Origin of the sequence: Arcicella rosea (assembly GCF_040543805.1) — a bacterium.
Classification (GTDB): domain Bacteria; phylum Bacteroidota; class Bacteroidia; order Cytophagales; family Spirosomataceae; genus Arcicella; species Arcicella rosea.
Genome location: NZ_JBEUMS010000002.1, coordinates 1 through 115,343 on the forward strand (window position 1 = coordinate 1; position 115,343 = coordinate 115,343).

A 115,343-nucleotide genomic window follows, 5' to 3' on the forward strand; every position below is an offset into this window, starting at 1 on the left:
TTATTCAAAAAATATCAACCCAAATCAAACTATATTACAATTTTAAGTACTTTAACTTTCACAAAACTCAGGGCAACCTATTTTAGGCAATGACATGAGTACGAATACCTAATAATCTTTGGGCTTCAATTTTTATATGGTTATTCTTTTGTAAATTCCCTAAAGAGTGATTCGAAGAACAGCCAAATTTTATACCTATAAATTGAATTCTACCCAATGTTCAATTCTTCGTACAGTTGTAATTATGAATTTTTTTGAAAGATTTGTAAACGAATGAAGCATTCGTTTTAGCTACTTTTCTTTCTTTTTCTTCATGGTAATGACAATACTTTTCAAGATTTTTAAGATTTCTAAAGCTTCTGAATAAATTGATTGAAAAGCACTTTCGCTCAAGTATTCACTTTCCTTCAGTAATTCCAACCAGTAAAGCGTTTCGTCACATTCTTTTTGTGCAATACTTAATTTATGAATAAAGTCTGCTTCTGATTCAGCATTATGAGCTTCTCTCACATTTGCTCCTATCGAAGTACTTGCTTTTAGGAACTGCTTTGAAATGACAAATTCCTTATGATTATCTGTTAAATATTTATAAACTTTGACAGATCTTACAGCAAACTGAAAAGACTTTATTTTGATTACACTTTCTTTCTTTAGTTCCATGATATTCAAATTGATAGATTATGAGCCATTTATATTAAAGATAAAATCTTATTAAATTTGAGCAAAACAAGACTCTATTTTAAAATTCATAACTCATAATTCATATCTACCTAAATATCCACCGGTTTATCCAATCCTCCTACTTTACCTTTTGCCATTTCAGCGAATGGGTTAGTTAAGCCCCAAGCGTCGTTTGGATTGTCTTTTAAGTAATGTACATCTGGCCCGTGGTCTGGTGCGAAAACTAATCTTGCACAAGCATAAATTTCTAATAACACGCCCGTGTGTGGCTCCATGATATAGAAGAAAAATCCTTCATCGGCTTTGTGACGAGTAGGCGCTCCCCAAACACTTTTATACCCTTTTTCCGTGAACCAATCTAAAGCCAATAATACTTCTTCACGACTGTCAAGATTATAACAAAGATGGTTTACAACACCTTGACCAGGTTCTAAATTCGGGTCGGAGAAAATCGCAATATCATGCGAAAGATTCCCCAAAGTCCACAAGCCACCGATTGGAGGAATATTATCTTCTAAACGAATTTCGTCAGGATTTTTAAAGCCCATTGCTTGCCAGAAAGCTTTCTCTTTGGCATATTGGAATTTAGCAACCAAGTAAGTAAAGTGGTCAATTCTACGTGGATTCGCCCCTTTTCTACGATTACTTGCATATCTATCAGCGTAAATACTACCTTTTTCGCCCGTTTCTCTCAACCATGTTACATCCCAAAAAACCTCGTGTTTATGTCCGTCTGGCGACTGAAATTTAAAAGCTTTTCCTCTTCCTAAATCAGCTTCCAACCAACCTCGCCCTGCACCGATACTTTCTAAGTAAGCAACACAATCGTCAAATGCTTCTGCACTGTCAGCTCTCCAACCGATACCACCCAAGCCTTTTACATCCGAACGAGTAATTTTAAGCGTATGAAAAAAATAATCACCCCAAGCTCTTAAATAAACAGAGTTTTCATCTTCGCCAGTTTTGTCCATCCCGACAATATCTGTGTAGAATCGAACAGTTTCTTCCAAGTTTGTACTGAGCAATTCAACATAAGCCAATTGCGATAAATAATGCGGATTCTTTGCCATTCTAATATTTGTATTATTTTAATATTTTTTGTTAAAATTACTTAATGATAGCTTACATTTATGAATCAAAAACAGGCTAATCGCATTCAAAATCAATCATTTTATGCAAAAGCACCGCCATCAACAGGCAAAGCATGACCCGTCATAAAACTGGCTTCGTCTGAACACAACCACATTGCCACATCTGCTACTTCCGAAGGCTGTCCCATGCGTTTCATTGCTTGGTAATTTTTAGCTGCTTCCAAGGCTTCGGGGTTATAAGCCAACTTCCTTCTACCTTCCATAATCATCGGCGTTTCGATGGCAGTTGGACAAATAGCGTTGATTCTGATGTTTTTTGTAGCATATTCGATAGCTGCTGTTTTTACTAAGCCCACTACTCCGTGCTTAGAAGTAGCATAAGGAGAATTGTTCGGCTGACCACGTAAACCTGCTGCCGAGGCAATCGAAACGATGTTTCCACCTCCTTGTTTTAGCATTTCTTCTAATAAAAATTTGATACAATACCACGTACCAATGAGGTTTACATGGATTTGATTCAACCATTCATCTTCGGGATATTCGTGCGTTGGCAAGGAAAGTCGTCCAGCAATCCCTGCTGAAAGTACAGCACAATCAATTCGACCAAACTTTTCAATTGACTGATTGATAAGGCTTTGTGCTTCTGCTCTTTCCGCAATATTACATTTTACAAAAATGGCTTCCGCTCCCTGTGCTACAAGTTCAGAAACAGTAGCCATCCCTGCCGTTTCGTTGACATCCGATACAATCACTTTTGCCCCTGATTCAGCAAAAGCCACAGCCGTTGCTTTACCAATACCCGAAGAAGCCCCAGTGACCAAGCATACTTTATTTTGAAATTTTTTCATCTTAATTTCCATCGCTAATCGTTGTTCCTCCATCCACAATAATATTTTGCCCCGTCATAAATCCACCTGCTTTTGAAGCCAGAAGAAGAGCAACGCCTGCTACTTCTTCCACTTTCCCAATCCTTCTCAAAGGAGTAAGCAAAGTTCTTTTTTCAATCACTTCATTATTGGAAGTAAGCGGTTTGGCAAAAGTAGTATCAATTACTCCTGGCGAAATGGCATTTACTCTGATATTATCAGGACCAAATTCTACGGCAAGATTACGAGCCAATTGAGCTAATCCGGCTTTTGAAATGCCATACATTCCCAAAGATTTATTACCCCGAACACCCGCAATACTTGCCAGAAAAATGATTGAACCCTCTTTGCGTTGTTGCATCTGAGGAATCACCAACTTACTTAGATAAATGGTACTTTGTAAGTTGATTTGCATGGTTTTTTCAAAAATGTCTGCACTCATTTCTAAAAAAGATCCAGCAAATGCAACACCTACGCAACTCACCAAAATATCTATTTTGCTAAACTTTATTATCGTTTGTTCAAAAAGAAAATCTATTTCTGCTTTCACTGCAACATCGCATGGAATAGCGATTGCTCTAATATTTCTTTGTAAAAAATCCTCACAAGTATCTTCGCAAGCCTTTTTGTCGTTGCTCGAAATGATAACAGTAGCCCCATGTAAACCCAAGAGTTCGGCAATGGCTCTGCCCATTCCACTGCTCGAACCTGTGACAAGGGCTACTTTTCCTTTTAAATCAAATAAATCTTTCATCGCCAGTGAATCATTTTTTGTCCAGCTACTGGACTTTGGAAATAAGGTACTCTTGTTCCACGCAAACTTCCTAAATACACCGTTTTCATATCTTTTCCTCCGAAACTCAAACTCGCCATCCACGGACAGAGTGTCCCTTGTACCGAAGCCAATATTTCACCCGTCAAAGTTCTGTTTTCGTAATGTTCAAAAAGTACTTTTTTTGTTTCAGGATTACTGTCGTCCAGCAAAATCAATTCTTCACCTTCTGGCGTAATCGCCGCTAATTGGTCTGTAAAAATCAAGGTTGTCCAAAGATTTCCATAAGTATCAAAAGCAAAACCATCTGGGAAGCCGCTCAACCGGGCATATACTTCTCTTCCGTACAAATCCCCATTTTCTTTCACTCTTAATCTTGAAATTTGGTGAGCCGTACTTTCTACCACATACAACCATTCTTCGGCATCATCAAAACGGATTTCGTTTGTTCCACAAAAACCTTCGGCAACAATTCTTACGCCTTTTTCATCTATTAAAGCTATGTAACCATCTGTCACTCTGCTATTTAATTGTTCAGTCCACGGATTTGTACGGGTGGTTACTGTAAACCAAATTCTTCCTTTTGAATCTCTGAGTGGGAAATTGGCTTTTCCCAAAGGTTTTCCATCAATCTCTGTTATCAGCGTCGTGAGCTTTCCTTCGGCTGTCATCATTTCAATATGGTCTGTCCCCCAATTGGCAATGATAAAATTACCTTTAACATCAAAACACAAACCGTTTGGTAATGAACCTTGAGCCTGAACGTAACGACTGTTGTAGGATTGTAGATTTTGGATTTCCGATTTTGGATTTGTTAGATTTGACAACTTTTTAAAAGTTGTCAAATCATCCGATTCTTTAAATGGCGTAATTAATGCTTGGCTTCCGTCAGGATTTATTTTCATTACTCCGCCTCGGGCATCAGCCGTCCAAACTGTACCGTTTGGCTCGGTCAGGATACATTCTGGACGTTGAAGTTCATGTCCAAGAAATTGAATCTCTTCACGGTTAACCTTCCAGTTTTTAATCGGATTTATATTTCTATGTTGAATATACATTAATAAATATTCTAATAATTTATACAACAAAACTACGTTAGGATAATAATTTTTGTTAATCAAAATAAAGCCAATAGTATTCAATAACAATACATTTTAACTAATTTAAGATTTTTTAGTACATTTCTATATTCAACTTGTTTCGAATTTACCTAGATTAAGGATTTCAGAAAAATTGACTTGAAAAAATTGAAGACACAAAAAAATGCTGTCAGAATTATCTCCAACAGCATTTCACACTATTAACCTACTATTATCCTATATTTTTGATTGAAAAATGCTGTACAAAAGGCGGGTTTTCAAAGAATGGACCAATCAAAGCACGCCATTCCGTGAATAATTCCGAAGTTCTAAAACCAACGGTATGGTCTTCAAGCGTTTGCCAATAAATCATTAACGCATAACGATTGTGCTGTTCGATACAATGTTGAACATCAATCTTTTGAAAACCTCTCGACTGACTAATTACTTGTATTGCTCTGGCTAAATTTGCTTCAAATTCAGCATTGTTATCAGCCTTAATATCAATTGTTGCGAGTTCTAAAATCATATTCTAAATAAGAGTGATTGGTAAAAAGTGATTGGTGATTATGATTTTAACTGTCTAATTATCAAATACTTACCAAAAAACATCGATTGAATTGTATTCGTTGTTTAACTAAAATTCATATTTCATAACTCATAATTACAAAAGCCTTCCTCCATCCACAGGAATAATACTTCCCGTAGTAAAAGTAAGATGAGTCGTTAAAACAAAAACCGTATTGGCCACATCTTCGGCAATCGCCAAACGCCCCAAAGGCGTTTTGTCGATTTGCATTTTCAAATATTGTGGGTCAATATTTTTAGTATATTCACCCAAAACCCAACCCGGAGAAACCGAAACAACCCGTATGTTAGGTGCTAAAGCACGAGCTAATGAACGAGTAATGCTATCAATTGCCGCTTTGGAGGCACAATAAGCAACATTACTTCCAACGCCTGAAATCGCAGCTACCGAAGAAATATTCACTACCAAAGCATCTTTACTTTTCAATAACAAAGCTTTGCAAGCTCGAATCATAGCAAAAGTACCACGAACATTGATTTCAAAAATTCGGTCAATCCATTCATCACTAAGTCCATCTAAATCGTCATGAGCTACGGGAGTTGTAATGCCTGCATTGTTTACCAAAACATCTAATTTCCCATACTCACTTTCAATGAAAGAAGACAATTCCGACAAACGTTTGGCATCATTCACAGGAGCATGAAAAACTGAATGCCCCTCTCCTACCAGCGAATTACAAAGCTTTTCAGCCTTTTCAAGATTTCCGTTATAAGTAATAATAACAGCATAACCAGCCTCAGCAAATTTTCTACAAATTGCCGAACCAATACCTCCTGCTCCACCTGTTACTAAAACTGTTTTATTATTTGTCATTGAAATATGTAATGATTGTTAATCTTGTTAATGCACTATCATCTGATTGCTGGACGTTTTTTTTCACAGAGCTTTTATTGAGTTTCACAGAGTATCTTTTCAATATTTCTCTGTGAAGCTCTTTGTATTCTCTGTGTTCCTCTGTGTCATTTATAAGATTGCCAACAGACAAAATTTCAACATCCGAAATCCGATTTCCAAAATCATTTCCCGTATCTTCTTACTCTTAAATCGGCTTGCTCTTGGTGTCCTGCAAAGTTTTCAATGGCACATAATCTTGAGCAATATTCGCCAATTAAAGCACTGGCTTCATCTGTCTTGATTTCTTGATAAGTACAAGTTTTCAAGAATTTTCCAACCCACAAACCGCCTGTATAACGAGCTGCTTCTTTGGTTGGTAAAGTATGGTTTGTACCGATTACTTTATCACCAAAAGCTACGTTGGTTCTTGCTCCTAAAAACAAACCGCCGTAATTGGTCATTTTTTCCAAAAACTCACGAGGATTTTCCGTCATTACTTGTACGTGTTCGCTGGCAATGCGGTCTGCTTCTGCAATTAATTCTTCTACGGTATCTACCAAAATTACTTGTCCGTAATCTCTCCAAGAAACACTCGCAATATCAGCCGTTGACAATACTTTTAATTGCTTTTGTATTTCTTCTTCGATTCCTAAAGCGATTGATTTACTACTTGTTAAAAGTACCGCTGGAGAAGTTGGTCCATGTTCTGCTTGTCCTAAAAGGTCTGTGGCACACATTTCTACGTCACAAGTATCGTCGGCAATTACTAAAGTTTCTGTCGGCCCAGCGAATAAATCAATCCCTACTTTTCCAAATAATTGTCGCTTCGCTTCGGCAACATAAGCATTTCCCGGACCAACCAACATATCTACTGAAGCTACGGTTTCAGTTCCCAAAGCCATCATCGCAATGGCTTGAACACCGCCCAATAAATACATTTCATCAGCACCAGCCAAGTACATTGCGGCAATGGTTGCTTTCGGAATTTCGCCGTTGATGGGTGGTGTACAAGCAATTACTCTTTTTACGCCTGCGACTTTTGCCGTCAGGACGCTCATGTGTGCCGACGCAACCATTGGGTAACGACCACCCGGCACATAACAACCTACTGAATTTACAGGAATATTTTTGTGTCCCAAGAAAACCCCTGGCAAGGTTTCTACTTCAACATCCTTGATGGCTTCACGTTGAATTTGGGCAAAATTTCTGATTTGCGTTTGAGCAAATTTGATGTCATTAATTACTTGTTCGGGCAAACTCGCCACAATTGCTTCTGCTTCTTCAGCACTTACTCTAAACTTTTCAGGCGACCATTTATCCAATTTTTCTGAATATTCTCTCACGGCTTTATCACCATTCTGAGCCACATTTTCCAACATGGATTCTACCAAAGCACGTACTTTTAAGTCGGCTTCTTTGCTTTCGGCATAAGTAATGCCTTTCTTAATTTGCTGTATCATTCTATTATTTCTTTCAAATTGATTGAAAGTAGATTGTTTAGGGATAATTCTTCAATAAAAACCTTTTCTTTCTCCTGTTTTTAATACAACAAATTTATGGTTAAATTATATTTTAGTGTTATTCAAAAAGAAGCCAATATTGTTCAAAATCAATACAATTCTGTATGAATCTAAAATAATTATACAGAATTGTATTCATTAGGTTTTTTATCTTGCACAAAACGATTATTTGTTCGTTTGAGCGTCCACTACCGAAATCGCAATCATATTCACGATTTCACGAGTTGTACTTCCCAGTTGAAGCACATGAACTGGCTTTTTGAGTCCGAGTAAAACGGGGCCAATTTTCTCAATATCAGCCACTTCTTTTACTAAATTATAGGCAATGTTAGAAGCAGAAAGATTAGGGAAAAGTAAAATATTTGCTCCGCCATTGACCAAATCACAGAAAGGATGATTTTCTTTCAACAATTCTGTATCAAAAGGTAAATGTGCCTGCATTTCGCCATCAACAATCATTTCTGGATGTTTCGCTTTCAACATGGCCACCGCTTTTCGCATTTTAATGGCATCTTCGCCATCAGCACTACCAAAATTTGAATAAGTTAGTAAAGCGATTCTCGGTTTGATATTGAATTTCTCTACTTCTTTCGCCGTCAATTCCGCAATTTCTACAATTTCTTCTGCTGTCGGATTAAAATTCACAGTGGTATCCGCCAAGAATAATGGACCAAAACGACTCATTAAAATATACATTCCTGATACTTTTTTTACGCCAGCTTGTTTGCCAATCACTTGCAAAGCTGGTCGAACAGTATCAGGATAATTACGAGTAGTTCCGCCAATCATGGCTTCGGCTTCGCCAGCTTCTACCATCATCGAACCGAAGTAATTTCTTCTACGAATCGCATCAAAAGCCTCGGCTTTGTTGAAGCCTTTTCGCTGACGTTTGGCAAAAAGTAATTCTCCGTAATTTTCAAGTCTTGCTTTTTCGGCTTCTTCTTGCGGTAACATCGGGTCAATTATGGCTACATCGCTTAAATTCAGTAAATTATCTTGAATCAATTGTTTGATTTTCGATACATTTCCCAGCAAAATTGGCGTAGCAATTCCGTCCTCTTTTACTTGTTGAGCCGCTTTTAAAACTGCCAAATTCTCTGCATCAGCCAATACCACTCGCTTAGGATTTTGCTTGGCTTTATTGATAATTACTTTGGTTAAAGTATTATCCAAGCCCAAACGTTTTGATAATTGTGTTTCATAAGCGTCCCAGTCAGTAATTGGGAATTTTGCCACACCCGAATCCATCGCTGCTTTTGCCACGGCTGGGGCAACCGTTGTTAATAAACGTGGGTCAACAGGCTTAGGAATGATGTACTCTTTGCCAAAAACCAAATTGTCTTTGCCATAAGCCATATTCACCATGTCGGGAACAGGTTTTTTCGCCAAAGCCGCCAAAGCCTTCACGGCTGCCAATTTCATTTCTTCGTTGATTACTTTTGAACGAACGTCTAAAGCACCTCTGAAAATATAAGGAAAACCCAATACGTTATTTACTTGATTGGGATAATCACTTCTACCTGTTGCAAAAATAATATCTTCACGAGCAGCTATTGCCTCATGATATGGAATTTCTGGCGTTGGGTTTGCCATTGCAAAGACAATACAGTCTTTTTCCATCGGTTTTATCATTTCTTGTGTCAAAACATTGCCTTTCGACAAGCCTACAAAAACGTCTGCTCCAACCAAAGCTTCTGTTAGAGTAATTTCAGCAGGAAAGTTTCCGTTAGCAAACTCCTTTTTCTTTCCGTCTAAATTGGTTCTACTCGGATGAATCAATCCTTTTGAATCGAACATCAAAATATTTTCTTTGCTCGCTCCCAAACTGACGTACAATCTTGTACAAGAACTTGCCGATGCACCCGCTCCGTTGACGATAATTTTTACTTTGGCAATATCTTTTCCAACCAATTCCAAAGCATTCAACAAAGCGGCGGCTGAGATAATTGCCGTACCGTGTTGGTCGTCGTGCATGACTGGAATGTCCATTTCCGCTTTCAGACGTTCTTCAATTTCAAAACATTCTGGTGCTGAAATGTCTTCTAAATTTACGCCTCCGAAAGTTGGTTCTAATAATTTAACGGTTCTGACAAACTCATCTACGTTTTTGGTATTGATTTCTAAATCAAAGACGTCAATATCAGCATAAATTTTAAAGAGTAAGCCTTTGCCTTCCATCACGGGTTTACTTGCTCCTGCTCCGATGTCGCCTAAACCTAAAACTGCCGTTCCGTTTGAAATTACGGCAACCAAGTTTCCTTTGGCGGTGTACTTGTAAATATCTTCTGGGTTTTCAGCAATCGCCAAACAAGGCTCGGCTACGCCCGGAGAATAAGCTAAGGTTAAATCTCTTTGTGTGGCTGTTTCTTTAGAAGGAATTACTTCAATTTTGCCAGGGCGACCTTTGGCATGATAATGAAGTGCTTCTTCTTTTAAGGTTTTGTTGGTGGTCATTGTAGTTTAATTTATAAGCAGTGAGCTTTGAGCTATGTGTCTTGAGTTTAATAATCATGGTAGAAAAAAGCTCAAAGCTCATCGCTCACAGCTAAAAGCTCCTATTTTCTTTAATTATTTTTTGATACTCGTAAAAACTTTGTTTTGGCGTGCGTTCTTGCGTGGCGAAATCTACGTAAATCAAGCCCAGTCGTTTGGTGTAACCTGAAACCCATTCAAAATTGTCCCAGCCGCTCCAAACGGTGTAGCCAAAGAGATTTACGCCTTCTTTTTTAGCTTTCAAAGCCCATTCTACATGGCGTTTGATATAATCAGTTCTCAATGGGTCATTGATTTTTCCGTTTACTTTTACGTCTTCCGATACAAAACCAGTCCCGTTTTCTGTAATAATCACTTGTGGATTGCCATAATCATTTTTTAAACGCATTAACATTTTGTATAAATACTCTGGTCTGACAGGCCCAACATTTGATTTTACTTCATCAGGATTATTGTCTAACCATTTCAAAGACATGGCAGAATCTTCGCCTTTTACAATGGCAGGAGCGTAAAAATTAATGCCTAAAAAATCTGGTTTATTTGCTCCAATAAATGCCATTTCTTCGGTACTTGGCTTAAAGCTTGGATTATATTTCGCCAAAGAATCTAATGCTACTTTTGGATATTTACCTTTGTAAAGTGGATCTAAAAACAATCCATTTATCAAAACATCCTGAAAATCAGCCGCTTTTTGGTCTGCTACTTTTTTCTCGTCCCACGGAGCAGCAGGATTTACATTCAATACAATCCCAATTTGTCCTTTCAGTTTTAAATCATGGTAAAGTTTTATCACTCTGGCATTGGCAATCAACTGGCGATGAGCTTTTTGCATTTGGCTCATATAATATTCTTTTTCTGGCAATTTATTATTTTGAGCATTCAGCATATTTTCTACCAGAAAAAACTCAATATAAGGTTCGTTGAAAGTAATGAAATTTTTAATTTTCTTTCCAAAACGGTTAATCACCACAGAAGCATAATTATAATACCAATTTTCCATCTCAGGATTTCCCCAACCGCCTTTTTGTAATAAAACCGCAGGATAGTCGAAGTGATAAATCGTTACCAAAGGCTCAATACCAGCAGCGAGTAAATCATCAAAAAGTTGGTCGTAATGAGCCAAAGCCTTTTCATTTACCGCTCCTACTCCATCTGGAATAATCCGTGACCAATCCAAAGACATCCGATAAGCATTTACGCCCAACTCTTTCATCAATTGAATATCTTTCAGATACTGCGTGCGGTCGTACATATTAATTGCCACATTTCCCGTTTGTTTTTCGCCAATCGTAAATTGTGTAATACCTACTTTGTTGGTTAGAAAATCCCATTTAGATTCTCCTTTTCCGTCCACTTGATAATTGCCATCTACTTGATAAGCGGCAGTAGCTACTCCCCATAAAAAGGGTTGTTTCTTTTGTGCATTCACAAAATGTACTGCCAAACAGAGCAATAAAATAAGTTTTTTGTTCATCATGATTGATAATTTTTAATTGAAAATTGATTGTGATTGATTAAGTAAGGACAAGGCAAAGCCAAGGTGACATCCGTTGAAAGACTCACAATTGACTTCGTTTTTACGATAAAATTTTAAATACTTGTAATAAAGATTTGTATATTTTGGGACTCAAAACGGGTTTGTTTTGAGTCCTTTTTTATTTCAATTAATAACTAATTCCTTCGCCAAACTTAAATAAAGCATAGCCTTTGGGTTTCAAATAACCCGGTACATCCGATTGATTTTCAGCAACTACTTTTTCAGAAACAGGCGTTGTAAAAGGCATTTTACCTGTTGGGTTGAAAGCCCCAGTCACAACGTCAATTAAAGCTTCGCTTGTTGTGCCAAAAGTCGCTAAAACTGATTTTAGATTACCCCCTCCTATTTCGTCAATCACCCAAGGATTTGTAAAATTGATGGCTACAATCGTTGGTTTTGCTTGAATAATTTCGTTGACATGAGCAACATCAATTTTATTTTTCGATAAACTCAATTCAATAGGCTTGCCTTGTGAACTAAACAAACTTCCACCATTCGGAATCAACCAAAGTAACACCACATCCGCTTCTTCTTTACTTCCTACAAACTCAATATTGGCATGCTGAATATTGGGTTTATTGACAGTAATAGGATTTTTGGTTCTTCCATTATCGTAATAAGTTTCAAAATATACTTTCGTTGGATTCGCCGATTTTTTAGCAATTGGCAAAAGTTTGTCCTCATTACGCAACAATACAATTGATTTTCTTAATGCTAAATCGCCTTTTTTCTGAAAATCAGAATTGCCAACCGTCTTTACTGCTGCCTCTACGTCCACATAAGGGTTTTCAAATAAACCCAATTGAAATTTTTCACGAAGTAAACGAGTAATTGATTCATTGATTCTTTCTTCCGAAACCAAGCCTTTTTTCACTGTCTCCAACAACAACGAAGGGTCGGCACTTCCTGAAAAAATATCTACTCCTGCATTAATTGCTTTTTGGTAACGTTCCAAAATTGTCAGATTTTCAACGCCCCAAGGCATCATGTCAATCGGCCCAGTATCTGAATTGATAATTCCTTTAAAGCCCAATTGCTTTCTTAGTAAATCTTGAATAATAGCTTTGTTATAAGAAAAACCTACTTCTTCAAATTCTTTGCCTTTTGGAGCAGAGTAATAAGGCATAATAGAAGAAGTACCTGCCGCAATTGCCGCTTTGAAAGGTTTTAAATGATATTCAAACATTCCACCCGGATAATGTGCATTTTTTCCCCAATCGAAGTGCGAATCTTGCCCTCCTACTTGTGGCCCGCCACCCGGAAAGTGCTTGGTTGTCATTGCTACCGAGTTTTTACCCAATTTTGTACCTTGGAAACCCAATACAATTTCACGAATCATGTCGGAAGTTAAATCTGCATTTTCGCCAAAAGTACCTTCAATTCTTTGCCAACGTGGTTCAGTCGATAAATCTGCCATGTACATATAGCCTTTGCGTAAACCAACTGCCGACCATTCTTTTCCAGCAATTTCTGCAAATTCACGAGTAAGTTTTAAATCACGCATGGCGGCTAAACCTAATTCTCCGGGCCATTTCGAGAAAACCGTTGTACCAACACTCAAACCAATGGAAGCATCAACAGTAACATGGTTTCTTGGATTGGAAGCGATAACCGCTGGAATGCCCAAACGTGAACTTTCGCATAAAGCTTGCAAATTATTCGACCACTCAGCCATGATTTTTGCACTGGTATTGGCTCTTAAAATAAAGTGACGCAACTGGAAATTCATGATTCCTTTGGTCGTTCCAGCTGCCGACATCGTTGGCACGGGTAGAGGTTTACGAGTAAACATATTGATGGGTTGCATCAAATCTTCCTCGTTGAATCCACTTGAGATTTCAGCTTTTGGAGCATTCGGTTGGAAAGAATAATCTCCCGCCAAACGAGTAGTACTGATAATCATAAACCCGATTTTCTCTTCTAAAGTCATTTGGTTCACCAAATCCTTTACTCTTACGTCAATTGGTAAACGCCAATCTTCGTACTGGTCTAATTTACCGTTTTTGTTTAAATCTTTAAATTCAAAATTCTTGACTTTCAGCGTAGCAATACTTCGCTTTCCGAGTGTAGGTTGAACTAATTTTTGAGCATTTAAACTTAATGTTAGTAATACTTGGAGTAATAAAATAGCGCCGAATCTTAAACAAGTTCTCATATTTTACATTGGTTTTTTAAAAACAATCAATTTTTTGGAAATACCTTTCTAATTATCTATAACCTTGAAAATAAGTTTAATTAGTAAAAAGGATTATTTCACAAAGCCATACAGAATAAGATTATACTTATTTTTTCTCGAAAAAATCATATTAAATACTTTCATAGATTTATCATTATCTAAAAGTTATTAATCGTTTGTCTTTCAATAAATTGACAAAAATAGAAGACCTAAAAATAGTTGAGAAATACTTAACAAAACCTCGTACCCCCAACCCCTTCTCCTGTAGAGAAGGGGAGCCGTTGGAGAGAAATTATTATTGATTATCAAATACTTATAACCTGTGTATAAACAGTAACTCCTGCTGAGAAGGAGTTTTTTAGCTCCGAAAACTCCCCTCTCAGCAGGAGAGGGGTTGGGGTGAGGCGACCGACGCTCGGTTAATAACCTAATGTTTATTTACTTAAATCTAGTCGTTCTAGCGTCTTTGATGACACCTTTCCAGTTCAAGCCAAAACCAAAATCATACAAGTTTCCTGCTGAATCTTTGTGTGGTTTCATATCGTAAGGTACGTCTTCTGCTTGTTTCTCAACCGTTGCCATATCAGCAGGCATTTGCATAGGTAAAAGCGCCGAAGGCTCTGATTTTCCTGAAATAATATCCAAAAGTGCTTGGTCTTGTACGCCAAAGTTCACCAAAATAGCCGAAGCGGATTGTTCAATTTCAGAGAAAACCATTGGATTTGAAGTATTTACCGATACAATCACAGGCTTATTTTTCATTTTACTTTTGGTATCTACTACCAATTGAGCATCCGTAATATTGGCTGTTTTAGCTGTTTTATTTTTGTAGCCACGGTTAGTAAAGTTTTCCATTGGATCACCACCAGCAATACTTTTTTCACGTGCTTCCGTAGCTGTATAATCGTTATACTGCAAGCTGATTGGAATATATCCATTTCCTCCGTTTTTCAAATCATCTTTATCGTAGCCCATCGTTGCTGTTGGATTTTGAATAAATACTACAGCAAAATCAGCTTCATCAGCATTATCCGTTACGTTGAAATACTTTTTCACCAAGTCTAAACTTACAGGATAATCCGTCGAAGCGGGACTTTCCATGCCTAAGAAATTACGGCTTGCTGGCGTATAACGCTTAGGTATATACACCGTTTTTTTCGTTGTAATTGGTAAAGTTTGACTTTGGTTTTTCAAGAGTACCACAGATTTCAATTGAGTTTCATAACCGGCTTTCATAAATTCAGGTTTTCCAACAATCGCTTTTGTTTCTTCTGGAATCAAATATGGATTTTCAAAAACACCTACTCTAAAAATATTACGCAACAAACGAACGGCTGATTGTTCCATTCTTGCTCTCATTTTTGCCTCTCCATGTTCTTTTACGCCCATTTGATAAGCGTCAATCACAGGTTTAGCATCGTTGTTTCCACCAAATTGGTCAACACCAGCCATTAATATTTTGTAGTGACGCTCTGCAAGCGAAAGGTTTTCAACTCCCCAAGATTTTCCATCAATAAAAACATCCATCGCTTTGTGGTCGCCAGTAACTAACCAGTCCGTACAAACTACACCATCGTATTTATATTTTGTCCTTAATAAATCGCTGATGATATACTTGTTGTAATTATTCGCAACGTTTTCACCATTCTTTTTATCTTGATTCCAAGAAATCGTATAATAAGGCATCACAGCCGAAGCCATCAATGTTTTACCTTTTAATTTGAAAGCCCCATTGATAAAAGGAATCATGTGAGCATCAAAATTATTGCCCGGATAAACGGCATACTTACCATTTGCATAGTGAGCATCACGTCCTGCTTCGCCAGAACCACCGCCCGGCCAGTGTTTCACCATCGCATTTACACTACCAAAACCCCAACCACTGTTGCTTGAATTTTTACCTAAAGAAGTTTGGAAACCATCACAATAAGCTTGTGCCATCGCTGCTGATAACAAAGGGCTTTCGCCAAAAGTACCGTTGAATCTTGCCCAACGTGGTTCAGTCGCAATATCTACTTGTGGCGAAAGTGCCGTAGTGATACCCAAAGCACGATACTCTGCGGCTGCTACTTCACCAAATTTTTGCACGACCGAAGCATCAAAAGTAGCGGCTAAACCTAATGAACTTGGCCACATCGAAATTTCTCCACCTGAAGCCGCATCATATTCAGCTCTTGCCTTTGTACCATGACGTGGATCGGTACTGTTATTGGCAGGAATTCCAGCTCCTACACTTTCGCAATATGCTTGTAATTTATTATTCCATTCTGCTGCAATTTCTGGACTTTGCACCGTTGTAATCAACACGTGACGAAGATTATCATCTTTCAAAAACTTCTTTTGCTGGTCTGTTAAATCACTTGGATCAACTTCACCAGCTTTAAAAGGCTTACCATTATAAGTACCCGCAAAATAGCCACCCGCACGTGCAGGAATAGATTGATGAGCCGAATACAACATCAAACCAGCAATTTCTTCTATGCTGAGTTTAGTGGCTAAATCTTTTGCTCGTACTTCATAAGGCAAACGCCAATCTTCAAACTTATCAAGCTTTCCGTTTTTGTTTAAATCCTTAAAAGCCAAACCATTGACTGTTAATATTTTAACACCAGAAGTAGGCGAATAGCCCAATGTTTGTCCTCCTTGATTTTGAATAAGGCTAAATGTGCCTTTCGAGGTTTCGCTCCATTTTTTTTGAGCAACAACCGACATCGAAGCACAAAGCAATACAGCTGAAGTAAAAAAAGATATTTTCATTGTAAGTAATTAGGATAATGTTAAGTATTAAAATAAGAACCCGAATGTAATTCTAAAATATTTTTTCGAATTCGCTATTCTTCATTTAAGCCGAAATACTCGACAAATGGGCAAATAGCACCAATAAGTTCCTTTTTTTCTTCGGTAAATACAATTATTTAGATAAAAATTAAAATCGTTAATCTCATCGCTGATAGCTCAAGACTCATGTCTAAAACTTTTTCTTCGTTTCCGTAAAACTGAAAGAAGCCAAAAAAGCAATCAAAGCGGCAACCGCAGCAACATAAAATGGCATAGTCATTCCATACTTATCTGCCAAAATTCCTGCAATCACTGGAGCTAAAACACCACCTACAAATTCGCCTGCACCAGCGATAAAACCAATACCTTTTCCTGTTGAATTAATCGGTAGCGTTTCTGAAGGTATTGCCGAAAACACCACTGGAACAGCCCCAAACATAGAATAAGTAAAAAACATAGCAGGAAGTTGAACAGATGAATTTTGTAAAAGAATAATAGATAATGGATAAAAAATGCCTATCAAACAGAAAATTATGACCAATGGCTTTCTTCCGAATTTATCTGATAAAGTAGGCACAATAATCCCTGAAAAAAGGGAAGAAAGCCCCATTAAACCTAAGATTTCCCCAACTTCGCCTTCTGGTAAACCTTGTACTTCTACGATAAATTTTGGCAAAAATGCTATGCAACAATTCATCCAAACCATTAAACAGCAACTCAATAAAACGGCTACTTTGATATTTCTGAATTGCATGATTTCTCCGAAAGACAAACCTTGGTCTTCTTGCGTATGTGTACTTTCTGTTGTACTATTTTTTACAAAATTCCAATTGATAAAAGCTAAAATCAAACCCGGAATACCCACAATAAAGAAAGTAGAACGCCAACCTAGCTTTTCTGCCAAAGCCACCAAAAGTATTGGGGCAATCAGAAATCCAAAGAGTGTTGAACCAAAACTTTGAAGAAAACCCATGTTGAAACCCAAACGGCCTTTTGAAGATTCTTTAGCGATAAACGACTGGATTAAAGGCAAAGTTGGTCCTTCCGAAAGTCCCATCAGCAAGCGAGTAAGTAATAAAATACCAAAAGAAGCCGCCAAACCAGAACTGATAGAGCACAATGAAAACACCACGACAGACAATACGAAAACTATTTTTTTCTTATTATTCGCTTCTGACCAAGCCGTTAAGAAATAACCAGAAAAAGCCCAAGTAAAGGACAATCCAGAAACTAGCAAACCAATTTGCGTATTGTTCAAAGAAAGGTCTTTGATGATAAAAGGCGAAAGATACGCAACTGCCATTCTATCCATAAAAACCAATCCGAAAGTAACGCTCATCAGCGCCAGTAATTTGTTTTCGTATGTTAGTAGTTTGTTCATTGTCAATACTTGTTAATTAGCGAATGAAAATACTTTCAGCGTTTAGTTGTCTAAATGCTGAAAGTATTTTCTATGATTTAAAACTTGTAACTCAACGTTAAGAAATACGAGCGTGGCATACTTCCTTGCGTTGCATAAGTAGCTGTAGGATTAGCCGCAATAAAATCTTTAGTAAAACCCTGACGATTCAATGCTGCGGGGAAACCACCCGGACCAGACCATCCCATTACGCCATAAGTATTTAAAATATTATTTACGTTTGCCTGTAAACGGACATTGTTCGATACTGCATATCCCAAACTTAAATCTGCTTGCCCGAAAGCTGGAAGTTTAAACGCATTTGGAACATTCGCTTGGCGAGAACCCAAATAAGTATAATTCAACATGGCATTGAATTTTCCCAAAGTATAAGTTGGAGCTATACCAAACATTAATTTGGCATTATTGTCCGTCTCGTTTCCAGAAAAATCTTGGATGACATCATATTCTCGTCCTTTTCCACTAGCAATCCATGTTTTGAAACTTACTGCTGTTGAATTTTGTACCGTAGCATGAGCTCTTAGGCTAAAATTGGCAGAAAAGACATAATTTCCTTCAAATTCAACTCCATAAGTTCTGTACTTTGCATAAAGTGTCGTTGGGTTATAATTGTTTCCCGTAGCATCTTGAAACGCAAATTGTAAGTTGGGAACATTACTTAATGTACTGAAAAATGGCGTTACATTCAGCGTTAAATCATTTTTCTTTACTTTCAAAGCCGCTTCTAATTGTTCAATATTTTGTGCATCGGTATTTAATGAAGCAATCAAATTAGCATCAGTTGCCGAGAAAAAATTACCAATATCAGGCGTTTTATTTCCGTTAGAATAACGAACATAAACCGCCATTTCCTCACTCATGCGGTAATTCAACCCAGCAGAAAATGATAAAGTTTTCATCGTTTTATCAAAAGCCAAAGGCGTTCCTGCAATTCCACCACCATTATCATAGACCGTTAAAGGGTTTCCATCAGTTCCTCCATAAGTTGGGTCATAAGCTCTTGGATTTCTGGTTGCTGGTGTATTTGTTCCTGCAATATTAGTTCTTTCATAACGTAAACCCCAATCAAGGTTTAAGGCTGGAGTAATCGACCAGTTATGTCCTAAAAATAAGGCTAACTGATTTTTGGTAGCTTTTGAAGTAGAGATACCACCTCTTCCCAAATCCATAAAACCATTTGGGTCGGTAATTTGGTACTTCTGTCCATCCAAGCCTACTAAAGAAATATCCACTAAATGTGGTTGGTCTTGTAAAGTACCCACACCAACGCCCGAATCATCCTGTCCACCTACTCTACTTACATCTGAGTTGGCATAAAATCCGCCGAAATTAAAGCTCATTTTTTCTAACTTTTTAGAGAAAGAAAATTGATCCATAAATTCATTGATGCTAATGTCTTGGTAGAATAATGGTAAAAAGAACAATGAGTTTTTCTGAATATTACTTCCGGGAAAATTGTTATTTGCTCCTGGCACGAAATTAAATCCTGCGAAATGTCCATCAACAATGTTTGGAAACACACCAACCGTTCCTAACGTTTGTCCTGTTACTTTGTCTGTAAAAGTGTAAGTTCCTAAATGTCCTGTTTGAATTAAATTAGGTAAACCATAAAATACGATGCCATCTGTAGCAAAAGGCGTTACAACTGCTGGCGCATTTCCGGTTACTTTTTTAGCAGAATATTTTCCATCATTTTTAAAAGTCCAACCCGAACCTAAATCTTGTGTCCAATTCAAACCAATCGTTTTATCACGGTTATAATATTTATCTTTTGAATTAAAAATAGCTGTTCCTGTATTGTTAATAGGAATTTGCATCGAAAAGGCTGGCAAATTATATGAATCCGTCGTAGAAAGTCCTGATACAATTTTAGGGTCTGCCCAGCCTTGCGTTGGAATAAATTCTGCTTGTGCATTACGGTCGTCTAATAATTTAGCATAGATTTTCAATGAACCAGAACTATAATTTTTAACAATATTCGCTTTTACTTGTCCACCATTGTTACTAGCATAACCGGGGTATCTCGCTCCGTCCGACTGGCGATAAAAACCTCCAATATTATACGTTAATGAACCATCTTTGTTTAAAGGACCACCAAAATTTACATCTGTTCTATAAAAAGGGTTTTTGCCATTTCCTTCCAAACCCACTTTCGCTCTGATTTCTCCTTGAAAAGTTCTTCCTCCCGTTTTAGATACATAATTAAAAATACCGCCCGGTGCATTCGCTCCCAGAATTGATGCCGTTCCACCTCTTACTGCTTCTAAACGTTCAGTAGTAATGTCGGCTCTTAAATAATTGTCAGTTCCATAGTTTACATTCATTAAAGGTAAACCGTCTTCTTGCATCGAAACATAATAATAACCCGATGCATTATCAATAGAACCCGCCGAAATACCTCTTGAATATACTGAATTAGCAATTTCTCCACGAGCATTGTTGACATACACTCCCGGAACATTTCTTAATAAATCTGCCGCACTAGTTGGAGCAAGTAAAGACATTTGCTTGGCATTCAAAGTAGAAATCGCCACTGATGATTCCATTTTAGTTCGCTTGTCGAACACACCAGTTACCACTACTTCTTCTAAATCTTCTGTATCTTCTTCAAGCGAAACAACAAGATTTGTCGTTTGTGGAACTGTAATCGTGATGTCTTGATTTTTATATCCGATAAATGATACGACTAAATTATACTTGCCGTTCGCAAGGTTTGCAATTGAGAAAGCTCCGCTTTTATCTGTTGAAGCTCCTTTGTTTTGTCCTTTTACTAAAACTGAAGCACCAGCCAAGGGATTTCCTTTGATGTCTTTTACTTCGCCACTTACTTTGTTGTTCTGTGCTATCACAGACAAACTAATAAATATCATTACGCTGAATGACATTATTTTTTTTATTAGGATATGTATTCTCATAACTTTGTATATTGTTTTGTGATATTTCAATAAAAAACATTACAAAATTCATAATATAACAATCATTATGTGATTCAAAAACAACCTAATATCATTCAAAATCAATACATTTCTAAATATTGCTTAGGAGTGATGCCTGTTTGACTTTTGAAGAATCTAGAAAAATTACTGGGAGTTTGGTCAAAAAGCTTCACAGCGATTTCTGAAATTTGTAGATTAGAGAACTTCAGGAGTGTTTTTGCCTCTAAAGTGAGCATTTCATTCAATAAATCTTGCGCTGTGCGATTTGTACTATTTTTCACACACTTATTTAGGTAGTTTGGACTTATATTCAAAATTTGGGCATAATCAGTCACGTTCTGTTTTTGATAAATGTGTTGTGACAAGGCGTTTTTGAATTGCTCCGTTATCTGAAAATAGGCATTTTTGGTTTTTTTCTTCTCTGCTGGCAGTTCTTTTTTGATTTCTTCAAAAAGCACAAAAAGATAAGTAGCCACCAAATTCAAATTAATTTCTTCTTCATCTTCATACAAATTAAGTAAGCGTTCTAAAATTTGCTCAATATAAATCCTCCCTTTTTCGCTGATAGAAATAACTGGGCTAGACTGAAGTTGAAAAAAATGAAAAGTATCGTTGAGGTAATTTTTAGGTAAAAAAGGGAATAGCTTTTCATCAAAATGTAGGAAAAAACCTTCTACATCTTCCGACATCGCCTCGTGTTCTGTAATTTGAAAAGCGGGCAAGAAAAACAATTGAGATTCATGAAAATCGTATTTATTCAAACCTTTACTTCTTCTGGAAGTGCCTTTTTTTAAATAAATAATATCGTGCACCGTTTTGCGGTGCGGTGGCAATGGAAATGAAAATTTATGAATAAAATCTTCAATACGATTTACATGATAATGCTTATGCTTAGTTTGCGAAATGGTGGGTTGCCATTTAATGGTCTTGTAATGAAAATCATTTAAATCTTCAGGGCGAAGAACAGGTATTTTTTCTTGTCTATCCATTGAATGTTCCAACTGTTTACGATTGTATTTCCTACAAACGGGTATCAATGATATAAAATTATCTATAATTTTTGAGATTATTTATATAGTCAAGAATGAGTTGTGAATGATGTTGATGCCTCAGCCAAGAAATCAATTATCGATTCAACAACCTAAATTGCTCTGGTGTTTGGTGAACATCTTTTTTGAAAACCCTGATAAAATAAGAACAGTCTTCATAACCAAGATGATAGGCAATTTCACAAATCGACATACTTGAATGTAACAAAAGCCTTTTTGCTTCCAGCACGATACGGTCACGAATCAGTTCTCCAGCCGTTCTTCCAACAATTTTATTACAAATGGCATTCAAATAATTAGCTGTAATATTTAATTGGTCGGCATAATCTTTCACAGATTTATAATTTCTGTGCTGCTCTTCAATCAAATTTTCAAAGTTTTTGATTTTAGAAATACTTGCCGTTGCAGTTTCGTCTTTATAATTTGGCTGATAAACCCGCACTGCCTGAATCAGAATTTGCTTTAAAATGGTTTTGATATAAGCTTCATAATTTGATTGTTTTGCAGAATACTCCTGAATAATTTCCTCAAAAAGATTTACGATTACTTTGCCCTGAGCTTCATCAAAAATGACCATTGGCTCATCATTCGGACTGTTATTAAAAAAAGGTAGCGCATTCAAAGCAAGACTTTTTTCATCTGTTTCATAAAATTCTTTTCTAAAGAAAAAAGAGTATCCTTCAATATCATCACTCAATTCCCATTCGTGTACTTGTCCTTCGTTCATCATAAAAAGCTGGTTCGGCACTACTTCGTAATGTCTAAAATCAATGTCATGTGTGCCTGACCCACTTTTTATATAAATCAAATTGTAGAAATCATGACGATGCGGAAAATCAGCAGGCGTTAAAGTCTTCGCATGAATTTCCAAACGCCTGATGTCCATAGTCATCAGAATATGTTTATCGCAACAATTCAGTTGCTCGATGGTGATGATGGGAATTGGTTTTTTCATGTTAGACAAGAGAGAAAAGATGAAAGAAGCAAGAGAAAAGACATAGGAACAACACAATTTGTATCTTGAATCTTAAGTCTTCCTTCTTGTCTCTTGCTTCTTTAATCTCAAAAAAATCTTAACTCGGTAATTTATCTTTAAAATATCCGTATGTCCAAGTACCAGCGATGGCACTTGCTAAAGTAATGGTTACAACGATAAAGCCATTTCCGATTTGAGCAAACAATGGTCCAGGACAAGCGCCCGTCATTGCCCAACCCAAGCCAAAGATTAAACCACCATAGATTTGTCCTTTGTTGAATACTTTATCGTGAAATACAATTTTTTCACCTGAAATGGTTTTGATATTGAATTTCTTGATTAAGAAAACTGAAGTCATCCCCACTACAACTGCCGTACCAATTACTCCGTACATAAAAAATGATTGGAGGCGAAACATTTCTTGAATTCTAAACCATGAAATAATTTCAGCTTTTGTAAAGACGATTCCGAAAATTATCCCAATCAACATATATTTAAAATTCCCCGCTATAGGTTCTTTCTTTTTTTGGTCGTTTGGTGCATCACACACAAACTCTTCATTAATCAAAGCTTCTGATTTTTGCATTTTCTTAGAACAGTTTAAAGATTAAAGGTAAAAGTAATTGGGTCATCAAAAAGCCCCCAACCATGAAGGAAATCGTAGCGATTAACGATGGTAATTGTAAAGTTGACAAGCCCATAATGGCATGTCCTGAAGTACAACCACCTGCATAACGAGTACCAAAACCTACCATAAAACCTCCAATTACAAAAAAGAACAAGCCTTTTAGCGTGAAAATATTTTCGACACTGAATAAATCAGCAGGCATTAAATTTGTAAAATCAGTAATGCCTAAAGCTTTCAAATCAGTAATTGTACTTTCGCTGATGACGATTGTATTTGGGTTTGATAAAAACTGATTGGCGATAAATCCACCTATCAATACACCCGCAACAAAGAAAAGATTCCAGATTTCCTTTTTCCAATTATATTTAAAAAATGGAATATCGGCAGGAAAACAAGCCGCACAAATATGACGAAGGGACGAAGAAATCCCGAATGATTTATTTCCAATAATCAGTAAAGTTGGAACCGTCAGTCCAATCAATACTCCTGCCACTGCCCAGTGCCAAGGTTGACGAATTAATTCTAACATTATATCTTTGTTTTAAGATTATTTTAATTTAGAAGGACAAACAAAATCTGTTTTTGGTACGGAGGTTTTAGCAATTTCAGCGAAGCCACCAGCAACATCAACAACATTATCAAAACCACGAGCTTTCAAAATTGAACTTGCCATCATCGAACGATAGCCGCCCGCACAGTGAATATAATTAGTTTCTGTTTTAGAAAATTCCGCCATGTTATCACTCAAAACTGCCAAAGGAATATTCATAGCTTCATCAACGTGCTCGGCTGTATATTCTGTTTGCTTACGAACGTCTTTTACAACAAGTTTACCTTCTGCTTCTTCAAATCTTTTAGCAAATTCTGTCGCTGAAATTGATTCAATGCTATCGGTTTCTTTTCCTGCTGCCACCCAAGCGTTTATTCCTCCTGCTAAATAGCCAATCACATTATCGTAACCTACACGTGATAAACGAGTAATTACTTCATCAATGTTTTCTTCCTCAGCCACGAAAAGAATTTCTTGTTCAATGTCTGTAATCAACGTTCCAATCCAAGGTGCGAAATCGCCTTTAATACCAATATTAATTGAATTCGGAATGAAAGCATCTTTAAATACTTGTGCTGTGCGAGTGTCAATTACAATTGCTCCCGTTTCATTCGCTGCCACTTCAAAAGCCTCTGGCGATAAAGCTTGAACACTTTTTACAATCTCGTCCATCGTTTTAATACCCGTTTTGTTCATCATCACATTTTTCGGGAAATAATAAGGCGGTGGTAAAAGTCCATCAGTTACGGCTGCAATAAAATCTTCTTTGGTTTGTTCTTTCAAAGCATAATTTGTTGCTTTCTGATTTCCCAAAGTATCAAAAGTTTCTTTACTCATGTTTTTTCCACAAGCCGAACCAGCTCCATGCGCAGGATAAATAATTAAATCATCCGACAAAGTCATGATTTTGTTTCTGAGTGAATCGTACAAAAAACCCGCTAAATCCTTCGTGGTAATACTTCCTAATTTTTGGGCTAAATCTGGACGACCAACATCTCCAATAAAAAGTGTATCACCTGAAAATAAACAATGTTCATGACCATTTTCATCGATTAATAAGTAACAAGAAGATTCCATCGTATGACCAGGTGTGTGAAGTACTTTAATACTTATTTTACCAACTTGGAATACTTGGTTGTCTTCAGCAACAATACAATCAAAACTTGGATTAGCATTTGGACCATAAACAATTTGCGCACCTGTTTGACGAGATAAGTCTAAATGTCCCGACACAAAATCTGCATGAAAATGGGTTTCAAAAATATATTTAATTTTCGCTCCATTTCTAGCAGCCTTAGCGATGTAAGGTTGTACTTCACGAAGTGGATCAATAATGGCTACTTCTCCTTCTGATTGGATATAATAAGCACCTTGTGCTAAACACCCTGTATAAATTTGTTCTACAATCATTTTAAGATAAAAGTTAATGAAATGTTTTAATGATTTAGTCTATTGATTTTAAATAAATACTTACAATTTTTTCTTCAAAATAAGGATTGAAACGATGCTATAAAATACGATTGGCAACCATAAAATATTGATTGAACTATAGAAAAAGGCTGCAATTCCCCCAATAATAAATCCTGTGATATTCAACATTTTAACAGCAAATGCTTTTAAAAAATCCTTTTTACAAGTACTTGAAAAATCTCCAAAAAAATACTTGGCAATGTCTAATCCAGAAGCCATAACTACGCCTGTAATTTGTGAAGCTCTTATTTGATTTTCACTATGATTTGCCCCAAAAGCATTTTGCGTACTCGACACTAAAAAGAGTAACCAAACAATCAAATGTTGCGACCAAACAGCGTAAAGTAGAATAGCAAGATTCAATAAAATTGGTAGGACTTTTACATAAGCTTTATCGGTGCTTTTACCATAATAAAAGCAAGAAGAAGCCCAAAACGAACCAAACCAATACATGAAAATATAAGAACAAGTAAGAAGTATATCCTTCAACGTTACAGTTCCACTTGATATAATACTTGAACTATAATGCCCCGTTACATTTGTGACAACCAATCCTAAAAGGGTGATTCCTAAAATATTGATGACTCCCGAAACAAAGGAAAAAGAAAAAGAAGAAAGATATGTTTTTCGAGTAATCATCTAATTAAAAATTAATATATGTTGTTTTTATCATGTAATTAGGCAAAAAAAGCTACATGTTGCAATCGCAGTTTTCTATGCAGGCTAAAAGCTTGATAATTTCCTTCTCTTTTAATTCGTAATACACATTCAAACCATCTTTCTGAGATTTCAAAATCCCTCTTAATTTCATGTTGATTAAATGATGCGAAACCAAGGATTGCTCGCAATCAAGTACTTTGCAAATATCATTTACGCCCATTTGTCCTTCTTGACTCAACAAATCAATAATCGCCAAACGAACAGGATGCGCTACCGTTTTCAGGATGTAAGCAGCTTTTTCCATTTTCTGTTTGCTTACCTGAAATCTCTCTTTGGGGCTATTTTCTAATACTTCCATTTTCTTGTGATTAATTACAATACAAATATATGATAATATTATCATATATCGCTAATGTAAAATTCTAGCAAGCTTAAAAATTGGTAATAATCAGTAAAAAGTACTGTACATAAACTAATTAGTTCGACAAAAAACGAGTAAAATGAAGTGGGCTTACTCTAGTTCTACACAGAGTAAGCCCATTTTTGGTAATTCAGAAGTTATTAATTCCGAAATATTAGATTTACTTTCAATCCTTAATATTTTATCTCGGTCTTCTAAATCAAACGTCAGTTTTGCATGAGGTAATAAAGTTGATAAATGCTTGATAATTTGCTTCGCAACTGACTTGCTGTTGATGGATGTTTTAAAAACAAAAATCATAGTTATGCTTCTTTACTTTTCTGTATTTCCTTCAAAATCGTGTGGTCAATATAAAAAGTTCCAAATGGTAAAATACTGGATATCAATACTTTCCAAGTTGTACTTGTAAATTTCCAGTTTTCTTCAACACTCACACTCAAAGCATTCAGAATAAAAATGATAAATAATGCACCGTGAATTGGTCCTAATATTTTTGTTCCTGCCGGACTATCCATGTAATATTTCATCGGTGTGGCGATAAAAAGTAACAGGATAAATGATACTCCTTCTAAAAAAGCAATGATGCGTAAACGCCCAATATTGGTTGAAAATAATGTTTTCATCTTAAAAATGTCTAAAAAATACTCTGTGTGCGAAAGGAGAAAATGGCCAAGGAATAGCAATAAAAATGATAAATAAAGCTAAAGAAAACCAAACTAAAATTGTTTTGAATTTTTCTTCATCGGTTTTTCTTCTTTTTGCTAAAGCTGAGCCAATTGTTAAAACAATAATGGCAATCGACATCAAAAAAATGTGTATCAAACCGAAAAAAGTAAATTCTAAGTTTTTACTAGCCTCTTTAAAATTACTCAAAAAATATTGAACCGTCGGACTTTTGAAGTAAAGATTAATACCAACTGCCAATTGAATATGCGCAATCGTTGCCGTCCAATGCCGTACTGCATTATCTGTTTTACTAAACAAAGCTTGATTTTTTAAGCCACGATAAGCCCTAAAAAGCGAATAAATAATGCTGATTAAGACAAACCATCTTATCAGCGAATGTATAAATAAAAGTATCTGCATCTATGTTTGAATGTTAATGATGCAAAGATATTTCAAAACATACTAAATAGTATGTTTTTGAAGAAAAAATTATTGCAAACTATCAAGATATGACTTTAAAGCCTTTAAATAAGCTTGATAATAATTACTTGTTCCATATAATTTCCCAAGATTTCTGATTCCTCCATAACCAGAAGCTATAAAGATTGATACCTCTTTACTATTAACTTCTGCTTTTACTAAATCTAAATCTTTTGCTTTTTCTATCGCATTTTCCATTGCCAAAAGCATTTGATTCATGATTTTGGCAAGTGCTTCATTAAATTTTTCATTCAATGGAGCCATTTCTTGAATCAAATTATTGGTTGGGCAGCCGTATTTTATCTGTAAATATGGGTCTTGAATCAATAAATATTCCATCATTTCATAAATGGCATTGAGCGGATTTTCTGAAGATAAAAGCGGTTCTAGCAACATTTTGCCCATTGTTTGCTCCATCATTTCGTTAATTACAGCCAAACCCATTTCTTCTTTATTCTTGAAATGATAGAAAAAAGCACCTTTTGTTACTTGTGTAGTAGCAATAATATCATCAATACTGGTCGATTGATAACCATTAATATAAATCAATTCAAACGCTTTTTGAAGTATTGTCAATCGAGTTGCAGCGGCTTTGCCCATGAAATTTAAGATTATTGAATGCTTTTAATTACACAAAGATGCGTGATTTCTTTAAAATTTACTTGCCACAAAAATTTGCCTTTGAAAATTATCCATGGAATTTTCAAAGGCAAATCTATCGGTAACCAAAATATTATATTTTTACTTTCTTCCTTTTAACTAAATCAAACTTATCTCCTTTTTTCAAAAAGTAAAGTTTCATAGCTTCTTTGCTTTGTTGTGCATCAAAAATCAAGACTTGACTTTCACCCAAAACCTCGGCTGATTTATTATTTTGCACATAAACGGCAGTGTTTTCATCAATACCAATGCCTAATAAAGTTGGATATTGGAGAATTAAACCCATCAAACGGTTTTCTCTTTGACGTTTAATAAAGTGTTGATCTACAATCACATTAGTCAGTAAACCCAAACCTTTTTTGGTTTCTACTTGTGTGCCATCAATAACGTCTAGCTTTCCATTACCAGTAATCATTTTTTCAGACATAATCGCTGTTCCAGCACTTGTTCCCGAAAAAACAACATTGTTGTGATACCTTTCGTGCATAGCTTTAAAAAGCGTTTCATCTTCCAACACTTTCATGATTCTAACTTGGTCACCGCCCGTAAAGAAAATGCCTTTGGCTGATTTCAATTGATTCAAGAGTACTGTTTTGGATTCGGCAGTCAATGGAGAAAAGGGTGCTGAAACAACTTTAATCGGTGACAACGCAACAATATCTTTTTTAATAGATTCAAAACTAGCGTCTTGCTCGCCACTTGCCCAAGTAATAATTAAGATTTCGCCTTGTTCTTTACCACTTAATTCAATCAGTTTATTGAGTGCATCCGCTGGACGTTTGCCACCTCCAATAACGATTAAATGTTCTTGAGCATAAGTAAAACTAGTACAAAATAAAATGATGGATAAGATTTTCTGGAGCATAAATTGTAAGGATTATTTGTTGAAGAATTTTCTTACAATATCGTAAATCTAAACCGGAAAAAATAGTGCTAACTGCTAACACATTCTGTTTTGTTTTCTTGGCTTTATTAAGGTTTGTTCTGCAAGGTGTAGGAAGGAATTATCACTCGAAGTTTTACTCCTCCAAGTTGGAGCAAGAAAATACTGTATAATAAATACTTAGCAGAAAGCTGTTTTTGAGTTTTATTTTAAATTTAATCGCATATTAATAAGCCAGATGCTACTTTACCAAAGTAGCCCTGCATAGACAAAACTACTTGACTTTGACAACGACTTTTCCTCTTGAACGACCAGTTTCAACGTAAGACAAAGCTTCATTCGTTTGCACAAACGGAAATACTTTATCAATCACAGGTTTAATTATATCTGCTTCAATCAGTTTTGTGATTTCACCTAATTGTTTGCCTTCTGCTCTCATAAACAAGAATACAAAATTTGTATTAAGTTTCTGTGCTTTTTTCTTAGCACTTAAACTAATCAATTTTGTAACTAATTTTAAATACCAAGGTAAACCAATCTGGTTTGCAAATTCAGGAGTTGGTGGTCCGACTAACGAAATAAGTTGCCCATCAGGCTTTAAAATACGTAATGATTTTTCTAGAATTTTTGTATCTCTATTACTGTGTAACACCAAATCATACTCTTTTAATTTGGTTTCAAAATCTTCAGTTTTGTAATCGATAATAAGGTCAGCACCAAGGCTTTTTACCAAGTCAATATTTTTTGCACTTGTAGTTGTAGCAACAAAAGCACCTAAATGTTTTGCTAACTGAATGGCAAATGTACCGACACCACCCGAACCAGCTTGAATGAAAACTTTTTGCCCTTTTTTAATTTTCCCTATTTCAACAAGAGCTTGCCAAGCAGTTAAACCAACCAACGGAATTGAGCTTGCTTCTTCCATTGAAAGATTTTTTGGTTTTAAAGCCACGTCATTTTCATCAATAGAAATATATTCAGCAAATGTACCAATACGATAATCTGATACACGGGAATATATTTCATCGCCTACTTTGAACTTACTAACTTTTGAACCTACTTTGGTAACAACACCAGCCACATCGTGACCATTTACAAATGGTGGTTTGTATGGTAAAAACAATTTGAATTCGCCATTTCTAATAAGTGAATCCAACAAATTAACACCTGCTGAATGGACTTGCACTAAAACATCATTTTCTTTTACAATTGGTTCTGTCCAATCAGTTAAATGCAACTTTTCATTTTTGCCGTAGCGTTTTACTATGAATGCTTTCATTGTTTTTTATTTTATTTAGTTAAAAATGGTAATGCTTTTTTAAGAAATTCTTCGTGATACTGGAATATACCGCCATGCCCTGAATTCGGATAAATTACAATTTCAGAATTAGTAAAACGATTTGCCAAATCATACGAATTTGGTGTAGGCACCATTCTATCATTATCACCATTGACTACTAACACAGGATGCTTAAAAACACTCAAATCGGCAGGCTTATCATTTCCCCAATTTTTAATGGCTTTAAGCTGTTTTTTCAACACACTTAGTTTTACTTTCTTATCTCGGTTTTCGGTTCTTTCTTTCAATCTTTTCAGAAAATCACGAGCAGCAGCCTTACCTACTTTATTTTGTGTAAAGAACAAATAAAATTTAGGGTCTCTGAAAGTGAAGAGTCCTTTAAAAATATCCTTGTAAGTTAAGCCGACCACATCGCTAACACCTTTACCACCACGAGGACCAGTGCCCGCAAGTACAATTTTTCGAGCCAAAGTAGGTTCTATTAAAAGTAATTCCTGAGTAATAAAACCACCCATAGAAAATGCTACAATATCCACTTGTTTATATCCCAAGGCATGAATAAAGGCAATAGCATCTTTTGCCATATCAGGAATACTTGTTCCCTGATCACCTGTAGTTGCACCTACGCCCCGGTAATCAAAAGAAATAATTTGACGGTTGGCCGCAATGGCATCCATTATTCTTGGGTCGCAATTATCAAGATTAGCGGTTAGGTGATTAAAATAAATAACAGGAATATCACCTTCTTTACCATAAGAACGGTATGCAAATTTTATACCGTTAGCTTCTACAAATTTGGTGGGAACTGTTACGTAAGAGTAGTTTCCACTTTGTGCATTTGTTGCTGTCATTTTTAGAATTATTAAAATTACTAGAAAAAATGTACTTTTCATTTTAAGCATTGTTTAATTGTTTGAGAACATTTTTTTCTAAAATTCCATAAGCAAAATGCTGCAAATTAATCAAGATAGAAGTGCCTTTACCTACAATATTCCTAAATTTTGGCTTATCTGTTTGAACTACTTTAAGCACTTTTTCTGCAACCATTTCAGGGTCTTCAGCTTGTTCTACTAAGTCCTTAGTGAATTTTTCAATCTTGCCTCTTAAAGAATTATAATCTTCAATTTTATTTAAGGTCGTTGATGAATTATCTAAAATATTGGTTTTGAAAGCAGCAGGCTCAATCATAGAAACACTGATATTAAACTCGTTCAGTTCATAACGTAATGATTTAAAATAACCCTCTAATGCGTGTTTTGAAGCGGCATAATAAGCGGCATTGGGAAATGACACAAGTCCAATTATTGAGCCCACAGTTATTATTTGACCGAATTTTTGTTTTCTAAAGTAAGGTAATACCGCATTTGTTACTTTGATAGTTCCCCAAAAGTTAGTTTCCAATTGTTGCCTACCTAACTCAATTGGCGTTTCTTCTGCAATACCTGACACTAAAAAACCAGCATTATTGATAAGAATATCCAACTGACCTATTTCCTTGAAAATTCTTTCTGGAAAAGTGTTTATTGATTGCTCTGAATCAAGGTCTAAAGCTATCATTTTGAAAGGCAACTTTGAAGCATACTTTTCAGGGTTGCGACTTGTGCCGATTACATTATATCCACTTTTATGAAGCTTATTTGCGATTAGAAGCCCAAACCCTGATGACGCCCCTGTTACTAAAATTGTTTTACTCATGATTACTTGATTTAAAATTTTACTTGTAAATTTACTTTCAAATTGCAAGTACAAAGATACAAACAACTTTCAAAATGCAAGTTATTTTTAAAAATATTTTATGAACACAAATAAAAAAAGATCTGACTGCCCATTGAGTTGTTCGCTTGACGTATTCGGCGACAAGTGGTCATTACTCATCATCCGAGACTTGATGTTCGGAAATAAATGTACCTATAATGACTTTTTAAAATCGGAAGAAGGTATTGCTACTAATATTTTAGCCTCAAGATTGAAAGGACTTGAAGAAAATGGTGTAATTGAAAAATCAGCACACCCCGACAGTAAGGCAAAAATTTTGTACAGACTTACACAAAAAGGAATTGAGTTATTGCCAATTTTAATGGAAGTTTACATTTGGTCGGAAAAGTATTATGAAATACCAACCGACATAAAAGCTACAATCAAAGAAGCCAAAAAAGATAAAGACAAATTTGTAAAACAGGTTACAGAAACATTAAAAAACAAAATAACCGAGCATAAAAGCAGCAGCTAATAAGGGGTTTGAAGCGAATGGCTTAACGCCCTCTCGTTATTCAAAGTCTTCTTTCTACTTTGAACGATAAATAAAATGCAGTGGGCTAATACTCAAATCAAATTTTCGATAGAAATCACAAATCCATTTCCCAAGCATAGTTCCATAGGAACGGTATATTTCGTTCCTATGGAACTATCAGTATCTTTACTAAAAACATTTCTACCGATATTGTACTCCTATGGAGTATTTTCTTTACTATTTCAAGTTGTAATTGATTTCGTAAAATGTCGAATAGTTTAGAAAAATCAAGTAAACTACTCTCTCTTAAGATGAATAATAAAGCCATTCATAACCTTTTGACCTATTGCGTAGCTGCTATTTGGCTGATTAATGGACTGTTTTGCAAGGTATTAAACCTTGTGCCACGACACCAACAAATTGTTGCAAGAATTGTAAGCATTGAATATGCACGATTCTTGACACTTGCAATTGGTATTGCCGAAATGGTGATGGCGATTTGGTTTTTAAGTAAAATAAGTTCAAAGTTGAATGCTTGGGTTCAAATCATCATCGTAGCAATTATGAACATACTTGAGTTTTTCTTTGTGCCTGATTTATTACTTTGGGGCAAATTCAATGCACTTTTTGCTTTAGTTTTCATCGCTGTCGTTTATATAAATGAGTTTCGATTTAATAAGAACTAAAACCATTTTTTAGAATGTTCTCTTGCCTGAAAAATCAGCTTTTTGCCGTTGAGGCTTACTTCAAAAGCTCAACCGTTTTGACATTTGCTGTACCCAAAGAACAGTTGGAAAATCTTCTTCCTCCCTGTTTAGCTTTAGACGTTTTTGATAACAAATGGGCTTTTGTTGCCGTTGCAATGGTACAAACCACAGAACTTAGACCGAAAGGATTCCCTAAATTTTTGGGAAACGATTTCTTTTTAATCGGCTATCGCATATTTGTTCGCTACACGAATACTAATGGGAAGAGATTAAGAGGCTTATACATTCTAAAGTCGGAAACAGACAAGAAGAAAATGGAATACTTGGGCAACATCTTTACGCATTATAATTACTCAACTACGGATATTTCGCAGATCCAAGATGATACTTGTACAAGAATAACATCGAAAAAATCAGCATTTGAGATTATCGTTGAAAACACCAAACAAGAAGTTTTATTACCTCAAAACTCGCCATTCAAAGATTGGAAAGAAGCCAGAAGATACGCCGGTCCTTTGCCTTTTACTTTTCATTATGATGCAAAAAATAAAAAAGTATTAATCATTGAAGGAATGAGAGAAAATTGGATACCAAAGCCTGTGCAAATAAAAGCGTATAAAATTCCCTTTTTAGATGCTTTAGATTTACAAAACATTGTACTTGCGAATGCTTTTGTTATCAAAAATATCCCTTATTTTTGGAAAAAAGGTAAAATTGAAAGTTGGGAAAAATGAGAAAGCCTTTTCAAGGAGTTTGGAATATTATTCGTTTTAATTGGCATTTTTATATAGGGTCAATCGCTTTGCTATGTTGCCTTTTGTTACCAGAAAACTATCTACCATACTTGCGGACTATCGAATTATTGGTACTTGTTCCTACCCTTGTTTCACTTTGTGTTTCATTGTATGTGTATGATTTATCGGGTCTTTATATGTTAAATTGGATAGATAATAGCTCCGTAAAGTGTTCCGCCACCATTGTTAATATTCATGCTGGTTTTGACGAAACAAGTATTTTACTTGAGTCCAAGTTTAATGAAGCTGAACTTTTGGTATTTGACTTTTACGAACCAACGAAGCATACAGAAATTTCAATCAAAAGAGCAAGAAAAGCTTATCCAAGTTTTCCAAGTACAAAGTCTGTAAGTACAAATCATTTGCCAATTGCCGATAACGCTGCCGATATGGTTTTTGTGATTTTTGCCTCACATGAAATCAGAGATGAACAAGAACGTATTACATTTTTTAAAGAATTGAAACGCATCATTAAACCAACAGGTACAATAGTCATAACTGAACATCTAAGAGATTTTCCAAATTTTTTAGCTTATAATATTGGCTTTTTACACTTTTATTCAAGAAATTCTTGGTTAGGACTTTTTCAAAAAGCATCCCTTAGCGTTAAAAAAGAGCAGAAAATCACTACATTTATTTCAACTTTTACCCTCACAAAGAATGGAATTGCATCTTAAAGCAATAGGAATCCTTTTGGTTATTTTGGCAGTTGTTCATGGTGTTTTTCCAAAATACTTCAATTGGCAACAAGAATTAAATAAGCTGAGTTTGATTAACAAACAAATGATGTACGTTCATACTTTGTTTATAGCTCTTACGGTTTTACTGATGGGACTTTTATGTGTGTGTTCTTCCAATGAATTAGCAAATAGTCATTTAGGAAAGCATATTTGTTTGGGTTTTGGCATATTTTGGGCTGTTCGACTCTTCATCCAGTTTTTTGGCTACTCGTCAATTCTTTGGAAAGGCAAAACTTTTGAAACCTTTGTTCACATTATTTTTGTCTGTTTGTGGGCTTATTTGAGTTTTATATTTTTAAGTATTGCCTTTTCATAATCAAATGGTAGTCGTTACTTAAAAACTTTAAATTATTTTAACATTTTAAAGCTAATACAAGACTGAGATGATATTTTACTTCATGCTAACACTGCCTTCCTATGGAGCCAACATTCAGACAAAAGAAACGGTAGCAGTAACCAGAAAGTTTACCACTACCGTTTCTAAAAAATTTGTTTTTACTTCATCAATCTAATACTATAAATTGCGCCAGTACTTTGCTTATTTTTTGCGACAAATTTGATATTGATAAGCTTTTTATTCCATTCGGCAGGCAATTCATAATCTACTTCAAATGGCTTTCTTGATTTTACAGCCTCGAATTGAACGGATTTAAATAACTGATTATCAATTAAAATATCAAAATCTCTTACTCGGTTTTCATTGCCAAAAGTAATTCTGATTTTCTGAGCATTTTGCTCGTTATTTCTTAAATCATAACTTATCCAATCAGTCGTACTTCTCCAGAACGCTCCAAGCTCTCCACCAACATTCGATTGATTTCCTTGAAAATGATGGTCGGCTTCGGGTTGTTGTTCACCCAAAGTAATTTGGTCAATGGTTTGTTGTTCTAAAGCTAATTTTACTTGTTCCTTTTCTTTCATTTCCTGAATTTTACCCGCCAATTTCTCTTGATTCATCACAGGAAAATACATCATATAACGGGCATCGTGCAATTGGTAAAAAGGAATCAAAGTAAGCGTTTGGTACTTGGCTGGATAAAGCGCATCACCCATTGAAAAGGCTAATTTCTGGTTTTTAATTGGCTGAATTTTTGATAAATATTCATTAGAATTACTCACCAAAATTGGTGCTTCGTCTAAAGGATATAATTTTCCAGAAGCTTCATGTCCCATTCTACTATCGTCGGCAAAAAGTCCTTTTAAGTCTGTTGTATCCGTTTTGGCAGCCAATACAATTGGTCCATGCACAAACGAAACCCAAGGCGAACCATCTGGAAGTGTTTCGGCAGTAGTTTCCATTGGGAAAGTAAGCGATACTTTATCCCCCGATTTCCAAGTTCTGTTAATCGCAATAAATGATGATGGTTTTTCATTCACCGTAAAAGTTTTACCATTTACTTTTATTTGAAAAGCCTTTTCTTTTACCCATTTCGGATAGCGAACATAGAGCGTAAAAGTTTGCGGTTTATTCAGTTTTAAAGTGATTTCTGAATTTTGATTATTAGGAAACTGTGTATTTTGCGTCAGCATCAAGCCTTTTTCTTTCCAATTCAAAGTAGAAGCCATAAAAAGATTTACATACAAATCTTTGTCAGTATGTGCATAAATCATTTCGCCGTACTTTCCATGATTTTCTATTCCAGAACCCACACAACACCAAAAACCTTCTTGTGGCTGAGAATAGACCCGATAATGACGTGGACGAATGGGCGTAAAATAGACAAATCCACCTTTTGTCGGATGTTGTGACGATAAAATATGGTTGAAAAGCGTACGTTCAAAAAAGTCGATATAATTAGCTTTGGGTTCTGACAAAAACAAAGATTTCGTCAGTTTCAGCATATTGTATGAATTACAAGTTTCTGGTCCTTGATTGGATTCCAACATAGGCGTAAAATCATTGACAGGATTAAAATGTTCTCTGAAACTATTTCCCCCAAACGAAACGCTACGTTTGGCACTCACATTTTCCCAGAAAAAATTCGCCGCATTTGCCCAATCTTGGTTATGCGTTAAGTCAGCAATTTTTTGAAAGCCAATTACTTTTGGAATTTGCGTATTGGCGTGCAAACCCGTCAAAGCATCTTTTTGAGCCAACAGTGGGTCAAGTATCGCACGATGTGATATTTTTTGAGCAATTGCTAAATACTTTTTCTCATTCGTGATTTCATAAAGATTAGCAAACACTTCGTTCATGCCACCGTGTTCTGTTTTCAGCATTTTTTGAATTTGTTCATCATTCAAATTCTGAATTGTTTGGGCAAACCAATCCGCTAATTTTACCAAAACGTTCAGCGCTTGTTTATTTCCTGCAACGGTATAAGCATCTTGCAAACCCGCAAATAATTTATGAATGTTGTACAAAGGCACCCAAGTATTATTCAAACCGAAGCCACTTCCATCCAAGTCTCCTTTGGCAATTCTACTCCAAAATACTTTCCCTTGCGGAATGCCACCTACATAACCATCACCATTTTTTTCCTGACATTTTGCCAATTCCGACACCATGTAATCCAGCCTTTTTTTTATTTCAAGGTTATCAGTGGAAGCATACATCAATGCCAAAGCAGATAAATAATGTCCGCCGATATGTCCGTCTAAACCAGAATTTTCCCAGTTTCCGTAGCGTTCAGCTTTCAATGGCAAACCTGCATCAATCAAGTATGGCGCCAATAATCTATCAGGATTCATAGCCAAAATGTACTTTAAATCAACCTGTTGGGCATTTAAAAATAGACCCGCCTTTAAACGAACAGATTGAAGTGGAAAGCTTTGAAGTTTAGTATTTACTTCTTGAGCAAAGTCTTTTGGACAAGAGACAAAAAGCAATAAAAATGAAAGTGTTGTTCTTAAAAACATAAAATTTTGTTCTTGGATAACGTTTTTGATAAAAGCTAAATAGGTAATTTTAAAATGTGTTAATTTGACACAAATATAAGCATTTATCAGAATAAGTCAACAATTATATATCATTATTCTATTTTTAATTATTACAAATAATATAAAAAATCTGTTTGGAAAGTAAAGCGTTATGACTTTCCAAACAGATAAGTAATAAAATATTAATTTTTCCCTAACCAAACAGCCATCGGTTTAATATCTCTGTGTCCCCAAACAACATAAGGAACCATTTGAATCGGTACTGCTTGTTTGCCTTCGCTGGTATTTATCCAGCCTTTTCCTTTTAAAACGGTTACTCCGTTCAATAAGTCTTTTTGATATTCTGCCGTCAAAGGTGCTTGTTCGTTCAAGGAAATGTCTAAAGCGTGATTGTCATTGTCTTGTGCTTCTACGCAAAATAACATTGGACCTCTTTGAACAGCTACTTTATTCGCATTTGCCTTGATATTGACATTACTTGTCAAAGTTTTGTTTTCCATTGGGAAACTGATACTTACTTTATCGCCACTTTTCCAAGCATTATTAATTAAAGCATAGCCATTTTCGATTTTATAAGTAACCGCTTTACCATTTAATTTAATGATAGTTTTGGCGGACGAAGTAGCGTTGAAATAATATAAATCACTTGGTACGGCTTCGTTTTGCGACCAACCTGGAATACGAATACGCAAAGTAGCAGGCGTTAATTTTGAAGTTTTGACTGATAAATTTACTTCGCCACTCCAAGGATAATTCGTTGTTTGAGCCAATTGAATTGTTTGATTATTTACCGCTAAAGTCGCTTCTGAATTCATAAATAAGTTTACAAAAATGCTGTTGTCTTTTACGGCATACACATAACCCGAAACCGAAGGCACAAATCTTGAAAGATTTGAAGGACAGCATGAACAATCAAACCACGGACTGCGGCAAGTAGCTCCTTGATTGAACTTTTCTTTTCCATCAAATACAAGTGGATTTGGATAAAAGAATTTGTCCCCTTCTAAAGACAATCCCGACATCAAACCATTGTACAAAGTTCTTTCTAAAACGTCCATGTATTTAGATTCGCCATGCAATAAAAACATACGGTGATTCCAATAAACATTGGCAATAGCCGCACAGGTTTCTGCATAAGCGTCGTTTGGTAAAGCATAAGCTACATCAAAACCTTCGATGCCATGTGCCGCTCCCAAACCACCAGTTACATACATTTTTTTACTGACAATATCTTCCCAAAGTTTGTCAATCGCTTTGAGATACGCTTTGTCGCCCGTAATGGCGGCAATATCTGCCATTGCCGCATACATATAAACTGCACGCACCGAGTGCCCTACGGCTTCATCTTGCTGAGTTACAGGCAAATGGTCTTGCGAATAAGCAGGACTATCAAAGTCGGTCTTTTTACCAGTAAGTGGCTGATGGCCACGTCTTTCAAGCAATAATTTTGCTAAGTCAAGGTACTTTTTATTATTGGTTACTCTGAATAATTTAATCAAACCCAACTCTATTTCTTGATGTCCCGAATAGCTTTGTAAACCTTTATTTACACACAAATCATAAATCAAATCTGCATTTTTAGTAGCAATATTCAAGAATGACTTTTTACCAGTAGCGACGTAATGAGCAACCGCCGCTTCGTACATGTGACCAGCGTCATAAAACTCATGGCTCATTTTTTCACCCAAAAATCTACCTTTAGGGTCATAAGAACAACATTGGAATTTATTGTAATCATTCGCTTTCAAAGTCCAAGCCGTATATAAATAGCCATCATCTTCTTGAGCAGCGTCGATGTACGAAATTACTTTGTCCAAATAAGCGTCCAATTTAGGATTGCGTTCGTTCATCAAAGAGTAAGAAGCTCCTTCGATGATTTTATAAACGTCCGAATCATCAAAACCAAAACTTCCTTTAAACTTTCCTTCTTTTAGTCCGCCAGCAAAAATAAAATTATTAATTCTGCCCGTTTCCTCGCATTTCTGAAAAGCATAAGGAATCGTTTTGTTTTCAACTGTATCCAAACGACTTTTCCAGAAACCGCCTGTTACTTTTACTTTTGTAAAATCAATCGGTTTGATAGGATAGTCATAAGAAAGCTTTTGGGCATTGGCATGAAAAGCCAAAAGCCAACACGCCATAATGAGTACTTTTTTCATAGTATTTATTGTTGATTTTTTAAAAATTGAAATAATTGGATATGTTCGTTATTGTTGGCTATCAAAAGACAATCATTATTTCCGAGCCGAATTGATTGAATATCACGTACTTCTTTTGAAATATTTAAGCCACTTTTATAAGCTTGAATATGATTAAAATTACCTTTTGAATTGCCTTCTGAATAAGTACCAACACTTGCTTTCATCATGCCCAAATTGGGTTTGAATCCTGAGAAATTACCACCAGAAACTAAATCAATTTTTCCATCTTGATTAAAATCTTTGGCACAAAAAGCATAAATCGGTGCAAACTGAAAATGTTTAGGAAGTACTTTTATTTGAAAATTACTTTGTCCGTCATTGATTAATTGGAGCGATTCAAAAGTTTCTACTTTTTTAATCACAGCATTTTTTTTGAGTGCTTCCGGAAAAATATCTTTTAATTGACTCACCGCAAAAAACTTATACTCATGGAAACGATTTTGAATCATAGGCATTTGCTTTTTGATTTCATCCAAGCCTTCATAAAGCCTTTCATTTCCATTTCTGAAATGACAAATAATGGGGTCGGTAGAAAAACTATTGTCGAAATCTTTCACCATCAATGTCACAGGGTTTTCTGTGCTTGCCCTTAAGTCTGAATTAATGCCTCTGTTTCCAGCCAAAATATCCATGTCTCCATCATTGTCTAAATCACAGGCTTTCAAACAATTCCACCAACCTGCCGTATGTTCAATAATCCTTTTAGAGAAAACACCGTTTGCTTCTCTTTTCAAAATAGTAATTGGCATCCAATCTCCAGCCACGACCAACTCTTTACTCTTGGGCATCCAAATGGCTGAAGTAACCATACCCAAATTTTTGAAAATGGCAGTTTTTGCACTCATATCTAAAGCAAATTCTCCATTTCCTCGATTTATCAGCACATAACTATCTACTGAAATACCATATTGTTTTACAATAGAACGCACTCCTACAAAAATATCCATTCGCTTATCCTCATTGAAATCTGCCGTCACCACACAAGATTTATTACTCCAAAGTAAAGGCATTTCTTTTGGCGAACGACTAAAGTTTGCTTTGCCATCATTCAAGTACAATCTTAATGGCGTAAGACTCGCCTCATTCGTTTGTCCTCCTGCACTGAGTATCAACAAGTCTAAATCGTTATCATTATCAGCATCAAAAAATTGAATATCAGCATCTTCATATTGTTTATCCGCCATAAATGCCTGCTGATTTCCAAGTACAAATTTTTCGTTTTTCTGTAGATACAAAACACCTGCTTGGTTCATGGCTCCGCCTACAAAAAAGTCTTCTAAACCGTCGCCATTTACATCTGCCACTGCTATTTTTGGCCCTTGTGTGGATAGCATTTGTGGCATTAAACGTTCATTAGCAAAATCTAAATAAGGGTTTTCTTGATGAGCAAATTTGAGATTACTTTGCTCAGTAATATCTTGCCAAGGTGTTTGTTGGGGATTTTCGGGTAAAGATTTTTTACGAAAAGCATTCTTTTCAGAAAGGATAAGTAATTGATTAACAGGTACATTTTTCAATACTTGTACTTTACCATTTGCCCAAGTTACTTTTATTTCTTGAATCGTTTTAATTGCTCCTAAACCAAAATTCAAGACATAATCTACCGAAGAAAGCCATCCACGAGTAGGCTGTAATTCCTGAACAATTTTACCTTTTTGGGTGATTATTTCTACTTTTACTCCAACACCAAAGGGGTTTTTCCCTTCGCCTTTTAGTTGAATTTTTAAGTAATGATTTTCTTCCTCATTCGATTTGTTTTCATAGATGGAAGCCAAAGCATTGAGGTTATTAATGACTAAATCTAAATCGCCATCATTGTCTAAATCAGCATAGGCCGTTCCCATCGAATAGCCCACCGTTGAAAATCCCCAAGCTTGCGAAACGTCCTCAAATTGTAAGTTACCCTGATTCCTATACGCAAAGTTGTGTTCTGCTCCACTTGGCATCATTTGCGAAAGTTTCAAAGAAGAACTTTTCTTGACATTTTTCTGATAAGTATAATTGATGTAATCTAAATCATTCGGGCGACGATAAATGCCATTTGAAACAAAAATATCCTTCAATCCATCATTATCTAAATCCGCCAAAAGTGTTGACCAACTCCAATCGGTAGCATCCACGCCTGCCAACTGACCAATTTCAGAAAATCGACAACCAACTTTTCCGTCCAAATTTCCTTGATTCAATTGTAGCATATTCCTTGGAAATTGTGCTTGATAACCAAAACTAAGTTTGAACTGAAAAATATCAAAAGGATCTGCACCTGCCGATTGCTTCCTGACAATATCGTCGTCAGGCTTCATGTCTAAAGTCATAATATCCAGCAAGCCATCATTATTAATATCGGCAATGTCGCTACCCATCGAAAAATTACTGGTGTAAGTGGTCGCTTCTTTGCTTTTTTCCAGAAAAGTGCCGTCGCCTTGATTGAAATAGACATAATCATTTTCATGGAAATCATTGGAAACATAAATGTCAGCAAAGCCATTATTATCTAAATCAGCGACACCAACTGCCAAACCATAAGCAGCAGCCCAACCCCAAATTCCAGCTTTTTCGCTGACATCAACAAATTTTCCATTATCATTTCTTAATAATTTATCGCCTGCCAATGAATCTCTTTTATTGCGAAGATTCGTGTTAAGATATACTTCTGGACTATGAACTGAATGATTCAATTGATATAAATCTAAATCGCCATCGTTATCATAATCAAAAAAAGCCGCTTGCTGACAGTAACCGACTAAATCAAGTTGATACTCTTTTGCTTTCTCGGAAAAAGTAAGATTATGATTATTGACAAACAATAGGTTTCTACCAGTAAATCCTTTATAACCAGACATTTGACTGACATAAATATCTAACCAACCGTCATGATTAATGTCCACCATTACTACACCAGTAGTCCAATAATTTTTACCTGAAAAACCTTTTACGCCTGCTTTTTGAGTAATGTCTTCAAAGCTAATCTGTTCATTTTCTTTACTTTTATTCAGATACAAAGTATTGCCAGATTGATTAGCTGTAAAATACATATCAGGAAAACCGTCATTATTGATGTCGCCAACTGCCACGCCACCGCCATTATAAGCATATAAATATTCGTTCAGGTTTACTTCTTCCGTTTCTAAAAAGCGATTTACGAAGTCAACTTTCGTATTTTTATTCTCTAATAATTGAAACAAAGGCTTTTTTTCAGAAGAACAAGCAGCAAACAAAAGCAGACTCAAAAAAGCCCAAACAACTCTTTTTAAGTATAAATCATTACAAATTCTATTTGCTTTTTGGGGAATCATTCGATTTGAAAATATATTAATAACTTGTTCTTGTTTTCTAAAATTAAACTATTGCATTTTATAATAATCAGGCGTAAGCATTTTCCGAAATTCCACTGTTTGAGCGAAGCGAGTTTGGAATTTCTTGATTTTCTTTTGTTACTTTTCTTTCCTTGATGAAAGAAAAGTAAGGTCTGCCCAAAGGAAGGAAGTACTGCTTGGAAAGGTTTAAATCAAGCTAAACTTTTAAAGAGACTCAAAATCTTACTACAATAAACGCTATCCATTTTTCCTTACAATTCCTTCTTATTTCTCAAGAGAAGTAAGAAAACTAAATTACTTTTCCTTACTAAAAACCTGAAACTTAGCCCCATTTTTAGCGACCATTAATACTTCTTTTTTACCCACTTTCAAGGTTTTGAAATCTCTGATTTGTCCTTCTACATAAATACCAGCCGATTTATTCGGCATGACCGAAAAAGTACCGTCGCCTTTTCCTAATAAGCAAAGTCCACGACCAGCATCGTATCTGCCTACTTCTGGCTTCGCTTCGTAGAGATTTCCACCCACAATCAAATCTGGAAATTTATCGTGGTTTATGTCTGTTACATGAACAGCATAAATCGGAAAAAGCTGTGCTTGATAAGGCAATTTTTGTACCCTAAATCTATCTTTTTGTTGATTGATTAGTACCACACTTTCTAAAGTATTTACTTCCAGTTTTGTCGCTTTTGATAATTGCTCATTGGTAAACAAATCATTGATTTTCTGGCTTTTATAGCTTTCATTTTTCAAGTACTTCGTCTTCAAATAAGGTAGCTGAGCCGTGATATTTTGGTGCAAAACCAAAGGGTAAGATTCTTCGCCATTGTAAGTACACAGAATTTGCTCAAAGAAACCATTGTTATCAAAATCACTGGCAAAAAGTTGAATCGGTTTACTTTCAGATGCTCTAAATCTGGAATTTAATCCATGATTTCCGAGTATCAAATCTTCATCGCCATCATTATCCAAATCAGCCGATTGAATCGTATTCCACCAACCTTTTAAATTTGACAAACCTAATTTTTCAGAAATATCTTCAAATTTCCCCTGCGAATTTTTGAAAACATGAACGCCCATCCATTCGCCAATAATTACCAAATCAAGCTGTTTATCTTTATCAACATCAATCCATTTTGCATCACGAATCAAACCGATTTGATTTAAAGCTGGAGCAATTTTTGGTGTAATATTGCTAAAAAGCCCTTTGCCATTATTTTGTAAAAAATAGCCATTTTGTGGCAAACCATAATGCCGATTAGCAGCACGAATGCCCACAAACAAATCAATATCACCATCTTGGTCGAAATCAGCAGGTTTTACACAAGCTGTATTTTCAAATTTAATCGTTGGTAAAAATTGGAATGATTTTGTAAAATTCCCTTTGCCATCATTAAAATACAATCGGTCGCTTAGCTCATTACTTTGCTCTTCTACCTCACTCCCACCGCTTGCCACGTACAAATCCAAATCATGGTCTTGGTCAGCATCGAAGAAAATGGCATCAACATCTTCTGCATTTTTGTCCATTTCCAAAAGCTTTTGATTGGTCTGTACAAAACTGCCATCCGCTTTTTGTTGCAATAATTTAGCAGGAAATCCTTTGCCAGTACCGATAAAAACATCTTCCAAACCATCGCCATTTACATCAGCTACTGCCAAATGTGGTCCTTCGGTCGATAGCATTTGAAACAGTAAAGGCACATCGTCAAAATCGCTATAAGTATTTTCTTGATGCGAAAAATCTGCTGAAAAATCCTTCGAAATATCTTTCCAGAAAGTAATATTTTGCTTGCTTGATTTAGGATTTAGAGTAAAAGTTGAAGCTGTTTTTTCATCAAAAACTAAAGTTTGATTTACTTTCACTTGATACATTTTAGTAAACAAACCTCTTGGCCAACGAATGTACAAGGAGTCAATTTTAGTATTTTTCCCTAAACCAATTTGTAAGACATTACTTACTGAAGATTGAAAACCACGAGACGGAATTTGCTCTACCATGTACTGTTTTCCTGCTGAAAAGGCTATTACTTTTGCTCCAATCGCTGCGGTATTCTTATCTTTTCCTTTGAGTTGTATTTTCAGAAAATTGCCTTTTTCAGCAACTTTATTACTTTCATTTCTATACACAAAAGCAGGCATATTGACATTGTTCACAACCAAATCTAAATCGCCATCATTGTCTAAGTCTCCATAAGCTGAACCATTAGAAAAACTGGGTGTATTAAGCCCCCAAGCGTTGGTTTTGTCTTCAAAAGCTAAATCAGGTTTGCCTGCAAAAACGTAGTTTTCAATCGGTTTGGATGGAATAATGTCGATTAATTTCTTGTAATCTACACCATCTTTAGAGATAACCGTTTTGGCAAAAGCATCGCTTGAAATAAATTTCAAATAATCTTGATTCAAAATATCTTTATAAATGCCATTACTCACATAAATATCTCGCCAACCATCATTATCAAAATCTACCATCAAAGCACCCCAACTCCAGTCGGTCGCTTCTATGCCAGCAAACCTTCCAATTTCACTAAAAGAACCTTTTGAAAGCTCGTTTGCTCCATTGTTGAGTTGCAACATATTGCGTGTAAACTGCTGATGATAACCATACTTTTGGTTGTATTGATACTTATTCCAATTCTCGAAAGTCATAGAAGTTTTCAGTCTTTCTTCGTCTTTCGGTAACATTTCTGTTACAAACAATTCTGGTAAACCATCATGGTTTAAATCAGCGGCATCGGCTCCCATACTTGCCTGAGAAATGGAAGGCATTTGCTGAGTAAGTTCTTCGGAAAAAGTGCCATTATGTTGATTAATATACAGATAGTCTCGTTCAAAAAAATCATTACAGACATACATATCCAACCAACCATCATCATTAAAATCCAAAACAACCAAACCCAAACCAAAGCCAATCGCACTGCCATAAATGTGTGCTTCCTGACTAACGTCTTTAAATTTTCCGCCATCATTTCTGTACAATTTATCGCCTCCTAATTCATCTCTAGTATCTCTATCAATCGTCGCCAAATTAAATGAGCCAATCGGGCGATAAGAATTATTCAGAATATAAACATCCAAATCTCCATCTTGATCATAGTCAAAAAACGAGGCGTGCGTCGATAAACCTTTGTCTGCTAAGCCATATTCCTCGGCTTTTTCGCTAAAAGTACCGTTTTGATTATTGATAAAAAGTTCGTTTTGTTTGTCGTCACCTTTTACATCACCTGAATTACAAACATAAATATCTAACCAACCATCGCCATTTACATCTGCCATCGTCACGCCTGTTGACCACGCTTTTGTACCTTCTACGCCTGCTTTTTTAGCAATATCTTCAAATTTCCCATCGCCTTTGTTCAAATACAATTTGTTTTTTCCCATGTTGGCGGTGAAGTAAATATCTTGCCAACCATCGTTGTTGATGTCGCCAATGGCTACGCCACCGCCATTATAAAAATTTCGGTAAGTATAAATATTGAAATCTTTGGTATCGGTAACGGTATTCTGAAAATCAATGCCTGTTTCGGCGGCCGACAATTCGGTAAACAAAGGTTTTTCACTTTGACTCCACTGACAAGCCCAACAAGTAAATGATAGCATCAGCACCCATTTATTTCTTTTCAAACCTTGCATGAACTACTGTTTTGGGGCTAATAAATCTATAAATCTTACATTGATGACATTGCTTTGGGCTTCTTCCGAAACTACAATTCTACAATTTCCACGAACCGTAACAAAAACATCATTTTTGAAAAAGTAAGGACTATTTATCTTGATAAATTTTCGTTGATACCAAGATTCTAAAAGCTGAATTACATCGCTCAAAAGTTTATCATTACTTGCTCCAACTTTCCAAGCTACTGCATCTTGATAATAAAATGCTGAATTTACTTCGGCTATTTTTTGGGCTTTAAAGGTTGGGAAAAAATTAATTTCTAAGGTTTTACGATTGGGTACTTGTATTTTCGTCGTAATCCAAGCGCTATTTTTTTGTCCGCCTTGAAAGAAATCTTTATGAATGTTTTTCTTCAAACAAAAATCAAAAAAAGTAGAATCTTTCATGCCCAAGTAAAGTCCTTTAAAAAGCTTGTCATGACGAACTTTTGTCGCTAATTCATCCGACTCTAAGCTTAAATATTGTTCTTCTGGCGTTTGTTCACAAGCTCCAAAAAGCAGAACAAACAGCAAAGACCAAATATATAATTGATTGATTTTCATAAATTTTTCCATTACAAAGTATGCTTGATAATACTTATTTTTTCGTTCTTCTTAGCAATTAGCCAATGTGCTTTCCCTTTGACTGCTATTTTGTTGATACTTCTAATCTCTCCTTTGATACACAAACCAGACTTTGCCATTGAATAAACTTTGAAATGCCCTTTACCATCGCCTTTTAATAATTGCCCTACACTGGCATCGTAAATGCCTACTTCTGGCTTGGCGGTATGTAAATTCCCCCCACAGAGTATATCTAATTGTTTATCGCCGTCAAAATCATCGAGTCCTAAAGTATAAATCGGTGCAATTTGGGCTTCAATCGGTAAAACTTTTGCGATAAATTTCCCTCCCTGATTCATAAAACAAGTGGATGCCGTTGTAAACACAGAAGATTTTTTTGCCTGATGTAAAATATCTTCATCAAATAAATCTTCTATTTTGGTTTGTGCATAATCTTTTGCCAAAGGCAATTTGCGTTTCAACAAAGGTAATTCAGCTAATAAATCTTTACGAGTTGCCAAAGGGTATGCTTCTTCACCATTATATGCCGTGATGATTTGTTCGTTCTTTCCATTCTGGTCAAAATCATGAGCATACATGGTTAAAGGTTTTTCTAATGAGGCTTTCAAACGAGTATTTTCGCCTAAATTTCCTGCAACAATATCAGGAAAACCATCTTGATTGATGTCTGCAATGGCAAGACAACTCCAAAAACCATTGCTATTTTCAAAGCCTAAATCTTTACTCTTTTCGGTAAATTTTCCTCTGTTATTTTCAAATAATTTGATGCCCATCCATTCGCCTACTAATATAAAATCTAAATCGTGGTCTTGGTCATAATCTAACCAAGTGGCATCTGTCACCATCCCGATTTCTTGTAAAGCAGGGGCAATTTGCTTACTTACTTCCCTGAAATTCCCTTTACCATCATTTTGTAAAAGATGTGCATTCACCGAAAATCCATAATAAAATGCCTTTGCTCTTGTACCGACAAGTAAATCTTCGTCACCATCTTGGTCAAAATCTGCTGCTTTTACACAAGAAGTATTTTCTAAAATGTTCGGTAAGGCATTTTCTGCAAGTTGGAATTTTCCTTTTCCATCATTGATAAAAAGTCTATCTTTCAATTCTGGAGCATTATCAATAAAAGCTGTTCCACCACTGGCAAAGTATAAATCAGGGAAAGTATCGCCGTTGGCATCAAAGAAAAGTACGGCGGTATCTTCATGAAATTTATCTTTTTCAAAACACGTTTGTGCCGATACTTCAAATTTCTCTGCTTTGGTTTGGAGATACAATTGTCCCGCTTTTCCAAAAGAACCTGCCACAAAAACATCTTCTAAACCATCGCCATTTACGTCTGCCACTGCCGTCTGAGTACTCTTATTTTCAATGCCATGAAAGAGTAATGGCTCACGATTGAAATCAATAAAAGCACTTTTTTGATGCTGATAATTCAATCCAAATTCATTGGTGACGTCTTGGAAAATCGTCTTTTCAACTATCTGTTTCTGAGCGTGAATTGTTTCAGATACTTCTTGTTGAATCGTTAAAAACTGATTGGTTTTTACTTTTTTCAATACTTTTGAACTTTGATTTGCCCAAAGAATTTGGATTGAATCTACTTCCTGAATATCGCCTAAACCAAAATGCAATCTGTCATCTACGGTAGATTGATAACCTCGCATCGGTGCTAATTCTTGATAAAAACGTTTCCCTTGTTCATACACCGTTACTTGTGTGCCTAAAGCAGCGGTGTTTTTTCCTAAACCTTTGAGCTTGATACTTAAAAAATGTTGGTTGGGATTCACTGTTCTGGCATTATTTCGCAAAACCATTGCGGGCATATTTACATTATTGATGACCAAATCTAAATCTCCATCATTGTCTAAATCTCCATAAGCTGAACCATTTGAAAAGCTTGGAATATCCAAACCCCAATCTTTGGCAACATTTTTAAACTGAAAAGCTGAAGCTTTATTTCCTTGATTTTGAAATACATAATTCGGCAAAGGATTGGAAGGAATAGCATCTATCAATTCCTTTAAAAACTTCCCTTTTTCCTGCATCAATCTTTTAATCGTAATCGGGTCGGCGTAATAATTGATATAATCTAAATCGGTTAAATCTTTGAAAATTCCATTTGCCACATAAATATCTTTGAAACCATCATTGTCTAAATCTACCATCAAAGCACCCCAACTCCAGTCCGTCGCACTTACGCCTGCCAAGCGGGAAATCTCGCTAAATGCCATTTCGCCCGTATTGGTTTTTCCTAAACTAAGCTGTAATACATTTCTGGGAAATTGTTTGTGATAACCCGTTGAGATGTTGCTATGATATTTGTTCCAATCTTCAAAAGCCGTTTTTGTTTTAATTCGCTCGTTACTTTCTGGCAACATTTCTGTGACAAATACATCTGGATAAGTATCATTATTAATATCTGCCATGTCTGCTCCCATCGAGCCTAGACTAATTTCGCCCATATACTGTTCTAAGGATTCTAAAAAAGTACCATCTTTTTGATTGATATAGAGGTAATCTTTCTCAAAGAAATCGTTTGAAACATAAATGTCTTGCCAACCATCTTTATTAATATCGCCAATCGTCACACCCAAGCCAAAACCTATGGCACTGCCATAAATACCCGCTTTCTCGCTGACATCCTCAAAAGTATTTCCGTTGTTTCTGTATAGTTTATTCGCTCCTTTGGGGTCACGAATCTTGCGTTGGTCTTTGATTAAATCATAAATACCAACCGTTCTGATAGAGTTATTGAGTAAATACATATCCAAATCTCCATCTTTATCATAATCAAAAAAGGCTGCGTGGGTCGATAGCCCATAATCTGCAATGCCATACTCAGTAGCTTTGTCAGTAAAAGTGGGAATGTTTGTTCCTGCTTTTATACCGTTGTTGATGTATAATGAATTTTTGCGTTCAGCTCCGCCCGGTTTTCCAGATTTACAAACATAAATATCTAGCCATCCATCGCCATTCACATCTGCCATACTTACCCCTGTTGACCATACATCTTCTGTAGTTAAACCTGCATTTTCAGTGATGTCTTCAAAACTTAAATCGCCTTTATTGAGGTACAATTTATTGCTGACCATATTGCCACAGAAGAAAACATCGGGCAAGCCATCATTATTCAAATCGCCAATGGCTACTCCGCCACCATTGTAAAAATTTCGGTAAGTATAAGTGTTAAATGCTTCGGTATAAGTAAGGTTATTTTCAAAATCAATGTTGGTTTCAGAAGTGGGTAAATTGCTAAACATCTTTTGTTCGCCAAAGAACGATGACATTTTCTCGCAAGAAAAAAGCAAGCAACAAAATGGAATCAGCCAACAAAATCGTTTTTGAACAAACATGTATTTCTTTGTTTTGATATTTTGATAATCTCTTGCCATTGCTCGTGTCTTCACGAGCAATTTACAAATTATGTTAGAACACATTGTCGCCCGTGGTGACACGGGCAATGGCAAAAGTGTAATTCTATCTTTAGGATAGGAAATCTCATCTTTTAGATAGCTCAATCCATCTCGGAGAGAGAAGAACCTATCATTTTGATGGATTGTCCTATCTCTGAGATAGGTTGTCGATTCTTTTTTGCGGTTTTTTGCGTGAAAAAGATAGAAAATCCCATCTCTGAGATAGGTTGACCCATCTTTTTCACGCAATTTCCCGTATAAAAATGAATAAAACCGCAAATACAAAATGAAAGGAAGTTGTGAATTGTGAATGAGTGAATCAAAATTGGATAAATAGGAATTCAATAATGCCATTGCTCGTGTCTCACGAGCAATAATTTGCACACATTGTTGTCCGTGGTGACACAGGCAACAGCAAGAGCTAAATTCACCATTCACTAACTCACTCTTTCCCTAAATATCAATACCCCGCATTCTGCTTGAAGTTTGGATTACCATTCAACTGACTTGTTGGTACTGGAAATACCAATTTTGCCACGGTTGATTCTGGTTTTTCCCAACGAGCTCTGGTAAATTTCCCAAAACGGATGGCGTTCGTTCTTGAATGTCCTTCATAAGCCATTTCACGCATAATTTCTTTGTAAAGATTATCTTCGTTCAATGGTGTTAAAGCTGGCAAAGAAGCTCTGCTACGAATTTGGTTAATTAAATTAGCAGCTTCAACACTACTATTATCCAAACGCCAAAGTGCTTCGGCACGCATTAAAACCACGTCTGCGAATCTCAATATTGGAAAATCATTATCCATATTGGTTTGAATACCTTTTTGGAATTCAAATTTTCCTAATCTCGCTCCCGACTGGCTGAAACATTTTGGTGTAAGTTCGTTGATGTATGGCGTGAAAATTAATGGCGTTCCATCAGGGTCTTTTGCTCCTTTTGAATCTACTTCTGTTGCACCATTCGGGTCTTGAATTGGTTTACCATCCGAAGTATATTGTTGTCCAACGATAAATTGTTTTTTACGAGCATCATTATCTGGAAATGAATTATAGAATTCTTCCAAAGCCGTAAAACCATTCCAAGGACCAGAAGCAAAATTATAAGTATCCTTGTTTAATGGATGCAAAGTTTGCATGTGCAAACTGAAGCCGTTGGCATTTCCATTTTCGTAAGGAACGATAAAAATGTTTTCACGAGAAGCATTATTTTTTACAATGAAATTATTGAAGTAATTTCCCTCTAAAGCATATTTATTACCATCAATTACTAGCTTTGCCGTTGATGCCGCCAAAGCCCATTCAGTCTTGCCAGTGTAAACGCCAGCATTCAAATAGAGTTTCGTCAAAACTGTTAAAGCACTCCATTTGTTGATACGTCCATAAGTTGTAGCATTAACTGCTTCTGGCAAATTCGGAATAATTTCATTCAATTCCTTTACTATAAAAGCATATACTTCCGCACGTGGTTTTCTGGCTGGATTGGCTTCTGCGGCTGAAAAAGAAGTAATCAGCGGCGCATCACCAAACATATCAATCATCAAGAAATAATAAAAGGCTCTCAAAGCTCTTAATTCTGCCACAAAGGCGGCTGATTTATCTGGTGGAGCTAAAGCAGTGAGTTGTTCAATCAAACGGTTACAAGTAGAAATTCCACCAAAACCCATGTTCCAAGCCGTATTGAATGCTCCAAAATTTGGATTGAACTGATGTCTGTGTAAGGCTGCCCACACACCCCCATCGTCCCAAGGACCAAATTTAGCGGGTGCCGCACTGGTTTCTGAACTCAATTCCTGAATCGTCCAAGGGTCACCCGCATAAGAATATAGCGGAGTATATGCTGTACCAAGTGCTGCCACAAATTGGTCATCATTCTTGAAGAAATCATTTGGAGTAAGTTCACTATATAATTTTGAGTCTAAATCAGTACATGACAAGCATAAAAATGCAAGTATCGGCATGACTGAAGCTTTATACCATCTTTTCATAATACAATTTTTTTAAGTTCTTAGAATCCGATATTTACACCAAAAGTGAACGTCTTAGTTCTGAAATATGAAGTACGTTGATCAATACCCGGCGCTAAAGGCGTACCAGTAGTTCCTCCTTCGTTATAATGTACTTCAGGATCTACGCCTGTATAGCCAGAGATAACAAATAGATTTTGTCCAGAAGCATAAAATCTAATTTTCTTGAAAGCCGATTTCTTGCTAAGGTTCACATTGTAACCTACAGTAATGTTATCAAGCTTTACAAAATCTGCTTTTTCTACGTAATAGCTATTCCAAGATTCTCCTTGTTTCAGGTTCGACAAATAGTATTTCGTTCTTACAGGGTTATAGTTATTTGATGCCGCTGGACTTTCATAATAAGCTCTGTTGATGTTCACCAAACTATGTCCAAATGCACCACGGATTAAGAAATTCAAATCGAAATTTTTGTATTCAAGACTGTTGTTCCAAGCCAATTCAAACTTAGGCAAACCATTTCCAACTACTACATAATCAGCTCTAGTGATTTGTCCATCGCCATTTTGGTCTTTAATAATTCTTGCTCCTTTATCATCCACACCTTCAAAAATTGGCGCCATAATGTCTCCGATTTTCTCTCCTTCTTTCAAACGAACGACCAAAGTACCGTTCAAACCCGGAGGGCCTAGATTGGCTAAGAAAATCTCAGATTGCTTTCCATCAAAACTTACCAATTTGGTATTATAAGTAGAATAGACCAAACCTGTATTATACACCAAACCTTTGATTGCCTTTGGCATTACAGCATAGTTCAGTCCTACTTCCAAGCCATTACTTTTTAATTTACCGATGTTCAATAAGGATGTTCCGAAGAAATTTGGGGGCACAGAAACACTTACTGTTTGCAGTACATCTTTGGTATTACGGACATAATAATCAACTGAACCCGTCAAACGATTGTCAATCAAACCGAAATCTAAACCAATGTTGGTTTCTGCTTTTTGTTCCCATTTCAAATCTGGATTTGGGTTTGAAGCCACCGCAACACTTGGCACGAAGTTACCTTCAAATAAGAATCTCGGTCCAGTTCCCAAACGTTGCAAATACTCATAGTTTTGGTTTGGTAAAGCACCCGTTACACCATAACCTGCTCTTAGTTTAAGTGTAGTTAATGCTGAAATTTTCAAGGCTTTCAATAAATCTGCCCCACCACTTACTGAATAAAAATTCCCCCATCTGTGATTCGGTCCAAATTTAGAAGAACCCTCATGTCTGATTGCAGCCGATAAGAAGTAACTATCTTTATAATTCAACATAGCTCTACCAAAGAAAGCCACTAATCTTGATTCTTCTTTTGCACTGCTAATTCCAGCTAATTTATTGGCAATGTCAAGCCCTAAACCTAAGTTATTATACAATAAATCATCGGTGATAAAGTTACCGTTAGCTGCATAAACATTTTCAAAAGATAACATTTGTCTTGAATAACCACCCACTACATTTACTTTCAAATCGTTAAAAGTCTTTTTGTAAGAAGTAGTCATTTCAAACAATTCGTTATTGCCATCTTGAGAGAATTTCGTCGCTAAACCGCCTCTACCACTTGCTGCACCATATCTCATTTTTGAACTTAAATACGTAGAAGCCATATTGTTATCAATTTGATTCGAATAGAAAGCTCCAACATTCCAGCCATCTAATACCTCAAAATCTGCACGAATACTTCCTACCAATGTTTTAATTTTCCCTTCCGAAGTAGCTTCTTTGGCAATGGCTACTGGGTTATGAAATTCTGGACTGTTTGGTTCTAAATATCCTTTAGCGGGGTCATTATCTATATACACTGGAGCAGTTGGATTAGCAATAATGGCAAAACGAAGCCCGTCTGTAAAGCCATAACTTGCATTACGGTTGGTTACCCCAACGTTAAAAGACAAAGTCAAACGGTCGTTAATAGCTCTTTGGGTTAAATTCAAACGAGCATTAATTTGCTTGAAGCCCGTTCCAATATAAATCCCTTCAACATTTCTGTAGTTGATAGAACCTGTATAACTTGTTGAACCAGCAGAATTTGAAAATGATAAATTATGAACATTCGAGATGCCTTTTCTCGTTACTAAATCTAACCAATTGGTTTTATAACCAAGGTCTTGTCCGCCTGCTTCTACAAATTGCTCAGGTGTTGAGTTTTGAACAAATCTTGCTACTTCTTCGCTAGAAACATAAGTATTGTATTCGATACTTGCTTTACCATCTGTCGTTCCTCTTTTAGTCGTCACGATAATTACGCCTGACGAACCTCTTGTTCCATAAATTGCTGCCGCAGAAGCATCTTTCAGTACTTCAATAGATTTAATATCATTTGGATCTAAAGCATTTAGTGACCCTCCAATTACTCCGTCAATCACAATCAAAGGCTGAGAATTCGCACCAAAAGTAGAAAGCCCTCTTAATCTGATACTAAAATCTTCGTTAGGGTTACCGCCCGGTCTTACAATTGATAAACCCGCTACTTTCCCTTGTAATAATTGTGCTGGATTGTTTACGTTTCCTCTATTGAAATTTTTTGCATCAATTTTAGCGACAGAACTGGTTAACTCTTTTCTTTCCACTGTTCCATAACCAATTACCACTACTTCATTCAATTGTGTATTATCATCTTCAAGAACAATATTGAATACCTTTTGTGAGCCAACCGCTGCCTGAAAAGGCTTATAGCCAACCGAAGTAAATACCAAAATTGATTTTTCATTTTTTACTGCAATTGTATATTTACCGCTTGCATCCGAAACGACCCCGTTTCCTGTACCTTCTTCTCTAATACTTACACCCGGTACTGCTTCCCCTTTACTGTTAGTAACCGTACCCGTTACTTCAGTCAAGACAACAGCATTATCCATTGTATTATTAGCGGGGTCTTCGTTTTTTTGAGATTCCGTTACTTCGTTAGAACTCAATAAAATTCTCTTTTTACTAACCTCATAGCTAATCTTGAGAGGCAAAAGAAGCCTATCTAATACTTCAGAAAGTTTCTCGTTTCTAGCCGAAAACGATACTTTCCTCTTTGCCTGAATTACTTCGGCACTATACATAAACTTGACATCCGTCAGTTTTTCTACTTGCGTTAAAATCGTTTTGATATCTCGGTTCTCAATAGTCAAAGAAATTTGCTGATTGAGTACCTCCTGTGCATGAGAATCCCGAGCGAAAACAAAGCTCGTGAATAAAACAACCATGCAAATTTGAATCAACGTCACCTTCATAATTCCCAATAGTAATCGTTGTAAATTGTGCTTTTTTTTCATACTTTTGACTGTTTTGTACGGTTTTTAGACATATCTGGACAAAATATTCCCCTGAGATTTTGTGCAAAAAAACCTCGAAATTAAAATCCGTTTTTGGGGAGACGTAATGGAATGGAGTCGGTAGTGGTGCAAACACTATCGGCTTTTTTCATGTAAAGTAAACTTATGTTTTCATAATTAAATTTGGGGTTATGGTTCGTATTTATAAATGGTAATTCATGTAATTCAGGTCTAAAAACCGCAATAAATTCAATAACGCTTTTCTTATACGTTTTTAATTTTACTAATTTTCAAAAGCACACTCCAACATCAATTCTTAAATCTTACCTACCTTACCTAAAGTCATCAAGTCTTAAATCTTGCGTCTTGCTTCTCTCTTACTTCTTACAACTCTTCACATTCATCACAATTTGTCCATCAATCATTTCATAATTTCCGTGGATAATTTTACTAATAAGATTCAGTTTTTCAATCAAAGGTTCATCCGATAAAGTAGCCGTAAGCGTACAATTAGCCACTTGGTTTTCGTCAACAACGATTTTGATGCCGTAAGCTTTCTCCAATTTTTCAAAAACATCCATCAATGGCGTTTCGTCAAAAGTAAAATCATTTTCAGATAGTACTGGATTGATAATGGCTGGACTATCAACTAATTTCTTTTCAAACTTTGCTGTTTCTTTCAAATACTCTACTTTCTGATTCGCAGTAATGATTACACCACGAACAGCAGGATTGGTGTCATTTTTCAACTTTTGCCATTCATTATTTTCAAAGACTGATACTTTACCAGTTTTTACCAATACTTGCATTTTGTTGTCGCCCTTGGGAGCACTGATGGTAAAACTTGTTCCTAATACTTTGACAACCAATTCATTAAAATGTACAATAAAAGGCTGGTCAGGATTTTTTACTACATCGAAAAAAGCTTCTCCAACTAAATTTACTTCTCTTAATTCTTTATCAAAACTCTCTGGATAACTCACAGAGCTATTAGGTTCAAGCGTTACTTTAGAACCATCTGGCAAAAGCACATTCATGCTTTCCGTTCCTTTGTTTACTTTTTCTATTTGGTCAGATGATTGGTCGTTGATAAACAACTCTGAAATTAAACTATTCACGCTTTGCTCACGGTTGGGCAACAAAACCCACATTAAGCCAACAATTAAACAAACAGATGCTGCAGCGACGAGCCAATCTACAATTCTAAATTTCTTTACTGGTGCAACATCCTCAATATTCAAGTTTTTTTCTTCAGCTTTTTCCCAAAAATCTTGTATTTTATCTTCTACATATTCCTCAGAAATTTCAGGTTGCATATTGTGAATATTCAATAAATACATTCTCGCTTTTTCTAATTCATGACGGTTACTTTGGCTATTTGATAACCAAAGCAACAAATCATCATTAGCATCGAGTTCTTTGTTGAATACCCAAGCCCTAAATGCTTGATGATTCACAAAGTCTATTGCCTTGAAATTATCATAATTATTCATATATAAATCAAAATTTGTACTCGTTTACTTAGATTAGAAAAATGAAGGACTGAGATACTCGTTTTTTGACAAAAAAAACGAAAAATAATTACCTAAAAATTCAATTACCTGATAATCAATCCATTAACCCCAATAAAAAGATGGAAGCTAACCAGTTATTTCTGAGAATAACGATGCTTTGTTGGAGAAGATTCGAAACCGATTGCTTGTTAATATCCATAATAGCAGAGATTTCCTCATGGCTGAGGTTCTCGTAATATCGCAAGTACAAGGCTTCTTTCTGACGCTTGGTCAGTAATTTGAAGTATTCATTAAATTTAGAAAGCAATTCATTTAAATCATCTTCTTGCAAAAGCATGAATTCGATGTTTTCAAACTCAATCATTTGCTCGTCTTCTTGTTCAAGAAAATCAGTCGATAAATTACTTTTATTAACAGCTCTGATTAAATTATTTCGAAGTGCTTTGAATAAATAATTTTTTACAGAAGCTGGCGTAGAAAGGTAGGCTTTACGTTCTAATAATTCTAAAAATAAATCCTGAATCGTGTCTTCAATCAAAGATTTATTTTTGGTGAATTTTGTACCATACTGCAAAAGAGAGCGGAAATATCTTCTCATCAACTCGCTCAGTGCATCTCCGTCTCCATTTTTGAAGTTAAGCCATAAAAGGCTGTCAGAAACATGCTCTTTAGTATGTAATGTTACAATTTTCATATTCAAATGATTCTCGGATGCTCAAACACAAAGAGCATCTGCAAATACATACAAATGCTACATTGGGTTTTACATTGAAAAGTTTAAATGTGTTTAATTGACACAAAACTATATGTTTTTTTCTTATAATAATACTTTTATCCAAAAATATATTTGTATAATTAAATATTAAAAGAGATTCTATTCAGAAATGGTTTAAAATCATCTTTACTCCTCATTTTCAACACTTTTCTTGCGCCAGTAATTTGCTAGAATTGAGCCTGAAATATTCATCCACGGACTGAATACTGCGGCTGGTAAACCAACAGTTCCTAGTTTCCCCATTCCACCTGCTAAACCAGATGCCATTCCACCATTTTGTAAACCCACTTCAAAAGCAATTGTCCGAGATGAATTTTTATCTAAACCAAACAAACGACTTAGCCAATAACCAAAAAAGTAACCAGAAGCATTGTGAATCACAGAACTGATGAATAATAAAAAGCCAACTTTCATTAAATTTTCTCTCCCAGCAGCGGTTGTCACCGTTGTAAAATAGATGATTCCAAACATTGAAATGTAAGGCATAATTTTATCTAACTTCGGGAAAAGCGTAGCTCCTTGATGATACAAAACACCCACTACAATAGCAGCCAATAAGAAACTTAATACTTCTAAAGATTGAAGTACTTCGGAAGAAAGTGATGACGATTCAAACCAATGCCAAAGTCCAAAAGGTAAAGCGAATAGCCAAATTAAGGAAATGAATAAAAGAAGGTTCACATTTTTCTTTCCTTGTGGAGAAGCCATTTTCAAATAATCATGCAATAATGCCGCACTGATGGGAACAATAACGATTTTAATGATTTCCATCATCATATTGATAAAATGAATCTCTATTAAAGTTCCCGCTAATAATTTCATGATAAGCGGTGTTAAAAACGGTGCTACCAAAGTAGCCATTGCCGTTACCACAACCGATAAAACGAGATTTGCTTTGGCTAAATACACCATCACGTTTGAAGCCAAACCACTTGAACATGACCCAATTAGGATAATGCCAGCAGCAATTTCTGGTTCAAAATCAAAGATTTTCGTCAATAACCAACCCATAAATGGCATGATTGAAAAATGACAAAGTAATCCAATCGCTACTCCTTTTCCCGTAGAAGCCAATCCAGAAAAATCATGAATACTCATCTGAATACCCATGCCAAACATCACAAATTGAATGATGATTAAAATAAGCCATTTGTTTCTTAAATCAATCGTTCCCCAATGTGTAAAAGCGGCAGGATAAACCATTCCTGCCACAACAGCCGTGATAATCCAAGCAGTATATTGATAGTTTTTCAAGGATGGAATGCAAGCCATACCAATTGTAAAACTAAGTGCTGAAACAACAGCCGAAACTTTGCTTAACAATGGGTTTTCTTGCACAAGCGCATACAGCAAAACCAATATTGAAATGGCACTAATTCCTAGTAGAAATTGCTGAATACTTTTCATGACAAAAGAATGGTTGCTAGATGTTGAACAGCAATGGTTGGACTCGCTAAGATTGGCACTTTTTTATCCGCTTCATCCAAAGTATCTACAACTCTCGCCATTGAAGCTTGCGCCAATAAAATAACATCTACTTTGGTCACTAATTCTTTCAAAGCGGTGGCTACCATTTCATCATGTTTAGTCGCATCGCCACTCATCAATGCTTCAAAAGCTCCTTCGCATAATACTGAAACTAATTCAATTTCTTTATCTACTTTCTCAGCACGACGAAGTACTAAATCGCTAGTTGGTCCTAAAGTAGTTGGAAGAGTTGCAATTACTCCGATTCTCTTACCCGTTTGTACAGTCAAATCCGCCATCGGTTGGTCAACTCGTAAAACGGGTACGCCTGTCAAAGCCTCAGAAGCTTCCACCGCCGCACCAATTGAAGAACAAGTAACCATGATAAAATCTGCGCCAGCAGTTTCTGCTGAACCCACATAATTTACCACTCTTCTTGACACGTCTGGTCTAAGTTCGCCATGTTTGATAACGTTCTTTATCAGGCTATCATCCACAATATTAAACACTTGAATTCCAGGCAAGTATTCGTTACAAAGTTGTTGAAAAACAGGCACCAATGTTGCCGAAGTATGAATTAATCCTAAAGTTTTTGCTTGCATTTTTTTATCGCTAATGATTTATTGCTTTATAATTTTCCGTCTAATAATATTCCGAAGTATCGTTCATCGCCTACTTGTCCGCCTTTAAAATTGACTTCAATGCCATTGATAAAAGGATTAGCTGAACGAGCTTTACAAACTGGTGCGCCTGCCACTAAAGGTGCAATCATTTCTACTGCTTCAATTTTCATTGCCCTTGCCGCATAACTTGAAGTATCGCCTCCAGCTATGACAACTCTTTTTACTTCACTTTCAGATACAACTTTTTTGGCAATCAAGCCCAATGCTTTTCCTAGTTTTTCAGAAGATAAGGTTGCTTGTACATTAGTTTTACTTCCGTTGGTATGAATGATTAAATGATGACAATTTTGGGCTAAACTCACCGCCTTTTCTAAGTACTCTTTCAACAATGCTTCGTTGATTTCTGTATCACAAATTGCCTGAGCATCGATAATGATTTCTTTAAAACCATGTTCTAATGCCCAAGAAATTTGGCGTGAAGTAACGGGCGAACAACTTCCTGCAATGACTAATAATGGATTGGCTTTTTCAAGTTTTTCCCAAGTCGTAACAGCTTGAAGCTCTTGAATTTCATTCCAATATTTCCCTAAAGCCATTTCTATTCCCGAAGAACCTACTGAAAATAAAGGCTGATCTGGTTCTGCTAATTCGTCCAATAATCTACCGATATTTGAAAATTGTGATTCATACATAGCATCAATCAAGAGTACTCCAGCTTGTTCTTCCAGTTGTTTCTTTAAACCTTCTTTCAATTCCTGATAAGGTTTTGCTACTTGAAGAATATCCAACAAACCTATTTTTTTATCGGTCTGTTTTGCTAAATGTATTCTTAAATCACTTTCATCAGCAGGCGTTACAGGATGTTTACTCATAGAAGGATGGCGGTCAAGTCTGTGAATTTGTCCTTCACTCCCGATGCCCATTCTAGCAAATAAATTTCCAAAGGCACAATAACGCCCCAAAGAAGGTGCTGCAACCAGTAAAGGAATACAAGTATTTTTGAAAACGGACGCTCCAACATCAATCGCTTTTCCGATACTTCCGATATTGGGAGAAGAATCAAAAGTTGAGCATACTTTATAATGCACGTGTTTTACACCCAAAGCTTTTAAGGCTGTGAAAGTCGGAAAGAGAGTCTCTTCCATCTGCACAGGCGACATTGACCTCGACAAACCCGCTACTCCGATGGCTTTTAAATCGGAATAAGCAGATAGTTGTGTAGCCGTTGGTGCTTCGATAAAAAGGGCTGTCTTCGCTCCTGCCCTACTCAGAAACTCCAAGGCATCCGTCGAACCTGTAAAATCATCGCCATAATATGCCATGAGTAAATGATGATTCGCCATATTATTTCGAGCCAAATTTTTCTACAGATTTCGCAAATTCAGGATAGATTTTCGCTGCTCCTTCAATGTCTAAACCATCCACTGCTGCTTGCCAAGCTTGTTGTAAAGCGGTTACGCCAGCTGCTGGTCCCATAGGATGCGCCAAAATTCCACCACCAGCCATGTACAATATGTCTGTTGTTTTGGTACGGCGGTAGGTTTCGGGTGCTTGTCCACCCCACTGTCCTGATGAAACTACTGGTAAAACTTCGTATCCGCCTAACATTGGTTTTAAGCAAGCTTCAATCGAAGCCACGACAGAATCATCACTTTCCCAGAATTTATTTTGAATCCCATTAACGTGTAGCTGGTCAACGCCAGCCAAACGCCAAAGTTTTTGATAGGCTCTAAAATCTATTCCTAATAATGGATGTCTGGTTAACATTCCCCAACCATTTCTATGTCCATGAATTGCCAATGCTCCTTGGTCGCAAATCTTTTTAGTACCAGCCACGCCAACGCTATTGATACTAACCATAGCACAAGTTCCGCCAGCATTTACTACTTTTTCGTAGCGGGCTAACATTTCATCTGTTTCACCGCTAATGTTAAAAGCATACATGATTTTCTTCCCAGTTTTATCTGCAAAACGATTAATCACGTTCATTACTTCATCTACTCTTTCATTGAAAGGCGAGTTAGCTGTTGAAGAAAGTAGTTCATCATCTTTGATAAAATCTATGCCAGCTTCGGCAAGTGTTCCGACTAAAGTTGCTGTTTGTTGTGGCGTTAAACCTACGCTTGGTTTTATAATTGTTCCAATTAAAGGACGATTTTGTACATCCGTTAATTTTCTGCAACCTGCAATACCAAATTTTGGTCCTGAAAAATGATTGGCATAACTCTCAGGAATGTCAATATCCATCAATTTCAATCCTGTAAATTGACGAATTTCGTATAAATTACCTTGTAAGGAAGAAATCAAAACGGGCAAATTATAGCCAAAATTTTCAATCGACCATGATACTTTTACGATGGCACGATGATACTGGTTGTCTTTACTTTCTGAGCCAGGAATAGCGGGCGTTGAAACCGTTTCCAGAAATTCAACTGATTCTACTCTGGCAGCGAATCTTTGTTTTAATTCTTCCGTTTCGCCCGGTACTGCGGTGAAAGTACCAGAAGATTGTTCTCCTGCTAAAACTGCGGCAGCAGATGCTGGCTCGAAAGGCGTTTCTATAAAATATGTTGCTGTTATTCTTTCCATAAAATTTTATCGGCTAATAGGAATCCAAACTTCCATTTCTGAGTGCCCACGGTTACTCCAAGCATAGTAGGGGATTAAACGTACTTTGGTTGAAACGGGCGTTTGTTCTGATACTTCTCTGTATAATTTATTTGACCAAGTACTTGCATCAACGATTTTTGCTTCGCCGTCTAAGGCTGTAATCGGACTGTTTTCAATTGTCATGCTACTGGTTTTCCATTTACTTTTTGGTGAAATTGAAAGTGTGTTTAATTTCACATTGGCATTGTCAACCGATTCCAAACAATATACAATTGGTCCTCTTTTTACGGCTACTTGGTTTCTGATTTCTTCTGCTAATGGATTGGCTTCAATCATTTTCACCGTCATTGGTAAAACAATTTCAATTTTATCCGAAGCCGACCATTTTCTATTTAATTCAACATAAGTTCCTGTTTCAATTTTACCCGCAAATAATTTTCCGTTGATTTTGATACTTGCGCCTTTACTCCATTCTGGAATTCTTACAAAAACTGAAAAAGGATTTTTAGCAACTTCTTTCAACTCAATGCTGATATTGCCATCCCAAGGATAATTTGTCGTTTGCACCAAACTAATTTTTGACCCATCTTTTAAAGAAGTAGAAAGCGTATTGGCTCCGTACAAATTCAACCATAAACCCTTGTCAGAAACACTGTAGGCATAAGTATTAATTTGGGCGATGGTTCTAACAGTATTTGGCGGACAGCAATTTGATTTACTGATATATTTTTGTCTGCCACCCATCCAACGCAATTGATAAGGATAATCATCAGAAGCACTTAAAGGATTGGTATAAAAAAACTTATCGCCGTCTAAACTAATGCCCGATAAAATACTATTGTACAAAGCCAATTCCATCACATCGGCATACTTGGCTTCGCCTGTAATTTGTAGCATTCGCCAATTCCATAATAAATTTCCAATGTTCGCACAGGTTTCATTATGAGCAGAATGGTTGGGTAATTGATATGATTTTCCATAAGATTGATGCACTTTTTGAACGGTATCAGGTTTGTAAGAAGTACCTTCTGGCGAAACGCCATCATACAAAGCACCACAACCACCCGTGATGTACATTTTGTGATTAATGACATCATCCCACATCAAATCTAAAGTTGATAATAAAGTACTGTCGCCCGTTTCTGCAAAAATATCAGCTGCACCAGCAAACAAATAATTTGCTCGCACAGCATGACCAACTACTTTTTTCATTTGTCTGAACGGTACTCTATCTGAATTATCATCCGTTCCTTCCGAAAGCCCACGAATATTGATAAGTCTCTTCGCTAAGGCTAAATATTTCGGTTCGGAAGTAGTCCTGTACATTTCAATAATACCCATGTAGTGCGATGGACAAATGGCATTTCTTGCTTGTTCTGGACTGGCATTATTGTAAAATTCAATCAGAAAATCTGTCGCTTTTTTGGCAATATTCAATAAAGATGTTTTGCCTGTTACTCTATAATGTACGCAAGCTGCCGTCATTAAATGTCCGAAATTATAAGCTTCAAAACTTAGCTTATCGTCAAACATCTTTTGTTCGCCTGTTTTCTTTTGTTGAATAATTGCCTTTGTATAAATGTAGCCATCAGGCTTTTGGGCTTTACCGATTACTTCGATGGCATGATCCATCAATTCATCCAATTTTTTATCTTTCGTAGAAGCGTACATACTCGCTACGGCTTCCAAGGTTTTATAAAAATCACCATCATGAAAAGACGGACCTTTGAAAGCTCCACTCTCTAAGCCAGCAGCGATTTCAAAATTTTTGAAAGAATGACTCAAATTTGCATCCGTATAATTCTTCCATAAAGTAGGAACCATCGACGAACGACACACCGAAAAGCGGTCTGCCCAAAAACCAGAAGTCCACGTTACATCACCAAAATCTATACTTTGTAATCTGGCATTTGGACTTTTAGCCGTATTGACCAAGCCTTTGTTTTGGGCTTGAGAATGACTCACGGAAAGTATTAGTAAACACAATACTCCTATTTGTTTCATGAATGTTTTCATATTTTCTTCAACGTTGAAATTGTCTTTTAAAACTTGAGCGCTTTTACTTTTGAACTAATCGACTCTTTTGCAGCAATATATGGTGTAATGTAAAAAGTATATTGATAAGGTTTCGCTTTGATTTGGTATTGCTCTAAAGGTGCAGCGACGTCGCTCCAACTGTCATTTCCGCCCACGCCCATTTGTCTTAAATCAATATTGAGGTTGATAAAACCAGCATCTTTTAGTTTATAAGTATGTTTGGCGGTTTCAATATTTTGGTCGGAATAAGGTCTAGCACTCATGCTCAACAAACTATCTGCCATCACCAATAAACCTTCTTGTTTTTTATTCGATAAGTACATCCAACGCACATCCGTTCTGTTTCCATTTTCTTGCGGAACAGCATAAGGCTCCATAAAATCTTGAATATTTTGCTGATAAATGCCTACATCAAAACCGTAAGAGCGGTCAACATAATTTTCTAATTCGCCTTTTCCGTACCAAGTAATGTTTTCAAAAGTTCTTTCAATACCGCATTGCATTCCTACTTTTGGCATATTAGGCAAAGCAAAAGATGGCTTAAAATCGTAAGCTACTTTAATAACGCCATCGCCATTGATACTATAATTTATTTGAACAAAAGCGCTATCGTTCACCAAAGAGTAATTTGTACTGATTTGAATAATTCCTTTTGAAATTGTTTTGGTGACACAACTTTTCAGTTTTAAATCAACATTATACCATTGTTTTAATTTGCGTTGCGCTTTCCAACCACGACGGTCGTTGTCTGTCAGCGGGCGACTAAATTTTGGCAATAGCGGGCTAAAAATTTGTTCTTTCCCTTTGAAAAGATATGAATTTAAAGCTCCATTTGATTTATCAATTTTGATTTGAAAACCCTTTCCTTTAATCTCAAAAGCAGTACTTTCTTCCGCCAATGCTAAAGTTGGAAATGTTTTATTAAATGATTCTTTTTGAGAGAATCCTGTCAAAGCAAATTGGTTGGACGCTACTTCAAAACCTTTTTCAGCCCAAGCTTCATTTTTTGAAAGTACTACATGCAACTCAGCAAAAAACTCTGTATTTGCCTTGAATTTTGGCAAATAAGGCACTAAACTAAAGAGCGTATCTTTTCCGGCTAGCAAATTCATTTTAGGCAATTCTTTGGTAGAAATTACGTTTCCATCTTCCAAAATCTTTATGAAAATGGTATAGTCTCCCAAAGATTTGGTGGCATAACGATTTGAAATTCTTATCGTTGCTGTTTCAGCATTTTCTAAAGTACTTTCTATGCCTTGAAATACTCTTTTGCATTCGTACATTGCAGCTTTGGCTCTGCCGTCAGAAGCGACTACTCCTTTTATCGTGAAATTATCAAAGTATTTTTCGCCAAAATCTCCCCCATAAGCATAAAAATCTTTACCAGATTCAGCATCTTTTTTCAGTAAACCTTGGTCTTTAAACTCCCAAATACAGCCACCAATTACTCTTTTTGTTTTTCGGAATAAGTCCCAAAATTCTTTCAAATTTCCGGCACTATTTCCCATTGCATGTGCATACTCACAAAAGAAAATCGGTCTGGTATCGCCATTCGGCTGATTTGCCAACAATTCAGGCGTGTACATCGCAGGATACATTCTGCTGACGATGTCCACATAATATTGGTCTAAGGGATTCTGGATACGATGCGAATGGTCATTTGGTTTTAAATATTTCGGGTCTTTATTATCCATATAACCTTCCATATTCGGACTTCCCATCGCTGGTTCGTAATGAACAGGACGAGTAATATCAAAATCATGAATCCAAGCCGCCATTGCTGCATGGTTTGGTCCACGACCAGCTTCATTACCCAAACTCCAAAAAATAATAGAAGGATGATTTTTATCTCGCAAAGCCATTCGATTACTTCGTTCCAAATAGGCGCCCGTCCAAGCAGCATCATTACTTAGTTTAGAACCCAAACCATGTGTTTCAAGATTGGCTTCATCAATCACCAAAATGCCATATTCATCGCATAAATCATATAAATAAGGATCGCTGGGATAATGGCTGGTGCGAATGCAATTAAAATTAAAGCGTTTTATCGTGAGAATATCTTGTAAAATGTCTTCACGAGAAAGTGCTTTTCCTTTGGTTGGATGATGGTCTGGTCGATTAACGCCATATAAATACGTTACTTTTCCGTTGATTAAGAGTTTACTATTTTCTTTGGAAAATTCAATAGAACGAAATCCTAATTTACAGCTTTTTGCTTCCAATAAATTACCGACACTATCTTCTAAAGAAAGCACCAAAGTGTATAAATTCGGAATTTCATCACTCCATTTTTTTGGATTTTTTACTTGAGTTTCTAATAAGCCAAACTTGGTATTATCTAATCGTGGATAGATTTCGTTAATGATAGATTCTACACTTTTTTCTAGTGGCTTTTCCAAAACAGGCTGATTGTTTTTATCAAATAACTGTGCTTTTAACTGATAACCAACAACTTCTTTTCCCGTTAAATTCTCCATTCTTGGACGAATACTCAACAAGGCATCTTTATAATCTTTATCCAATTTGGTTTGGTAGAAGAAATCAGCAATTCTTAATTTCGGTTCTGCATGAAGAAATACTTCACGATGAATACCACTTAAACGCCATTGGTCTTGGTCTTCTAAAAAAGATCCATCACTCCAACGAATCACCCAAACAGATAAAACATTTTCTCCTTCTTGTAAATAAGGAGTAATATTGAATTCAGAAGAAAGAAAACTATCTTCGGCATAACCCACAAATTTGCCATTCAACCAAACTCTATAAGCTGAACTTACTCCACCAAAATGTAAAGTAACGTTACTTTCTTTCCAATTGGCAGGAACAGAAAATGAACGTTGATAACAGCCCACGCCATTATAATCTTTAGGAACAAAAGGAGGATTTACGGGTCTGAAAGGATAAACGGCACTTTTATAAATTGGTTTATCATAACCTTCCATTTCCCAGTTAGAAGGCACAGGAATTTTCTTCCAGCCAGCTACTTTACTTTTATAAAAATCTTTTGGCGCATCAGTAGGTTTTAGGGCAAAACTAAAATCCCATTCACCATTTAATGAAAGATAACGATTCGACTTTTCACGATTTCCTTGTAAAGCACTTTGTAAATTATCAAAAGAATAAGCAGTAGCTCTGGAAGCATCACGGTTGATTCCACTGACGGTTGGGTCTTCATAAGGTTCTGTCTGATAAATACTTGGCGCATTCGGAACGGCAGCAGGCGTTTTATCGACCAACTGAGCCTTTATTCCGAAAGGAATCAAACTTGTGAGAAACAATAATAAGTACTTTAACTTCTTCATCGTATAAATGCTAAAAACTTGTGTGTGAATGGCTGAGAATTAAATCGCTGTCAGACATTCATCTTTGAATGAAAAACCCCAACCAGCACGGTCGTGAGGTTTTGCCATACCATTCTGAATTTGCAAAGGATGGTCAATCAGCGGGTCAATCCAATCGAATGACTCAGCTCCTACTCCATTTGAAATCGTGCAAAGCAATGGAATATCGTAATCTTTATAATAATGTGGCAACACTGGAATGTTAAAACTTCCAGCCAAAGCGGCACTGTTTCGCCAAGCTTCTACGCCACCCAAGCGTAAAATATCGGGTTGCCAAATATCAATGGCGTTTCTTTGCAATAATTCTCGCAAGGGTAAAGTTGAATATTCTCTTTCGCCCATTGCCAAAGAAATTCCCGCTTGCGTTCTTAATAATTGATAGCCTTCAAAATCTGTATGGTCAATTGGCTCTTCAAACCATTGAATATTCAATGCTCTGGCGGCTCTTGCCAAAGCCAAAGCATTCGGCACATTCATTCCTTGGTTGGCATCCATCATGATATTAATGTCATTGCCAACGGCTTCACGTACTAATTTTAGGCGTTCTAAATCTTCTTGCCAATCGGGTTTTCCTACTTTTATTTTTACTGCTTTGAAACCTCTGGCTTTATAATTACTTACTTCATCAATCAATTCTTCTGTACTGTACGAAATCCAACCACCACTTCCATAAATAGGTACTTCGCTTCTCGACGAACCAAAAACTTTCCAAATCGGCTGGTTTAAAATTTTGCACCAAGCGTCCCACATAGCAATATTATAAGCAGCTTGTGCCCAACGATTTATCCCTTCCATGCCAAAATACTCATTGGCATGATTAAGTTTTTCGAAAACTTTTACCGTATCAAAAACTTGTTCGCCAATCAGCATTTCACCGACATCTTTCAAAGCACCAGCAATGGCTCGTGGACTATATTGAAAACTCAGCAGATAAGATTCTCCGATGATTCCATTAGTGGTTTCGATTCTTAATACTAAAAAAGAAATTTCCGTCAGGGTATGCGTAGCGTCTGAGATAGGTTTTGCAAGTTTGGCTTTCGCCGAAAAAACTGCATATTTTTTGATAGCGTACATATTAAAAGAGATTCGATAAAAAACCAAAATTAATAGTAATATACCTGTATTATATATAACATTTTCACAAGATATTGTAGGATATTTGCATAAAGAAGATTTCCTCATTTTCTGGTTAAAATGAGGAAGAAGAAACATTATTCATCCCGAATTTTTCAGATAATAGTCTCTTTATTTGGATAGATTAAGATGTCTCCTTGTTAATTATCGTCTAGTCCTTACTTTTCTTTCCTTGATGAAAGAAAAGTAACAAAAGAAAATCAAGAATTCCTAAACTCGCTTCGCTCAAACAGTAGGAATTCGCTGTCCATCAATCATAAAAAAGCGATATATATAAGTTTTTAGATCACTGCTTATGATTTTAAAATTCAGTACAACTCTTTTTAAAGTAAAATATACAATTGAATTATCAGTTTACTTCACTTTGTAAAAGCTTTACTGGTCCAATCAAGCCTGATTCGTATAATGTTTTGGTGTTTAAATATTTCATCGGGGCAGTTGTATTTGTTGTTCTTTGATTTTCTGGTAAAAGCATATCACCAATTAATCGATTTGCCCAAGTATTGGTTACTTCGATGCTGAGTTCGTTTTTGCCAATTTTTAAAGCTTTGCTGATATCCACTCGGTAAGGTGCTGTCCAGACAATTCCGCAAGCAATTCCATTTACTTTTACTTCAGCAAGATTGGCTACTTTACCTAAATCCAACCAAATTTCTTGATTTTTCTTGGGTAAAGTATGTACTTCAAAACTTTGACGATAATTAGCCGTACCAGCATAATATCGAATCAGAGAATCTGAGTTTACAGTCCAATCATTTAGCTTTTCAAAGGTTTTTGTAATTTTTTGATTCGTTTTTGAATTTTCAAAATCTACTTTCCAAGCTTTATCTAAAGTCTGGAAAGCTTTAAATTCTTGCCAATTTTTAGCTTTGTCAACTTTCGAAAAGTTGTCAAAGCTGTCTTTAAAAATCACAAAAACAGAAGCATTGGCTTCTAATTTCAAGGTTAAAACCGTTCTACCATTTTCAATTTTCCATGATGTTGGCGAAAAGGTTTTATCGCTCACTGCATCGTACAATTGAATATTTTTCCAATTGGCTCTTAAAGAAAAATCCAATACTCTTTCCGTATTTTCCTGATTAGCAAGAAAGTATAACTCTAAATCTGATGCTTTTCTATGTGTCCAAGCAATTCCTTTAGCATAATTTCCTTGTTCATCTTTCACAATCACATCTTGCTCAATGCCCAATTTCGCTAAAGTATTGGCTTCAAAAGGACTTTTTACAACTTTCCCCTTGCCAACATTTTTATAGAAAATTTTGGCATCACCATCCATTATTGTGTCAAAATTTCCTTCCCAGCATTGTCTGGCGAAGTTTTCAAGTGCTTTACTACTTTTTGTACCTGCTTCTATTTCGGGTTTGTCGCCAATAATCAATGTTGCCCCTTCGTTCACTAAGGTTAATAATTTTTCAGCCGTTTGTGCCGACATTGTATTGGCATTGGGAGTCATTGCATGTTTTTTGGGTAAAATCAATGCGCTGTAACTGGTGCCATCGCCAAAAATTACTTTCCCATTTTTTACTTTGGCAGTATTCAATAAAGCATCAGGATTGAAAGAATCATAAGTATAACCACGCAAAGCATTTACCCAATTTTCTGGGTCAGCCATATTGGCTGAATGTGTTACACTTGTAGGAATTTGTCTTAAAGGCTGACCTTCGTTTTTCAATCGTTTTGCTTCTTGCTTCACTACTTCTTTCCCGAAAAGTCCAGTTAAAGTTGGCACTAGTCTATCTGGCAAAACTGAACGTCTTGGAATTTCATCACCAATAAAAACGGCTAAATCTGTTACAGGAAAGCCTTTTTGTAATAATGACTGACAACGTTGAGCGTAATCAACCCAAGCTTTTCCAGCTTTCCACCAAGTTTGGTCTCGTTGAAAATATAAGCCTACACCGTCTAAAGTCATTCCAGGTTTTCTGTCTAACCAAGGGTTGTGCATGAAAACATGATATACTAATTTATTGATTCCCAAAGCATAATTTCGGTCTTGGAGTGTTTTCAACATGGCTGGATGTTCGTTCCAAGTCATTCGTAAAGTAGTAAATGCTTCTGCTTGAATGATAGGTTTTCCATAAATATGTCCTGCCGAAATAGCATCCAACATATCATTTGGTTTATCATGCGTCGGGCTATTCAACCAAAATTCTCCCATCGGCACATCGACTAATTTATAATGCGCTAATCCATCGCTAGTCATGGTTGGCGCTACACTTTCAGCCGTGAATTTTACTCCCTTTTCTTTCGCTAAATCTGCTAGCGTTTTATAAAAAGTATCGACAACTAATTCCGAAACTGTTTGGCGGAAATCGTATAAAAATTTCTCCGAAAACGCTGCATTTTCAACTGGAATTCCTGCAACAATTGGCAAATAAGGTAACAAATCGTAGCCTCTTCTTTTCCTAAACTCTTCTCTGAAAACTGGCGACCAATTCTGACTTCCACACTCCCAACTATCTACATGAAAAACCTTTAAAGCTTTTTTGCTCAGTTCTGAACCAAGTTGACGTTGAGCTTCGCCAAACCATTTATCAAATTGTAATTTGATGGCTTCAGGATTAAACTTATCGCATTCCAGTCCTTTTCCAGCACCACCAGTTGCATTTGTATGCCCTGTTGAAGTATGTCCGATTCTAAGAATCGTCCACGAACCCGCTGGAACATCCCAAACTAATCGCCCATCAGCCCTTACTTTATCCGAAATATTAATGATTTTTTGTTGAGGAACACAAATGCTATCCGCCAATTGCTCGGCTGTTGAAGCCTTACTTATTCGCCAAACTTCGGCAGCTTTTCCTTCAAATTGATGAATAACAGGTTCAGCCGAAAGTTCAATACAAATGGTTTTAAAACTTGGTTTCCATTTGGCTGCATCTAAATCTTCTGATCCCGGTTCTGTTCCAGTTTTGTCATAAACAAATCGGAAATATTTGGCAGTGGTTGGAGTAATAGCATGAGTAATGTCGGCATCTGTATCTTGCCAGCCATGTCTTGGTGAGTCTAATCTGCCAATTGAACGAAAGTTTTTGCCATCATCACTCACTTCAATCAATAAACGTTGTGTTTGATAATTGTTTCCTCCCGTTTTCACAACAACCGTTCTGCAAGTAAATGGCTTTTCAAAAGCATACTGAATCCAACAAGGTTCATCACTTTTAAAACCTTCTTTATTGCCTTCTTTCACCAAAAACTGTGGGTTTACATCGGCTTTGTTGGAAGTAACTACTGGAACAATCGTTCTAGTAGATTGTCCCGTTCCTGTTAAAGAAGGAAAAGCATAAACGGCGATGTCTTGATAATAATTTTCATTCTTTTCAGGCTGAGGTAATTGAATGTCAATGTGTTGATTTCCTTTGATATTTAGTTTTGATGAAACAACTTTTTGCATAGAAAGTGCTGGCGTAATCCAAGGACCGCCCGCCAAGGCAAAACCATCACTCACGTGCATGCCCATTTCTAGGTTTAGTCGGGCGGCTTCGCTCATTGCATGTTTTACCATTTCCCACCAAAGCGGACTAAGTTGTTCAACCACTGGCGTAAAAACTGGCGGATTCGTCGCTCCTTTTATCGGCATTAAGTAAGCGCCACCGATGCCTGCTTTTTTCATGGCTTCCAAATCTGCCGTGATGCCTTCTTTAGAAACAGCCGCTTGCATCCAATACCAAAATACGCACGGTTTTGAATCTTTGATACTCTTTTCCGTTTGAGGAATAATTGTACTCAAACCTGTTTCAGTTTGTGCTAAAGAAAGGTTTTTATTGAGAATAAAAAACGTAAAAATCAGTACAAAAAGCCTTCCGAAAAGGGCTTCCCTCCTATTTATTTGAAAATTCACTTCGCTCATTTTGTAGTTTCTATCATAATTGTATCCGACTGTAAACCTTCTGCACTGGCTTTTAAAGTAATCTTTCCTACTTTTCCAGAAGCTTGAACGATGGCTAAACAAAGTCCATTGAATGCTCTTCGATAATTTGCTTTGAAAGGTTCTAAACTTGCTTGATAACCATTATCAACTCCCGCTATTGAACCTACTCCTTCCAAACTAAAATTCACTAAATGGTTGGCTTCTGGTACAAGGTTTCCGTTTTCATCGACAATACTTACTTTGATAAAAGACAAATCTTCACCATTGGCTTTGATACTTTGGCGGTCAGCTGATAATTTGATTTTATAAGCTTTGCCTGCCGTTTTTACTTCTTCTGTCAATACGATTTTTCCATCTTTTCTTGAAACAGCTTTTAAAGTTCCTGCTTCATAATTGACCGCCCATTTTACATGAAAATCATTGACTCCTTTCTTTCGAATGCCTAAAGATTTATCGTTCAAAAACAGTTCTACTTCATCCGCTTGCGAATAATATGCCCATACTTCTACCGTTTTGCCTTTTTCCCAATTCCAATGTGGCAATAAATGAAGAACAGGTTTTTCAGTCCACTCACTTTGATACATATAATAAACGTCTTTCGGGAAGCCCGCTAAATCTACAATGCCAAAATAGGAGCTGCGAGCTGGCCAAGGATATGGATGTGGCTCGCCCAAATAATCAAAGCCCGTCCACACATAAGTACCAGCGATGTAAGCCGCATTTTTTACTGCTTTCCAAGCTTCTTCGTGGGTCGTTCCCCAATAAGCGGCTACATTATCATAGGCTGAAGTCGTCCAATCGGCATTTCTGGTTTGTGTTTTTACGTCTCTTGATGAAAATTGAATGTTTTCTTGAGGCATTTCATAACGTCCTCTCGATTCCAATGCAGAAGCAGTTTCAGAAGCAATAAATTTCTGATTGGGAAAATTCTTGAGGAAATCGGTATAGCCTTCGTGTTTATAATTAAAACCAAGTAAATCCAAAGCACCCGACTGAAAAATGAAGTTTTTATCCGGTACATTTTCTGTCAAGGCAGAAGTAACTAAACGAGTATTGTCTAATTTTTTGACAATTTGAGCAAGCTCTTTGGTAATCGTGATGCCAGTACTGTCAAATTGTTCTCTGATTTCATTTCCGATACTCCACATAAAAATCGAAGGATGATTTCGGTCTCTTTTGATAAAATCTTCCAAATCTTTTTGATGCCAAGCCGTCCAATCTGAAGAGTAATCTTTTTTAGATTTTCTTTTCTTCCACATATCAAAGGCTTCATCCATGACGATAAAACCCATTTTATCGCATAAATCTAAAAATTCTGGAGCAGGAGGATTATGCGCTGTGCGGATGCCATTACAACCCATCGCTTTTAAAATCTCTAGCTGACGTTCCATCGCTCGTACATTCACAGCCGCACCCAAAGCACCTAAATCGTGGTGCATACAAACACCTTGAATTTTGGTTGGTTTTCCATTCAATGAAAAACCTTTTCCTGTTTCAAAATTGAAAAAACGAATTCCTAGCGTACTTTCATAAACATCAACTTCTTGATTTTGCTGAAAAACTTTAGTAATTACTTTGTATAAATATGGTTTCTCAATCGACCACAATTGAGGTTTTTTAATTTTCAGAAGTTGAAAATACTTTCCAGTACTGTCTTTTAAAGAGAGTGTTTTAGTCTGTTCGCTAGCGATTACTTTTCCTTCCGAATCGACAATAATATTCTGAATATCAACAATTTGACTTTTCTTTGAACGATTTAGTAAATTTACTTCAACGTTTATTTCTGCTTCTTCTTGGCTTACTTTTGGTGTCGTCGCAAAAACGCCCCATTGGTCGATGGCAATTTGAGAAGTAATAACCAAACGTACATTTCTGTAAATTCCAGAACCTGTGTACCAACGAGAATTTGGTTGTTCTGAGTTATCAACTTTTACAGCAATGACATTTTTTTCTTTTCCATATTTTAAAAATTTCGATAATTCATACCGAAAAGAAGTATAACCACTTGGGCGTTTGCCTAAATAATGTCCATTAATCCAAACTTCGCTATTACGATACACGCCATCAAATTCTATCCAAACTACTTTGTTCTTTGCAGTCGCTGGCATAGAAAAACTTTTTCTGTACCATCCCAAACCAGTAGGCAAAGCGCCACCTTGTGTTGTTGATAAATGTTGTTCACTAAATTGTCCTTCAATACTCCAATCGTGTGGAAGATTCAGTACTCGCCAATTCGCATCATTGAACTGATTCGTAATTGCCTTCTCATTATTTTCAAATGAAAATTTCCAAGACTTATTAAAATTGATCGTTTCTCTGCTTTTCAGTTGAGCAAAACCATCAATTGAAATGGCAATAAGTAATAATATATAAAAGAATTTCTTCATTGAAATTGACATGATTTATACGATGTCTAAATATTATAATGATGAATTGTGAGTTAAAAATTGATACATAATACTTTATTCAAAATAATATGTAGCGGCAACTCTTGCAGTTGCCTGCATTAAACGGCAACTGCAAGAGTTGCCGCTACAATTAGAAAAAAGTCCAGGAATCAGCCTTTATTTTACAGATACTAATCAATAAAAGGATTAAAGTTAAATCCTTAATGATTGACAAAATTCAAGATACTTTTTCCTAAATCTTTGGAAGTAGCCACGGCAATACCTCTTTGGTCTTTTTTGTTAACGGCACAGTAAAAATGATAGACAACGCCTTTGTACTTCATCACATACGATTTGTGCGCATACAATTCATCATAAGGTTCAGACGATTCTACCAAATTTGCACCGTTCCAATCTGTCCAATGAATTAAATCTTTTGAAGCCGCAAAACGGTTGAAAGCGCCTTTTCTATCTTTCCAGAATGCTCCAAAATAAAACATTACCCAAGTATCGCCAATTTTTTGAAGCTGTGGGTCGCCCGTAATTCCAACGGGATGATGAACGATTGGCTCATTAATCATGCGTTTCCAATCCAACATATTATCAGAAACCGCCATCCCGATGCGTTCGTACCAACGAGTTTTGATGTTATTTTTGGCAGAATCGCCATTGGCATTATAATACATTACAAATTGATGACCCGTCAAACGTTTTTTGTCTTCAATCACCGTACTTTTAAAAAGTTTTCTATTTTCCCACCATCTTACATCATTATCTTTTGCTGTTAAAATTGGGGTTGATTTTCTTTGCCATTCATGTGCCACAGTTGGCTCTTCTGAAGTAAAAGCCATTCCTGCTGATAAATCTCCAGCTTCGTAACCACGAGTATTTCCACCAAAATACGACATCCAATATTTACCATCGTACTTTTTTAAGGCATAACTTCCAGCCCATTTGGTATCTTGCAAAGCCACATAACCTGCTTTTTGATTGCCATCCCATTGCGTAGTATCTGTGAAAGACATTATCTTTCCTACATTTTCCCAATGCAATAAATCATTACTTTTTGCCAACCAAGTTTCATAACCTCTTCCTCCGTAAATAATGTAACTCATGTACCATTTTTTGCCTTTTTTGAAGACCGTCGGGCAATCCATTTTCTGTGAATTGTCGGTTGGTGTTAATACCAATCCATATTTATGAGGTGTTTTTACTGCTTCGTAAATGGCTTTCATTTCACTTTCAGGAACATCCGTATTCGCCTTTTGAGCAAATATTGACATTGAAAAAAGAGAAATTAATACAAAAGTAATGTGACTAATTTTCATGAGATTAATGCTTAATTTTCTACAATAAAATGATAATTCCCTGAACCGATTTCCACGATTGATTTACCATTTTCAAATCCTTGTTGCTTGATATTTTTATTCGTAATGAGTTCTTTGATACTTGTATTTGCTTTTGAAGGCAAATAAATTTTGGCAGAAGTATTCGCTGGAATACTTACTTTTAATTCAAAAGTATTTGCGCTCTTTTTCCATTCCGATTGAATTTTCCCAAAAGGTGAATCGTAATAACCTTTCGCAAAAGTAAGGTCGCCCACTACTTGTGGATTGATTTCAATCTGTTTAAATGCCTGTGAATTTTCAGGTTGTTTAATGCCTAAAACGCCCGCATAAAACCACTCCATTAAATGCCCCAACATAAAATGATTGTTTGAAACCGTTGGAAGTGCTTGCCAAGATTCCGTCAATGCCGTAGCACCTCTGGCTAATTGATAACCATAACCTGGCACATCAGAGCGATTGTTCATGTCAAAAATCACATCCGAACGACCAGCATCCTCTAATACTCTTAGCACATAACGATAGCCAATATCGCCAGCAGTAAGGCTATTATTTCTTCCTTTTATTTCTTGAATCAAGTTTTCAATGACAGCTTCTTTGTATTCTGGTTCAACCAGTTTCATGTAAACTGCCATTGCATTGGCAGTCTGACTGCCAGTAGCATATTGTTTGGTTACTGGATTGAAAAAGGTTTTATTGAAAGCATTTTTTACTTCAATTGATAAGCTTTTGAATTGCTTTGCATCTTCTGTTTTGCCTAAAATATTGGCGATTTTTTCCATAATGGTTAAATCATAATAGAAAATTGCCGTACCTGTTACACCCATTGGCGTTAATTGCGAAACACCCGGTGGCTTTGGACCAAGGTCGTACCAATCGCCTAAACCTTGAGATAGAATATGATTTTTACCTTTTGTAATCAAATAATCCACATAGCGTTTCATCATTGGGTAACTTTCTTCCAGTTCTCTTTTTTCGCCATACCATTCATATAAATACCAAGGCACGATGATTCCGCTACTTCCCCATTCGGGAGAATCTCTAAACATATCGCCTCCCCATTCAAATTTTACATATTCTGGCGCAATTTCTGGAATGAGTCCTTCGGCAGTTTGCGAATGCTTCATATCCTGAATACCTTTTTTGAATAAATTCTGAGTTTGGTAATTGTAGCGTACCGAACTTCCTACTAAATGAAGTTCCTCTAACCAACCTAATTTTTCACGATGAGGACAATCCGTAAACACTGAAACCATATTACTCTTGATTCCCCAATCAATCAAATCTTTGGTTTTATTGAACAATTCATTAGAACTGCTAAAATCTCCAGCGGTTTCTGCCGCATTGCGGATATGCAAACCTTTTAAATCAAGTAAAGTGGCTTTGTTCTGTGGATTTTCTTCACCTTGTGGCGTAGCACCTTTTACTTCTAAATATCTGAAACCGTAATACGAAAATCTCGGTTGCCAAGTTTCTATGCCGTCTCCTTTCAAAATGTATTCAAAATAATAAGGACTTCCAGAAGCTTTTTGATTGCCAGAACCGTCTTCTTTCAGCAATTCGGCAGGGATAACACGCACGGTGTCACCCATTTTTCCTTTTACTTTCAACTGAATAATACCAGAAGCATTTTGTCCTAAATCATAAACCCAATTGCCAGAAGTAAGCTTTTTAATACTTTTTGCCGAAAAATTATCGAAGACTTTTATGGGGTCTTGCATTTGGGCTACAAGCTCAATATCGCCATCTACAATCTTGGCTAGTTTCCAAGATTGATCGTTGAAGGTCGGCGTATCCCATCCTTTCTGTTCTAAATTGGCATTGTAGTTTTCGCCGCCATAAATACTTGAAAAAGTAATTGGACTAGGCGACATTTTCCAAGAATTATCACTCAGAATTGTGGACTTAGAACCATCTGAATATTCTAAAGCTAATCGGCAAATCATTTTTGGATAACCAAAAGTCACTTTCAATTTTCTATAACGCTCTTTTACTGGTGGAATGTAATAAAAGCCATTTCCCAACATCACACCCACCACATTTTCACCCTTTTGAATTTGCTTCGTCAAATCAAAAGTCAAGTATTGCGCTTGTTTGTCGTACTTTGTCCAGCCAGCATCTAAAAAATGGTCGCCTACTTTTTTGCCATTTAAACTCATTTCAAAATGTCCCAAACCTGCAATAAACATGGTTGCTTTTTTTACTGTTTTTGCTACAGCAAAGCTTTTTCTGAAAATTGGGAGAATATTATTGCCTTGAACTTTGTCTTTTTTGCCATCCGTCGGTAAAGGATTCGCCAAAGTATCAGCCAATTTTTCATAAGCAATCCAATTTGCACCTTTCCAATCCGCTTTGCTCAATAAGCCCATTTGCCAGAAATGTGCTTTACTCCAAGCTGTGATATGTTGTTGATTATCCCAGATTTTTACTTTCCAGAAATAGGTCTTGGTTGCCAACAAAGGTTTTCCTTGATACTTTACTTGGATAGAATTATCAGATAAGATTTTACCAGAATCCCAAACATTACCTTGGTTTTTAACCAACGCTTCGGGACTATCCGCTACTAAAATTTGATAGGCATTTTGTAAAATATTTCTTTGCGAAGATTGTATTTGCCAGCTTAGATTTGGTGTGTTCGTTTGAACGCCAAGCGGATTCAAGCGATACTCGCAACGTAAATGACTGATTTGTAAGTCTTGCGCTATTGTTCCGAATGATAACAAACAGCAAAGAATGAATACAATTTTTTTCATATAAAAGGTATGCTGATAGCTGAGATTAATTAGAATATACTTTAAAATATTTATATTATTTATGCCGAAAAAGAATTAAATCATCCTTCTTAGGCTTTACTTTTCTTTCCTTGATGAAAGAAAAGTAACAAAAGAAAATCAAGAAATTCCGAAACTCGCTTCGCTCAAACAGCGGAATTTCGGAAAATGCTGACGCAAGAATTACTCTTTTCCAAAAATATTCTATGGTATCTTCAAATATATTTATGTTAACTTTTAGGAATAGATTTTATAGCTTACAAAGGTAACAATCGCTAAAAGTACATATTTGTACCATTTTCTCAATGTATTATACAATTTTATCTTTAACAGATAGAGAAGCATTATACAATTTGTGCATGACAAACTTTGTTCTTTTAGCTACTGCATAGCTACAAAAAAAGTCTGATAATTCACAGCCATAAACTGTGCCTTATCAGACTTTTTATTAGAGAATTGTTTTTAAAATTAAATGGTTAATGTTTGTTATATCTACAGCATGCAATAATTACCTGTCTTTTAAATAAATATTGATTACTGTTAACTAATAACATTTTTACCTAAACATTGTTTGATAAAAATCTAGTCCTTCTTGAGCTAATTCGTCGGCACTATTTGCCAAAGGTCGCCAAATAGAAGCCGCTCTGGCTAATTCTTTAGAAGGTGCGCCAAAAGTTTCTACCACAATAGCTCCCTGATAATCAATTTCTAATAATGCTTCTTTGATTCCCTGCCAATCTAAATGACCTGTTCCGGGCGTTCCACGGTCGCTTTCATTTCCTTGAATATGACAAAGTAATTCTTTCCCAATTTTACGAATGGCATTCGGAATATTTTTCTCTTCAATATTGGCATGAAAAGTATCTAGCAAAATTTGAATGTTAGGATTTGATACTTCTTTTACCAAAGAAATTACTTGGTCAACCGTATTAATCATATCGGTTTCAAAACGGTTTAAAGGCTCTACTCCTACGATAATTCCATAATCCTCAGCCACTTTTCCGACCAATTGAAGAGTTTGAACACACCATGTTCTTTCTTGCTTTTTTTGTTCTACAGCGACCAAACGAGTTTTGCCCACTGCTGAATAAACTGGTCCGCCAAAAACGGGACTTCCCATAAAATCAGCGATTTTGATACAGTCAATTATGTACTTTTTCCCTTGTTCACGAATCCTAGCATCCGTACTTGAAATATCACGGTCTGCACCAAAAGCTCCACTGATGGTTACTTTCAAGTCGATGTCTCGAACAATTTCTCTAAGTGTTAGCCAATCTATTCTATCGGCATCTTCTACGGCTACTTCAATTATGTCATAGCCCATTCGCTTTACTTTATGGACGATGTCAAAATTTTCAGTAGAAAATGGTGAAGCCCAAACAAAAGTACTTGCTCCAAATAGCATATTCAATTCATTTTAAATGATAAAAACAGGAGAATAAAGTACTCTCCTGTTAAAAAAAACCTAATATTCAATCCTATTTTAAATTATTATTTTAGCTCAAAATCTGGGATAAAGACTCTTTTCCCTCCATTCATTGCCGACTCATGCGCACAGATTCCTGCACAAGTATAGTTGGCTGCAACGTCGGCATCAACCGCTGAATTTCTATTTTCGATAATTGCCGCAATAAATTCTTGTACCAAATGTGGATGTGAACCGCCATGACCTGCTCCTTGCAAAAAGGAAACGTGATTCGGGTCGTCGATTTTTTCTCTTTTGGTAAAATGTGCAATTTCGTCAATCAATAATTCGTCGGTATCAGGCACATCAATTCTTACAGCGTTTTCTCCACCATCAAAAATCACGTGTGATTCATCCTGCAATTGTTCCCATTCAAAAGACATTTTGTCGCCATAAACATCATAACTTTCACGATATTGACGAACTACATCAAATAAAGAACGAGTAGCCTCTGCCACAACATCCAAATTTTTCAAAGTAAAAGTTGCCGTTTCAACTGCAAATGGCGAACCATAACGTTTTGTCAAATCTTCGCCCAATCTTCCGGAACCGTGACAAACCACAGATTCTGCTTTGGTATTATTGATGCGCAATAAAGGTGAAATAGCGTGCGTTCCATTCAACATTGGAGGGAAACCTTTCCAATATTCACCCCAACCTTCCATACTCATATCTTGAATATGCGAACCTCTAACAAACTGAATTCTACCCAATTGACCCGTTTCAGCTAATTTCAACCCATACAAAAATTCACGAGTATAGAGTGCTGTTTCCATCATCATATATACTTTGTTCGCTTTGCGTTTTGCATCAACTATAGCTTGACAATCTTCCACCGTCATCGCCATCGGAATCGTACAAGCTGTGTGTTTGTTGGCATTCAACGAAGCAAGTGTCATCTGTGCGTGTTCTGGCACAGGCGTTACGATATGAATCGCATCGACATCATCTCTTTTTGGTACATCTTCAAAATTTTCAAAACATAAGTTTCTATCTAAATTGAATTTCGTCGCTAATTCATCTATCGTTTTAGGATTTCTTGTGCAAATACCAACCGCTTTGATATTTGGATGATTTTGGTAGATAGGAATAAATTCTTTCCCAAAACCCATTCCTACAATAACCACTGTAATTTTTTTCTGACTCATGACTAAACTATTTAAGAAATTATTAATATCTGTTTTTTATTTAACTAATTGATAATAAGAATATTGAATCACACTTTGCTCTATTTTTTTGCAACCCATTTCAAAGTATTTCTGAGTAAAGTCTGGTAAGGCAAATAGTTGTGCGATTCGGCATCATGCCCCAACGTAAAGCCTACAATTTTTGCTTTTGGATGTTTCACCACGAATAAAAGTGGATATACTTTATCAGAACCAGCCACATTTCCAGTTGCCAATACTTCGATTCCCGGTCCGTTTGCATCAATTTGAAAATGATATAATTCATCTTTCAAAGTAAATTGAGCTTGGGTTTTCTTCGTAATTGGATGCTTTGGGTTCACAATTTTCACATCAAACGCCCCATAACGGTCGTGGTTGCGTGTGCCACCACTCACCAAATTTGCATTGTACACCGACCAGTCAGCCCAATTGTACCAAAGTGCGGCATGACATAAAATCAAACCTTTACCAGCTTCTACAAAATCAAAAATGGCTTTTCTCGTTGCTTCATCAGTAATTGGCTGATTATTACACAAAATCAATACGTCGATTTCAGGCAAAGTTGCCAAGATTGATTTCGGGTCGTTGGTATAAATAACTTTTGCCAAACCATCTTTTTCTAAGGTTTCTACATCGGCAGTTTTATACCATTTGTCAAAATCGTGCGAGGAACCGCCACCTACCATTAAAGCCCTAATACTTTTACTTTTTTTCTTGAAGTAAGGCTGATGAGCCCAGCTTGTCGAAAGACTAATCATCGAAAGCAAAAGCATCAATAAAGTGCCTTTTTTGACTGTTCGAGAAAAAAATGAATGGTGAATTTTCATGTTTAATCTATTTTAAAATGATTCTTTAAAAGCTATTTTACGATTCTTAAAATACCGTTCATACCTCGCCAATGCCCCGGAAAAGTACAGACAAACACATAGTCTCCAGCTTGCGTCGGTGCGGTGAATTCTAGCGTTACAGTTTCGTCGGTATTAATCAATTTCGTGGCAAAGAGTACTTCTGGCATTTTCGGAACATAATTCTTTTCAGCGCCTTTTGGGTCACGAGCCAACATATCGGCTGCAGCTCCTACTTTATTCAATGTTCCCGGTTTGATAATGACAAAATTGTGTTGCATACCATCTGGATTTTCGATGTTGATGGTAATTTTCTGACCAGCTTTTACTTGAATCAATTTTTGGTCGAATTGCATCAATTCTTTTTCAATTTTCAAATCAATCGTCGAAGCAGTTGAAACAGTTTTTACTTCTGTTTTTTCGTTTGAAGCATTTGAATGATGATGTTCATGATTAGCTTCCATTACTTTAGGCTTTTTAAGTTCTAAAGTAATGTTTTGAAGATTTCCGCTTAAATTAAATGCACCTTGATAAGTACCTATTTTGGTTTCATCTTCAAAGTCAAAACCTGTTCTTAAAGCTGTTGCTAGTGGTTTTTCAAATAAAATCACTCCTTTGCTATTGGCTACGGCTTTTCCATCAACTTTAATCATAGCGCCTTCGTTGGTAGAAATCTCAGCGACTAATTCAAATTTTTCGGGCAAAGCTTCCGTACTTTCTGTTTGAATTGATTTACCATCTTTATTGAAAACAAGCTTTATTTTTCCATCTTGAATGAACAAAGCGTAGCCGTTATTTTTATCGCCTTGCGCCAAAATCATTCCTTGCAATTCACGGTTATTATTAGGCTTCGCCAAATTTGCTTTGATGATGATTTCTTTGCCCGTTACGTTTGGTGAATACTGCATCACATTTCTTCTTCCTAAAGTATATACTTCTTTGTTGATGGCCTCAACGATACTTTTCGTAAAAGCTGATTCTTGAATTTCTGGATTACTGTTTTTGTTGAATGCTTTGATAAATCCATCTTCATGTGTAATTGCGGCGGCAAATAAAGCTTTTGAAAGCCATTCGTCTTTCGCATTCTTCTCATCTTTCGAAGCATTATAAAGTACTTCTCCTAAGCTTTCAGAAGCAGAAGCTTCTGCCATTGCCAACAAAACTGATTTACGAACATTCAGATTTTTGTCGAACAAAGCTCCACTTTTCAGCATATTATCAAACACTTGCTGATTTTTCGGCAATACTTCAATCGCTGCTTTGCGAACACCAGCCGCTGGATGCGACATCGCTTTGAAAACTACTTGCAATGCTTCTGGATTTGAGCCATCCAAAAGATTCAATCCATGGAGTGTCCAAAGTGCATGCACTGCTGGACTATTTAAACCAATTTCATCTACGTTCGTTTTGTTGATGATAGCGTACAACGCAGGAGCAACCGAAGTATTTTTACTTTCTACCAACAAACGTTGAGCCGTCATTCTCCAGAACATATTATCGTTTTCTAAAGCCGCCAATAAGCCCGGAATATCATCTTTTGATAATTTTAGGTTCGCTTCTTTTTTCGCATTTTTATACACTACTCTGTAAATACGACCGTGATTGGTATCTCTTAAAGGACTTGAAAAAGCATTTCCTTTTCCGTGTGGTTGGTTGGTATTAGGTGGTAAAATTGTCCCAGAAGGCGCTTGTGCTGGCACAAAAACATTGTGCTGAATGATAAAATTATACCAATCTGCTACCCAAACCGCTCCGTCTGGACCAACTTCAGCATGTACTGGTCCGAACCATTCATCTGAACTTGCCATTAAATTCCAGCCGTCTTTTTCTTTAAAACCTGCTCCATCTGGTTCAATGATGGCATTATGAATCAACCTTACTGTTGGTTCTGTCACCAAAGCGATTCTATTCCAATACTCTTTCGGGAAATTTCTAGCCGTGTATAAATGATGTCCTGCGGCAGCCGTAAAACCACCAACCACATCTACTTGTCGTAAATTTGGTGTCATTACGTGAACGTCATAATGTCCATCAATTTTTTGAACTGGCTGAATACCGCCTTGAAAAGTACGCTGGGTAAGTTTGGCTGGCATTGAATAATAGGCACTGTGCGTATTATTGGCAGTTGAAATAAAGACGTTATTATCTTCCGAAAAACCTAAACCCCAAGTATTATTGCTGGTTGAAGACAAGTATTCAAGGTTTTTACCATTTGGACTGAAACGATATACTCCTTGTCCGAAGTTTTGTTTTTTTCCATCCACAACAGCATTGAATCCTGAAAAGCCTAATACGCCCCAAATTTTATTATCAAAACCATATTGTAAATTTGAAGGTCCTGCATGCGTATCATTTTTTCCCCAACCTGACATGATGATTTCTCTCACATCAGCTTTATCATCGCCATTGGTATCTTTCAAGAATACAAAATGCGGAGCCATCGAAACTATTACACCACCATTGGCAAAAACCATACTGGTCGGAATATTCAAATCGTCAGCAAAAACGGTGAATTTATCCGCTTTGCCATCGCCATCAGTATCTTCACAAATCTTGATTCTATCGTTGGCTACACCATCGGTTTCTTTAAAAGTGTTCGGATAATCTACAGATTCTACAATCCATAAACGTCCTTTTTCATCCCAAGCCATTGCGATTGGGTTAATAATATCAGGTTCAGAGGCAAAAAGTTTTACATCAAAATCAACTGCTACTTGTGTTAATTTTTGTGATTGTTCAGGCGATAAAGCTTCTTGAATTTTTGGTACATTATGACGAACCGCATAATTCGCAATTGAATCTGAATTATAAATATCAACATCAGGAATGTTCAATTGACTAATGCGTTTCTTTGCATCATCGCCCAAAGCCCAAAGTACGCCGTTTCTTACTAAATCCAAGTAGCCTTTGTTCGTCCAAGTGCTATCGTTATGACCGTAAGCGGTGTAAAAAACACGTCCTTTCCCTTGGTTTCTTACCCAAGTATAAGCTTCATGAACGCCATTTTCCACTCTTTCTGTCAAGATTTTTCTATCTGGATTCGTGTTTTTATGTACGTAGGTTTCATCCCAAGTTATAAAATCTGTAATGCCTTTCATGATGGGATGTGAAGCATTTACAATTGTTGCAGGAAATGTTCCTACTTCATGCGATTTGAATTGTCCACCAATGGTTTTTATGTACCAATCTGAATTTTTAAAACAACCTGCGGCAGAATGCAAAGGAATTAATCCTTTTCCACCTTCTACAAAATTTTTCAAAGCTGATTCTTGCGAAGATGAAAGCGAATCGTGATTGGCATAAATAATCAGGGCATCATATTTACTGAGATTCTCAGCATTCAAATCGCTAACGGTGGTGGTATAGGTTAAGTTAATCCCACTTTTGAATAATTTAATGGCAAGCCAAGGAGCATACTTTCCCGAATCGTGATGCTTACTGTTATGTCCTAAAAATAGTACTTCTGCTCTTCTCGCTCCTTTTTGCTGGGCAATTTCATTACTTGCGGTTTTTACAGACAAGTTTTTATTATTGGTACAGGTTTGGAAAAACAATCCAACCAATACCAGTAAAATACATTTTCTCATATTTACTGAATGTTAAAATTATATTGAGGCAATAGGTTTATTGCTTGAAAACCACGTAAAAATCATTCTTTATCAATTAACAAAACGGGTTTATAACCACCTTTGAATTTGAAATAAAATATTAAAGCGATATAGCAAAGCAACATCAAGATTGGGAAGAGTGCAACGGTCTTTAAAGCATCCTTTTTTGCATCTTCTTGTGTCTGTGTTATTGTTTGTACTATTACTGGATTTGCACTCGCAAATTTATCTGTATCAAGTACTTTATAGGTACCAAATAATCCTGATTTTTCTTTATTCACGTAGCTTGAGTGTATTTCTGTATGATGCTGATAAAGGTTTTTATCAAATTCTTTATCTTGAACAAAACCAAGAATTACCGCTCCGATTACCCCTACTCCTACTTGCCCTACAGCTCCTGTAAAATTCAAAGCTAAAGCACCTCCTTTAGGAAATTGTTCAGAAACTACGCCAAGCATTGTTCCCCAAAAAAAGGTTTTACCAAGTGCATAAATTGTGGCTGCTAGAATGATGACAAAACCAGTAGAAAACGATAAAAATTGTAAACCAATTGAGGCTGTTAAAGCACTGACCGCTAACAAACCCAAAGGTGAAAATTTGTGCACGATTGGTCCTGAATAGAACCTTAAAATCGCCATGATTAATGAAGTGTAAATCAAAACCCAGCCGCCTTGTAGTCCCACTTTTTTCATCTCCGGTGTCATTAAATCCGTAATCCAACTATCGGTGCCTAGTTCGGTAGTAGCCAGTGGAATCATGATTAAGAGTAATAAAATAAAGAGTGGTCGCCCAAGCGAACGGACAAAATATCCAAAAATACTGGTTAAAATAGCAATAGTGATTAGGTTTGTCGCTAATGACCAGTTAAATAGACTTCCCAATTGGAAAATACATAAAGAAACAATAATTAAAGCACCAAGAATTCCGACTTCTTCTAGCATTTCTAAATAGCTAACGCCAGCCTTTACACGTTCGTTAACAGGAAATTCTTGATTAAAAATCAACCACGCATAAATCAGCGTTGGCAACATGATAAAAGCAATGATAATGTTCCAATTAAACTCAAAATGTAACATCCCAATGCCCAGCAAACCTGCCAGAACCATTCCTGTTGGCCAGCCCGCATGCAAAATATTCAACCATTTTGTCTTCTCTTTTGGGAACATACTTGCTACTACAGGATTTACAACGGCTTCGGCAGCGCCATTTCCGAGTGCGAACAAGAGTGTTCCAATGTAAAGCATCCAGTAACCATCTGCAAAAATGGTAATGACTACTGAAAGCGAATGACAGATAAAGGCAAAAATCATTGATTTTTTGTAGCCAACTTGGTCGATAATAAGACTAAAAAAAACAATGCTAATTCCGAAAGGCCAAAAACTTACGCCAAAAATTTCGCCTTGTTGAGTTTTACTTAGTCCAAATTGTGTACCCCACTGTGCCATTAAAAAAGCACGAAAAACAAAGCCAAAAGCCGAGGCAACTAATACCATAAAACAACCCCAAAATAAGCGTTTATGGGCGGTATCCGCTTGGAAAGTGTTTTCTAGTTTGTTTAGTGAATTCATAGTTATACTCAGAATAAAATCATTATTCTTGATTAAATAAAAGACAAGCGTCTAATAACCCCTTCTCAAAAACTGAGAAGGGGAATTTTCATAAATTGGATAATAAATCAAAAAAGACTACTTGTACTGTATTTTCTGAACTGGAGAGAAAATCATATCTTCGACACCACTGATTTTTACGCCAATTCTAGCAAATACATAATTTTGAGCTGGTGAAATCGCAGGAATATCAACAGTAAGATTTACATTGCTCAAATCAGTAATTGCGCCTCCGGCAATGTTGGTTGTGGCAACATTATTTGCGCCAGAAACAAATTGCGTTTTGTTAATGTATAATGATACTCTTTCAATGGTTTTAGCATTGGCATCCGTGATGATTTTATCGATTTTACAAGAAGCCGTTACTTTATTTTCACCTTTAGAAAAACTTGCATTTCTAAGCATGTAATAAGGCATTACTTCAATATCCATCGTTTGGCTACCTTTCAAATCAATGTAAAGTGTATCTTTTACTGTTGTATTAATAACGTTGGTCATAAATGGGCCTTCGCCTTTAGGAAATAACATTTTGTATTTTCCGGTAAAAAGTACCGCTGAATAGTTTCCTTCTTGCGTAATGGCAACGTCAATTGGAGCAAGTTTACCCCAGCCTGGCTCCCATAATTGGAAACGCACTTGATTGGCTTCAACATTAATCGGTTCGCCTTTATAAACAATCCGACCTTTAAAATCGCTGTTTGGCGCCACGTAGTTGTCCATCGAACAAGATGCCATAAAAACACCTAGAGCGGCCACAAATAAAGAATAAATTGATAATCTCATGATATATATCGTTTAGATGTTATCGTATCTATTGATTTGGATTTCTAATAATTTTCGGATTGTTATTGATAATATCATCTCCGATTCTTGAATAATAATTCCCAAATTGGAATCTATCAGCACCTGTTACACGGCTTAGTTTTACGATTTTAAAAATCCACTTTCCATCATTTTCTGAACTTGGGTCGTAAATTTTATAAGGCCATAAAGCATAAGGTTGTGTACTTCTTTTGGTTGCTTTCTCAATGTCTTGTACTAAATCTGTCGGAGTAATTGTTCCGCCATCAAGTACTAAGTGAGCAATTCTCCAACGTTTCATGTCGTAGAAGTAATGTCCTTCAAAAGCTAACTCAGCTCTTCTTTCATGAGCGATTCTATCAAAAGTAATCTCGCTGCTTGTCAAAGGTTTTACTAAGCCTGCTCTGGCACGAACTTGGTTCATATAAGTTGCAGCTACGGCTGGCTGACCTAATTCAAAGGCTGCTTCTGCGGCATTCAACAATACTTCCGAGAAACGGTAACGAATAAACCAAACTTCACTTTGAACCCCACGTTGACCAGAACCTGTAACTGGATCTAAGTATTTACGTAAATAAAAACCAGATTGAGCTGTAAATTCAAAACCGTCAATTGGTCCATCAAAACCTACTACTTGCTCACGTGTTGTTTTGCCCGGTAAAGTTTTTTGCGCACCACGGTCATCACCACTGATAACGCTTCCGTTTGCCAATTGAAAACCTGCCCAAATATCAACCGTCCTGCCTTTGAATCTTGTTCCTGGCAACATGACTGTTCCTGCTAAACGAGCATCTCTGTTTGCAAAAATATCGGTGATGTTTGTATAGTAATTATAAGCACCTGAAGGAGCATTTGTTTCAAGCGGGGCAAAAGTATTATCCAATTTTTCGAAAGATTGTACTAAGTTCAAAGATGGGTTGATTCTTCCGCCTTCTTCTTCCTCAGCACCATATCTTGGCTGATTCGCAATCGTAAATCCATGTACTTTTCCGCTTTGTAATTTAAAATCTTCTACAAAAATAGCTTCAGGATTATTGGCTTTATCATAAAAAATACTTGAGAAGTTTTCTGACAAATCAGGTTTTTTATTGTACAAAGCATAGGCACCTGCTTTACCTTCAATGATTTCCTTTGCTGCACTTAAAGCTTTTGTGTAGTATCCTGTCGCTAAACTTGCTGAAATTCCTACTTCACCACCTTGTAAACTTACTGAAGGAGTTGTGCTACCATATTTTGCGATAGAACCTGCATAAAGTGCCGCACGAGCTTGCATTGCCAATACTGCACCAAGCGTTGCTCTTGATTTTTCAGCCGTATTGACAGGCAATTTTGTTTTGATTTCATCAACTTCTTTAATGATAAAATCGTACACTTCTGATTCCTTCGCTCTTGGATTACGCAAATAACTTGGGTCGCCACTGAAATCGTAAGTCATAGGTTCTGTAATCAATGGAACACCACCCATGCGTTTTACTAATTCAAAATAATAAGCTGCACGCAAGAAACGAGCTTCAGCTAAAAATCTATCTTTAACAGCTACATCCAATTTATCAGTTGCCGAACATTTTTGGATGAATAAGTTAATATCACGGATATAAGCATAGTCCCAAATTCCCCAAGCACCATAATCATATCCATTGTTTTGGAAGTTTCCATACTGACCTGCTTCCGACCAGAAAGCTTCGTTGAAATCTGATGTTGAAGTCCAACTTTTCAATGTTGAATAATCATTGTAGCGATTATACAAATCACCTAATACCGACAATACTTGGTCTGGGCTACTCCAAATCACTTCGTTTGTAAGAATATTGGTAGGTTTTCTATCCAAAAATTCATCGTCATTACATCCCCAGCTTATCGCTAGTAAGACTAATAGTTTTATCAATAAAATCTTTTTCATTGCCAATTATTTTTATATTTTAAAGAGAAAGATTGATTCCAATATTCACAAACTTATTTTGTGGGTATTGCAAGCCGTTGTCGTCTGCAATTTCTGGATCTACTCCGTACTCTTTTAGATTATCCACTGAAAACAAGTTATAGCCATTTACATACACTCTTGCTTTTTGAATTTTCAGTTTGTCGAGTAATGTTTTTGGTAAAGAGTAAGACAATTCTAATGTTCTAGCTCTTAAATACTTAACATTTTGTAACCAGAAAGTAGAGTTTCTATTGTAATTACTATGACCACCATCGTTATAACGGAATGCTGGGAATCTACCCGGAATCCACTCGCTGTTTACATCAAATACATCAGCTCTGTGCCATCTGTCTGTTAAAAGTTTGTTCAAAGCACCATCGTTTTGATAAGCCCAACGTTGTTCCCAGTTTTGATTCCAAGAGTACATTCCACCACCAGAGAAATCAGCAGAGAAAGTAAAGCCTTTCCAACCTAACATGAAGTTCAAACCGAAGTTTACATTTGGCTGACCAGTCGTTGTATAGCCGATTGGGCGTTGGTCATATCCATCTATTCTACCGTCTCCATTTACGTCTTTGTAAATCAAATCTCCAGGATTTAGCGTTCTGTTTCCCTGTCCATCAATATTTACAGGATATTCATTGATTTGATCTCTTGATTGAAATTGTCCAATTGTTTCGTAACCCCAGAAAATATTACTGTAACGACCTTCAGCAGAGTTTCTGTAATAATCCCATGAGTTATTGAAAATTGGCTTGTAAGAAGAAATAAATTTACTTCTAGCATAAGACATATTTCCACCAATCGAATACGTAAAATCTCCAGATTTACCATTGTAGTTTAAAGAGAATTCACCACCAAACTGTGCATCGCTGTTCACGTTTTCATCAGGTAAGCTATAACCTAATTCACTTGGTACTAATAAATCGTATTTACGTCCTCTCAAACCAGTTCTTAAACGGTAGAAGTAATCTACACTACCCGTTAATTTTGTTCCTAAGAGCGAGAAATCAGCTCCAACATCGGTAATCTTACTTTTAAACCAAGAAATATTCGTAATTACCTGTCCTTTATCTCTTGAAGTAACAACTGGTGTACCACTTAAAATTACGTTTCCAACATTGTAGTTATAACCCGAAAGGTAATCGTAAGCACCAATTCCAACGTTATCATCTCCTAAAATACCGTAAGAAGCTCTGAATTTTAAATCATCCAAGATGGAACCACCACCTAAAAGATTCTTTGCGAAGTTTTCTTCGGTAATTCTCCAACCAATTGATGCTGACGGGAAAACGCCTGAACGTCTGTCTGGAGCAAACTTCCAAGAAGCATCTCTACGAGCAGAAACTTCAAAGTAATATTTGTTCGAATAATTGTAATTAAATCTACCGATATAACCTATACGTGCCTCTTGGTCATCCGCATCATTATAAGTATCTACCGTTGGGAAATAAATCAAAGGCAATACGTTTGTTTTAGGCACAGAGTGTACCCATTGGTCTTGAACACGCTGTTCTTGTCTCTCTGCTACGAATACTCCACCTACAGTATGTTTTCCAAAAGTGTTGTTGTAATTCAATTGTCCTTGATAAATATTACGCATTACTTTTCTTGTACCACGTTCACGCCAAGGGTTTGTACTACCACCAGTTACTGTATAAGTATCGTTCGCTGGGTTGTAAGTATAAGCTTGATAAGTGTATTCGTGACCGTTCATTACTCTATCAGCGATGTAATACGAATACATTCCTTTCAACATCAATCCTTTAATTCCGGGAACTTGGTATTCTGCATTAAAGTTTGTTTGCAATACTCTCCAGTCTTCACGCCAGTAACCACCTAGTTTTTTGTTGTTATAAGCCCAGTTTGTTTCGTTGTGCTTAATATCATTCAAATACAATGGGTTATCGTTGGCATAAGGACGTTCGAAAGGACGGTTTCTTAAAATGGCAAAACGTGGTAACCAATAATCATCACCACCCGGAACACCCGGCTGATCTCTCGTTTCAATTCTACCATTAATTTGAACACCCACTTTAAGATTATTAGAAATCTTTGCATCAACGTTACTTTGAATGTTACTTCTTGCAAAAGTAAATTCACGACCTAATACTGAATTTTGGCTCAAACGAGTAGCAGAAATATAATAACTAATTTTATCTGAACCACCTGAAGTATTAATGTTGATTGAACTTAATGGAGAATTTCCTTTGATGATAAAATCTTTCCAGTTAAATGACTGATAACCAGGCTCTGTTCCAGCTTTGTATTTATCTAATTCAGCTTGTGTAATGGCTGTTCTTCCGAATTGGTTGATTTCAGCATCTGCTTTTCCTAATTGCCATTCATAAGAATTATTCACAACGTCTGGGAATCTCGACCAGTTCTGCCATCCAGTGTAAGCATCAATGTTTACTGTGTTTTTGCTTCCAGCCTTGCCTCTTTTGGTAGTAACAACCACTACCCCATTCGCAGCACGAACCCCATAAATTGCCGCTGAGGCATCTTTAAGTACCGAGATACTCTCAATATCATTTGGCGCTAAGTTATTGAACTGACCAGCATCTTGCTGAATACCATCAATAACGAAAAGTGGGCTACCCATGTTACGAATTTGAATATTCGCACTTGCTCCTGGGCGACCATCAGCCATTCTGAAAGAAACCCCCGGGATCTTACCTGCTAAACCTGAACTCACTGTTGAACCACCGTGTACTCTTTCTAAATCTTTACTTGTAACAATGGCAATGGCACCCGTTAAAGATTCTTTCTTTTGTGTGCTATAACCTACAACAACTACTTCGTCGAGTCCTTGATTATCAGGTGCCAATTTAACATCTACAATCGAACGACCATTAACTGAAATCTCTTGTGATACATAGCCTACTGATGAAAAAATAAGAACCGCATTGCCATTTGGCAAAGAAAAACCATACTCACCATTATTATTGGTGGTAGTTCCCTTATTTGTAGAGCCTTTCACCAAAATATTAACCCCCGGCAAACCAACATTGTTTTCGTCGGTAACCTTACCTTTTATTGAAAATTCTAGGCTTTGGGGCGCTATTTTGGAAGATTCTTCCTTTAAGAGTATTTGCGTGGCTTTAGCAGCTTGGGCACTCAGAATAATCTGGCTTCCAGCTACATCGTATTGTAAATTTAAAGGCTTTAATAGCCTTTCTAACACTTCTCCTAAAGTAACATTAGGAAGATTTAAAGATACAGTGCGACTTGATTGAATTATTTGCGGACTATAAGAAAACCTGACACCTGCCACGGTTTCTATATCCTTCAAGACAGCCTTTATCTTTTTGTCGGATACTTGTAAAGTCACTTTGCGATTTAATAATTCCTGAGCCGATAATTCTCTTGCCCAAGATACGCTAATGAAGAAACAAGCAATAAAGAGTTGCACCAACGAAATTTTCATACATTGGAATAGTAAAATTCTTAATTGTTTCATACTTTTGATTGTTTTGATCGTAATGACTAAATTTTCGAGCAAAAGAAGTCCCTGTCAGCCTAAATCATTTTAAGCTGTTTCTTGGATTCACAAGCCAATGATGGTACGAACATCGTTGGCTTTTTTCTTTTTTTAAATTAATCAGAAGTGATAAGTAATTATGTTTTCATTTGTTAAACAGAGGGAGTTAAAAGGTACAATTATTTATTTAAGTTAATTTGATTGACACATTTTTGAATTGATAATTATCTGAGCATCAATTATTTCGTAGGTTGCTCCGATAGATTTGCAAATAATATTGAGTTTATCTTGCAATGATTCTTCTTCCATAGATGAGGTTAACTGGCACGATTGCATCATCTCTCGATTAAAAATGATTTCTACTCCATAAGCTTTCGAAATTTCATCTAATACTGCTACAACGGGTGCTTCATCATAAATAAAAGTCGGTTTAGAAATATGTTGGGCTATTAATAGTATTGGTTGTTCAACAATAGTTTTTTTAAAAAAGTCTTTTTCTCTTGAAAAAGTAACTTGTTGATTTGGTTTCAGTAAAACGCCAAGTTTTTCAATATTAGAGAGCGTCACTTTATCAAACTTCGGATTTTTATAAACACTTACTTTTCCACTTAATACTTTAACAATCACATCTTTTTCGTTATCAAATGAAAAAACTTCAAATTTTGTCCCTAATACTTTGGTAACCAATTCATTAGCATACACATAAAATGGTTTTGAAGGCATTTTCACCACATCAAAAACTGCTTTTCCGGACAAATAAACCGTTCGATTCTCTTTTCCAAAATTATTGACATAGCTAATTTTACTATTGGGCGAAAGATAAATCAATGAACCATCAGGAAGTTTTATCGTATCTATAGTCGTTTTATCATTCACTTTTTCGGTAAGCTTCTCTTCAGCAAATACTGCCATTTGTTTTTCATAAACTGATTCTGGCTGAATACTTTTATTAAAATACAGTACTTTTAAGCCTAAAAAAAGAATAAAACAAGCCGCCATTACTTGAAACCACGACTGTCGCCAAATTGGTATTGACTTTACTTCCTTTTCATCGCTTTCTGCATTGGTGATTAAAATTCGCTGCAATAAACTTTCCTCGGCTTCTTTTGATAAATAGGTACGAACATATTCACTAAGACCTAGCTGAACCGCTTCAATCAATTTTTGAGCCGCTAGCCACTCTTCTTTTTTTTCTGGATGATTACTCAGCCAGCTTTCCCAAAAAGCTTTTGAAGAATCAGTTGGTGATAAATAATGATTTAGAAAAGCATCATCTGTCACAAAGTCTGAAGAACTAAATTGTTCGTAGTGTATATTCACGGATTATGATATTTTAACAGTAGATGACAAAAAGCTATTTTTCATACTCACTAAAATCAAATTATTCTTGAAAAAAGACAAAAATTAAAATTGATAGCCAAGTTCTCAATTTTTCAACGGCTCTGAAGACGATATTTTGTGCCGATTGTTTATTGACTAACATGATTTCAGCAATTTGTTCATAGTTCATGTTTTCGGCAAATCTCAAACGCAAAGCTTCTTGTTGGCGATGCGAAAGCTGACTTACTAATTTGGTAATCATCTCTTGCCTATTGCTTGCTTCTTCTTTCTGAGTGAAGATTTCTTCGGCTGAAGGCTCTACTAAAAAGTCTTCAAATTCTTCATTAAATGTTTGATGCGATCGTTCTTTTCTACTTAATAAATGTAAAATTCTATTTTTCAATGCTTTTAATAAGTAATAACGAACGTTATCGGGCACAATCAATCTACTTCTTTTAATCCAAATTTCAGTGAAAACATCATGAATACAGTCGAAAACAAAAGCCTCTGAAGCAGCAACAAGGCTCATGCCGTATCGATACATTGCTTTTACATGTAATCGGTACAGTTCTGTATAAGCTTCTTCATCTCCCAATAAAAAAGCTTCCCACATTTCCTGTTCTTTATTTGATTCTTCCGTGATTTGATTCATCTTAAGTTTAATATCAAGTTAAATAAGTTAAATGCTGTTTTTATCTTTTACTTTTTTAAAAGAAACAAGGCTTGAATGCCAAAAGTATTTTACTCAAGCAAATCGAATTATACTTTAATGATAATAAATTTGAATTTACTCAGATAATGAGTTAGTAAAGATAGTTTGAAAAGATATGATAGGAAAGCCAATTTTCTTGGATTAGTCTTAAAAAACCTTGAAAACATCTATTTTGAGACATATTGAATAAAGTTTGAAACATTTCATCAAATGCTGCTTTCAATTTTGTACTTCTATCAAAGTCTTATTTCTCCATAATTTTCCTTTCGCTTTTCAATTTTTCTAAAAACGACTTTTGTGGGGTGAGATACCTAAGGTTAATTATCTGAATAAAAAACGACTTTTATGGGGTTTGTTAATTTGTTTAACGATAAAACTTCCTCTTAATTTCTAAAAACGACTTTTATGGGCTAAAAAAGCTCTCTGTTATAAAGCTGTTTCAAAATCAATTAAAGTCTTCATTTATTAAAAACGACCTTTATGGGGTTAAGTACTTTAAATGATTAAATTAAAGCATCTTGATAAAATTTTTCGGAGTTAAAAACTAAAAACGACTTTTATGGGGTGCTGAAGTATTCCTCTGTTTTCATTTAATGTACAGTAAAAGTGTTGAACGAGAAAAATTCAAAAACGACTTTTATGGGGCTTGCGATTTCAGTGTAAGTTTAAATTTTACAATGCTTTAATCGTTACAATCATTGACGTTTTGAAAATGATACAATTCTCAGAGGAAATGATTAGAAAAGAAATATACTTTTCTAAAAACGACTTTTATGGGCTATAAAAAGGGAACGTATAGCGAACAAAAAACGACTTTTATGGGCTTGCCATTTATTTTACTTTCAAAAATGTAAATAGAACCAATGTAACTATGAATGAGAAAATCAAAAATACAAAAACGACTTTTATGGGGTCTTATTTTTTCTTTTTATCAATAGAGCAAGCGTATTTTTATAGAAAATATTGACTAAATCATTTTAAAGAAAGAATCGTCACTCAACAAATGTTATTCTTTGTTGTATTTCTTATTCTTTATTTCTTTTGTCTTTCAGCTTCCATAAGTGCTTGTTATAATGCCTTTTAACTACGACAAAAACGACCTTTATGGGATGTATCGACGACTTTTATGGGGTACATCAACGACCTTTATGGGGCATATCAACGACTTTTATGGGGTGCATCAACGACCTTTATGGGGTCTATCACGACTTTTATGGGCTGATTAAAACGACTCCTATGGGGTTGAACAAACGACTATGTTTTATTTGTCGTCGTTTTATTTTGTTTTTAGCAATTAAAGTATTTTTTTTGTAAAACGACTCTAAAAAAGTATCAGTCGTACATGCTATTTTTCATCTCAAACTGTTGGCAAGCGAATGAGTAACGAGAAAAACGATAAAAGAGACAAAGCAATCAACGCAATTTCGAAAGATCCTTATAGAATTATCAAAGGTAACCCGATTATCAATGCAAAATTTGATATTTCGGCGATTCAAATGAAAATCTTCTTGCACATGATTGCCAGTATCGACCAAGCAAAAGATTCCATACCTATCATTAAAATTACAGTAAAAGATTTTCAGCGACTTACAGGCATCAATAGCAATAATATTTACGCCCACGTAGAAAAAGAAGCAATGAAGATGAGAGAAAAACGGATTTTTTTCTCGAACAATAAAATCACCTTTGATGCCAACCTTATCAGTGCTTTTGTATATTATAAAGATGAAGGATATTTCACCTTAGAAATTCCGCAGGCACTTCACCCCTTTTTGCTACAGATTAAAGAAAATTTTACAGTACTTGATATTCGAAATATTTTAAGACTAGACAGCGTTTATGCCATGCGTTTTTACGAATTCTGTAAAGAGTATGAACGTTTCGGGAAATTCAGATTTGATGTAGATGAATTGAAAGCTACTTTGGGTTTGTCGGCTAGGTATAAAAATTACTTTGATTTTAAGAAAAAAGTAATTGAACAGGCTAAGAAAGAACTTTCTCTCAATGCTGAAATTTACTTTGAATATCAGGAAATCAAAAATGGTAAAAAAGTAGAAAGTATAGAATTTCACATCAAGAAAAATGTAATTATTAATGACGACGTTCAAACGATTTCGATTATTAAAAATACTGATTTTGAAGAAAGTCCTGAAAGTACAACAGATTTAACATCAACGGTCAATCAAATTTTTTCAAAAGTAAAAGATTATGAAATTACCTTGAAAACCGTTGAGAATTGGTTAAAAGAAATTCCGGAAGAACAAATCATGCTAGGAATTGATTATGTATTGAATGAAGTAAAAACTGGAAAAAAAATCACTAACGTTGGCGGTTACTTGAATCAAATGGTTAGGAATCCGATTTTGTTTGAAAAGAGTGCACAAACAAAAAGCGAGGCATTAAAGAAAAAACAGCAGAATAAAGAAGAACAGAAAAAGCAAGATGATGCTAAAAAACTAGAAGCAAAAAGAGAAGAATTGAAAGTAGCGTTTTCAAACGCAAAAAGAGAAGTAGCTTTGAAAATTTTAGTATCAAACCCAGAATTGTATTTATTGGTATTGAATAAATTACAAGGAAGTTTATTGGGACAAATGAATTACAATAGTTATATGAATTACTGCGAGAAAAGGGTTTCTAACGAATCGTTCATTCAATACTTCACAGATGATGCTTCGTTTTTTGCAGGAGTAATGAATGCGATGACATCAGAATTTCCAGATATTATGGCTGTAAAAACTCAATTTGAAAAAACAGCCAATCGTTTAGGAATACAATTAATCTAATCTTAAATTTATTCTCAACAAAAAAACCAAAGTGACAGCCTGTCACTTTGGTTTTTTTGTTTGGTTTTTTGTTGGACTAAACCAAAGTGACAACGTGTCACTTTGCTATAATATTTCTAACAATTGATGAATTCTACTAAGCATTGATTCACAATCGTATTTGCTTAAATTTCCTTTGGCAATTTCTCTAATCTCACTTTGTAATTTAATTACTTGATTGTTTTGTTGGTTTTCAGAAGTAGCAGAAAAAACTTGATTGTTTTTTGACAATTCGTTGGTGATTTGCTCAATACTTTCTAATGGCTCAGACGTTTCTAATTTTGAAATAGCATTGATTGTTGCTTTCGGTAGTTTTTGTTTTCCTGTCAGGATTTCTTGTTTTAAACTAGTCGATAATTTATTCAAACCAGAAGCAAATTCTCCGTCTCTTTTAATCGTTCGGCTACTTACTCCATATTCAGTTCCGAGAGCGATGGATACATCTTGCTGACCTTCTGTTGAGAATTTATCGCCACCACGCATTGATTTTTGTTGAAGATAGCGTAAGCCTCTTAAATATGAAGCTTGTTCAGGAGATAAATTTCTACGCCCTAATTGAAAATCAATCATATAGTCTTTTACTTCATCCAAAGAAGTAAATTTCAACAGATTGATACGATAGTCTAAACGATTCTTTTTACAAATATCATAACGGTTGTGTCCGTCGATTAACACATATACAGGCGTATTGCTGTCGTCAATTTGAGCAATGGAAGCGGTAGTTTCCCAAATAGATAGAGGGTCTTTTACGCCATGTTTTAAAATATTGAGTTCTAATTGATGTAATTCGTCGCCAGTAAGGGGTGGAATTAACTCACGGAGTTGGTCAAGTATTACAATTTGACTTTTTATATTTTCTTCAGAAGATAAAAGAGAGGGGCGAAGATCGCTAGTTTTCTCTTTCATGATATTCATAAAATCTTTCTTTGCCATATTAAAGAACCATTATTTCAGTTGCCAAATTGTGATATTGTTGCCATGAAGAAGATTTTGGTGCATAAGTAAACAAATCTTCTTTCGCAACTTGCGACTGCTTAATCACTGTTGAGCCTTCAATAATCGTATTATAAATATTAAAACTCTTAAATTTTTCTTCGATGTGCGTCATCATACTTTTGTGTACACTTTGGTTTTTATGAACCATCGTAAACACAATTCCTTTAACTGTTAAAGTTGGATTAATATAAGCACGCACTTCTGCTATTCTATTAAACAGACTTTCTACACCATGATAAGCACTCGCTTCGGGCTGAATCGGCACCACACAGTAATTAGAAGCTACCAATGAACAAGTAGTACAAATCCCCAAACTTGGCGGACAGTCGATTAATATATAATCAAACATTCCTTTTACTTCGTCAAGTTTTAAAGAAAGCCTTCTGTCGGCACCAATTGCATTTGCCAATTCAGATTCTTTGTAAGCCATTCTGATGTCGGAAGGAGCCAAGAACATACTTTCTGTAATGGGAATAATCGGTAATTCAGTATTGCCCAATAAAGCATCAATCACCTGATTTTGGGGTTCATGCACACCAAAACATTGTGATAAATTTCCTTGAGAATCCATATCTACCATCAATACTTTATTTCCCAACAAGCTCAACGCTTTTCCGACATTGATAGTTGTGGTCGTCTTTCCAACGCCACCTTTGTGGTTTACGATTGAAATAACCACAGCTTTATCAAACATTGTTTCAGAATAACCGTATTGTCTCAGGGCTTCGTCGATGGCAGGTAAATGTTTGGTTGGAATATCTTTTTGTTCAGCTAATGCTTTATGTAAAGTTTTGGAAGGAATCCCAGCTTCTTTTTCAATTTGAGTCAAGTTAAGAGCCTGCTTTGAGCGTAAAAACTTAACAACCTTTTCTTGTGTAATCATTTTTTAGGAGGGATAAAAAATTATCTTTTGTAAATGTAAAAATAACTTTTTTTATCCAAAAGCATTTTGACGAAAACTTGCTCGAAAAAGCCAAAAGAATTTTCAGAAAAAGAAAAACCAGAGGGTAGGAGGGAAGCAAATTGAGAAAAAAGGGATAATAATGATTTTTTTTCGCTTTATAGAAAGAAAATATTGGTCAGAATTCTTAATAATTTTTTCTGTAGAAATCTCAAGCTTTTGATTTAAGATTTATTTTGATGTAAATGTCTGAAAATTAGCAGTTTAAAATGAGTTTATGTTGATTTTTAAACTGCTAAATGAAATGAAAATTTGCCTATTGAGTCAGATATTTTCTTTTATATTCTAAAGGAGTGATGCCCGTTACTTTTTTGAAGTGTCGATAAAAATTTGAAACATTATTGAAACCACAATCGAAACAAATTACTTCTGTTGGTAGTTTATCTTCCACCAAAGCTCTACAAGCATGGCTAATTCTAATTTCGATAAGAAAATCATAATAGGTTTTTTTCGTCATCAATTTAAAATATCGACAAAACGAAGTAACGCTAAGGTTACTGATGGCAGAAATTTCTTCTAAAGTAATATCCTTTTTATAATTGGAAAGCGTATAAGTACAAACCTTATTCAAACGAATAGTATCCGATTCATTAGATTGATAAAAACTATGGTCGGTAGCAATCGTTGTGTATTCATCTGTTTCGGCAAGGATATTTAAAATAGATAAAAGTAAAATGATTCTTTCTAAATTATTTGCCTTAGTTACTTCGTGCATCAGTTTTGCTACTTTTTCACGAGCTTCACCGCCAATAACCATTCCGCATTTTGCTTTTTCATACAATTTAGGAATCATGTAAGCTTCTGGTAAAGTCAATAAGTATTTTCCTAGGCAATCGGGTAAAAAATGAATCACAATTGCTTCTACACCAAGGTTAGGATTGTTTTCAAAATACTCTTCTTTACAACGCCAAGTATGGGGAAGGTTTTCGCCCATCAAAATGATTTCTCCATAAGAAAAGTTGCTGATATTATCCCCAATAAAGCGAACACCTTCTCCTTTAATGATATAATGCAATTCTAATTCTGGATGATAATGCCAGATGGTATCAAAATTGGGTCTTATATCATGACGAATACTGAATGAACTCTCAGGTTTTACAGGAACTTTATGAAAAAGTGGCTTCATTTCTGCTATATTTTTTATTTAAAATAAATTTTCTGATAAAGAGTTGGACTATAGTAATGATTCATAAAAAGAACGAAAATTCTATCAAATTATGCTACGAAGTTCCAAATGTAACGATTCTTAGTTTAATTATGACAATATCATATACTAAGTTGGTAAAAATTTATACTAAAATACCTTTTTGATTGATGAAATTTGTATTCTAGTCATGTATTATGATACAATAGAAAAAGATAAGATATTATAATCAATTTAGGTTTTGTAGGTTTTAGCAAATTTTCTCAGTAAAAGATATAAGTAAGAAAACTTAAAAATATACTGATTGTATTTGAAGAAAGACGAGTAAAAAGTATCAAGAGTAGTATTGCTTAGATAAAAGACCAATTGCTTTTATTAATAGCTTTTAGGAATGATAAATTAATACAATAACAGCATAGCATTATCAAATATTATTATGGAAAAAGTAGCGAAAAAAGTATTGGTAGTATTGACTTTGATGATTGTATCATCGAAAATGCTTTGGGCTCAGGATGTTCAAACGAAAGAGCAAAAAGAAGTAAATTACACCAAAATGATTACAGACAGAGCGGCGAAAATTGTAACATCGCTAGATATTAGCGATGTAGAAACAAGTATTAAAGTAAGAGATATTATTAGCAAACAATATCGTGATTTAAGTGAAATCCATGATTTGAGAAAAGAAAAGCTGAAAATTGCGAAGGAAAAAGCAAAAGAAGATAAAGAGAAAAGCGAAGCTGAAGTAAAACAAGCTGAATCTGAGGCGGAATTAGCAATGAACAAATTGCATAAAAAATACTTGAAAAATCTATCCAAAAAACTCTCTGATAGCCAAGTAGAAAAAGTAAAAGACGGTATGACTTATGGCGTTTTACCGATTACTTATAAAGGCTATCAAGAAATGCTCCCAAACCTTAGCGAAGCACAAAAGACGCAGATATTAGCATACTTAACAGAAGCACGTGAACATGCAATGGATGCTGAATCATCAGAAAAAAAACATGCTTGGTTCGGAAAATACAAAGGTAAAATCAACAATTATTTGTCTGCCGCAGGGATTGATATGAAAAAAGCAGGCTTGGAATGGGAGCAAAGAATAGCCGCTGCCAAAGCCGCTAAGCAAAATTAATAGTACACTATAAAGGTTAAATATGCTTTATATTATCATAGAAAGCCTACCGCATGATAATATCTTATAATATCTTGAAAAAATTATATACAAAATTGGGCTTATATTACTCTAATTTTGATGCGTAGTAATTATGTTCAGACGAGGCATTTTTTTGTCATTTTTGAAATATAAATATTTAGAGAAAAAACCACATAAAATATAGTTTTTAATATTCCGCTTTTTAGTAACCCATTGATTTAATCTCATTTTTAAATTTTAAGATACCAAGTATTATGGAATTATTTTTACAAACCCAGCCCAGTTTGGTAAAGAAGTCATTACTGGCTTGCTCGCCAATTTTGGCTGTACTTTTGTTCTCAGGAACATCCTTTGCAACAAAGCATAAAGAGGTTGCAGCCTCGAAACAGTCAATTTCAGCCATCAAAAAAGCAAATACGCCTGTAAAAGGAGTTGTGAAAGATGCCTCAGGAGAAGCTGTAGCAGGAGTAAGTGTAAGAGTAAAAGGAGGAAAATTAGGAACTGTAACTGATGCGAAAGGAGCATTTAGTTTAGATCTTCCAAAAGGAAACGAAACGTTAGTATTTACTTCTGTCGGTTTGAAAACACAGGAAGTTGCTGTGAATGGTCGTTCTGAAATCAATTTAACGATGGAAGATGATGTTTCTGCTTTGGATGAAGTAGTATTTGTAGGTTATGGACAACAGAAAAAAATCAATTTAACTGGTGCTGTAGCTACAATTGATATGAAAGCGATTGAAGATTTAGCAGTTGGTAGTTTATCAGCTGCATTGGTGAGTCAGCAACCAGGAGTAGGAGTTTCTGGTGGTACTAGCCGTCCGGGAGATAACGCTTCTATTACCATTCGTAACCCAATTTTACTTTCTAAAGATGGTGGGTCGTTACGTCCATTGTACGTTATTGATAACATTGTTCGTTCAGAAGACGATTTCAACGTATTAGATGTTTCAGAAGTTGAAAATATTTCAATTCTAAAAGATGCGGCAGCGGCTATTTATGGTGCTAGAGGTGCTTATGGCGTTGTGGTTGTTACAACTAAAAGAGGAAAAACTGGAGCACCCAAATTCTCTTACAGTACATCTTATGGTACTTCAGATGCTGAATTACCCAAAATGATGAATGGCTACGAATTGGCTACTTATGTTAATGATTATAACTTCAAAACAACAACTCCAAGTATTCTTTATTCACAAGATGAGCTTGATTACTTTAAAGCAAATAGCCAAGATTGGTTGAGCCAAGCTTGGAAATCATCAAGCGTAACTCGTCATGCGCTTAACGTAAGTGGCGGTACAGAAAAAGCTACTTATTTTGCTGGGATTACTTATAACCAACAAGATGGAAATTTCGAGAAAATCAATTTTGATAGATGGACTTTCCGTGCAAGTACTGATGTAAAAGTATCTGCAAACGTAAGAGTTGGATTAGGTTTATCAGGAGATTTATCTAAGAAAGATAGATATTTATTAAAACAAGGTGGTTCTGATAATGAGAAAGATTATAAGTCTTTGATTTATGCTGCGCCATTTATTCCAGCTTATGTAGATGGTTTACCAGTCAACACAACAGGTGGTGGTTCAACAAGTGAAAACTTCCATTTTTTTGAAGCACAAAAATCAAATAACTACTTATTAGCAAAAAATAATGGTTTAAACATCAATGCTTATGTAGAATACGATGTACCATTTTTAAAAGGATTAAAAGCAAAAGTAACCTATAATAGAAACTTCGAGAACTCTTTTGGAAAAGAATTTGGTACAAGATACTCGCTTTATAACTTTAATATGTTGGGTACAAACAAACATATTTTTGGTGGTGGTGTAAGAAGTGTTTCAAATATCAGTAACAGTAATAGAATTTACTTCTCTCCAAATTATTCTGATTCATATCAATTAAATGGTTATTTGAATTACGATAAAACTTTTGGTAAACATTCAATCTCTGCTATTGCGTTATTTGAACAAAATGAAACGTATTCTGATGGTATCACTTCATATTTAGATAATATGGTTGACGGTGCTTTAGATAATGCTGGATATGCTTTGGGTGGTACAGCTTCTGGTGCAGGTGTTGGTACAATTAATGAATCTGAATCCGAATCTGGAAGATTATCATTCGCAGGGCGTTTAAATTATACTTATGCAGGCAAATATTTAGCAGAGTTTTCTGTTCGTAGAGATGCTTCTACCAATTTTGCACCTGAAAATCGTTGGGGAACTTTCCCTTCTTTATCTATAGGTTGGGTTGTTTCCGAAGAACCTTTCTTCAAAAATAATGTACGTTTTGTTGATTTCTTAAAAGTTCGTTTATCAGGTGGTTTAACAGGGATGGATAACACCAGAGCTTATAACTGGTTGAAAAGCTATAACTTAATTCAAACAGGAAATGGCCCTGTATTTGGTGGAAACTTAGACCGTGCAGGTATCTTCCGTTTGAAAAATGCTATTCCAAACCCAGAAGTAAGATGGGATAGTGATACAAAATTAAATGCTGGTATTGATGCTAACTTCTTACAAAACCGTCTTTCATTAGGAATTGATGCTTTCTATGATCACCGTTATGACATGCTTGTAACCTTGGCTTCATCAGTACCATTAACAGTTGGTGCTGCATTGCCATCTGAAAACTTTGCTACAATTGATGGTTTTGGTACAGAAGTTTCATTAGGTTGGTCAAGCAAAATCAATAAAGATTGGTCTTATAAAGTAAGAGGATTCTTTGCTTGGAATGACAACAAACAAGTAAAAGTTGACTTCGATAAAGGCTTAACAGGGACTTATTTAGATCCAACAGGTAAATCTACAGATATGGGTTTATTAGGATACAAATGTTTAGGAATGTTAAGAACACAAGCAGATGTTGATGCTCTTTTGGCAAAATATCCTAATTATACCATTGATGGTACAAAACCTTTGCCGGGTATGTTGTATTATGAAGACGTTCGTGGAGCGAAGAATGCAACACCAAATGCAGACGGCACATATTCTTATGCTGAACCTGATGGCAAGATTGATGTAAACGACAGACAATACTTGACAAACAAACAAGATAATCATTATGGTTTTGGGTTGAACTTCTCAACTAGCTACAAGCGTTTGTCATTCTCATTTGCGATGGGTGGTTCTTTTGGTGGACAAAGTATGCTTGAATCTGGAGCAAGAGGTTGGGGAACTTCAGCACAAGTTTCAGCTAAAACAAATTTACCACAGCACTTAACAGACCACTGGACTACAGAAAACCCAAATGCTAAATATCCAGCGCCAAACTATAGAGGTCAAAACAGTTTAGATTCAGATTTCTGGTTTGTTAGCTCATTCCAAATGTCAGTTAGAACATTGAATGTATCGTATGAACTTCCTGCCAATCTGCTTAAAAAATTGAACGTAAATGGTGCTAGAGTATATCTTACATCAACAAACCCGTTGAATTTATACAATCCTTATACTTACAAGCAGTATTCTGGAGCGTATGATGTATATCCAACATTGCGTTCATTCTCAGTAGGTTTAAACTTGAATCTATAATTAATTACCCATATTTTCTTATTCAAAAGATAGATAATCACTATCAATGAAATTGAAAACTTAATTATTACAGAAAAATGAAAAAGAAATATATTTTATGGTCGGCACTTTGTTCTATGCTTGCTTTGGCAAGTTGCGAAAGTGTGTTAGATAAAACGGACTTAGGAGCAGCTTCTCCTGATTTAATTGCTGGAGACTCAGTTTTAGCCAATATTGCCTTGAATTATGTGTATAATCAGAATTTGCCAGATTGGGGTGGTGCAACAGCCGTCAGCGGACTTGGTGGAAGTGTCTATTCTGAAGAATCTTATAATCAAGGGAGTTCAGCGAATAAATATTTAGAAGGAACAATCACTGCTACAGATGTAACAGATTTTGGAACGTCTTTGAGTGCTACCAATAATTATGGAAAAATCAGAACAATCAATTCATTTATTTATGATTTGGGTTCTGATAAATTAATGGATAATGGCGCTAAAAATAGATTATTGGCTCAAGCCTACTTTTTCAGGGCTTGGCGTTATTTCGAATTAGTGAAATTGTATGGGGGTGTTCCTTTGGTATTAACACCACAAGATGCAGTTGGCGATGAAGCACGTGAAGCAACTTTTATCCCAAGAAATTCAACAACTCAGTGTTACACTCAAATGGCAGCAGATTTAGATACTGCTATCAAGTATTTACCAACTGTTTGGCAGTCGCCATCGGCTAACTGGGGAAGAATTACCAGAGGAGCTGCTGCTGCTTTGAAAGGTAGAGTATTGTTATATGCTGCTAGTCCTCAATTCAATGCCAATGACGTAGCTAGTAAATGGCAGTCTGCTTACGATGCCAACAAACAAGCTTTTGATGTTTTAACGGCGAGTGGTTCGAAACTTTTTGCAGATTATGGTAAAATGTGGTTTACTGAAGTAGGAAATACAGAAGCTGTTTTTATTGCAGGTTATAATACTTCTGTTGGAGATCAACAAAAAAGAAACAATGGTTATGAAGCAAGTACTCGTCCGAAATATTCTACTTCTTCGGGTGGTGGTTCAAACATTCCTTCATGGGATTTAGTAAAAGCATTTCCAATGAAAGATGGTAAAAAGCCGGGAGCTTCTACGAAATATACTTATTCAGACCAATTATTTTACAAAGATCGTGACCCACGATTTGAGAAAACAATTGCTTATAATGGCTGTACTTGGCCAATGACAAATGTTACAAATAATAGATTGTGGACTTACGTTGCAGCGGGTAAAAGTGTAGAAAATGGGAATGTAAATATCAGTAATACAGGCTTTTATTGTCGTAAAGCTTTGCAGACTTCTGATGTGGCTGGTTCAACGCTTGATGCTTCAAATACTATTTATTCTGGAACAGACTGGATGGAAATTCGTTTTGCAGAAGTATTATTGAACTTAGCAGAAGCAGCGACTGGAGTAGGAAGATTAGACGAAGCTTATACACAATTGAAGGCAGTTCGTGCTAGAGCAGGCATTGAAGCAGGAACAGATGGGCTTTATGGTTTAAAATCAAATATGACTCGTGACGAAATGTTTACAGCAATTTTAGATGAAAGACAAATTGAGTTTGCTTTTGAAGGAAAACGTTTCTGGGATTTGAGACGCTGGAAATTGCTTGAGAAAACATTCAACGGAAGTAAAGGAACAAAAGTTGCTATTACTTTAAAAACTACAGGTGTACCTGCTGACTTTGCAACTACTCGTGATGGAATGAAGTTAGATGATGTCTATACAAATTACTTTACAGTAACATTAACGCCAAACGGATTAATGTCAAGACCAGCAATTACTTGGAAACCAGAGTATTATTTCTTCCCAATTCCAACAGGTGCATTGAATAACAATCCATTAATTATACAAAATAATTCTTGGGGCGGTTCGTTTGACCCTTTACAATAAATTTGATTAAATCTTTTGATATTATACTATAATGAAGGCTTCATTTGAAGCCTTCATTTTTTGTTTTACTTGTCCTGTTCTATCTTGCTTTTATCATAAAAAAATAACATTTATTTGAGATAATATCCTACATAAAATTGAAAATTTTTTATAAATCAATCTCAATAATTAGTACTAATTTTGGAAATAATATACTTTTTTAGCTAATTGTAATTATTGGTCTAGCAAAAGTTTTCATAAACTTAACATGCTTAGTTTTGAAGGTCAAAAAAGCAGATTTCTTGCTGATAATCAAGACTAAATTTATTAACAATCATTCATGAAAAAGATGTCTTTCTCAACGATACTCCGAGTAGTATTGGTTTTGCTAACAGTACAGCAATCGGTTGTGGCACAGTATCCACAGATTCCCGCCGATATCCAAAAACAAAGTGACTCGTTGCTCAATGCAGCTAGAAAACAATCTGATATTGCTTGGCAACAGGCTTTGCCAATTATTCAAAAAGAATCTCGTGAAGGTAAACCATATATTCCTTGGGCGGCTCGTCCTATAGATTTGCCTCAGGCTAATATTCCTGCTTTTCCGGGTGCTGAAGGCGGTGGCGCTTACTCTTTTGGCGGTCGTGGTGGTAAAGTATATGTAGTTACAAGTCTTGAAGATAATGGACCAGGTTCATTGCGTGAAGCTTGTGAAAAAGGTGGTGCGAGAACAATTGTATTCAATATTTCTGGTATTATTCGTTTAAAAACTCCGCTTATCATTCGTGCTCCATATATTACGATTGCTGGTCAAACAGCGCCGGGTGATGGAATTTGTGTAGCTGGAGAGTCTGTTTGGATTAACACGCACGATGTCGTGATTCGTTTCATGCGTTTCAGAAGAGGCGAAACTGGAGTTGGTCGTCGTGATGATTCAATCGGTGGAAACCCAATTGGAAATATTATGATTGACCACGTTTCAGCAAGTTGGGGTTTAGATGAAAACATGTCGATGTATCGCCACATGTACAATGATAGCACAGGAAAAATTGAAGATAAATTACCAACCGTCAATATCACGATTCAAAATTCTATTTTTTCTGAAGCATTAGATACTTGGAATCACGCTTTCGGAAGTACTTTGGGGGGTGAAAACTGTACATTCATGAGAAACCTTTGGGCAGATAACGCTGGACGTAATCCATCTATCGGTTGGTTTGGTATTTTCAACTTTGTAAACAACGTAATGTTCAACTGGGTACACCGTTCTACTGATGGTGGAGATTACCGTGCAATGTACAATATTATCAATAACTATTATAAACCAGGGCCGCTCACTCCAAAGGATTCTCCAATCGGTTATCGTATTTTAAAACCAGAATCTGGAAGAAGTAAATTAGGTTATTTAACTTTTGGTCGTGCTTATGTGAATGGAAATATTATGGAAGGCAACGAACGAGTTACTAAAGATAACTGGGATGGTGGCGTACAAGTAGAAAATTTCCCGAACGCCGATAAATATACGGCTGATATGAAGTGGAACGAACCATTGCCAATGCCAAAATTGACGATACTTCCAGCTACTCAAGCTCGTGATTATGTATTGGCAAACGCTGGCGCAATTTTACCAATCAGAGATGCTGTTGATACTCGTGTTATCGAGCAGGTTCGTACTGGTAAAATCACTTATAAAGAAGATGTAAAATTACCAGAAACACAATTTAAGCACCGTCGTTTACCGATTGATTCTTATAAAAATGGTATCATTACAGACATCAATCAAGTAGGAGGATACCCAGTTTATAAAGGTGTTCCATATAAAGATTCAGACAGCGATGGTATGCCAGATGCTTGGGAATTAAAAAATGGATTGAACCCGAAAGATGCTTCTGATGCTGCAAAAGATAGAAACAAAGATGGTTACACCAATATCGAAGAATATTTAAACAGTGTTGTTACTTTAAAAACAGTAAAACCATAATTGAATATTCTGAAAGAGTAGGAGGGAGATTGTTCAAGCAGTCTCCCTTTTTATTTTGATCATTATTATGTAATAAATTAGCTAAAAATGGAAGCTACAAATTAGTGTTTTTAACATTATGATTAACTTCTTTAAAACGGGAATAAACTACTGATTTTCAGTATATATAGAAATATTTTAAGAAATTATAGAGAATATTGCTTGAAAAAACAAGCTAATACTCATCGTATTTGACCTGATTTATAGGGTGCTTTTTTAAGAAAAGATTTGATAATATTGTATAATAGCTTGAGAAAATGATATAAATACATGAGATTGATTCTTTCTAATTTTGTACTGAAGTATAGAAATAGCAAAATAATAAATCAAATAAATTATATTCTTTGACGAATTTATGGCTATTCCTAAATTATTGCTTAATTGTAAGTGAATTTTAAAAAGATTGATAGGTAGAAACTACCCAAGCAATATGGCGGGCTTAAAATATAAAATAATATTTATCCTTACAGCTGTTTTATTGAACAGTTTTCATCTTTTTGCGCAAAAGCCTAAAGTTGAGAAACCTCTTCCGCCAGTTTATCTTGGTGCTAATTCAACACTTGCCTATACTCCCGACGCCCAAGGGGATCGTATGCCAGATTTTTCATATTGTGGCTACATGGCTGGCGAACAAGCGATTCCTACAGTTTCCATCAAAGTAATCGTTCCTGCTAAAGCTGGAGATGCAACACTTCGTATTCAATCTGCCATTGATTATGTAGCTACTTTGTCTCCAGATAAAGATGGTTTTCGGGGTGCAGTTTTGTTGGAAAAAGGAATTTTTGAAGTATCGGGCAGTTTAAAAATAAATACTTCAGGAATTGTTTTGCGTGGAAGTGGAGTAGGAGAGAAGGGAACAATAATTCTAGGAACGGGAGAAAGTCGTGAAACTTTAATTACAATTGCTGGAAAAAATGATAAAGTAAAAGAATCCGAAGATAAAATTATCAATAATTATGTGCCTGTCAATTCTGCTAAAGTAAAGGTTGAGCTTGCCAGCAAATATAAAATTGGAGATAAAGTAATTATTCATCGTCCTTCAACAAAAGAATGGATTGAAAAATTAGGCACAGACCATTTTGGTGGTGGCGTAACAGCTTTGGGTTGGAAAGCTGGTCAGCGAGATATTTTTTGGGATAGAACTATTGTAGGCATTGACGGTAATGAAATTACTTTAGACGTTCCTCTTACCACAGCTTTAGATGAAAATTATGGAGGCGGATTTATTTCAAAATATCAATGGAATGGAAGAATCGCACAATCTGGTGTGGAGAACCTTAGTTTAGAATCAACCTATGACATTACAAATCCAAAAGATGAAGACCATCGTTGGGTGGCGATTGCCTTTGAAAATATTACTGATGCTTGGATAAGACAAGTTACTTTCAAGCATTTTGCGGGTTCTGCCGTGAATGTGTTGGAAACAGCAAAAAGAATTACAGTAGAAGATTGTCAATCTTTAGCTCCAATTTCAGAAACCGGTGGTCAGCGACGTTTTACTTTCTTTACGACTGGTCAGCAAACACTTTTCCAAAGATTATATTCTGAATTTGGTTATCATGATTTTGCAGTTGGTTTTTGCGCAGCCGGACCAAACGCTTTTGTTCAATGTGAAGCACATTTACCTTTTAGCTTTAGTGGAACGATTGATAGTTGGGCTTCGGGTGTTTTGTTTGATATTGTTAATATCGATGGACAAGCATTGAGCTACGCCAATCGTGGACAAGATGGACAAGGTGCAGGCTGGACAGCGGCTAATTCAGTTTTTTGGCAATGTTCTGCTTCAAGAGTTGATTGTTTTCAAGCGCCAACTGCACAAAATTGGGCTTTTGGCACATGGTCGCAATTTACTGGAAATGGCTATTGGGATATGTCTAACGAACATATCAATCCAAGAAGTTTGTATTACGCTCAATTGAAAGATAGAATTGGTTCGAAATTAGCAAACAGAGCCATTTTATTAGCTGTCCCTTCAGAAGCTTCAAGTAGTCCAAAAGTAGAAGTAGCAATGGCTTTGACGAAACAAGCACAAAATCCAGCTCAAACACTTCAAGAATTCATTGCTCAAGCAGGAACAAGAGAAACAATTTCTACCCAAACCAATGTTTCAACCATTGACCTAATCGGCATTAAAAAAGTTAATTCAGTAAGTAAAGCAGGCATTTTACACATCGAAAATGGCTGGTTAGTCCGTGGTAATAACCTTGTTTCAGGCAGAAAACAAGAAGTACCTTGGTGGTCGGGAAGTGCCCGACCTTATGGTGTAGAAAATTCAAAAGCACATATTACTCGTTTTGTTCCAGGACAAATTGGTAAAGGTTTGACGGATAATTTGGAAGCTTTAACGGATTGGATGAAAGATAATAACGTAAGTGCCATCGACCATAATTACGGACTTTGGTATGAACGTCGCCGTGATGACCATGAACGAATTCGTAGAATTGACGGAGATGTTTGGCCTCCATTTTATGAATTACCTTTTGCCAGAAGTGGTAAAGAAATAGCTTATGATGGGTTAAGTAAGTATGATTTAACAAAATACAATAAATGGTATTGGAACAGACTAAAGCAATTTGCCGATTTAGCTGACCAAAAAGGATTATTACTAATACACCAAAATTACTTCCAACACAATATTATTGAAGCTGGCGCACATTATGCTGATTTCCCTTGGCGACCAGCCAATAATATTAACAATACAGGTTTTCCAGAACCTGTGCCTTATGCGGGCGATAAGCGAATTTTTATGGCGGAACAATTTTATGATGTTTCGCATCCTGTTCGTCGAGAAATTCACAGAGCTTATATCCGTAAATGTCTTGAAAATTTCAAAGAGAATACTGGAGTGATTCAGCTTATTGGAGCTGAATATACAGGCCCATTACATTTTGTACAGTTTTGGATAGACGTTATTAAAGAATGGGAAAAAGAAACAGGTAAAAAAGCAATCATCGGTTTAAGTACTACTAAAGATGTACAAGATGCCATTTTGGCTGATGCTGAAAGAGCTTCAGTAATTGATGTAATCGACATTCGTTATTGGCATTTTCAGGCAAATGGAACGGCTTATGCTCCATTGGGTGGACAAAATTTAGCCCCACGCCAGCATGCAAGATTGCTGAACCCTAAAAAAAGCTCGTTTGAACAAGTATACCGTGCCGTGAATGAATACAAACAAAAATTTCCAGAGAAAGCCGTGATGTATTCTGCCGATAGTTTTGATGCAATGGGTTGGGCTGTTTTAATGGCAGGTGGTTCTTTGCCGAATATTCCTGTCGTTCAAAACCCTCAGTTTTTACAAGATTTAGCTACAATGAAACCTGTTGAATTGACCGAAAAAACTGCCAATCAATGGACAATCGCAAATCCTGAAAAAGGCTATCTAATTTATAATGAAGGACAAAAAGCTGTAAAACTTGATTTATCCCAACAAAAAGCAACTTTCAAAGTAAGTTATATCAATCCTAAAACGGGAGAAATTAGTAAACAAGAAGATAAAGTAAAAGGCGGGAAAACGATTCAATTAAACAATAAATCCTCTGAAACAACAGTCGTTTGGCTTAGAAAAATATCATGAAATACAATTCTCTATATAAAAAAATAAGTATTCTTTTTAGCTGTTTGATATTGCTATCAGCTTGTAATTCTTCAAAATTAGCTGATTTAAAAGTATCAGAAAATGGAAGATTTATTGCCACGAAAGATGACAAACCCTTCTTTTGGTT

At 35.9% G+C, this 115,343-nt stretch carries 75 protein-coding genes (1 of these 75 running past the window's edge); 12 read left to right on the forward strand and 63 right to left on the reverse strand.

The window, feature by feature from the left end:
- Window positions 1–291: 291 nt before the first annotated feature.
- From ABID42_RS03440 to ABID42_RS03580, 29 genes are all read right to left on the reverse strand, one after another.
- Entirely contained in the window at window positions 292–660 is a 369-nt protein-coding gene (locus ABID42_RS03440) for a four helix bundle protein (protein ID WP_367282439.1), read from the reverse strand.
- A gap of 110 nt (window positions 661–770) precedes the next feature.
- The gene (locus ABID42_RS03445; protein ID WP_367282440.1) at window positions 771–1,751 is read right to left on the reverse strand and encodes a VOC family protein; all 981 of its coding nucleotides are present in this window, start codon (window positions 1,749–1,751) and stop codon (window positions 771–773) included.
- Window positions 1,752–1,852: 101 nt separating this feature from the next.
- Window positions 1,853–2,653 carry an SDR family NAD(P)-dependent oxidoreductase gene (locus tag ABID42_RS03450; protein ID WP_367282441.1) on the reverse strand — a complete coding sequence of 267 codons (801 nt, stop codon included), beginning with the start codon at window positions 2,651–2,653 and terminating at the stop codon, window positions 1,853–1,855.
- Complete coding sequence (locus ABID42_RS03455) at window positions 2,622–3,392, reverse strand: SDR family NAD(P)-dependent oxidoreductase (RefSeq protein ID WP_367282442.1); 771 nt, start codon at window positions 3,390–3,392, stop codon at window positions 2,622–2,624. Before ABID42_RS03455 ends, ABID42_RS03450 begins: the two co-directional genes overlap by 32 nt.
- Window positions 3,389–4,552, reverse strand: coding sequence for an SMP-30/gluconolactonase/LRE family protein (locus ABID42_RS03460; protein WP_367282443.1), 1,164 nt, complete (start codon window positions 4,550–4,552; stop codon window positions 3,389–3,391). The genes ABID42_RS03455 and ABID42_RS03460 overlap by 4 nt, the downstream gene beginning before the upstream one ends.
- Before the next feature lie 169 nt (window positions 4,553–4,721).
- A complete protein-coding gene (locus tag ABID42_RS03465; protein WP_367282444.1) occupies window positions 4,722–5,018 on the reverse strand; it encodes an antibiotic biosynthesis monooxygenase family protein in 297 nt (98 codons plus the stop codon).
- A 135-nt stretch (window positions 5,019–5,153) separates the two neighbouring features.
- Window positions 5,154–5,891: an SDR family NAD(P)-dependent oxidoreductase gene (locus tag ABID42_RS03470; protein ID WP_367282445.1), complete on the reverse strand. Its 738-nt coding sequence runs from the start codon at window positions 5,889–5,891 to the stop codon at window positions 5,154–5,156.
- A 203-nt stretch (window positions 5,892–6,094) separates the two neighbouring features.
- Window positions 6,095–7,372 carry a histidinol dehydrogenase gene (hisD, locus tag ABID42_RS03475; RefSeq protein ID WP_367282446.1) on the reverse strand — a complete coding sequence of 426 codons (1,278 nt, stop codon included), beginning with the start codon at window positions 7,370–7,372 and terminating at the stop codon, window positions 6,095–6,097.
- A gap of 225 nt (window positions 7,373–7,597) precedes the next feature.
- Window positions 7,598–9,886: an NADP-dependent malic enzyme gene (locus ABID42_RS03480; protein WP_367282447.1), complete on the reverse strand. Its 2,289-nt coding sequence runs from the start codon at window positions 9,884–9,886 to the stop codon at window positions 7,598–7,600.
- A 91-nt stretch (window positions 9,887–9,977) separates the two neighbouring features.
- A complete protein-coding gene (locus ABID42_RS03485; protein WP_367282448.1) occupies window positions 9,978–11,402 on the reverse strand; it encodes a glycoside hydrolase family 1 protein in 1,425 nt (474 codons plus the stop codon).
- Between the two features lie 187 nt (window positions 11,403–11,589).
- The gene (locus tag ABID42_RS03490; protein WP_367282449.1) at window positions 11,590–13,617 is read right to left on the reverse strand and encodes a glycoside hydrolase family 3 protein; all 2,028 of its coding nucleotides are present in this window, start codon (window positions 13,615–13,617) and stop codon (window positions 11,590–11,592) included.
- A 459-nt stretch (window positions 13,618–14,076) separates the two neighbouring features.
- Window positions 14,077–16,395, reverse strand: a complete 2,319-nt coding sequence (locus ABID42_RS03495) for a glycoside hydrolase family 3 protein (protein ID WP_367282450.1) — start codon at window positions 16,393–16,395, stop codon at window positions 14,077–14,079.
- A gap of 211 nt (window positions 16,396–16,606) precedes the next feature.
- On the reverse strand, window positions 16,607–17,797 hold the full coding sequence (locus tag ABID42_RS03500; protein ID WP_367282451.1) for an MFS transporter: 1,191 nt from the start codon (window positions 17,795–17,797) through the stop codon (window positions 16,607–16,609).
- A 77-nt stretch (window positions 17,798–17,874) separates the two neighbouring features.
- Window positions 17,875–20,721 carry a TonB-dependent receptor gene (locus ABID42_RS03505; RefSeq protein WP_367282452.1) on the reverse strand — a complete coding sequence of 949 codons (2,847 nt, stop codon included), beginning with the start codon at window positions 20,719–20,721 and terminating at the stop codon, window positions 17,875–17,877.
- A gap of 131 nt (window positions 20,722–20,852) precedes the next feature.
- Window positions 20,853–21,761, reverse strand: coding sequence for a helix-turn-helix domain-containing protein (locus ABID42_RS03510; protein WP_367282453.1), 909 nt, complete (start codon window positions 21,759–21,761; stop codon window positions 20,853–20,855).
- 136 nt (window positions 21,762–21,897) lie between these two features.
- Window positions 21,898–22,776, reverse strand: a complete 879-nt coding sequence (locus ABID42_RS03515) for an AraC family transcriptional regulator (RefSeq protein ID WP_323257716.1) — start codon at window positions 22,774–22,776, stop codon at window positions 21,898–21,900.
- A 118-nt stretch (window positions 22,777–22,894) separates the two neighbouring features.
- Window positions 22,895–23,383: a DUF6691 family protein gene (locus ABID42_RS03520; protein WP_367282454.1), complete on the reverse strand. Its 489-nt coding sequence runs from the start codon at window positions 23,381–23,383 to the stop codon at window positions 22,895–22,897.
- Between the two features lie 4 nt (window positions 23,384–23,387).
- Window positions 23,388–23,954 carry a YeeE/YedE family protein gene (locus ABID42_RS03525; RefSeq protein WP_323257712.1) on the reverse strand — a complete coding sequence of 189 codons (567 nt, stop codon included), beginning with the start codon at window positions 23,952–23,954 and terminating at the stop codon, window positions 23,388–23,390.
- Window positions 23,955–23,972: 18 nt separating this feature from the next.
- Entirely contained in the window at window positions 23,973–25,385 is a 1,413-nt protein-coding gene (locus ABID42_RS03530) for an MBL fold metallo-hydrolase (protein ID WP_367282455.1), read from the reverse strand.
- A gap of 60 nt (window positions 25,386–25,445) precedes the next feature.
- The gene (locus tag ABID42_RS03535; protein WP_367282456.1) at window positions 25,446–26,084 is read right to left on the reverse strand and encodes a DUF1275 family protein; all 639 of its coding nucleotides are present in this window, start codon (window positions 26,082–26,084) and stop codon (window positions 25,446–25,448) included.
- Between the two features lie 52 nt (window positions 26,085–26,136).
- Window positions 26,137–26,463 carry an ArsR/SmtB family transcription factor gene (locus tag ABID42_RS03540; protein WP_323257707.1) on the reverse strand — a complete coding sequence of 109 codons (327 nt, stop codon included), beginning with the start codon at window positions 26,461–26,463 and terminating at the stop codon, window positions 26,137–26,139.
- Window positions 26,464–26,616: 153 nt separating this feature from the next.
- Window positions 26,617–26,826, reverse strand: a complete 210-nt coding sequence (locus tag ABID42_RS03545; RefSeq protein WP_367282457.1) for a hypothetical protein — start codon at window positions 26,824–26,826, stop codon at window positions 26,617–26,619.
- A gap of 2 nt (window positions 26,827–26,828) precedes the next feature.
- Complete coding sequence (locus ABID42_RS03550) at window positions 26,829–27,149, reverse strand: DUF3817 domain-containing protein (protein ID WP_367282458.1); 321 nt, start codon at window positions 27,147–27,149, stop codon at window positions 26,829–26,831.
- A 1-nt stretch (window position 27,150) separates the two neighbouring features.
- Window positions 27,151–27,612 (reverse strand): hypothetical protein, encoded by a 462-nt coding sequence (locus tag ABID42_RS03555; RefSeq protein WP_367282459.1) that lies wholly within the window; start codon window positions 27,610–27,612, stop codon window positions 27,151–27,153.
- A gap of 69 nt (window positions 27,613–27,681) precedes the next feature.
- A complete protein-coding gene (locus tag ABID42_RS03560) occupies window positions 27,682–28,272 on the reverse strand; it encodes a TetR/AcrR family transcriptional regulator (protein ID WP_367282460.1) in 591 nt (196 codons plus the stop codon).
- 133 nt (window positions 28,273–28,405) lie between these two features.
- Window positions 28,406–29,197: a cyanophycinase gene (locus ABID42_RS03565; RefSeq protein WP_367282461.1), complete on the reverse strand. Its 792-nt coding sequence runs from the start codon at window positions 29,195–29,197 to the stop codon at window positions 28,406–28,408.
- A 292-nt stretch (window positions 29,198–29,489) separates the two neighbouring features.
- Window positions 29,490–30,494, reverse strand: a complete 1,005-nt coding sequence (locus tag ABID42_RS03570; protein ID WP_367282462.1) for an NADP-dependent oxidoreductase — start codon at window positions 30,492–30,494, stop codon at window positions 29,490–29,492.
- 11 nt (window positions 30,495–30,505) lie between these two features.
- A complete protein-coding gene (locus tag ABID42_RS03575) occupies window positions 30,506–31,366 on the reverse strand; it encodes an alpha/beta fold hydrolase (RefSeq protein ID WP_367282463.1) in 861 nt (286 codons plus the stop codon).
- 43 nt (window positions 31,367–31,409) lie between these two features.
- Window positions 31,410–32,210 (reverse strand): SDR family oxidoreductase, encoded by an 801-nt coding sequence (locus ABID42_RS03580; RefSeq protein ID WP_367282464.1) that lies wholly within the window; start codon window positions 32,208–32,210, stop codon window positions 31,410–31,412.
- 100 nt (window positions 32,211–32,310) lie between these two features.
- Between ABID42_RS03580 and ABID42_RS03585 the strand changes: the two genes are divergently transcribed.
- From ABID42_RS03585 to ABID42_RS03605, 5 genes are all read left to right on the forward strand, one after another.
- Window positions 32,311–32,745 carry a winged helix-turn-helix transcriptional regulator gene (locus ABID42_RS03585; RefSeq protein WP_367282465.1) on the forward strand — a complete coding sequence of 145 codons (435 nt, stop codon included), beginning with the start codon at window positions 32,311–32,313 and terminating at the stop codon, window positions 32,743–32,745.
- A gap of 266 nt (window positions 32,746–33,011) precedes the next feature.
- Window positions 33,012–33,431: a DoxX-like family protein gene (locus ABID42_RS03590; RefSeq protein WP_367282466.1), complete on the forward strand. Its 420-nt coding sequence runs from the start codon at window positions 33,012–33,014 to the stop codon at window positions 33,429–33,431.
- Window positions 33,432–33,445: 14 nt separating this feature from the next.
- Window positions 33,446–34,186 (forward strand): DUF2071 domain-containing protein, encoded by a 741-nt coding sequence (locus ABID42_RS03595; RefSeq protein ID WP_367282467.1) that lies wholly within the window; start codon window positions 33,446–33,448, stop codon window positions 34,184–34,186.
- Complete coding sequence (locus ABID42_RS03600) at window positions 34,183–34,923, forward strand: class I SAM-dependent methyltransferase (protein WP_367282468.1); 741 nt, start codon at window positions 34,183–34,185, stop codon at window positions 34,921–34,923. Before ABID42_RS03595 ends, ABID42_RS03600 begins: the two co-directional genes overlap by 4 nt.
- Window positions 34,907–35,302 (forward strand): hypothetical protein, encoded by a 396-nt coding sequence (locus ABID42_RS03605; protein WP_367282469.1) that lies wholly within the window; start codon window positions 34,907–34,909, stop codon window positions 35,300–35,302. The genes ABID42_RS03600 and ABID42_RS03605 overlap by 17 nt, the downstream gene beginning before the upstream one ends.
- 179 nt (window positions 35,303–35,481) lie before the next feature.
- Here the strand turns inward: ABID42_RS03605 and ABID42_RS03610 are convergent, their stop codons facing one another.
- From ABID42_RS03610 to ABID42_RS03760, 31 genes are all read right to left on the reverse strand, one after another.
- A complete protein-coding gene (locus tag ABID42_RS03610) occupies window positions 35,482–37,845 on the reverse strand; it encodes a beta-L-arabinofuranosidase domain-containing protein (protein ID WP_367282470.1) in 2,364 nt (787 codons plus the stop codon).
- Between the two features lie 203 nt (window positions 37,846–38,048).
- Complete coding sequence (locus tag ABID42_RS03615) at window positions 38,049–40,025, reverse strand: glycoside hydrolase family 127 protein (RefSeq protein ID WP_367282471.1); 1,977 nt, start codon at window positions 40,023–40,025, stop codon at window positions 38,049–38,051.
- Between the two features lie 5 nt (window positions 40,026–40,030).
- Window positions 40,031–43,363 (reverse strand): VCBS repeat-containing protein, encoded by a 3,333-nt coding sequence (locus tag ABID42_RS03620; RefSeq protein ID WP_367282472.1) that lies wholly within the window; start codon window positions 43,361–43,363, stop codon window positions 40,031–40,033.
- Window positions 43,364–43,678: 315 nt separating this feature from the next.
- On the reverse strand, window positions 43,679–47,017 hold the full coding sequence (locus tag ABID42_RS03625) for a VCBS repeat-containing protein (RefSeq protein ID WP_367282473.1): 3,339 nt from the start codon (window positions 47,015–47,017) through the stop codon (window positions 43,679–43,681).
- Between the two features lie 3 nt (window positions 47,018–47,020).
- Window positions 47,021–47,614: a hypothetical protein gene (locus ABID42_RS03630; RefSeq protein WP_367282474.1), complete on the reverse strand. Its 594-nt coding sequence runs from the start codon at window positions 47,612–47,614 to the stop codon at window positions 47,021–47,023.
- Window positions 47,614–50,979, reverse strand: a complete 3,366-nt coding sequence (locus ABID42_RS03635; protein ID WP_367282475.1) for a VCBS repeat-containing protein — start codon at window positions 50,977–50,979, stop codon at window positions 47,614–47,616. Before ABID42_RS03635 ends, ABID42_RS03630 begins: the two co-directional genes overlap by 1 nt.
- A 520-nt stretch (window positions 50,980–51,499) precedes the next feature.
- Window positions 51,500–53,026: a RagB/SusD family nutrient uptake outer membrane protein gene (locus tag ABID42_RS03640; protein WP_367282476.1), complete on the reverse strand. Its 1,527-nt coding sequence runs from the start codon at window positions 53,024–53,026 to the stop codon at window positions 51,500–51,502.
- 20 nt (window positions 53,027–53,046) lie between these two features.
- Window positions 53,047–56,313, reverse strand: coding sequence for a SusC/RagA family TonB-linked outer membrane protein (locus ABID42_RS03645; protein WP_367282477.1), 3,267 nt, complete (start codon window positions 56,311–56,313; stop codon window positions 53,047–53,049).
- 377 nt (window positions 56,314–56,690) lie between these two features.
- Entirely contained in the window at window positions 56,691–57,806 is a 1,116-nt protein-coding gene (locus tag ABID42_RS03650; protein ID WP_367282478.1) for a FecR family protein, read from the reverse strand.
- Window positions 57,807–57,921: 115 nt separating this feature from the next.
- The gene (locus ABID42_RS03655) at window positions 57,922–58,521 is read right to left on the reverse strand and encodes an RNA polymerase sigma factor (protein ID WP_367282479.1); all 600 of its coding nucleotides are present in this window, start codon (window positions 58,519–58,521) and stop codon (window positions 57,922–57,924) included.
- Between the two features lie 207 nt (window positions 58,522–58,728).
- Window positions 58,729–60,009 (reverse strand): bile acid:sodium symporter family protein, encoded by a 1,281-nt coding sequence (locus ABID42_RS03660; protein ID WP_367282480.1) that lies wholly within the window; start codon window positions 60,007–60,009, stop codon window positions 58,729–58,731.
- A complete protein-coding gene (locus tag ABID42_RS03665) occupies window positions 60,006–60,671 on the reverse strand; it encodes an aspartate/glutamate racemase family protein (protein WP_367282481.1) in 666 nt (221 codons plus the stop codon). Before ABID42_RS03665 ends, ABID42_RS03660 begins: the two co-directional genes overlap by 4 nt.
- A gap of 26 nt (window positions 60,672–60,697) precedes the next feature.
- The gene (locus tag ABID42_RS03670; protein WP_367282482.1) at window positions 60,698–62,035 is read right to left on the reverse strand and encodes a four-carbon acid sugar kinase family protein; all 1,338 of its coding nucleotides are present in this window, start codon (window positions 62,033–62,035) and stop codon (window positions 60,698–60,700) included.
- Between the two features lies 1 nt (window position 62,036).
- A complete protein-coding gene (locus tag ABID42_RS03675) occupies window positions 62,037–63,281 on the reverse strand; it encodes a ribulose-bisphosphate carboxylase large subunit family protein (protein WP_367282483.1) in 1,245 nt (414 codons plus the stop codon).
- A 6-nt stretch (window positions 63,282–63,287) separates the two neighbouring features.
- Window positions 63,288–65,318 (reverse strand): aceric acid hydrolase, encoded by a 2,031-nt coding sequence (locus ABID42_RS03680; RefSeq protein ID WP_367282484.1) that lies wholly within the window; start codon window positions 65,316–65,318, stop codon window positions 63,288–63,290.
- Window positions 65,319–65,344: 26 nt separating this feature from the next.
- Window positions 65,345–68,641 carry a glycoside hydrolase family 2 TIM barrel-domain containing protein gene (locus tag ABID42_RS03685; RefSeq protein WP_367282485.1) on the reverse strand — a complete coding sequence of 1,099 codons (3,297 nt, stop codon included), beginning with the start codon at window positions 68,639–68,641 and terminating at the stop codon, window positions 65,345–65,347.
- Between the two features lie 39 nt (window positions 68,642–68,680).
- Window positions 68,681–69,754, reverse strand: coding sequence for a mandelate racemase/muconate lactonizing enzyme family protein (locus ABID42_RS03690; protein WP_367282486.1), 1,074 nt, complete (start codon window positions 69,752–69,754; stop codon window positions 68,681–68,683).
- A gap of 409 nt (window positions 69,755–70,163) precedes the next feature.
- Window positions 70,164–73,652: a glycosyl hydrolase gene (locus tag ABID42_RS03695; RefSeq protein WP_367282487.1), complete on the reverse strand. Its 3,489-nt coding sequence runs from the start codon at window positions 73,650–73,652 to the stop codon at window positions 70,164–70,166.
- 5 nt (window positions 73,653–73,657) lie between these two features.
- On the reverse strand, window positions 73,658–76,069 hold the full coding sequence (gene galB, locus ABID42_RS03700) for a beta-galactosidase GalB (RefSeq protein WP_367282488.1): 2,412 nt from the start codon (window positions 76,067–76,069) through the stop codon (window positions 73,658–73,660).
- 221 nt (window positions 76,070–76,290) lie between these two features.
- The gene (locus tag ABID42_RS03705; protein ID WP_367282489.1) at window positions 76,291–77,397 is read right to left on the reverse strand and encodes a glycoside hydrolase family protein; all 1,107 of its coding nucleotides are present in this window, start codon (window positions 77,395–77,397) and stop codon (window positions 76,291–76,293) included.
- Window positions 77,398–77,408: 11 nt separating this feature from the next.
- Window positions 77,409–80,168: a family 78 glycoside hydrolase catalytic domain gene (locus tag ABID42_RS03710; protein WP_367282490.1), complete on the reverse strand. Its 2,760-nt coding sequence runs from the start codon at window positions 80,166–80,168 to the stop codon at window positions 77,409–77,411.
- Window positions 80,169–80,742: 574 nt separating this feature from the next.
- Window positions 80,743–81,591: a sugar phosphate isomerase/epimerase family protein gene (locus ABID42_RS03715; RefSeq protein WP_367282491.1), complete on the reverse strand. Its 849-nt coding sequence runs from the start codon at window positions 81,589–81,591 to the stop codon at window positions 80,743–80,745.
- Window positions 81,592–81,677: 86 nt separating this feature from the next.
- Window positions 81,678–82,799 carry a Gfo/Idh/MocA family protein gene (locus tag ABID42_RS03720; RefSeq protein WP_367282492.1) on the reverse strand — a complete coding sequence of 374 codons (1,122 nt, stop codon included), beginning with the start codon at window positions 82,797–82,799 and terminating at the stop codon, window positions 81,678–81,680.
- Between the two features lie 80 nt (window positions 82,800–82,879).
- On the reverse strand, window positions 82,880–83,644 hold the full coding sequence (locus ABID42_RS03725) for a ThuA domain-containing protein (protein ID WP_367282493.1): 765 nt from the start codon (window positions 83,642–83,644) through the stop codon (window positions 82,880–82,882).
- 32 nt (window positions 83,645–83,676) lie between these two features.
- Complete coding sequence (locus tag ABID42_RS03730; RefSeq protein ID WP_367282494.1) at window positions 83,677–87,249, reverse strand: PVC-type heme-binding CxxCH protein; 3,573 nt, start codon at window positions 87,247–87,249, stop codon at window positions 83,677–83,679.
- Between the two features lie 62 nt (window positions 87,250–87,311).
- Complete coding sequence (locus ABID42_RS03735) at window positions 87,312–88,838, reverse strand: MFS transporter (protein ID WP_367282495.1); 1,527 nt, start codon at window positions 88,836–88,838, stop codon at window positions 87,312–87,314.
- Between the two features lie 117 nt (window positions 88,839–88,955).
- The gene (locus ABID42_RS03740; protein ID WP_367282496.1) at window positions 88,956–89,660 is read right to left on the reverse strand and encodes a DUF3823 domain-containing protein; all 705 of its coding nucleotides are present in this window, start codon (window positions 89,658–89,660) and stop codon (window positions 88,956–88,958) included.
- A gap of 28 nt (window positions 89,661–89,688) precedes the next feature.
- Window positions 89,689–91,578 carry a RagB/SusD family nutrient uptake outer membrane protein gene (locus tag ABID42_RS03745; RefSeq protein WP_367282497.1) on the reverse strand — a complete coding sequence of 630 codons (1,890 nt, stop codon included), beginning with the start codon at window positions 91,576–91,578 and terminating at the stop codon, window positions 89,689–89,691.
- A gap of 19 nt (window positions 91,579–91,597) precedes the next feature.
- A complete protein-coding gene (locus ABID42_RS03750) occupies window positions 91,598–95,062 on the reverse strand; it encodes a TonB-dependent receptor (RefSeq protein WP_367282498.1) in 3,465 nt (1,154 codons plus the stop codon).
- A 213-nt stretch (window positions 95,063–95,275) separates the two neighbouring features.
- Window positions 95,276–96,403 carry a FecR family protein gene (locus ABID42_RS03755; protein ID WP_323258151.1) on the reverse strand — a complete coding sequence of 376 codons (1,128 nt, stop codon included), beginning with the start codon at window positions 96,401–96,403 and terminating at the stop codon, window positions 95,276–95,278.
- Window positions 96,404–96,464: 61 nt separating this feature from the next.
- A complete protein-coding gene (locus tag ABID42_RS03760) occupies window positions 96,465–97,055 on the reverse strand; it encodes an RNA polymerase sigma factor (RefSeq protein WP_367282499.1) in 591 nt (196 codons plus the stop codon).
- Between the two features lie 1,436 nt (window positions 97,056–98,491).
- Between ABID42_RS03760 and ABID42_RS03765 the strand changes: the two genes are divergently transcribed.
- Window positions 98,492–99,898 carry a replication initiation protein gene (locus tag ABID42_RS03765; RefSeq protein WP_367282500.1) on the forward strand — a complete coding sequence of 469 codons (1,407 nt, stop codon included), beginning with the start codon at window positions 98,492–98,494 and terminating at the stop codon, window positions 99,896–99,898.
- A 105-nt stretch (window positions 99,899–100,003) separates the two neighbouring features.
- On the opposite strand, the gene ABID42_RS03770 is transcribed toward ABID42_RS03765, so the two are convergent.
- The 3 genes from ABID42_RS03770 to ABID42_RS03780 all read right to left on the reverse strand — a co-directional run bounded on the left by ABID42_RS03770 (window position 100,004) and on the right by ABID42_RS03780 (window position 103,020).
- Window positions 100,004–100,870: a ParB N-terminal domain-containing protein gene (locus ABID42_RS03770; RefSeq protein WP_367282501.1), complete on the reverse strand. Its 867-nt coding sequence runs from the start codon at window positions 100,868–100,870 to the stop codon at window positions 100,004–100,006.
- A gap of 1 nt (window position 100,871) precedes the next feature.
- Window positions 100,872–101,816, reverse strand: coding sequence for a ParA family protein (locus ABID42_RS03775; RefSeq protein ID WP_323258142.1), 945 nt, complete (start codon window positions 101,814–101,816; stop codon window positions 100,872–100,874).
- 334 nt (window positions 101,817–102,150) lie between these two features.
- Window positions 102,151–103,020 carry an AraC family transcriptional regulator gene (locus ABID42_RS03780; protein WP_323258140.1) on the reverse strand — a complete coding sequence of 290 codons (870 nt, stop codon included), beginning with the start codon at window positions 103,018–103,020 and terminating at the stop codon, window positions 102,151–102,153.
- 454 nt (window positions 103,021–103,474) lie between these two features.
- On the opposite strand from ABID42_RS03780, the gene ABID42_RS03785 reads away from it, so the two are divergent.
- The 6 genes from ABID42_RS03785 to ABID42_RS03810 all read left to right on the forward strand — a co-directional run.
- Window positions 103,475–104,167: a DUF3826 domain-containing protein gene (locus ABID42_RS03785; protein WP_367282502.1), complete on the forward strand. Its 693-nt coding sequence runs from the start codon at window positions 103,475–103,477 to the stop codon at window positions 104,165–104,167.
- A 275-nt stretch (window positions 104,168–104,442) separates the two neighbouring features.
- A complete protein-coding gene (locus tag ABID42_RS03790) occupies window positions 104,443–107,712 on the forward strand; it encodes a SusC/RagA family TonB-linked outer membrane protein (RefSeq protein ID WP_367282503.1) in 3,270 nt (1,089 codons plus the stop codon).
- A 77-nt stretch (window positions 107,713–107,789) separates the two neighbouring features.
- Window positions 107,790–109,619, forward strand: coding sequence for a RagB/SusD family nutrient uptake outer membrane protein (locus tag ABID42_RS03795; RefSeq protein ID WP_367282504.1), 1,830 nt, complete (start codon window positions 107,790–107,792; stop codon window positions 109,617–109,619).
- A 319-nt stretch (window positions 109,620–109,938) separates the two neighbouring features.
- Entirely contained in the window at window positions 109,939–111,579 is a 1,641-nt protein-coding gene (locus tag ABID42_RS03800; protein ID WP_367282505.1) for a pectate lyase family protein, read from the forward strand.
- A 469-nt stretch (window positions 111,580–112,048) separates the two neighbouring features.
- The gene (locus tag ABID42_RS03805) at window positions 112,049–115,195 is read left to right on the forward strand and encodes a DUF6298 domain-containing protein (protein WP_367282506.1); all 3,147 of its coding nucleotides are present in this window, start codon (window positions 112,049–112,051) and stop codon (window positions 115,193–115,195) included.
- A protein-coding gene (locus ABID42_RS03810) for a glycoside hydrolase family 140 protein (RefSeq protein WP_367282507.1) crosses the window boundary here: on the forward strand, window positions 115,192–115,343 show its 5' portion. It continues 1,246 nt past the right edge of the window; only the first 152 of its 1,398 coding nucleotides appear in the window; the start codon lies at window positions 115,192–115,194; its stop codon lies off the right edge, out of view. Before ABID42_RS03805 ends, ABID42_RS03810 begins: the two co-directional genes overlap by 4 nt.

Excerpts from the sequence above, each read along its gene's own strand:
- ABID42_RS03440 (WP_367282439.1), bottom strand. The coding sequence starts at position 660 with ATGGAACTAAAGAAAGAAAGTGTAATCAAAATAAAGTCTTTTCAGTTT.
- ABID42_RS03445 (WP_367282440.1), bottom strand. The coding sequence starts at position 1,751 with ATGGCAAAGAATCCGCATTATTTATCGCAATTGGCTTATGTTGAATTG.
- ABID42_RS03450 (WP_367282441.1), bottom strand. The coding sequence starts at position 2,653 with ATGGAGGAACAACGATTAGCGATGGAAATTAAGATGAAAAAATTTCAA.
- ABID42_RS03455 (WP_367282442.1), bottom strand. The coding sequence starts at position 3,392 with ATGAAAGATTTATTTGATTTAAAAGGAAAAGTAGCCCTTGTCACAGGT.
- ABID42_RS03465 (WP_367282444.1), bottom strand. The coding sequence starts at position 5,018 with ATGATTTTAGAACTCGCAACAATTGATATTAAGGCTGATAACAATGCT.
- ABID42_RS03470 (WP_367282445.1), bottom strand. The coding sequence starts at position 5,891 with ATGACAAATAATAAAACAGTTTTAGTAACAGGTGGAGCAGGAGGTATT.
- hisD (WP_367282446.1), bottom strand. The coding sequence starts at position 7,372 with ATGATACAGCAAATTAAGAAAGGCATTACTTATGCCGAAAGCAAAGAA.
- ABID42_RS03480 (WP_367282447.1), bottom strand. The coding sequence starts at position 9,886 with ATGACCACCAACAAAACCTTAAAAGAAGAAGCACTTCATTATCATGCC.
- ABID42_RS03485 (WP_367282448.1), bottom strand. The coding sequence starts at position 11,402 with ATGATGAACAAAAAACTTATTTTATTGCTCTGTTTGGCAGTACATTTT.
- ABID42_RS03490 (WP_367282449.1), bottom strand. The coding sequence starts at position 13,617 with ATGAGAACTTGTTTAAGATTCGGCGCTATTTTATTACTCCAAGTATTA.
- ABID42_RS03495 (WP_367282450.1), bottom strand. The coding sequence starts at position 16,395 with ATGAAAATATCTTTTTTTACTTCAGCTGTATTGCTTTGTGCTTCGATG.
- ABID42_RS03500 (WP_367282451.1), bottom strand. The coding sequence starts at position 17,797 with ATGAACAAACTACTAACATACGAAAACAAATTACTGGCGCTGATGAGC.
- ABID42_RS03505 (WP_367282452.1), bottom strand. The coding sequence starts at position 20,721 with ATGTCATTCAGCGTAATGATATTTATTAGTTTGTCTGTGATAGCACAG.
- ABID42_RS03510 (WP_367282453.1), bottom strand. The coding sequence starts at position 21,761 with ATGGATAGACAAGAAAAAATACCTGTTCTTCGCCCTGAAGATTTAAAT.
- ABID42_RS03515 (WP_323257716.1), bottom strand. The coding sequence starts at position 22,776 with ATGAAAAAACCAATTCCCATCATCACCATCGAGCAACTGAATTGTTGC.
- ABID42_RS03520 (WP_367282454.1), bottom strand. The coding sequence starts at position 23,383 with ATGCAAAAATCAGAAGCTTTGATTAATGAAGAGTTTGTGTGTGATGCA.
- ABID42_RS03525 (WP_323257712.1), bottom strand. The coding sequence starts at position 23,954 with ATGTTAGAATTAATTCGTCAACCTTGGCACTGGGCAGTGGCAGGAGTA.
- ABID42_RS03530 (WP_367282455.1), bottom strand. The coding sequence starts at position 25,385 with ATGATTGTAGAACAAATTTATACAGGGTGTTTAGCACAAGGTGCTTAT.
- ABID42_RS03535 (WP_367282456.1), bottom strand. The coding sequence starts at position 26,084 with ATGATTACTCGAAAAACATATCTTTCTTCTTTTTCTTTTTCCTTTGTT.
- ABID42_RS03540 (WP_323257707.1), bottom strand. The coding sequence starts at position 26,463 with ATGGAAGTATTAGAAAATAGCCCCAAAGAGAGATTTCAGGTAAGCAAA.
- ABID42_RS03545 (WP_367282457.1), bottom strand. The coding sequence starts at position 26,826 with ATGATTTTTGTTTTTAAAACATCCATCAACAGCAAGTCAGTTGCGAAG.
- ABID42_RS03550 (WP_367282458.1), bottom strand. The coding sequence starts at position 27,149 with ATGAAAACATTATTTTCAACCAATATTGGGCGTTTACGCATCATTGCT.
- ABID42_RS03555 (WP_367282459.1), bottom strand. The coding sequence starts at position 27,612 with ATGCAGATACTTTTATTTATACATTCGCTGATAAGATGGTTTGTCTTA.
- ABID42_RS03560 (WP_367282460.1), bottom strand. The coding sequence starts at position 28,272 with ATGGGCAAAGCCGCTGCAACTCGATTGACAATACTTCAAAAAGCGTTT.
- ABID42_RS03565 (WP_367282461.1), bottom strand. The coding sequence starts at position 29,197 with ATGCTCCAGAAAATCTTATCCATCATTTTATTTTGTACTAGTTTTACT.
- ABID42_RS03570 (WP_367282462.1), bottom strand. The coding sequence starts at position 30,494 with ATGAAAGCATTCATAGTAAAACGCTACGGCAAAAATGAAAAGTTGCAT.
- ABID42_RS03575 (WP_367282463.1), bottom strand. The coding sequence starts at position 31,366 with ATGACAGCAACAAATGCACAAAGTGGAAACTACTCTTACGTAACAGTT.
- ABID42_RS03580 (WP_367282464.1), bottom strand. The coding sequence starts at position 32,210 with ATGAGTAAAACAATTTTAGTAACAGGGGCGTCATCAGGGTTTGGGCTT.
- ABID42_RS03585 (WP_367282465.1), top strand. The coding sequence starts at position 32,311 with ATGAACACAAATAAAAAAAGATCTGACTGCCCATTGAGTTGTTCGCTT.
- ABID42_RS03590 (WP_367282466.1), top strand. The coding sequence starts at position 33,012 with ATGTCGAATAGTTTAGAAAAATCAAGTAAACTACTCTCTCTTAAGATG.
- ABID42_RS03595 (WP_367282467.1), top strand. The coding sequence starts at position 33,446 with ATGTTCTCTTGCCTGAAAAATCAGCTTTTTGCCGTTGAGGCTTACTTC.
- ABID42_RS03600 (WP_367282468.1), top strand. The coding sequence starts at position 34,183 with ATGAGAAAGCCTTTTCAAGGAGTTTGGAATATTATTCGTTTTAATTGG.
- ABID42_RS03605 (WP_367282469.1), top strand. The coding sequence starts at position 34,907 with ATGGAATTGCATCTTAAAGCAATAGGAATCCTTTTGGTTATTTTGGCA.
- ABID42_RS03610 (WP_367282470.1), bottom strand. The coding sequence starts at position 37,845 with ATGTTTTTAAGAACAACACTTTCATTTTTATTGCTTTTTGTCTCTTGT.
- ABID42_RS03615 (WP_367282471.1), bottom strand. The coding sequence starts at position 40,025 with ATGAAAAAAGTACTCATTATGGCGTGTTGGCTTTTGGCTTTTCATGCC.
- ABID42_RS03620 (WP_367282472.1), bottom strand. The coding sequence starts at position 43,363 with ATGATTCCCCAAAAAGCAAATAGAATTTGTAATGATTTATACTTAAAA.
- ABID42_RS03625 (WP_367282473.1), bottom strand. The coding sequence starts at position 47,017 with ATGCAAGGTTTGAAAAGAAATAAATGGGTGCTGATGCTATCATTTACT.
- ABID42_RS03630 (WP_367282474.1), bottom strand. The coding sequence starts at position 47,614 with ATGGAAAAATTTATGAAAATCAATCAATTATATATTTGGTCTTTGCTG.
- ABID42_RS03635 (WP_367282475.1), bottom strand. The coding sequence starts at position 50,979 with ATGTTTGTTCAAAAACGATTTTGTTGGCTGATTCCATTTTGTTGCTTG.
- ABID42_RS03640 (WP_367282476.1), bottom strand. The coding sequence starts at position 53,026 with ATGAAAAGATGGTATAAAGCTTCAGTCATGCCGATACTTGCATTTTTA.
- ABID42_RS03645 (WP_367282477.1), bottom strand. The coding sequence starts at position 56,313 with ATGAAAAAAAAGCACAATTTACAACGATTACTATTGGGAATTATGAAG.
- ABID42_RS03650 (WP_367282478.1), bottom strand. The coding sequence starts at position 57,806 with ATGAATAATTATGATAATTTCAAGGCAATAGACTTTGTGAATCATCAA.
- ABID42_RS03655 (WP_367282479.1), bottom strand. The coding sequence starts at position 58,521 with ATGAAAATTGTAACATTACATACTAAAGAGCATGTTTCTGACAGCCTT.
- ABID42_RS03660 (WP_367282480.1), bottom strand. The coding sequence starts at position 60,009 with ATGAAAAGTATTCAGCAATTTCTACTAGGAATTAGTGCCATTTCAATA.
- ABID42_RS03665 (WP_367282481.1), bottom strand. The coding sequence starts at position 60,671 with ATGCAAGCAAAAACTTTAGGATTAATTCATACTTCGGCAACATTGGTG.
- ABID42_RS03670 (WP_367282482.1), bottom strand. The coding sequence starts at position 62,035 with ATGGCGAATCATCATTTACTCATGGCATATTATGGCGATGATTTTACA.
- ABID42_RS03675 (WP_367282483.1), bottom strand. The coding sequence starts at position 63,281 with ATGGAAAGAATAACAGCAACATATTTTATAGAAACGCCTTTCGAGCCA.
- ABID42_RS03680 (WP_367282484.1), bottom strand. The coding sequence starts at position 65,318 with ATGAAAACATTCATGAAACAAATAGGAGTATTGTGTTTACTAATACTT.
- ABID42_RS03685 (WP_367282485.1), bottom strand. The coding sequence starts at position 68,641 with ATGAAGAAGTTAAAGTACTTATTATTGTTTCTCACAAGTTTGATTCCT.
- ABID42_RS03690 (WP_367282486.1), bottom strand. The coding sequence starts at position 69,754 with ATGTACGCTATCAAAAAATATGCAGTTTTTTCGGCGAAAGCCAAACTT.
- galB (WP_367282488.1), bottom strand. The coding sequence starts at position 76,069 with ATGAAGAAATTCTTTTATATATTATTACTTATTGCCATTTCAATTGAT.
- ABID42_RS03705 (WP_367282489.1), bottom strand. The coding sequence starts at position 77,397 with ATGAAAATTAGTCACATTACTTTTGTATTAATTTCTCTTTTTTCAATG.
- ABID42_RS03710 (WP_367282490.1), bottom strand. The coding sequence starts at position 80,168 with ATGAAAAAAATTGTATTCATTCTTTGCTGTTTGTTATCATTCGGAACA.
- ABID42_RS03715 (WP_367282491.1), bottom strand. The coding sequence starts at position 81,591 with ATGCTATTTGGAGCAAGTACTTTTGTTTGGGCTTCACCATTTTCTACT.
- ABID42_RS03720 (WP_367282492.1), bottom strand. The coding sequence starts at position 82,799 with ATGAGTCAGAAAAAAATTACAGTGGTTATTGTAGGAATGGGTTTTGGG.
- ABID42_RS03725 (WP_367282493.1), bottom strand. The coding sequence starts at position 83,644 with ATGAAAATTCACCATTCATTTTTTTCTCGAACAGTCAAAAAAGGCACT.
- ABID42_RS03730 (WP_367282494.1), bottom strand. The coding sequence starts at position 87,249 with ATGAGAAAATGTATTTTACTGGTATTGGTTGGATTGTTTTTCCAAACC.
- ABID42_RS03735 (WP_367282495.1), bottom strand. The coding sequence starts at position 88,838 with ATGAATTCACTAAACAAACTAGAAAACACTTTCCAAGCGGATACCGCC.
- ABID42_RS03740 (WP_367282496.1), bottom strand. The coding sequence starts at position 89,660 with ATGAGATTATCAATTTATTCTTTATTTGTGGCCGCTCTAGGTGTTTTT.
- ABID42_RS03745 (WP_367282497.1), bottom strand. The coding sequence starts at position 91,578 with ATGAAAAAGATTTTATTGATAAAACTATTAGTCTTACTAGCGATAAGC.
- ABID42_RS03750 (WP_367282498.1), bottom strand. The coding sequence starts at position 95,062 with ATGAAACAATTAAGAATTTTACTATTCCAATGTATGAAAATTTCGTTG.
- ABID42_RS03760 (WP_367282499.1), bottom strand. The coding sequence starts at position 97,055 with ATGAATCAAATCACGGAAGAATCAAATAAAGAACAGGAAATGTGGGAA.
- ABID42_RS03765 (WP_367282500.1), top strand. The coding sequence starts at position 98,492 with ATGAGTAACGAGAAAAACGATAAAAGAGACAAAGCAATCAACGCAATT.
- ABID42_RS03770 (WP_367282501.1), bottom strand. The coding sequence starts at position 100,870 with ATGGCAAAGAAAGATTTTATGAATATCATGAAAGAGAAAACTAGCGAT.
- ABID42_RS03775 (WP_323258142.1), bottom strand. The coding sequence starts at position 101,816 with ATGATTACACAAGAAAAGGTTGTTAAGTTTTTACGCTCAAAGCAGGCT.
- ABID42_RS03780 (WP_323258140.1), bottom strand. The coding sequence starts at position 103,020 with ATGAAGCCACTTTTTCATAAAGTTCCTGTAAAACCTGAGAGTTCATTC.
- ABID42_RS03785 (WP_367282502.1), top strand. The coding sequence starts at position 103,475 with ATGGAAAAAGTAGCGAAAAAAGTATTGGTAGTATTGACTTTGATGATT.
- ABID42_RS03790 (WP_367282503.1), top strand. The coding sequence starts at position 104,443 with ATGGAATTATTTTTACAAACCCAGCCCAGTTTGGTAAAGAAGTCATTA.
- ABID42_RS03795 (WP_367282504.1), top strand. The coding sequence starts at position 107,790 with ATGAAAAAGAAATATATTTTATGGTCGGCACTTTGTTCTATGCTTGCT.
- ABID42_RS03800 (WP_367282505.1), top strand. The coding sequence starts at position 109,939 with ATGAAAAAGATGTCTTTCTCAACGATACTCCGAGTAGTATTGGTTTTG.
- ABID42_RS03805 (WP_367282506.1), top strand. The coding sequence starts at position 112,049 with ATGGCGGGCTTAAAATATAAAATAATATTTATCCTTACAGCTGTTTTA.